This window comes from Fulvimonas soli (assembly GCF_003148905.1).
GTDB lineage: Bacteria > Pseudomonadota > Gammaproteobacteria > Xanthomonadales > Rhodanobacteraceae > Fulvimonas > Fulvimonas soli.
In genome coordinates, this window is sequence record NZ_QGHC01000007.1 from 1 (window position 1) to 110885 (window position 110885).

A 110885-nucleotide genomic window follows, 5' to 3' on the forward strand; every position below is an offset into this window, starting at 1 on the left:
GTTGGACGCTTGCATCTGTGGACAGTCATCCCGTCCACCGCAAGGCGCCCACACAAGTCACCTGTGCACACTGTCAAAGATCAATCACTTGCGGCCCCCTCTTCAGAACCGCTCCGGAACCTTTCGTCCCGGTGAGCCCGCCATTCTACATCCCTTTTGGGGGCCGTCAACACCCGAAGCGAAACTTTCGAGCGTCTTGGAATCCTTCGACGGCGGGCCTGCGTCAAAGGGGCATGAATCATAGCGCCGGCGCGCGCGGGTGGGAAGAGGGCGCGACACTTTTTCGTCATCGCCGGCGAGCGCCCGCCGGTTTTCGCTCGCGCGGCAATGCGCGGCCTCGCCCGATCGTGGACGCCGCCGCGCCTGGCTGGATGGCGCATCGCCGCGCGGGCGGCTCGTGTCAGTACGTGCGCGCGACTTCGCTGCCGTGGTCGAAGCAAGCCGTGGCCAGCGCCCGCGGCGCGTCCTGCCGCTGCGCCGCCTCGCGCTGCGCGGTGGACAGCAACGGCAAGCCGGCGCGGTACGGCCGCAGGCATTCGGGCGCCAGATGCTCCAGTGCGTCCCAGTCGTCTTCGAAGGGAATGAATCGCTGCATGGCACGGGCTCCGTCGTGACCGCCTGGCGCGGACGGAACCCATGAAAGCAAACGGCCCGGCCGCCAGGCCGGCGGCTTCGGGCCGTTTGCGGGCAAGACGTGGCGGCGGGGCGGAATCAGTCGACCTCGATCATCTCGAAGTCGTCCTTGGTCGCGCCGCAGTCCGGGCAGGTCCAGGTGTCGGGCACGTCCTCCCAGCGCGTGCCCGGCGCGATGCCCTCCTCGGGCAGGCCCAGCGCCTCGTCGTAGATGAAGCCGCAGACGACGCACATCCATTTGCGCAGCGGAGTGTCGGTGGAGCCGTTGTTCATGGGTGACGTCGCTTGCTCGGGCAGAATGGGACATTCTCGCAACTCGACCGGCGCGGCGAAAGCGCCGGCCCGCCAGACCACGGACCGCCCATGCCTCCGCTCCCTCCCCGCGGCCTCTACGTCATCACCGACGGCCCGCGCGACGATCTGCTTGATGCCGTGGCGCGGGCGCTGGCCGGCGGCGCGCGGCTGGTGCAGTACCGCGACAAGACCGCCGATGCGGCGCGCCGCCTGGCCGAGGCGCGGGCGCTGAAGGCGCTGTGCGCGGCGCATGGCGTGCCGCTGATCGTCAACGACGACATCGCGCTGGCGCAGGCCGCCGGCGCGGACGGCGTGCACCTGGGCGAGCACGACGGCAGCCTCGCCCAGGCGCGTGCACAGTTGGGCGAGCGCGCGATCATCGGCGTGTCCTGCTACGACTCGCTGGCCCGCGCCCGCGCTGCGGCGGCGGAGGGCGCGAGCTACGTCGCCTTCGGCGCCTTCTTCCCCTCGCCGACCAAGCCGCGGGCGCGCCGCGCCGATCCCGGACTGCTGCGACAGAGCGCCGCGCTCGGCGTCCCGCGGGTGGCGATCGGCGGCATCACGGCCGACAATGCCAGGCCCCTGGTCGACGCCGGCGCCGACTACCTGGCGGTGATCTCCGCCGTGTTCGGCGCCGCCGACATCGCCGCCGCCGCGCGGCGGCTTGCCGACCTCCATCCCTGCCAGCGAGCTTCCGAGCGATGAACAACCACGAACTCTTCCAGCGTGCCCGCCAGCTGATGCCCGGCGGCGTGAACTCGCCGGTGCGCGCCTTCAAGTCGGTCGGCGGCGAGCCGTTCTTCACCGCGCGCGCGGACGGCGCCTACCTGTGGGACGTGGAAGGCACGCGCTACATCGACTACGTCGGCTCGTGGGGGCCGATGATCGTCGGCCACAACCACCCGCACGTGCGCGAGGCGGTGGAACGCGCGGTGCGCGACGGCCTCTCCTACGGCACGCCCTGCCCCGCCGAGGTGACCATGGCCGAGACCATCGTGAGGCTGGTGCCCTCGGTGGAGATGGTGCGCATGGTGAATTCCGGCACCGAGGCGACGATGTCGGCGATCCGCCTGGCCCGCGGCGTCACCGGCCGCGGCAAGATCGTGAAGTTCGAGGGCTGCTACCACGGCCACGGCGACAGCTTCCTGGTGAAGGCCGGCTCCGGCGCGCTCACCTTCGGCGTGCCGACCTCGCCGGGCGTGCCCAAGGCGGCCGCCGACCTCACCCTGACGCTGCCCTACAACGACCTCGACGCGGCGCGCATCCTGTTCGCCGAGCACGGCGCCGACATCGCCGCGCTGATCATCGAGCCGGTGGCCGGCAACATGAACTGCATTCCGCCGGCGGAAGGCTACCTGCAGGGCCTGCGCGAGCTGTGCACGAAGCACGGCGCGCTGCTGATCTTCGACGAGGTGATGACCGGCTTCCGCGTCGCCCTGGGCGGCGCGCAGGCCCACTACGGCGTGACGCCGGACCTGACCACCTTCGGCAAGATCATCGGCGGCGGCATGCCGGTGGGCGCCTACGGCGGGCGCCGCGAGCTGATGGAGCAGGTCGCGCCGGCCGGCCCGGTCTACCAGGCCGGCACGCTGTCCGGCAATCCGGTGGCGATGGCGGCGGGCCTGGCGATGCTGGAGCTGGTCCAGGCACCCGGCTTCCACGAGGCGCTGGCCGCGCGCACGCGGCTGCTGTGCGACGGCCTGCAGGCCGTCGCGGACGGCGAGGGCATCCCCTTCAGCACCAACCGCGTGGGCGGCATGTTCGGCCTGTTCTTCGCCGCCGGGACGGTGACCAGCTACGTGCAGGCCACCGCGGCGGACACGGCGCTGTTCAACCGCTTCTTCCACGGCATGCTCAAGCGCGGCGTGTACCTGGCGCCCAGCGCGTTCGAGGCGGGCTTCGTCTCCAGCGCGCACAGCGAGCGGGACATTGCCGATACGCTGCAGGCGGCGCGGGAGGCGATGCGGGAGGCCAAGGGCCGAGCCGTGGGCGCGGGTTGATGGCGGTGCAGTGATGCGCACCTGGCGGCGGGGTGTCGCGGCCGGAGGCCGCTCCCACACCGGGCTCGGGCCTGGTCTGCTGAGGAACATCGCCCGTCCTCGCCATGTAGGGCGGCCTGCCGTCTCCCCGCGCGCCGCCTCGTCGAGCAGCGGCCTCGTGGGGCATCCTGGCCGCCGGCGCGCGGCCGGCGGCACGGCGCGGAAAGGGACTGTCCCGCTTACGCGCCGGCGTAGTCCGCCAGCGCGGCGCGCAGCCGCCCCAGGCCCTCGGCCAGTTCCTCGTCGGTGATCACCAGCGGCGGCACGAAGCGCAGCACGTCCGGGCCGGCCTGCAGCAGCAGCAGGCCGTGCGCGGCCGCGTGGTCGAGGATGGCGCCGGCCTTGCCCCTGTGCGCCTCGGCCAGCACCGCGCCGATCATCAGGCCGCGGCCGCGCACCTCGGCGAACAGGCCCAGCGCCTCGTTGATCCTCGCCAGGCCCGCGCGCAGGTCGTTCGCCTGCCGCTCCACGTTCACCAGCACCTGCGGCGAGGCGAGCTTGCGCAGCGCCACGCGCGCCACCGCGGCGGCCAGCGGGTTGCCGCCGAAGGTGGTGCCGTGCGCGCCGAACTGCATCGCCTCGGCCACCTTCGGCCCGGCCAGCATCGCGCCGATCGGCAGGCCGCAGCCGAGCGCCTTGGCCAGCGTGACGATGTCGGGCTTCACGCGGTCCTGCACGTGCGCGAACAGCGTGCCGGTGCGGCCCATGCCGCACTGGATCTCGTCCAGCACCAGCAGCGCATCGTGCGCGTCGCACAGCTCGCGCACGCGGGCGAGGAAGCCCGGCGCGGCCGGCAGCACGCCGCCCTCGCCCTGCACCGGCTCGAGCATCACCGCGGCGACGTCGCCGGCGGCGAAGGCCTGCTCCAGCGCCGCGGCGTCGTTGAAGTCGAGGTAGCGGAAGCCCTGCGGCAGCGGCTCGTAGCCTTCCTGGTACTTCGGCTGCGCGGTGGCGGTGACGGTGGCCAGCGTGCGGCCGTGGAAGGAGCCGCGGAAGGTGACGATCACCCGCCGCTGCGGCGGCCGTCCCTGCGCGGCGGCCCACTTGCGCACCAGCTTGATCGCCGCCTCGTTGGCCTCGGCGCCGGAGTTGCACAGGAACACGCGCTCGGCGAAGCCGGAGGCCTGCACCAGCTCCTCGGCCAGGCGCAGCGGCGGCTCGGTGTAGAACACGTTGCTGCTGTGCCAGAGCTTGTGCGCCTGCGCGACGAGCGCCCCGAGCAGGTCGGGGTCCTGGTGGCCCAGCGCGTTCACCGCGATGCCGGCGCCGAAGTCGATGTAGTCGCGCCCCTCGGTGTCCCACACCCGCGAGCCCTGGCCGCGGTCCAGCACCACGTCCCGCGGCCGGTACACCGGCAGCCAGTAGCGCTTGCCGAGGTCGATGAGGGAGGCGGCGGACGGGTGCTGCGGGTGCATGGCTGGCTCCGGGCATGGCCGGGCCATGCCTTGCGGTGGGGAAAGGGGATGGGCGCGGCGCGCGCGCCGTGCGGCGCATCGTAGAGCCAGCCCGCGGCGTTTGCATCCGGCCGCCGCGGCGCCTCGTCCGGTCGGACTAGCCGGATCGCCGATGTGTCGGCGCGCGCCGGCTGTATCAGCGCCGTTACAGCGCCGGCAAAGCCAGTCGCGGCGCGGCCTGCGGCCGGACGGAGCGGCGTCGCCGCCCGTGCCGCCGTGGTCGCCGCTGTAACAGCGCGACCACCCCCGGATGCCGCGCCATGCGCCGCCAGGGCGCGCCGTTGCCGCGTTTGCGGCGTCTGGCACGCCGATTGCCATGCCTTCCTCCGCCAAGGAGAGGGGGGAATCGCCATGCTCCACCCAGCAAGCCGATCATTCGTGCGTCGCGTGCTCGTGGCCGCACCGCTGCTGTGCTGCGCGGTCGCGCCGCTGCCCCGCGCCGCGCGCGCCGTGGACACGCACCGCGCCGTGCAGGCCAAGCCGGGCGAGATCGTGCTGATGCGCGACGTCGCCAGCCGGCCCGCCTACAGGCAGGGCACGCCGGGCATGGCGCTGATCGTCGACCCTTCGCCGCGCGCCGAGATCGGCGCCGCGCTGGGCACGGAAGAACTTTCCGACGCCGACGCCTCCGGCCTCAGCGCGGGCGGCGCCACCGGCCACCAGACCACGGTCGAGCGGGTGACCGGCGGCGCGCTCGGCGCGGTGCTGGGCACCGGCAACGGCAATGGCGGCAATGTCGCCGGCAACGGCGTCAGCAACGTGGTGAGCGGGCCGCTGGGCGCGGTCGGCGGCGCCACCGGCGGCATCGGCGCGCAGGTGACCGGCGCGATCGGCCAGCTGCCGCTGCCGATGCCGGCCGCGGCCGGCCACTGAGGGAGCGCGGCCATGGCACGGATCGCACTGCTCCTGCTCGCGCTCGCCCTGCCCGGCCTGGTCCTGGCGGGCGACGACGACTACGCCTCGATGCTGGGCTACCTCAATTCCGGCAGCCGCATCGACGGGCAGGCCTTCCGGGGCAGCAGCGGCGCGCTGGCGGTGAACATCGCGGCCGGCGACATGAACCTGCAGAGCAACCTGCGCGCGGTCGCCAGCGGCCAGTACGCGCAGGCGCTCTACGCGGCGCGCCAGCGCCGGTCGGGCGACCTGCATCCCGCGGACCTGGCGGCCAGCGCCACCATCGGCGGGCAGGCCTACGCGGGCGGGCGCGGGGTGCTTTCGATCAATCAGGCCAGCGGCAGCGGCAACGCGGAAATCAACGCGATCGCCCTCGCCGCGGCCGACCAGGGCATACGCGAAGCGACGGACGCCAGCCTGGCGGACGACGTTTCCGCGTCGGCAGGGGGGCAGGCCTCCCGGAATCCACGCCCCTCCGTGGGCGGCTCGCGCAACGCAGCGGTGGAGTCGTCCGCCCTGCGTGGATTCCAGGGGGTCCTGCAACTCAATCAGGTCGCGGGGTCGGACAACGTCACGGGCAATGCCTTGCAGCTGTCCGTGCCAGCCCCCTCGCATTGAGCAATCGGTACGGACAACACAGGTGAGGACACCATGAACGCGAAAATGAAGAACACCCTGATGGCGCTGGCCATCGCCACCCTGTTCGGCTCCTCGATGGCCTACGGCCACGGGCGCGACAGCCACAGCACCAGCGTGAAGATCAGCAAGGACGTGGCCGTGAGTTCCGACGTGTGGCTGGGCGGCTGGATCGGCATCAAGGGCCAGATCGCCGTCGACTCGGCCGCCGTGGCGATCTCCGACAACACCCAGGGCGTGCAGTACAACCGCGTCGTCAACGACTACGAGACCCAGAACAAGGCGACCATCAACGGCAACGCCGGCCAGAACGCCACGGGCAACGTGGGCGCCAACGTGGCGGCGGGCGACAACAACTCGCAGAGCAACTCCGCCGCGATCGCCGCCTCCGGCGCGGCCAGCTCCAGCGACGAGCAGCTGGTGTTCACCCCGGACAACCACTGCACGCGCGACTGCGGCCCGTCGGATCCGCAGGATCCCTCCAGCTCCGCCGGCGGGATGGCCGACGCCGAATCGTTCGCCCGCCAGGACGGCCACGGCAACGTGACCTTCAACGACGCCACCACCAACAACGCCAAGGTGAAGGGCAGCGCGTTCGAGAACGCGAGCGGCAACGTCGGCGTCAACGCCGCGGCCGGCGACAACAACGAGCAGATCAACTCGCTCGCCGCCGCCACCGCCGAGAACGACGTCTACGCGCTGGCCACGGCCACGTCCGACCAGCAGTCGCACGGCAACTTCACGCTGAACGGCTGGGACTGCGACCCGACCACCAACACGGCCAGCCTGGGCGACAACGCCTTCGCGCACGCCAGCGGCAACATCGGCGTGAACGTGGCGGCCGGCACCGGCAACCTGCAGTCCAACAGCCTGGCCATGGCGGTAGCGGGCCAGTGATCGACTCCGCCGCCTCGCGGCGGCAACGAGGGCGGTAACCCGGCGACCCCTGTAGCCGGGCACCAACGGAATCCCCCCGGCCCGGCCCCTGCGGGCCGGGGGGACTTCCTCCACGGACACGGAACCATGCACAGCACCGCGCGAACCATCGCACTGCTCGGACTCGGCCTCGCCTGCGCCGCCGGCGCGCGCGCCGGCGACATCCGCTTCAGCGGCGTGCTGCCGAACGGCGCGCTGTACGTGGGCCGCGTCGAGAGCATGCAGGAAGGGCGCTACCGCAACATGGTGCGCCAGCACACCGACTTCAGCTGCGGCGCCGCCGCGCTGGCGACGATCCTGCGCTACGCCTACCACCTGGACGTGGACGAGACCACCGTGATCGACGGCCTGATGGGCGTGGCCGATCCGCAGCTGGTGCGCCAGCGCGGCTTCTCGCTGCTCGACCTCAAGCACTACGTCGAGGAGCTGGGCCTGCGCGCCCACGGCTACCGCGTGGACGAGGCGCGCCTGCGCCGCCTGCGCATCCCGGCCGTGGTGCTGATGGACGTCAACGGCTACCGGCATTTCGTGGTGCTCAAGCAGGTGCACGACGACACGGTGGAGCTGGCCGACCCGATCCTCGGCAACCGCAGCCTCGCACTGGACGCCTTCGTCAAGGCCTGGCCCTCGCACGCGCTGTTCGTGGTGATCGGCAGCGACTTCGACCGCAACACCGTGCTGCTGCAGCCGACCAGCCGGCCGGACATCCGCTCGCTGTTCGCGCGGCAGGGCCCCATCACCGACGCCGAGCTGCTGGATTTCGGCTTCACCCACGCGGATTTCTTCTAAGGGACGGACGCCATCATGAGGAACAGGACCCATCTGCTCGCCGCGATCGGCCTGGCGCTGGCCCACTGGGGCCCGGCCGCCTTCGCCGACGGCGCGGCGCGCCCCTCGCGGGGCATCGAGGAGATCGACGACGGCGAGCTGGCCACCATGCGCGGCCGCTACACCGTCGACGACCACACCGTGGCCTGGTTCGGGGTCAGCATGATCTCCACCTGGCAGACGCCGTCGGGCCAGACCGTCAGCGGCGCGCTGACGCTGGCGATGGACTTCAGCGGCGCCCGGCCGAAGGTCAGCTTCCAGCCGACCGTCACCATCACGGCGGCCAACGCGCCGCTGCCCGACACCGCGTCCGCCGCCGGCTCCGGCCTGGCCGCGGCGCAGCAGCCCGCGCGCCGGATCGACAGCAGCGGGCTGGCCAACGCCGGCGGCGTGGTGCAGAGCGTGCAGGTCGCCGGCGACGGCAACCGCGCCAGCAACCTGGCCAGCCTCAGCGTGCGCGACGGCGGGAACGTGCCCGCCGCCGCCGCCGATGCGCCGGCGCAGGCGAGCGCCAGCGCGGGCGACATCGGCGCGATCGTCGGCTACGACGGCCGCACCGCCAGCGTGCAGCTCTCGGTCGCCGGCCAGGGCGTGGTGCAGCAATGGATCCGCAGCGGCAGCGTCGGCCAGGGCATCACGCTCACCGCCGACAACCAGCTGGTGAGCAACCAGCTGCAGATCGACCTGGTCCGCCGCGCCGCGGCGGCCGGCAACGGCCAGCTCGCGCTGAACGTGGCGCAGGCGATCGGCCTCAACCATGGCATCGGAGCCCGCTGACGACTCGCCGCCGCCCGGCGACCGCCAGCTGCAGGGGGATAGTCACATGCGCAAGACATTGCCAGCCATCGCCGTCGCCTGCGCGCTGACGGCCAGCCTCGGCGCCCGCGCGCAGGCCGCGCAGGACCCGCCGACCCCGGCCCCGCCGCCGGACGCCGCGGACCAGGCCGACGTGCAGAAACTGGCGAGCGAGCTGCAGACCCTGAAGGCCAGCTACGCGCAGGAGGTCCGCCGCCTGCGCGAGCTGGACATGCAGGTGCAGGCGCTGCAGGCCCGGCTGGCCGGCAAGGCCGGCGGCGCGCCGTTGCCGGCGATGGCCGGCGCGCCGCCGCCGGAAGCCGCGGCCGCGTCCGGCGCGACGACGGTCGCCGCCGCCTCCGAGGGGGCGGCGCAGGCCAGCGCGGCCACCCGGCCGCCGGAGGACGGCGAGCAGCGGCGCAGCCTGCAGGACGCCCTGCAGCAGGAGCACGCGCTGTTCAGCCGCAAGCTGACCATCGAGAACGGCATCAACTACGCCTGGTACGACCGCCGCCAGCTCACCCTCAACGGCTTCCTCGCGCTGGACGCGATCTTCCTCGGCAACATCGCGCTGCAGGACGTCAAGTCGCACACCGGCACCTATACCCTGACCGCGCGCTACGGCGTCACGCCGCGGCTGGTGCTGAACGTGGACGTGCCCTACCTGGCCCGCCACACCTCCTACATCCAGGGCGGCGCCGGCGGCGCGGCGGCGACCCTGCAGGAGGAGTCCAACAGCGGCAGCGGCCTGGGCGACATCGCGCTCAGCGCCAACTACAAGCTGTTCGCCGAGAACGGCCGCCGGCCCGACACGGTGCTCACCTTCGGCCTCACCGCGCCGACCGGCCGCGAGCCCTACGGCATCGACTGGGTCGTCCCCGGCACCAACGGCCAGACCAGCGCCGACGACGGCCGCTTCGCGGTGCCCGACAAGCAGCCCACCGGCAACGGCGTGTGGCAGGCCTCGCTGGGCGTGTCGGCGGTGAAGACCATGGACCCGGCGATCATCTTCGCCAACCTGGGCTACATCCACAGCTTCGCGCACAGCTTCGGCGACATCGACACGGACCCGCAGACCAGGACGCCCGGCCGGGTCGACCTGCGCGACTCGTACTACTTCGGCGCCGGCGTCGCGCTGGCGTTCAACGAGCGCACCAGCCTGAGCCTGTCCTTCAGCGACAAGTTCAGCCAGAAGGCGCAGCTGCGCGCGCAGGGCGCGCCGGGCTGGACCCGGGTGATCGGCAGCGACGCCAACGCCGCCACCTTCAACATGGGCTTCACCTACGCCATGAGCCAGCACACCACGCTGGTCACCATGCTGGGCATCGGGCTCACCCCGGACGCGGCCAACTACAGCCTGACCTTCAAGATCCCGTACATCTTCTGAAGCTTGCGGCCCCGCCGCGCGCGGCGGGGCCGCTCAGCGCAGCTCGTCCAGCGCCAGGCGGTGCTTCTTGCACAGCCGGTACACGGTGACGCGCGAGATGCGCAGCCGGCGCGCGCACTCGCTGATGTTGAAGCGCGTCTCGCGCAGGCAGGCCAGGATGGCGTCGCGCTCGGCCAGGATGCGCGCCTCGCCCAGGCCCGCCGCCACGCTCCGCTCCGCCGGCTGCGCGGGCAGATCCAGGTCCGCGGTGTCGATCAGCGGGCCCTCGGCCACCACCGCGGCGCGCTGCACCCGGTTGAGCAGCTCGCGCACGTTGCCCGGCCAAGCGAACGCGCGCATCGCCCGCCGCGCCGACGCGCTGAAGGACACCGGCTGGCCGGTCCGGTGCTGCTGGCGGAACTGCTCCAGGAAGAACTGCGCCAGCAGCTCCACGTCGCCGCCGCGCTCGCGCAGCGGCGGCATCGGCAGGCGCAGCACGTTGAGGCGGTAGTACAGGTCCTCGCGGAAGCGGCCTTCCGCCACCGCCTTCTCCAGGTCCACGTGGGTGGCCGCCAGCACGCGCACGTCGGCGCGGATCGGCTGGCTGCTGCCCAGCCGCTCGAAGGTGCCCTCCTGCAGGAAGCGCAGCAGGCTGGTCTGCGCGTCCAGCGGCAGGTCGCCGATCTCGTCGAGGAACACGGTGCCGCCGCTGGCGCTCTCGATGTGGCCGACGCGGCGCGCGTTGGCGCCGGTGAAGGCGCCGCGCTCGTGGCCGAACAGCTCCGACTGCACCAGGTTCGGCGGCAGCGCGCCGCAGTTGATCGGCACGAACGGCCGCTCGGCACGCGCGGACAGGCGGTGCAGCGCGCTGGCGGCGACCTCCTTGCCGGTGCCGGTCTCGCCGGTGATCAGCACCGGCAGGTCCACCGGCGCGTACTTGCGGATGGTCGCGCGCAGCTGGTGCATGACCCGGCTCTCGCCCACCATGCCCGCGATGTCCGCCGGCCCGCCGCCGCGCAGCCGGCCGCTGCCGGACAGCCGCGCCAGCGCCTGCTGCAGGCGCTCGGTGTCGATCGGGCTGGTGAAGAAGTCGATGCAGTCGCGCAGGACGCGCTTGACCGTCGGCTCGCGCGCCGGCGTCTCCGGCGACACCAGCGCGATCCACGGCACGCCCGGATGCTCCGCCACCATGCGCTCCATGGCCTCGTGCACGCCGCGGTCGTCCACCCGCAGGTCGGCCAGCGCCACCACGATGTCGCCATTGCGGATGCCCACGCCGTCGCTGCCCGCGTCGGCCACCCGCACCGGCCAGCCCGCCAATGCCAGCGCGTCCTGCTCCGCCCGGTCCGGCTGCCCGAACCACACCACGCAACGGCGCGTGGCCGCTCCACTGGTATGCATCGCCACCTCCCCCGACCCTCGCGGGCCATGTGTCGATTGGCCGGAGCGCCGGCCAAAGGCATGCCGTCATCCAGGCGGCAAGACAGTATTGTGACGCAGTTCACAAATTATAGTCGAGCGATTGTGTCGCGCGTGCGACCACCCGCCGCCGTCCGCGCGGCGGGAAAACAGCGTGGCACAACGCTCCGGCCGCGAAACTAGGCCATACGGCCGATGCGCCGCTCAGCCGAGGAACAGGTCCGGCAGCAGCGGCGCGCCCGGCTGCACCGCGTAGCCGTCGAAGTCGTCGACGCCCGCCTCGCGCAGCACGTCCTCGTCGATCGCGAAGCGGCCGCTGTACTCGCGCGCCGGGCGGGCGAGGATGGCGTGCGCGGCGTCGGCCACGATCGCCGGCGTGCGGCACTGCTCCGGCTTCACCCCGTCGATCATCGCGATCGCCGCGGTGGCGATCACCGTGCGCGGCCACAGCGCGTTCACCGCGATGCCCAGCGGGGCGAACTCCGCGGCCATGCCCAGCACGCACAGGCTCATGCCCATCTTGGCGATGGTGTAGGCGGTGTGCGGCGCGAACCACTTCGGGTCCAGGCTGGGCGGCGGCGCCAGCATCAGCACGTGCGGGTTGGCCGCGCGCTTCAGGTACGGCAGGCAGGCCTGGGTGGCGAGGAAGGTGCCGCGCACGTTGACCTGGCTCATCAGGTCGAAGCGCTTCATCGGCGTGCCCTCCACCCCGGCCAGCCAGATCGCGCTGGCGTTGTTGACCAGGATGTCGATGCCGCCGAAGCGCTCGGCCGCCTGCGCCATCGCGGCGTGCACCGCGCTCTCGTCGCGGATGTCCATCTGCAGCGCCAGCGCATGGCCGCCGGCCTCCTCCACCGCGGCCGCGGCGGTGTGGATGGTGCCCGGCAGCTTGGGGTTGGGCACCCCGCTCTTGGCGGCGATCGCCACGTTGGCGCCGTCGCGCGCGGCGCGCAGCGCGATCGCCAGGCCGATGCCGCGCGAGGCGCCGGTGATGAACAGGGTCTTGCCGGCCAGGGTCGCCATGGTCCGCTCCGCGTCAGGGTTTCTGGAAGCGCGGCAGGATATCGCGCAGCTCGGCCAGGCGCTGCACCGGGTCGGTCAGCTCCAGCAGGCGCTGGCGCTCCTCGTCGCCCAGCGGCAGCAGCTCCGCGAGGCGGAAGCCGAGCCAGCCGGCGTCGTCGTAGGCCCCGCGCGGCGCGTCCCGCCACTGCGGCGCCATCGTCTCGACCAGCCGCTCCAGGATGCCCTGCAGCAGCGCGAACTCCACCGGCACCGGCATCGCCGGCTCGGCCGGCCACAGCTCCACCTCGCCGCGCAGCAGGCCGTCGGCGCGCGCGCGGCAGCGCGTCACGCGGAAGCGCTCGCCGCCGCGCACCAGGATGCCGAGCAGGCCGTCCTCGCGGGTGTGGAAATCGACGATGCGCGCCAGCGTGCCCACCGCCGCGGGCACCGCCGGCTCGCCGGCCTCGCGCCCCTCGAGGATCAGGCACACGCCGAAGCCGCCGCCCTGGCGCGCGCAGTCGCGCACCATGTCCAGGTAGCGCCGCTCGAAGATGCGCAGCGGCAGCTGCGCGTCCGGCAGCAGCACCGTGCCCAGCGGGAACAGCGGGATCTCGATCGGCGGTGAGGGCGCGGCCATGCCGGGCAGTGTAGCCCGCCGCCGGATGACGGCCGTCACTGGACGCGACGCCGCGCGCCACGCACATTGTCGGGACCGCCACAGGGAGAAGCAGGCATGTCCGGTTCCATCGCCGTCGTCGATCCGCCCGCCGTCCGGGCCGCCGCGCCCGCGCTCGCCGTGCGCGGCCTGCGCAAGGCCTTCGGCAAGCGCGAGGTGCTGCGCGGCGTGGACTGGCAGGTGCCGGCCGGCCGCGTGATCGGCCTGCTCGGCCGGAACGGCGCCGGCAAGACCACCCTGCTGCGCTGCCTGCTCGGCCTGTCGCCGCTCGATGCGGGCGAGGTGGAGCTGTTCGGCGAGCCGATGACCGAGCCGGGCGGCGAGCGCCTGCACCGCATCGGCTTCGTACCGCAGAGCTTCGACCTGTTCCCGTGGATGAAGGTGCGCGGCTACCTCGACTTCACCGCCGCCTTCTACGCGCGCTGGAACCACGAACTGGCGCGGCGCCTGCTGGCCGACTGGGAGTTGGACCCACGGCAGAAGATCGGCGAGCTCTCGCAGGGCCAGCGGCAGAAGCTGGCGATCGTGCGCGCGATCGCGCCCGAGCCCGACCTGCTGGTGCTGGACGAGCCGGTCGCCAGCCTCGACCCGCAGGCGCGCCGCGCCTTCATGGGCGAGCTGCTGGCGCTGATGCGCGCGCCGGGCAAGACGGTGATCTTCTCCACCCACATCACCGCCGACCTGGAGCGCGCCGACGCCGACATCGCGCTGCTGCGCGAGGGCCGCATGCAGTTCACCCGGCCGCTGGCCGAGCTGCGCCGGCACTACGCGCGCGCCGTGCTCGCCCGCCCGGGCGGCTGGACGCAGGCGCCCGCGCTGCCCGGCGCGCTGGGCGCGCGCATCGCCGGCGACGAGCTGCACCTGCTGACCGAGGACGTGCCCGCCGAGCGGCTGCACGCGCTGGCGCAGGAACAGGGCGCGACGCTGCGGCTGGAAACGCCCAGTCTGGAAGACCTGTTCGTGGAGCTGGCATGAGCGCGGTGTGGCAGCTGTGGCTGCAGCTGTGGAAGCGCCTGCCGGTGCTGGCCGCGCTCGCCTCCCTGCTGTGGCTGGCCGCGCTGGCGCTGCCGCCGTGGCTCGGCGACGGCAGCGCGGCGCTGCTGCTGCCGCTGGGCGGGCTCGGCTCGCTGTTCTGGCACCTCGGGCTGGGCATGGTGCTGCGCGGGCTGTGCCGGCCGGAGATCCTGCTGCTGCCCGGCTTCCGCCGCGCGCTGCTGTGGCTGGGCCTGCTCGACCTGGCGCAATGGGTGCTGCTGCCGGCGCTGCTGGCGGCCGTCGCCGGCCTGCCGCACCTGCCGGTGATCGCCGCCGGCGGCGTGCTGGTGGCCGCCTTCGGCCTGGCCGGCGGCAGCGGCCGCCGCACGGGGCTGGCGTTCTGGGCCATCGCCATCGCCGCCGGCTGGATGCCGCGCGCCGCCGCGCAGCTGGCGCAGGCGCTGCTGGCCTCGCCGCTGACGCCGGCGCTGCTGCTGGCGACCGCCGCGCTGCTGCTGACCTGGGCGCTGCGCCCGCTGCTGCGCGTGACGGACCTGCCGGTGCAGGACTCGCCGCTGGAGAGCACCAGCCTGGGCCGCGCGAACGCGGTGCGCGGCGACGGCACGCCGCCCGCGCGCGGGGCGCTGGGCCGGCGCCTGCGCGGCCTGTTCGACCAGGCCGCGCAGCGCGCGCTGGAACGCGCGCTGGCGCGCTACCGCCGCTCGCCCGGCGCGGCGCAGCGGCTCGCGCTGGTGCGCCGGCTGCTGCTGCCGCACGACAACCCGGAGGCGATCGTGCTGCGGCTGGCGGTGGTGGCCGCCTTCGTCACCTTCTACTTCTTCGCGGCGATGCACCGCCAGCGCTTCAGCGCGGCGGCGGTGGGCGCCTACGCGATCCTGCTCGCGCTGTCGCGCTTCCCGCAGCTGGGCCGCGGCATGCTGCGCATGCGCCCCAACCTGGCCGACCTCTACCTCACGCTGGCGCCGCGGACCCGCGGCGAATACCAGAAGACCGTCGCCGACGCGCTGTGGCTGCTGGTGCCGGTGAGCACGCTCACCGCACTGGCCTACACCCTGCTCGGCATCGCGCTGGTGCACGCGGCCGAGCCGGGCCGCATGCTGGTCGCCGCGGCGATCGTCGGCGCCGCCGCCAGCCTGGTCGCGCTGGGCGTGCACCTGATCGGGCCGGAAGGCAACGTGGGGCGCGGGCTGGTCAACCTGGTGGTGGTGCTCGGCGCGATGCTGGCCTACTGGGGCGGCTACTGGCTGCTCGGCGCGCTGGGGCTGGCGCTGGGCGCGGCGACCCTGGGCGTGCTGGCGCTGAGCTTCGGCGTCGCGGTGTGGTTCGCGGCGCAGAAGGAGTACCAGCAGCGCGAGCCGCGCTTCGACGCGCCGCTCGGGTAGGCGGCGCCCCGCTCTCTATTTCCGGCGTCGGGCCTTTCGGCAAAGGCGCAGGTACTCGCCAGGGTGGCCCCTCACCCCGGCCCTCTCCCCGGAGGGGAGAGGGAGCGGTCAGGCGGGCTGGCGCAGCAGCTCGACGAAGCGGCGCGGCGCGGCCTCGAAGCCGCCGTTGGACATGAACACCACGTGGTCGCCCGGCCGCGCCTGCGCGCGCAGCGCGGCGAGCAGCGCGGCGACGGTGGGCGCGGTGGCGCCGCGGCCGGCCAGCGCGGCGGTGACGCGCTGCGCGTCCCACGGCAGCTCCGGGCGGTGCAGGAACACCACCGCGTCGGCGTCGGCCAGCGAGGGCGCCAGCGCGTCGGCGTGCGCGCCCAGCCGCATCGAGTTGGAGCGCGGCTCCAGCGCGACCAGGATGCGCGCCCGGCCCACCTTCGCGCGCAGGCCGGCCAGGGTGGTGGCGATCGCGGTGGGATGGTGGGCGAAGTCGTCGTACACGCGCACGCCCGCCACCTCGCCCACCAGCTCCATGCGGCGCTTGGCGTTCTGGAAGCCGGCGAAGGCCGGCAGCAGCGCGCGCGGGTCGGCGCCCGCGGCGGCCGCGGCCGCCAGCGCGGCCAGCGCGTTCATCACGCTGTGGTTGCCGAGCAGCGCCCAGCGCACCTCGCCGATCGCCTCGCCCTTGCGGCTCACCCGGAACGCGCTGCCGTCGGCGGCGACCAGCTCGGCCTGCCAGTCGCCCCGGCCGATGCCGAAGGTCTCCACCGGCGTCCAGCAGCCCATCGCCAGCACCTCGGCCAGGCGCTCGTCGTGCGCGTTGACGACCAGCCGGCCGTTGCCCGGCACGGTGCGCACCAGGTGGTGGAACTGGCGCTGGATCGCCGCCACGTCGGGGAAGATGTCCGCGTGGTCGTACTCGAGGTTGTTGAGGATGGCGATGCGCGGGCGGTAGTGCACGAACTTCGAGCGCTTGTCGAAGAACGCGGTGTCGTACTCGTCCGCCTCGATCACGAACGGCCTGCCCGCGCCCAGCCGCGCCGACACGCCGAAGTTGCCCGGCACGCCGCCGACCAGGAAGCCCGGCGCCATGCCCGCGCTCTCCAGCAGGTGCGCGAGCAGGCTGGTCGTCGTCGTCTTGCCGTGGGTGCCGGCCACCGCCAGCACCTCGCGCCCGGGCAGCAGCGTCTCGCCCAGCCACTGCGGGCCGGAGACGTAGCGCAGCTGCGCGTCGAGCATGTATTCCACCGCGGGGTTGCCGCGCGTCATCGCGTTGCCCACCACCACCAGGTCGGGCGCGGGCCGCAGGTGTTCGGCCGCATAGCCGTCCATCAGGCGGATGCCCAGCGCTTCCAGCTGGGTGCTCATCGGCGGGTAGACGGCGGCGTCGGAGCCTTCCACCTCCAGGCCCAGCTCGCGCGCCAGCGCGGCGACGCCGCCCATGAAGGTGCCGCAGATGCCCAGGATGTGCAGGCGCATGGGTGCGTGGGTTCCTTCGTGCCGCCTCAGGTTGTCTCCCCTCTCCGCCGGGAGAGGGGTCGGGGGAGAGGGTGCGGGTCTTGCTTGGAGGTTCAGGCCATCGGCGCTTGGAGGCGATGGGATGGCTTCGACCGGCCCCTCGCCCCGGCCCTCTCCCCGGCGGGGAGAGGGAGCGGCTGTCAGCCGTTCGCGGCGGCCGAACCGCCCGCGATGGCGCGCTTGATCCGCGCGGTGACCTCGTCCAGCGCGCCCACGCCGTCGACCACCTGCAGCTTGCCGCGCCGGGCGTAGAAGTCGGCCACCGGCGCGGTCTGCTCGGCGTACACGCCCAGGCGCTTGCGCACCGTTTCGGGGTTGTCGTCGGCGCGGCCCTCCGCGGCGAAGCGGATCTCGCAGCGGCCGATGATGGCGTCGTTGGGCACTTCCAGCTTGACCACCGCGTCGAGCGGCTGGCCCAGCTTGGCCAGCAGGTGGTCCAGCGCGTCGGCCTGGGCCAGGTTGCGCGGGTAGCCGTCGAGGATGAAGCCGGCCTTGGCGTCGGGCTGGGCCAGGCGCTCCTCCAGCATGCCGAGCAGGATGTCGTCGGAGACCAGCTGGCCGGCGTCCATCACCGCCTTGGCCTTCAGGCCCAGCGGCGTGCCCGCGGCCACCGCCGCGCGCAGCATGTCGCCGGTGGAGATGTGCGGCACGCCGAGGTCGGCCTTCAGCCGGGCCGCCTGGGTTCCCTTGCCCGAGCCGGGTGCACCGAGTAGGACGAGTCGCATAATGCTCCGCAACGATCGGCGAACGGCCGCCGATTCCGTGAAAAAAACTGCCGTCACGGTAGCGTTTGACGCCGGCCATAGTCAAACGAAGGCCGGCGCCGGAAACACGCCGGCGCGGCGGCAGGAACGACCTTTCACCCCACCCGTGGGGCAGATTGTCGCACCATGCCGTCATCCGCCCGCCGAAGGAGTCCCGACCGATGAGCACCGCCGCCCGCCCCCGCCCTTCCGGCCGCCTGCTGTACGCCCAGTCCGGCGGCGTCACCGCCGTGATCAACGCCACCGCCGCCGGGGTGATCGAGGCCGCCCGCGCGCGGGGCGTGCAGGTGTATGCCGCGCGCAACGGCATCCTCGGCGCGCTGCGCGAGGAGCTGATCGACACCTCGAAGGAATCGAAGGCGGCGATCGCCGCGCTGCGCCACACGCCGGGCGGCGCGTTCGGCTCGTGCCGCTACAAGCTGAAGTCGCTGGAGGCCAACCGCGCCGAGTACGCGCGGCTGATCGAGGTGCTGCGCGCGCACGACATCCGCTGGTTCCTCTACAACGGCGGCAACGACTCGGCCGACACCGCGCTGAAGATCTCGCAGCTGGGCAAGGCGATGGGCTACGACATCCGCTGCATCGGCGTGCCCAAGACGGTGGACAACGACCTCGCCGTCACCGACTGCTGCCCCGGCTTCGGCTCGGTGGCCAAGTACACCGCGGTGGCGGTGCGCGAGGCGAGCCTGGACGTGGCCTCGATGGCCGACACCTCGACCAAGGTGTTCATCCTGGAGGTGATGGGCCGCCACGCCGGCTGGATCGCCGCCTCGGCCGGCCTGGCCGGCGAGGGCGCGGACGCGCCGCCGCACCTGATCCTGTTCCCCGAGCGCACCTTCGACGAGGACGCCTTCCTCGCCAAGGTGAAGGCCACGGTGGAGCGCGTGGGCTGGTGCACGGTGGTGGCCTCCGAGGGCATCCGCAACGCCGCCGGCCAGTTCCTCGCCGAGGCGGGCACGCGCGACGCCTTCGGCCACAGCCAGCTCGGCGGCGTGGCGCCGGTGCTCGCCGCGCTGGTGAAGGAGAAGCTCAAGCTCAAGGTGCACTGGGCGCTGCCCGACTACCTGCAGCGTTCCGCGCGGCACCTGGTCTCGAAGACCGACGCCGAGCAGGCCTACGCGGTGGGCAAGGCGGCGGTGGAGTACGCGCTCGCCGGCCGCAACGCGGTGATGCCGGTGATCGTGCGCACCGCCGACGCGCCCTACCGCTGGAAGATCGAGCCCGCGCCGCTGGCGCGGATCGCCAACCACGAGAAGACCCTGCCCAAGTCCTTCCTCGCCCGCGACGGCTTCGGCATCACCGCCGCGGCGCGGCGCTACCTCGCGCCGCTGATCCAGGGCGAGGCGCCGCCACCCTACGGCAGGGACGGCCTGCCGCGGTACGTGCAGCTGAAGAACGTGGCGGTGGCGCGCCAGCTGCCCGCGTTCACGCCGTGACCGCCGGCGGGACGGCGCGCGCGGCGCGCTCGTCCAGCAGCCGCGCCGCCAGCGCGTCGACCGCCGCCTCCGCCTCGCGCAGCGAGGCGGCCAGGCGTTCGCCGCCGAACTCGTCGTACTCCACCGCCACCGCGCGCACGGCCGCCACGCCGATGTAGCCGAACGCCGCGCGCACGGCCGGCTCGGCATGGTTCATCGCCTCGATGCACCCGCCCGCGCCGTAGCCGTGGTCGCCGCGCGCGCTCAGCAGCACCAGCGTGCGCGGCCGGTCGTCCAGCATCGGCCAGCAGGGCGCGCCCTCGCACGCGCGGTCGAAGCCGAAGGTGCGCCCCACCCGCACGATGTTGTCGATGTAGGCCTTGAAGCCGGCCGGCACGCCGAAGTTGTACATCGGCACGCCCGCCACGATCAGGTCGGCGTCGAGCAGCTCGTCCACCAGCGCGTCGCTCTCGGCCAGGCGCTGGCGCATCCAGGGCGCGCGCGCCGCTTCCGGGGTGAAGGCCGCGCGCACCCAGTCGCCGTCCACCGGCGCGGGCGGACGCTGGCCGACGTCGCGGTACAGCACGTGGTCCGCGGGACGGGCCTCCCGCCAGCGGGCGACGAAGCGCGCGCCCAGGCGGCGGGTGTGCGAGCCGTGGCTGTGCAGGCCGGACTGCCCGCCGCGGGCGCTGGCGTCGAGGTGAAGCAGGGTGGCCATCGGCACTCCTCACGCACGAAAGCCATTCACGGAATGGCAAGTGCGGCGCATGCGATGGAGGCTTTTCCGTCGGGAAAAACGATATTTTCTCATCCGATGCCTGAGCCCAGTTCATCCCTGGAACGCCAGCGCCGGCGCCTGCCGCCGCTGGCGGCGCTGCGCGCCTTCGAGGCCGCCGCGCGCCACAAGAGCTTCCGCCTCGCCGCGGAGGAGCTGGCGGTGACCGCCACGGCCGTCAGCCACCAGATTCGCCAGCTGGAAGCGCTGCTCGGCATCGCGCTGTTCGAGCGCAAGGCGCGCCGGGTGGTCCTCACCGCCGAGGGCCGCCAGCTCTTCCCGGCGCTGCGCGAGGGCTTCGACGCGATGGCGGCCGCGGTCGCCCCGCTGATGCGGCCGCGACGGCGGCACATCCTCACCGTGTCCCGACCGGCAACGCCGGATGACTGACTGCCTGCTGAGCGGACGCCGGCGCGGGCGGCCAAAGCGCGGCTGCGATTCAGACATGCCTGCCTAGGCTGCCTTTCCAGGCGGGCATGGCGCCCGGCCCAAGGAGGACGGATGAAGACCATCCTGAAAATGTTCGCCCTCGTCGTGCTGTCCGCCGCCAGCGGGGCGGCGCTGGCCGACCATGACCACGATCGCGGCCACGACCGCGACCGCTACGACCACCGCGACCATGGCCGCCCGGGGCCGTCGCACTACGACCGCCACCCCGGCCCGCCGCCGCACTGGGCGCACCGGCCGCCGCCCCCGCCGCACTGGGACCATCGCCCGCCGCCGCCCCGCTACTACCATGGCGGCTACTACCCGCGGCCGGTGTATCACCACTGGGTGCGCGGCAGCCGCTACTACGGCCCGGTCTACGTGGTGAACGACTACCACCACTACCGCCTGCGTCCGCCGCCGTACGGCTACCACTGGATCCGCAGCGACGACGGCTTCCTGCTGGTGGCCATCGCCACCGGCATCATCGTGGACATGGCGCTGCAATAGGCGGCACGGCGCGGCCCACGCGCCCACACGGGCGGCGCCCTCCGGCGCCGCCTTTTTTGTCGCGCCATCCCACGGTCATCCGCCGATCCGTTGCGCCGCACAACACTGCGCCGCGCCGCGTCTGCCTATACTCGACCCCAGCCGTCGCCTGGCGGCCCGCCGCCGGGGAGCGGCGACAATCGAATCTGGCGGTACCACTCATGGGGAGGCTCCGATGCTGCAGCAGTTTGGCTGGTGGATCGTGCTGGCATGTGCGGTCGTGGCGGTTCTGTACGGCGCGCTGTCGGTGCGCTGGGTGCTGGCGAAGTCGCCGGGCAACGAACGGATGCAGGCGATCGCCGCGGCGATCCAGGAAGGGGCGCGCGCCTACCTCAACCGCCAGTACACCACCATCGGTGGCGTCGGCGTGGTGCTGTTCCTGGTGATCGGCTTCGCCCTCGACTGGGGCACCGCGATCGGCTTCGCGATCGGCGCGCTGCTCTCCGGCGCGGCCGGCTACATCGGCATGAACGTGTCGGTGCGCGCCAACGTGCGCACCGCCGAGGCGGCGCGCGGCGGGCTGGCCGCGGCACTGGCCGTGGCGTTCCGCGGCGGCGCGATCACCGGCATGCTGGTGGTCGGCCTGGCCCTGCTGGGCGTGGCCGCGTACTACGTGGCGCTGAGCCGCATGGGCTACGAGACCATGCACGCGCTGCACGCGCTGGTGGGCCTGGCCTTCGGCTCCTCGCTGATCTCGATCTTCGCGCGCCTGGGCGGCGGCATCTTCACCAAGGGCGCGGACGTGGGCGCCGACCTGGTCGGCAAGGTGGAGGCCGGCATCCCCGAGGACGACCCGCGCAACCCCGCGGTGATCGCCGACAACGTGGGCGACAACGTGGGCGACTGCGCCGGCATGGCCGCCGACCTGTTCGAGACCTACGCGGTGACCCTGATCGCCACCATGCTGCTGGGCGGCGTGATGGCCGAGCAGACCGGCAGCAACGGCGTGCTCTACCCGCTGCTGCTGGGCGGCGCCTCGATCCTCGCCTCGGTGATCGGCACCTTCTTCGTCAAGGCGCGCGGCCCGAAGATCATGAACGCGCTGTACGCCGGCGTGGCGGTCTCGGCGGTCCTCGCCGCGATCGCGTTCTGGCCGATCACCGCGCAGCTGATGGGCGCCTCGGCGTTCGGCGTGGGCCGGCTGTACGGCTGCGCGCTGATCGGCCTGGCGCTGACCGGCGCGATGGTGGTGATCACCGAGTACTACACCGCCACCGAGTACGCGCCGGTGCGGCACGTGGCGCAGGCCTCCACCACCGGCCACGCCACCAACATCATCGCCGGCCTGGGCGTGTCGATGAAGGCCACCGCGCTGCCGGTGCTGGCGGTGTGCGCGGCGATCTGGGGCGCCTACGCGCTGTGCGGGCTGTACGGCATCGCCATCGCGGCCACCGCGATGCTGTCGATGACCGGCATGGTGGTGGCGCTGGACGCCTACGGCCCGATCACCGACAACGCCGGCGGCATCGCCGAGATGGCCGAGCTGCCGCCGGAGGTGCGCGGCGTCACCGACCCGCTCGACGCGGTGGGCAACACCACCAAGGCGGTGACCAAGGGCTACGCGATCGGCTCGGCGGGCCTGGCCGCGCTGGTGCTGTTCGCCGACTACACGCACAACCTCGGCCAGCACTTCGGCACCGGCGCGGTGAGCTTCGACCTGTCCAACCACTACGTGATCATCGGCCTCCTGATCGGCGGCCTGATCCCGTACCTGTTCGGCGCGATGGCGATGGAGGCGGTGGGCCGCGCCGCCGGCGCGGTGGTGGAGGAGGTGCGCCGGCAGTTCCGCGAGATCGCCGGGATCATGCAGGGCACCACCAAGCCGGACTACTCGCGCGCGGTGGACATGCTCACCAAGTCGGCGATCCGCGAGATGCTGGTGCCCTCGCTGCTGCCGGTACTGGTGCCGATCCTGGTGGTGTTCGGCTTCAAGTGGCTGGGCGGCGCCGAGGCCGGCGCGCAGGCGCTCGGCGGCGTGCTGATCGGCACCATCGTCACCGGCCTGTTCGTGGCGATCTCGATGACCACCGGCGGCGGCGCCTGGGACAACGCCAAGAAGTACATCGAGGACGGCCACCACGGCGGCAAGGGCTCGGACGCGCACAAGGCGGCGGTCACCGGCGACACCGTGGGCGATCCCTACAAGGACACCGCGGGCCCGGCGGTGAACCCGCTCATCAAGATCATCAACATCGTGGCCTTGTTGCTGATCCCCTTGCTGTGATCCGGAGGCGGGCGGCCAAGCCCGCCCGCCACGTTCGCCCCCTCTCCCTCCGGGGAGAGGGTTGGGGTGAGGGGCCGCACTGGCCCCGGTCCCGCCCTGGAGCCGCACCCTGCGAGGGCGAAAGAAACCCGCGACTCCAACTCCCACGCACTACCGAAGCCTCCCCGCAAGATCGACCCCTCACCCCAGCCCTCTCCCCGCAGGGGAGAGGGCGTTATCGCGGGGCGGGGCCGGCCCTGACTTTAGTCACAGGCGCCCGGCCCGCCATCGCCCCACACTGGTCCCTTCGCCGACCGACGAGGACTTTCCCATGACGAATCGCGCGCCCTGGATCGCGCTGGCCCTCGGCCTCACACTGGCCGGCATGACCCACGCACAGCAGCCCGCGCCTGCCGGCACGCAGGCCTCCGACGATCCCTACCTCTGGCTGGAGGACATCCACGGCGCGCGCGCCATGGACTGGGTGAAGGCGCAGAACGCGGTCACCGAGCGGCGCTTCGCCAGCTCGCCGGAGTTCGCGCGCACCCGCGACCGCATCCTGGAGGTGCTCGATTCGGACGCGCGCATCCCCTACGTCGCGCGCCACGGCGACCATCTCTACAACTTCTGGCAGGACAAGGCGCACCCGCGCGGCCTGTGGCGGCGCACCACGCTGGAGGAGTACCGCAAGGCCGAGCCGAAGTGGGAGGTGCTGCTGGACGTCGACGCGCTGAACAAGGCCGAGGGCAAGCGCTGGGTGTTCAAGGGCGCCGAGTGCCTGAAGCCGGCCTACGAGCGCTGCCTGGTCTCGCTCTCGCCCGACGGCGGCGACGCGGTGGCGGTGCGCGAGTTCGACATCCCGAGCAAGTCCTTCGTGAAGGGCGGCTTCGAGCTGCCGGTGGCCAAGAGCCAGGTCGGCTGGATCGACCAGGACCGCATCTACGTGGGCACCGACTTCGGCCCCGGCTCGATGACCCGCTCCAGCTATCCGCGCATCGTCAAGGAATGGAAGCGCGGCACGCCGCTCGCGGCGGCGGCCGCGGTGCACGAGGCCAGGCCGGACGACATGACGGTGAGCGCCTTCCACGACCGCACGCCCGGCTTCGAGCGCGACTTCGTCGTCGTCGTCACCGACTTCTTCCACACCGAGAACTACCTGCGCAAGGACGGCGGGCTGGTGCACCTGGACCTGCCCAGCGACGCGGCCGGCTTCGACGCCCACCGCGAATGGCTGCTGGTGCAGACGCGCACGCCGTGGACGACCGGCGGCGCCACCTACCCCGGCGGCGCGCTGCTGGCGATCCGCTTCGACGACTTCATGGCCGGCAAGCGCGACTTCGCCGTGCTGTTCCGGCCCGACGAGCACACCGCGCTGTCCTCCTTCGCCTGGACGCGGCACCACCTGATCCTGGACGTGCTCGACGACGTGAAGAGCCGCCTGGAGGTGCTCACCCCGCCGGCGTCCGGCAACGGCGACTGGCCGCGCGCGCCGATGGCCGGCGCGCCCAGCATGAGCACGGTGACCGTGGCCGACACCGACCCGGACAACAGCGACGAGTACTGGCTCAGCGTGACCGGCTTCCTCACCCCCTCCTCGCTGCAGCGCGGCGTGCTGGGCGGGGGCGCGGCCGAGACGCTGAAGCAGAGCCCGGCCTTCTTCGACGCCTCGCGGTTCCAGGTGAACCAGCACTTCGTCGCCTCGAAGGACGGCACCCGCGTGCCCTACTTCGAGATCGCGCCGAAGGACCTGAAGCTCGACGGCTCCAACCGCACCCTGCTCTACGGCTACGGCGGCTTCGAGGTGTCGCTGGAGCCGTTCTACAGCGGCAGCATCGGCCGCGCCTGGCTGGAGCGCGGCGGCGTGTACGTGATCGCCAACATCCGCGGCGGCGGCGAGTACGGCCCGCGCTGGCACCAGGCCGCGCTCAAGGCCGACCGCCTGCGCGCCTACGAGGACTTCGCCGCGGTGGCGCAGGACCTGGTCAGGCGCGGCGTCACCTCGCCGAGGCACCTGGGCGCCGAGGGCGGCAGCAACGGCGGCCTGCTGATGGGCAACATGCTCACGCTGTACCCGCAGCTGTTCGGCGCGATCGCCTGCGAGGTGCCGCTGCTGGACATGAAGCGCTACGTGCACCTGTCCGCCGGCGCCTCGTGGATCGCCGAGTACGGCGACCCGGACGATCCCGGGCAGTGGGCGTTCATCCGGACCTTCTCGCCGTACCAGAACCTCAAGCCGGGCATGCACTACCCGCCGGTGCTGTTCTACACCACCACCAGCGACGACCGCGTCGGCCCGGTGCAGGCGCGCAAGATGGCGGCCAAGATGCAGGGCATGGGCTACAAGGACGTGTGGTTCTTCGAGAACCTCGAAGGCGGCCACGGCGCCGGCGCCGACAACAAGCAGTCCGCGCACATGCACGCGCTGGCCTACGACTTCCTGTGGGACCAGCTGAAATGACGCGCCGGCGGCGGCCCGGGACACGCGCCTGATCCCGCCCGCGGCGGGAGGACCCGCCGCGGCGCCGCGCCCGGGCCGCGCTTCCGGTCCACGCCCGCGGCTCCCGCCCGTCATACCGGCGCAGGCCGGAACCCAGCGAAAGGATGTCGTGCGGAAGCACTCGAAAGCAGGCTTCGCCTACTTCGCACGACGCGCATGACTGGATGGCTCGCTACGCCCCGCTCCTGCGGGCCATCCGCTTCGCGGGCGCTCTGCACGCCCGTTCGATCCGCACCGCGATGACGACGAGGGACAAGCGCGCATCCACGCCGGAACCGGCGGACGCCGCGTGAAATGCCATGCCCTGAACCCGTGCCCCGGCCAACGGCGCGGCCGGCATTGCAGGATTCCGGGCAGGCCCTAAGCTTGCGTGGCGGCCGGCGGCGCCCGCGGGCCCGCGACGCCATCCCCACCCGACGCCATCCGCTTCCCGCCATGTCTTCCCGTGCCACGATCACCCCCGAACTGCGCGAGTGGATCCTCGCCACCACCCGCGCCGGCCACGGCGTGCCGGAGGTGCTCAAGCTGATGAAGGACGCCGGCTACCCGCCGGCGCAGAGCCGCGTCGCCCTCGCCCAGGTGCTGAAGATCCCGCTGAGCGCGATCAGCGCCGGCGCGGGCCCGGCCGGGCGGCGGCCGCGCCATCCGCAGGCGCCGCTGGCCGAGGCCGGCGACCGCCGCGTGCGCGTCGCGCTCGGCGTGGACGCGCCGCCGCTGCGCGTGCTCGACGGCCTGCTCGACGCGGGCGAATGCGCCGAGCTGATCGCGCTGGCGCGGCCGCGCCTGGCCCGCGCGCGCACCGTGGCCGAGGACGGCCGCCAGCAGGTGGACGAGCGGCGCACCAGCGCCGGCATGTTCTTCGCTCCCGGCGAGACGCCGCTGGTGGCGCGCATCGAGCGGCGCATCGCCGCGCTGCTGGACATGCCGGCGGACCACGGCGAGGGCCTGCAGGTGCTGCACTACCTGCCCGGCCAGGAATACGAGCCGCACTACGACTGGTTCGACCCCGCCCAGCCCGGCTTCGCCGCGATCACCGCCAAGGGCGGCCAGCGCGTGGCCAGCGTGGTGATGTACCTCAACACGCCGGAGGAAGGCGGCGGCACCGGCTTCCCGGCGCTCGGCCTCACCGTCACCGCGCTGGCCGGTTCGGCCGTCTATTTCGCCTACGAGGCCGGCGACGAGGCCTCGCTGCACGCCGGCCTGCCGGTGACGCGCGGCGAGAAGTGGATCGCCACCAAGTGGCTGCGCGAGCGGCCGTTCCGCTGATCCGGCAGGACCTCCCGCGGGCCGCCCGGGAGGGCTTCGGCCCGCCGCCGCCGCGGCGCCCGCATGGTGCGCCGCCGCAAGGATTGGCTTATCCTGACGGACTTCGCTTCTTTCCCCATCCCTTCGAAGGAGTGCCCCGCCATGGGCCTGGACCTGGTGCAAGCCGGCCGCAACGTGCCGGACGAGATCAACGTCATCATCGAAATCCCCAAGGACGCCGAACCGGTCAAGTACGAGGTGGACAAGGAGAGCGGCGCGATCTTCGTCGACCGCATCCTCTCCACGCCGATGCGCTACCCGTGCAACTACGGCTACGTGCCGGGCACGCTGGGCGACGACGGCGACCCGCTGGACGCGCTGGTGATCCTGCCGCTGCCGCTGGTGCCCGGCTCGGTGATCCGCTGCCACCCGGTGGGCATGCTGAAGATGACCGACGAGGCCGGCGGCGACGAGAAGCTGGTGGTGGTGCCGACCGCGAAGGTCTTCGCCGGCTACGCGCACATCGACGACATCAAGAGCGTCTCGCCGCACTGGCTGGAGCGCATCGGCCACTTCTTCGAGCACTACAAGGACCTGGAGAAGGGCAAGTGGGTGAAGCTCGACGGCTGGGCCGGCGCCGACGAGGCGAAGGCGCAGATCCGCGACGGCATCGAGCGCTATCGGTCGAGCAAGGGCTGATCCCTTCCGCGGCGCGCGCCTCGTCCCCGGGGCCTGTTCAAGAGCTTCCGAGGAAGGGCGCCAGGAAGGCAGCGGGATGAAGCATGGGCGGAGGCAGCGCTCGCCGCTCCTTCCTTGCCTCCCATGCTTCTCCGGCTGAGCAAAGCCGCGCCTGACCACCCGGTGCTGGGACATGGCCTCGACGGGCCTGGCATCGGGGCCGCTGGCGGTCCCGCGCCAGGTCGATCGCGGCCGGAGGCCGCTCCCACAGGGGCCCCGCAAGCCTGGTGGGAGCGGCCTCCGGCCGCGACGGCGCACCATCGCCCACTCCCGCCATGCCGCCGTTGCGGACCCACGTCAACTCTTCGGCTGGCCCGCGCAATCGGTTCCCGACGGGCAGGACACGGAAAGACCTTGAACAGGCTCTCAGCGCGCCGCCGCGCGTGACGGCGCGCGCAGCCGCGCACGCAGGTGGCGCAGGTCGCTGCACCGCAGATCCTCGCGCAGTTGCCGTGGCGACCGGCCCAGCGCCCGGCGGAACGCCTCGGTCATGTGGCTGTGGCTGTAGAAGCCCAGGTCGCAGGCCAGCGCCGCGAGATCGTCCTCGCCCTCGCCCAGCCGCCCCAGCGCGGCGCCCAGCCGCTGCTGCAGGCGGAACTGCCGCAGCGACAGCCCGGTGACGGCGCGGAAGATCCGGCACAGGTGGAACGGCGAGCAGCCGGCCAGCGCGGCCAGCGCGTCGACCTCCAGGTTCTCCCCGACGCGCGCGAGGATGGCTTCCTCCACCCGCGCCACCCGGCGCGCCAGCGCGGCCGGGCGCAGGCGCACCGGCTGGCGCGCCTGCAACAGGCGGTCGAACAGGTCCAGCAGGGCCGCGTCCGCCTCGCCGGCCAGGGCGCCGCGGCGCAGGCCCAGCAGCAGCTCCACGTGGATCTGCTGGAACGCCAGGTCGTGCCCGAAGGCCTGGCAGGCCGGCCCGGCGCGGCCGGCCACGCCCAGCTCCGCGAGCACGGACTCGTCCATGCACACGTCGGTGCAGCAATCGCAGCCGTCGCGGTCGGGATGGGTGATGCGGTACTCGACGCCCGCGCGCAGCAGCACCGCCTGGCCCGGCCGCGCCATGCAGCTGCGGCCGCCGGCATGCACCCCGAAGGCGCCGCGCCGGGTGAAGATGAAGCGCGCCGGCTCGCCGCCCGGCGAGTACCCGCAGTCCACCCGCGGGTGCCGGCAGACGTGGCTGACCACCTCGAAGCGCGGCGATCGCAGCACGGTCTGCATGATCGACATCGGACGCCCCGCCGCTCATCCGGGAACCGCACCGGATCATACGCCCGGCTGCGCCGGACGGCGCCCCGCGGAACGGAACGCGGGCGCACGTTTTTGAAAGCGGAACGCCGGCGCGGCTGCCGGGCCGACGCAGCCGCCGTGCTTCGGGCCGCGCGCCGCATCGCATTCCCCGCGCGCAGGTTTGTGAAAGCGCGCCCGGCACGGCGGCGCGAAGCTGGCGGCGCATCCCGTCGAGGACGCACCCGGTCCGGCGCTCCCCCCTCCCCATCGATGCCGGACCGTCCCTTCGGCAAGTCCAAGGAGATCAGGCCATGACCAAGCTCAAGCTGCTGTGCAGTCTGCTCGTCGCCTGCGGCGCGGTCGCCGCGGCCCATGCCGCCGAACCCGCCTCCATCGAAGACCTGCTCAACCCCATGCTGTACCCGAAGGACGCGCGGCCCTTCGACAAGGGCATCGCCAGCTGGGCCGAGCTGTCGTGGCAGTGGATCTACGCGCAGCCGCTCGCGCACAACCCGTACATCGACCCCACCGGCGCGGACTGCGCGGTCGGCCAGGACGGCCCGGTGTGGTTCCTGGCGCCGATCGCGGCGCCCGGCTCCGGCGTCTACACGCGCAGCTGCACCATCCCGCGCGGCAAGGCGATCCTGCTCAACGTCGGCAGCATCGCCGACGACTGGCCGTGCCCCGATCCCGCCTTCGCGCCCGGGCCCGGGCAATCGCTGTACGACTTCCTGGTCGCCGACGCGCTCGCCTACAACATGGTCGTGCAGCTGGACCTGAAGCTCGACGGGCGGCCGGTCTTCAACCCCAAGCGCTACCTCTACACCTCGGAGGACCTGTTCGCGCTCAAGGGCGACCTCAGCGAGACGGCGTTCGATCCCTGCATCACCGGCGGCTACCAGCCCGGCATCGTGTACGGCTACTTCCTGATGTTCCGGCCGATGGCGCCGGGCATGCACACGATCGTGCGGCACAACCGCGACAGCAACGGCACCGACCTCACCTTCGTCTATCGCCTGACGATCCAGTAAGCGCCGACCGCTCGCACCTTCCTCGCCGTCATTCCGGCGCAAGCCGGAATCCAGTGAGGAATGCCGTGCGCAGCACCCGACATCAAGAGATGTCGCCCGCTGCGCGGGACATGTTTCAACGGGATTCCGGCTTGCGCCGGAATGGCGAGCAACAGCGGCGGCTGCGCGCGGCCGGGTTGGGACGACGGCCTGGCGCCGCGACAACGGCACTAACGCCGCGTGCGCGACCGCGCCGTGCGCGGCGCGGGGCCTGCCGTCCGTCGCGGCGGATGCGCACGCTCCCACGGCGGCACCTCGCCGAAGCGCTCGGCCAGGAAATCGACGAAGGCGCGCACGCGCGGCGGCACCAGCCGGCGCTGCGGCGTCACCGCCCAGATGCCGCTCTCGGGCAGCGCGTAGTCCGGCAGTACCGCCTCCAGCCGGCCGGCCGCCAGGTCCTCGTGCACGTGCCACAGCGAATGCAGGGCGATGCCCTGGCCGGCCAGCGCCGCGTCGCGCACCAGCTCGCCCAGGGTGGTCTCGAAGCGGCCCTGCACGCGCACCGCGTGCTCGCGGCCGCGGCGGTCGACCAGCCGCCACACGTCCTGCCGGCCGTCGCGGCCGGACAGCAGCACGCACTCGTGCCCGGCCAGCTCGGCCGGCGTGCGCGGGCGGCCGTGCCGGCGCAGGTAGTCGGGCGAGGCGCACAGCAGGCGCCGGTTCGAGGCCAGCCGGCGCGCGACCAGGCTGGAATCGCTCAGCGCGCCGATGCGGATGGCCAGGTCGAAGCCCGCGCCCACCACGTCCACCAGCTCGTCGCTGAGGTGCGCGAACAGGCGCAGCTTCGGGTAGCGCGCCAGGAACTCGGGCAGCAGCGGCGAGATGTACTGGCGGCCGAACGCGGCGGACATCGTCATGCGCAGCGTGCCGGACACGCTGGCGGCGCTCTGGCGCAGGTCGGTGGTGAGCGCGTCCAGATCCTCCACCAGGGCGCGGCCCTGCTCGGCCAGCAATCGCCCTTCCGGGGTGGGATGCAGGCGCCGCGTGGTTCGCTGCAGCAGGCGCACCCCCAGTCCGCGCTCCAGCCGCTTCAGGCGCTGGCTGGCCACCGCCACGGAAAGGCCCAGGCTGCGCGCGGCGGCGCTGATCGAGCCCTGGTCCAGCACGCGCAGGAACAGGGCGAGGTCGTCCAGGCGGTCCATGATCTTCAACGCTTGATTGAAAATGAATCGCCATGTTGGTGGTTTCCGCTGAGAGTGCAAGTGCCTAGGCTGCGCCCCGTCCCTCGAGGAGAGAGCGCTTCCCCATGGCATCCGACAACGCTTTCCGCACGCCGCCGGCGCTGTACGCGCTGGCGGCCGGCGCCTTCGGCATCGGCACCACCGAGTTCGTGATCATGGGCCTGCTGCAGCAGGTCTCCGCCGATCTCGGCGTGAGCATCGCCACCGCCGGCCTGCTGATCTCGGGCTACGCGCTGGGCGTGTTCGCGGGCGCGCCCGCGATCACCCTGGCCACCCGCCGCCTGCCGCGCAAGGCGGTGCTGCTGGCGCTGATGGCCGTCTTCACCGCGGGCAACCTCGCCTGCGCGCTGGCCACCAGCTACGCCGCGCTGATGGCCGCGCGGGTGCTCACCTCGCTGGCGCACGGCACCTTCTTCGGCGTGGGCGCGGTGGTGGCCACCGCGCTGGTGCCGGAGCAGCGCAAGGCCTCGGCGATCGCCACCATGTTCCACGGCCTGGCGCTGGCCACGCTGGCCGGCGTGCCGGCCTGCGCGTGGCTGGGGCTGCACTTCGGCTGGCACGCGGCGTTCTGGGCGGTCGCCGCGATCGGCGCGCTGGCGATGGCGGCGCTGGCCGTGCTGGTGCCGCCCACGCGCGACGACGAAGCGGCGCCGGTGGCGCTGGGCACGGAGCTGCGCGCCATCGCCGGCGCGCCGGTGCTGCTCGGCCTGGCCACCACGGTGTTCGGCTTCGCCGGCGTGTTCGTGGTGTACACCTACATCGAGCCGCTGCTGACCCGCGTCAGCGGCTTCGGCGACGCGATGGTCTCGCCGGTGCTGCTGGTGTTCGGCGTGGGCATGATGATCGGCAACCCGCTCGGCGGCCGGCTCGCCGACCGCCGCCTGTCCGCCGCGCTGGTCGGCACGCTGGCGGCGCTGGCGGCGGTGCTGTGCGTGCTCGGCTTCGCGCAGCATGGCCGCTGGTCGATGGCGCTGTTCACCGGCCTGCTCGGCATGGCGATGTTCGCCACGGTGGCGCCGCTGCAGCTGTGGATCCTGCGCCAGGCCGCCGCCGCGCCCAGCCTGGCGTCCAGCCTCAACATCGGCGCGTTCAACCTGGCCAACGCGCTGGGCGCGTGGCTGGGCAGCCGGGTGATCGCGCGCGGCGCCGGGCTGGCGGCGCTGCCCTGGGCCGCCGCGCTGGTGACGGCGACCGGCATCGCGCTGGCCGCGTATGCCTTGCGCGGCCGGCGCGTTTCGCGGGCGGTCGCGGCCTGCCCGCAGGCCTGAGTCCCTTGTCCCGCGTCACGGAGCTTCGTCATGGAATACCGCTTTCTCGGCCGTTCCGGCTTCAAGGTGCCCGCTCTGGGTTTCGGCGCCGGCACCTTCGGCGGCAGGGGCCCGCTGTTCGGCGCCTGGGGCAGCACCGGCGCCGCCGAGGCGAAGCGCCTGGTCGACCTCTGCCTGGACGCCGGCGCCAACCTGTTCGACACCGCGGACGTCTATTCGGACGGCGCCTCCGAGGAGATCCTCGGCGCCGCGCTGAAGGGCCGGCGCGAGCGGGCGATCCTCTCCACCAAGCTCACCCTGCGCGCGGGCGACGGCCCCAACGACGTGGGCGCCTCGCGCCACCACCTCGTGCGCGGCGTGGAACGCGCGCTGAAGCGGCTGGGCACCGACTGGATCGACCTGCTCCAGCTGCACCACTTCGACGCGATGACGCCGGTGGAGGACGTGATGCGCACGCTGGACGAGCTGGTGCGCGCGGGCAAGGTGCGCTACCTCGGCGCCTCCAACTTTGCCGGCTGGCAGCTGATGAAGTCGCAGCGCGCCGCCGCCGAGCGCGGCTGGACGCGCTTCGTCGCCAACCAGACCTACTACTCGCTGGTCGGCCGCGACTACGAGTGGGAGCTGATGCCGCTGGGCCTGGATCAGGGCATCGGCGCGGTGGTGTGGAGCCCGCTGGGCTGGGGCCGCCTCACCGGCAAGCTCCGCCGCGGGCGGCCGCTGCCCGCCGGCAGCCGCCTGCACGACACCGCGCAGTTCGCCCCGCCGGTGGACGAGGAGCGCCTGTACCGCGTGGTCGACGCGCTGGACGCCGTGGCCGCGGAGACCGGCCGCAGCGTGCCGCAGGTGGCGATCAACTGGCTGCTACGGCGCCCGACCGTGGCCACCGTGCTGATCGGCGCGCGCAACGAGGCGCAGCTGCTCGACAACCTCGGCGCGGCCGGCTGGGCGCTGAGCGCCGGGCAGGTGGCGCGCCTGGATGCCGCCAGCGCGGTGATGCCGCCGTATCCTTACTATCCCTACTGGAACGGCATGTTCGCCGAGCGCAATCCGCCGCCGGTGCCCGCCGTGCTCCCCGCCCCCGCCGGAGATGCCGCATGAAAGCCGTCGCGCTCACCCGCTACCTGCCCATCGACGATCCGCAGGCGCTGCTCGACGTCGAGCTGCCCGCGCCCGTGCCCGGCGAGCACGACCTGCTGGTGCGCGTGGAGGCGGTCTCGGTCAACCCGGTCGACACCAAGCTGCGCGCGCCCAGGCCGCAGGTGGAGGAGCGGCCGCGCGTGCTCGGCTTCGACGCCGCCGGCACGGTGCAGGCGGTCGGCGCCGCCGTGCAGGGCTTCCGGCCCGGCGACCGCGTGTACTACGCCGGCGACGTCACCCGTCCCGGCAGCAACGCCGAGCTGCAGGCGGTGGACGCGCGGCTGGCCGCGCACGCGCCGCGCTCGTTCGACGCCGCGCAGGCCGCGGCGCTGCCGCTGGTGGCGATCACCGCGTGGGAACTCCTGTTCCAGCGCATGCCGTTCGACAGCGAGCAGGGCGGCCGCGGGAAGAGCCTGCTGGTGATCGCGGGCGCCGGCGGCGTCGGTTCCATCGCCATCCAGCTCGCGCGCCGCGCGGGCTTCGCCGTGATCGCCACCGCGTCGCGCCCCGAGACCGCCGAATGGTGCCGCGCGATGGGCGCGCAGCACGTGGTGGATCACCACCGGCCGCTGGCGCCGCAGCTCGCCGCGCTGGGCTTCGCGCAGGTCGACGCGGCGGTGGACTTCGCCGACACCGACGCCTACTGGGAGCCGCTGGGCGAACTGCTGGCGCCGCAGGGCCACGTGGGGCTGATCGTGGAGCCGAAGGGCGCGCTGCGCATCGGCGACCCGTACAAGGCCAAGTGCATCGGCATCCACTGGGAATTCATGTTCGCCCGCCCGCGCTTCCGCACGCCGGACATGGCCGAGCAGGGCCGCATCCTCGCGCGCGTCGCGCAGCTGGTCGACGCCGGCGAGCTCAAGAGCATCCAGCGCGAGACGCTCTCGCCGATCAACGCCGCCAACCTGCGCGAGGCGCACCGGCGGCTGGAATCGGGCACCACGGTCGGCAAGCTGGTGCTGGCCGGCTGGTGACCCGCACCGGCGCAGGGCGCGCACCGCGCCCTGCGCGTCAGCCGCGCTTGCCGGCCCGCCGGGTCGACGTCGGCTTGGCCGGCTCGCCCTTCTCGCCGAAATTCTCCATCAGCGTCTTCATGTCCTCGGCGTGCTCCTCCTCCATCGCCAGGATGCCCTCCAGCATGCGCTTGGTGGTGGTGTCCTGGTCGCCGACGAAGTTGATGATCTCGCGGTAGCTGTCGATCGCGATGCGCTCGGCGACGAGGTTCTCCTCGATCATCGCCGCCAGTTCCTCCGGCACCACGAACTCGGCGTGGCTGCGGGTGGACAGGCCGTCGGGCTCGAAGTTGGGCGTGCCGTCGAGCTGGGTGATGCGCTCGGCGATCTGGTCGGCATGCTGCTGTTCCTCGTTGGCGTGCTCCAGGAACTCGGCCGCCACGCTCTTGGCGTTGATGCCCGAGGCGAGGTAGTAGTGCGCCTTGTAGCGCAGCACGCACACGATCTCGGTGGCCAGCGCCTCGTTGAGCAGCTTCAGCACCGTGTCGCGGTCCAGCGTGTAGCTGTCGGTGACCGCGCCGCGCTTCATGTGCTCGCGCGCGCGTTTGCGAATGGTCTGGATGTCGGAAAGGAAGGGCTGCGGTTTCGGCTGGGTGGCCATGAGGACCCCTTTGCGTGGCGGATGGCTGCGTCCAGCCAGTCTAGCCCCGCCATGTAGCGGCGGCGTCAAGGGCGGCCTCAGGCCTTGCGGTACACCTCGGCGCCCTGCGCGCGGAACTCGGCGGCCTTCTCGGCCATGCCCTCCTGCACCGCCTGCGCTTCGCCGGTGCCGTGCCCGGCGGCGTAGTCGCGCACGTCCTGGGTAATCTTCATTGAGCAGAACTTCGGGCCGCACATCGAGCAGAAGTGCGCGCTCTTGTGCGCGTCCTTGGGCAGCGTCTCGTCGTGGAACTCGCGCGCCTTGTCCGGGTCGAGCCCGAGGTTGAACTGGTCCTCCCAGCGGAACTCGAAGCGCGCCTTGGACAGCGCGTTGTCGCGCACCTGCGCGCCCGGGTGGCCCTTGGCCAGGTCCGCCGCGTGCGCGGCGATCTTGTAGGCGATGATGCCGTCGCGCACGTCCTGCTTGTTGGGCAGGCCCAGGTGCTCCTTCGGCGTCACGTAGCAGAGCATCGCGGTGCCGAACCAGCCGATCATCGCCGCGCCGATCGCGCTGGTGATGTGGTCGTAGCCCGGCGCGATGTCGGTGGTGAGCGGCCCCAGCGTGTAGAACGGCGCCTCGTGGCACTTCGTAAGCTGGCGCTCCATGTTCTCCTTGATGAGCTGCATCGGCACGTGGCCGGGGCCCTCGATCATCACCTGCACGTCGTGCTTCCAGGCGACCTGGGTCAGCTCGCCCAGCGTGTCCAGCTCGCCGAACTGCGCGGCGTCGTTGGCGTCGGCCACGCAGCCGGGCCTGAGGCCGTCGCCGAGGCTGAAGGCCACGTCGTAGGCCTTCATGATCTCGCAGATGTCCTCGAAGTGCGCGTAGAGGAAGTTCTCCTTGTGGTGCGCCAGGCACCACTTGGCCATGATCGAGCCGCCGCGCGAGACGATGCCGGTCACGCGCCTGGCCGTGAGCGGCACGAAGCGCAGCAGCACGCCGGCATGGATGGTGAAGTAGTCCACGCCCTGCTCGGCCTGCTCGACCAGCGTGTCGCGGAAGATCTCCCAGGTCAGCTCCTCGGCCACGCCACCGACCTTCTCCAGCGCCTGGTAGATCGGCACCGTGCCGATCGGCACCGGCGAGTTGCGGATGATCCACTCGCGCGTCTCGTGGATGTGCCTGCCGGTGGACAGGTCCATCACCGTGTCGCCGCCCCAGCGGATCGCCCACACCAGCTTCTCCACCTCCTCGGCGATGCCGGAGGACACCGCGCTGTTGCCGATGTTGGCGTTGATCTTGGTGAGGAAGTTGCGACCGATGATCATCGGCTCGCTTTCCGGGTGGTTGATGTTGGCCGGGATGATGGCGCGGCCGCGCGCCACCTCGTCGCGCACGAACTCGGGCGTGATCAGCCTGGGCAGCGCGGCGCCGAACGACTGGCCCGGGTGCTGGTCGAGCAGCGCGCTGCCGGCCAGCGCCTCGATGCGCTGGTTCTCGCGGATGGCGATGTACTCCATTTCCGGCGTGACGATGCCGCGCCGCGCGTAGTGCATCTGGGTGACGTTGGCACCGGCCCTGGCGCGCAGCGGCGCGCGCGTGGCGGCGAAGCGGATCGGCGCGAGCCTCGGGTCCGCGGCGCGCTGGCGGCCGAAGCTGGAGGAGAGGTCGGCCAGCCGCTCGGTGTCGCCGCGCTCGGCGATCCACGCCGCGCGCAGCGGCGGCAGGCCGGCGGCGAGGTCGACGCGGTAGTCCGGGTCGGTGTACGGGCCGGAGGTGTCGTACACGGTGATCGGCGGGTTCTTCTCGCCGCCGAACAGGGTGGGCGTGTCCGCCTGCGCGATCTCGCGCAGCGGCACGCGCAGGTCGGCGCGGCTGCCCTGCGCGTAGACCTTGCGCGAGCCGGGGATCGGCCGGGTGACGGCTTCGGAGAGTTCCTGCGCGGCGCGCGCGAGGTCGGAGAGCTGGGCATTCATGGCAATCGTCCGGTTCCGGGAAGGCGCCACGCGGGACGCGCTTTCGCTGGTTGGAGAGGCCCGCGGGAGGCGCGGGTCCCCTGCGAGACATTCGCAGGCGGAAGCGACGGCGCCGGACGCGCGGACGGGAAGGACCGCGCGGCGAAGCTCCCTACACCGGTGCTAACCGGATCAGGTTCGAAGGGACTCTCTCAGCCGGCCGTTGCGCCGGCACCCCCGCTTCATCGGCGGCTATTCAAGCACGAAGCGGGCGCGGGCGCGAATGTGAAGGCCGCGGGGCGGGCCTGCGGGAAGGCGGGCGGCCATCCGGGCGCCGGATCGGCGAAGAGGAGAGATCGGGCGGACGGCCCGCGGGCTCAGCGCGGCAGGTAGGCGCGCAGGAACATGTCCACGCCGGCGCGCGCGTTGGCCTCGACCTCGGCGGCGTAGCTGTCGTTGCATTCGACGCAGCCGAACATGCGCCGCAGCATCAGGTTGCCCTTGATCAGGGCCATGAACTGCACCGCCGCGCGGGACACGTCGGGGATGTCCAGCTGGCCGGCGTCAACCGCCTGCTGCAACAGGCGTTCCATCAGCGCGTGGGTGCGCATCATGCCTTCCTCCCACATCAGCCGGCCGAAGCGGGGGTTGCCCTGGCGGCAATCGCTGAGGATGGCGCGGAAGGTGCCCACGTTCTCCTGGTCGCAGTCCAGCCGGGCATGGGTGAGGGCGATGCGCAGCAGGGCCTCGCGCACGTCCGCGCCGGGCTCGAACTGGTAGGTCTCCTCCGGCAGCAGGTCCTGCACGCGGGCGCGGATCACCTCGCGGAACAGGTTGTCCTTGTCGCCGAAGTGGCTGTAGACGGTGAGCTTGGAGACGCCGGCCTCGGCGGCCACCGCGTCCATGCTGGTGCCGGCGAAGGCGTTGCGGATGAACAGCGCCTTGGCCGCCTCGAGGATGGCCGCGCGCTTCTCCATGTCCTTCGGACGGCCCGGACCCGGATTCTTGGCTTGCGGCACAGCGGTCATGTCACACCTTCACAAACATGCGGTCGAGTTTTACTATACGAAATAGTACAATTATTTTCCGCGACGAACCTGAACACGATGACCATCGCCGAATTGCAGCTCAGCGCCGCCTACCGTCTCGCCCAGCGCAATCTCGGCGCATGGCTGGAACAGGGTAGCGCAGGGCTGCGCCAGCGTGCATTCCACGCGCGCAGCGCGCTGGCGCCGCTGGACCCGGCCGAGCGCGCGCGGCTGGCGCGCTGGCTGGCCTGGCTGTGCGTGGCCGGCCGCAGCCGCGGCGACGACGCGCTGCCCGCGCGCCTGCGCCGGCTCGACGCCCGCCTGCACCGCGCGGTGGAACGGGCGCTGCCGCTCCTGCCCGCCGGCATGGCGCCGATGCGCGAGCCTTCGCGCATGCTGAGCGCCTGAGCCGGCGGCGCGCATGACTTCCGTCAACCGCGCGCGATGACTTCCGGCACTTCGTCCGACGCCCGTCGGACCGCAGGCTAGTCATTGTCGGAACAGCCCTAAGCGCTTATCCTTTCTGACCTTTTTCGATTCCGACGGGACCCTTGGCAGATGGCGATGAACTTCGAGCAGGCGCGGCAGAACATGGTGGAGAACCAGGTGCGCCCCTGGGAAGTGCTCGACGCCCGCGTGCTGGACGTGCTCGCCCGCGTGCGGCGCGAGGACTTCGTGCCGCCCGCCCAGCGCCAGCTGGCCTTCGCCGACATGTGCCTGCCGCTGGGCCACGGCGAGGTGATGATGAAGCCGGTGCTGGAGGGCCGCATGCTGCAGGCGCTGGCGCCGACCCCGCAGGAACGCGTGCTGGAGATCGGCACCGGCTCGGGCTTCTTCGCCGCCTGCCTGGCCGGCCTCGCCGGCCACGTCACCAGCGTGGACATGCACGCCGACTTCGTCGCCGCGGCCGGCCAGCGCCTGGCCGCCGCCGGCATCGCCAACGTCGCCCTCGAGGTCGGCGAGGCGGTGCAGGCCTGGCAGCCGTCCGGCCAGTTCGACGCCATCGTGCTGACCGGCGCGGTGTACCGCGTGCCGGCGCGCATCCTCGGCTGGCTCAAGCCGGGCGGCCGCCTGCTGGCGGTCCGCGGCGAGTCGCCGGTGCAGCAGGTGGTGCTGCTGACCCAGGAGGCCGGCGGCGCGCTGCGCGAGACCGGCCTGCTGGAGACCGACCTGCCCTACCTCAAGCACGCCGAGCCGCCGCGCCGGTTCGAGTTCTGACCCCGATCCCCACCCTTCCCACGAGGCACCCCATGCGCTTGAAGCTTCTGACCCTGGCCCTGGCCCTGTCGGCAATCTCGCTGCCCGGCCATGGCGAGGACCTGCTGGATGCATACCGGGAAGCGCGCGCGAACGATCCGGTGCTGTCGCAGGCCGAGGCCACGCGGCTGGCCACCGGCGAAGGCGTGACCCAGGCGCGCGCGCTGCTGCTGCCGCAGGTCAACGGCAGCGCCTCGCTGAGCCAGTCCAGCGGCGCCAACGCCAGCACGGCCCTCGACGAGAGCGGCGCGCAGATCAACGGCGGCCACGTGCGCACGCGCAGCGAGTCGCTGACCCTGGACCAGACCATCCTCGACCTCAGCAAGATCGCCGACCTGCACGCCGCGCGCTCGCAGGCGCAGTCGCAGGACGCGACCTACCAGGCGGCGCTGCAGGACCTGTTCGTGCGGGTCACCGCCGCCTACTTCAACGTGCTCACCAGCGAGGACCAGCTGGCCTTCGCCAAGGCCAACGAGGAGGCGCTCAAGCGCGCCTACGACCAGGCCGAGCAGCGCTTCAACGTCGGCCTGGCCGCGATCACCGACGAGTACCAGGCCAAGTCCGCCTACGAGCTGGCGCGCGCGCAGACCATCGCCGCGCAGAACACCCTCAACGACGCGCGCGAGGCGCTCCGCCAGATCACCGGCAAGCCGGTCGGCGAGCTGAAGAAGCTGCGCGAGGACCTGCCGCTGCTGCCGCCCACGCCGAACGACCCCGACACCTGGGTGCAGGAGGCGCTGCGCAGCAACCCGAACATCGCCGCCCAGCAGTACAACGTCGAGGCGGCCGAGCACAGCGTCAACGCCGCCAAGGCCGGCCACCTGCCGACGCTCAACGCCCAGGTCAGCCGCGGCACCTCGTCGAGCTGGATGGAAAAGATCGGCGGCGCCTTCGCCGACCGCAACGGCCGCTACGGCACCACCGTGGGCGTGACGCTGTCGGTGCCGATCTTCGCCGGCGGCGCCACGCAGTCGCGCGTGCGCCAGTCGATCTACCAGCGCGACGCCGCCGAGGACGCGCTGGAGAGCCAGCGCCGCCAGGTCACCCGCGACACGCTGAACTTCTACCGCTCGGTGCTGGCCGGAATCAGCCAGGTGCAGGCGAACAAGGCCTCGGTGGAGGCCGGCCAGAAGTCGCTGGAGGCCACCCGCGCGGGCTTCGACGTCGGCACGCAGACCATGCTCGACGTGCTCAACGCGATCCAGACGCTGACCCAGGCCGAGAGCAGCTACTCGCAGTCGCGCCACCAGTTCATCCTCGACCAGCTGCAGCTCAAGCAGGCGGCCGGCACGATCGACCTGAAGGACCTGGAAGCGGTCAATTCGCTGCTGCAGTAAACGCCAGGCAAGCGATGCCGTCGACGGAGGCCGGGCCGCAAGCCCGGCCTCCGCGTTTCGCGGCCCTACTCCTGCAGCAGGCCGTCGATCAGGCCCATCACCCGGCGCACCGCGCCGCGCTCGCTGTCGAACACCTTGCGCGCCTGCGCGCCCATGCGCCCCCGGCGCGCCGGATCGCGCAGCAGCCGCTGCACCGCCCCGCCCAGGGCGTCGGCCGCGCCGATCCGCTCGGCGCCGCCCTCGGCGATCAGCGTCTGGGTGATCTCCTCGAAATTGAAGGTGTGCGGCCCCACCAGCACCGGCCGCGCCAGCGCCGCCGGCTCCAGCACGTTGTGCCCGCCGATCGGCACCAGGCTGCCGCCGACGAAGGCGAGGTCGGCCGCCGCGTAGAACGGCATCAGCTCGCCCATCGAGTCGATCACGAACACCTGGTGCGCCGCGCCGGGCACCTGCTGGGCGCTGCGCGTGGCCACCGAGAAGCCCAGGCTGCGCACCGCGTGCTCGACCGGGCGGAACCGCTCCGGGTGGCGCGGCGCGATCAGCAGCAGCGCGTCGGGCAGGCGCCGGAGCACTTCCAGGTGCGCCTCCAGCACGGCCAGCTCCTCGCCCTCGTGGGTGCTGGCGGCGATCCACACCGGCCGCAGGCGGCCCCACTGCGCGCGCAGCTGCTGCCCCCGGTCGGTGGCGCCGTCGGGCAGCGGCATGTCGAACTTCAGGTTGCCGCTGACCACGATGCGCTCGGTCTCGGCGCCGAGCAGGCGGTAGCGCGCCGCGTCGGCGCGCGACTGCGCGGCGATCAGGCGCACGCAGCGCAGCGCCGAGCGCACCACCCCGCGCAGCGGCGCGTAGCCGCGCAGCGAGCGCTCGGACAGGCGCGCGTTGACGATCATCAGCGGAATGCCGCGGTTGCGGCAGGCGAAGTACAGGTTCGGCCAGATCTCCGTCTCCACGATGATCGCCAGGCGCGGCCGGATGCGCGCGAGGAAGCGCGCCACCGCGAACGGCAGGTCGTAGGGCAGGTAGACGTGGAACACCTCCTCGCCGAACAGCTGGCGCACCCGCTCCGAGCCGGTCGGGGTGACCGTGGTCACCACCAGCGGCGCGTTCGGGTAGTCCACGCGCAGCGCCTTGAGCAGCGGCTCGGCGGCGTTCACCTCGCCCACCGACACCGCGTGCACCCAGATGCCGCCGGGCGCGGCGGGCGCGCGGAAGAAGCCGAAGCGCTCGCGCCAGCGCAGGTGGTAGCCGCGGTAGCGCATGCCGCGCGCGAGCAGCCGCAGCACGATGAACGGCGTCACCAGATACATCGCGAGGGTGTAGAGGTAGCGCACGAACGGGTCCGGTGGCGCGGCGAGGCTGCGCAGTATAGCCGGCGCCACGCGCCGGGCCGGCGGCGCGGCCCGCTACAATGCGGCGATGCCCGGCATGCCCCGTCCCCCCTTCCACCGCGCCCTGCTGGCGCCGCAGCACTGGCCGGCCTGGCTGGGCGTGGCGGCGATCTGGCTGGTCGCGCGCCTGCCCTACCGCGCGCTGCTGCGCGTGGGCCGCTTCCTCGGCGCGCTGGTGGTGCGCGTGCCCTCGCCGCGGCGCAAGGTGGCCGAGCGCAACATCGCGCTGTGCTTTCCCTCGCTCGACGCCGCCGCGCAGGCCGCGCTGGTCGACGCGCACCTGCGCGACATCGGCCTGATGATGGTGGAGTTCGCGCTCGGCTGGATGGGCTCGGACCGCGCCGTCGCCCGCGTGCCGGTGACGGTGCAAGGGCTCGAGCACCTCGAGGCGGCGCGCGCGCAGGGCAAGGGCGTGCTGCTGGTCGGCGGGCACTTCTCGCACCTGGAGCTGTGCGCGCGGCTGGTCTCGCGGCGCATCCGCATCGCCGGCATGTACCGGCGGATGGATTCGGCGGTGTTCGAGTGGGCGGTGCTGCGCGCGCGGCTGGACTACGCCGAGGCGATGTTCGAGAAGGACGACATCCGCGGCACGGTGAAGTACCTGCGCGGCGGCGGCACGCTGTGGTACGCGCCCGACCAGGACATGCGCAGCAAGGACAGCGTGTTCGTGCCGTTCTTCGGCGTGCCGGCGGCCACCATCACCGCCACCCACCACCTGGCGCGGATGTCCGGCGCGCGGGTGATCCCGTTCTTCCACCGCCGCCTGCCCGGCGGCGGCTACGCGCTGCGGCTGGGCGCGCCGCTGGAGCACCTGCCGAGCGCCGACGTGCTCGAGGACACCGCGCGCGTCAACGCCTGCATCGAGCAGATGGCGCGCGAGGCGCCCGCGCAGTACCTGTGGGTGCACAAGCGCTTCAAGACGCGCCCGCCGGGCCAGCCGCCGGTCTACTGACCGCGGCGCTCGCGCCGGTAGGCCTCGTGCAGCTTGGCGTACTTGAGGAAGGCGTAGAACGCGCCGCAGACGCTGGCGATGAAGCCGGCCCAGCCGCTGAGGAAGTAGCGCTTGCCGACGTACTGGCGCAGGAAGAACACCGGCGGGTAGAACACCATGCGCAGCCCGGTGAAGCGCTGCCGCTTGCGCAGCTTGTGCGCCACCATGCCCGAGGTGTAGCGGTTGATCTTCTCCACCCGCGCGGCGATGTCGCCGTCGCCGTCGTTGACGAAGTCGGCCGCGCGCAGCGTCTTCACCGGCCCGTCCACCTCCACCGCCGCGTGCACCTCCACGTCGTTCATGCGGCCGCGGCGGCGGTCGAACAGGCGCAGGTGGCCGTTGCGCCAGCTCAAGCGGTGCTGCACGGTCCAGAACATGCGCTCGCGGCGCGGCAGGCGGAAGCCGGCGTGGCGCGGGTCGGCCAGCGCGCGCTCGATCACCTCGCGCGTGCCGGGCGAGAGGATCTCGTCGGCGTCGAGGTTGAGCACCCAGTCGTGCGAGGCCATGTCGATCGCGCGCTGCTTCTGCGGGCCGTAGTCGTCGAACGGGTGCACCGCCACGCGCGCGCCGTGGCGGCGCGCGATCGCCACCGTGTCGTCGGTGGAGCCGGAATCCAGCACCACGATCTCGTCCGCCCAGTCCACCCGGCTCAGGCAGGCGTCGAGGGTGTCGGCATTGTTGTAGGTGATCACCACCACCGACAGCGGTTCACGCCGCATCGTCCGCCTCCGCATGGAGCGCCGCGCACCACAGCCCGAGCAGCCAGGCGAACAGCAGGCCCCACCAGGCCGAATAGAAGGCCAGGTGGCTGTTGAGCGGGAACAGCATCGCGCCCAGCGCCAGCGTCGCCGGGAAGGCGCGCGCGCGCGCCGCCGCCCCCGCGCGCCGCCACGCGCGCAGCGCCAGCGCGGCGGCGGCCAGCCACAGCGCCAGGCCGACGATGCCGGTCTCGGCGAGCACCTCCAGCACCAGCTGGTGCGCATGGCAGGCGCCCTCGCCCGCGCCGCAGGATTCGGCCACCAGGAAGTGGTCGCCCGGCGGCGCCACCTGCGGATAGGCGTAGCGGAAGCCGCGCACGCCCACCCCGGTCACGGGATGCGCCTGGATCATGCGCAGGCTGGCGCGCCAGATCTCCAGCCGGCCGGTGAGCGCCTGGTCCAGGCCGGCGCCGCCGCCGTGCAGCGCGGCCAGGGTGCGCTCCATGCGCGCGTGGAAGCGACCCGATGCGTGCCAGGCGAGCAGCCCGGCCAGGGCCAGCGCCGCCGCGCCCGCCGCCGCCAGCGCGAGGAACCGCCGCGCCGACCCCGCCTCGCGCCAGGCGAAGCCCAGCGCCACCAGCGCGTAGCACAGCCAGGCCGAGCGCGCGCCGGCCAGCAGTACCGGCCCCAGCAGCAGCAGGAAGGCCAGTACCAGGCCGGTCCTGCCGAAGCGCCGGCGCGCCGTCCACAGCGCGAACGGCGACAGCACCGCCAGCGCGGGCCCCAGCTTGAGGTTGCCCGCGCCGAAGATGCCGGAGATGCGCTCGGCCTCGGCCGGGCCGCCCAGGCTCCAGCCGGTGAGGATCTGCACCCAGGCGTCCAGCGTCCACAGCGCGAGCACCGCGGCGACGGCGGCGTAGAGCGCGGCCGGCCGGCCCGCGCGGCGGACCGCCAGGCAGGCGTACAGGCCCAGCGGCACGTAGCGCGGCAGCGCGGCGACGGTGCCCCAGCTCTTGCCCGGCGCCACGGCGGCGAAAGCCGACAGCAGCGCCGCGCCGACGTAGGCGCCGAGCAGCCACAGCAGCAGCCGCGCGCCGGCGTGGCCGCGCAGCGCGCGCGGGTCGCGGTACAGCCACCAGGCCGCGCCGAGCAGGCACAGCGCGGTGCCCAGCTCGGCGCTGCGCCCGAACGGCAGCAGCGCGATCACCAGCCAGAACGGCAGCAGCGGCGAGCGCAGCGCGGCGCGCAGGGCGGAAGGCATCGGCATCGCGGAATCCAGGCGGCGGGCGGCCGATTGTAGGGGCTGGCCCGCGCGGGCGGCACGCGGGCGCGGCGTCAGGCCGCCGCCAGCTCCTCGTACAGCGCCAGCGTGGCCTGCTGCATGTCGGCCAGGCGGTAGTTCTGCAGCATCGGGATCGGCGGCGCCACGCGCAGCAGCTCGGCGGCGCGCTCGACCAGCTTCTCGCGGTCGCCCGGCGGCACGCGGCCGGCCGGGTACAGCTCGGCCAGCAGCTCGCCCACGCCGCCGTGCGCGTAGCCCAGCACCGGCCGGCACAGCGACAGCGCCTCGATCACCGTGCGGCCGAACGACTCGGGCTTGTTGGACAGCTGCAGCACCAGCGCGGAGACCGCGTAGATGTCGCGCACGTCGGGGCGCGGCCCGGTCAGCGCCACCTGCGATTCCAGCCCGCGCGCCTTCACCAGTGCGCGCAGCTCGCGCAGGTAGTCCTCGCGGCCCGGCTCGACCACGCCCAGCAGCAGCAGACGGGTCTCGATGCCGCGGCGCTTGAGCTCGGCGACCAGCTCGATCGCGTCGTGGTGGCCCTTCAGCCGCGTGCCCCGGCCCGGCAGGGTGAGCAGCGGCGCGCCGGCCAGCTGCGGGTACTCGGCGAAGAAGGCCCGCTGCCAGGCCTCGTCCGGGCGGTGGCCGTAGGGGAAGGCCGCCGGGTCGATGCCGCGCGGGATCACCCGGATCCGCGCCGGGTCCAGCCACGGGTAGTGGCTGAGCACGTAGTCGCGCAGGGTCTGCGACACCGCGATCACCCGCTCGCCGCGCAGCAGGATCGAGCTGTAGCGGCCCGGGGAGTTCAATCCGTGTACAGAAGTGACGAAATGCGGCACCGGCGAGGTGCCGCGCAGCGCCCACCAGCCCAGCCAGGCCGGCAGGCGCGAGCGGGCATGCACGATGTCCGGCCGCAGCTCCCGCAGCAGCCGCCGCAGCGGCCCCAGCTTGGCCAGGGTGCGCAGGGACTTGGCGCCGATGTCCAGCGTGACGTGCTCGCTGCCCTCGGCCTCCAGCTGCGGCACCAGCCGGCCGCCGGCCGAAATCACGACCGAGCGGTGCCCGGCCTCCACCAGCGCCCGCGCCACCTCCAGCGCCGAGCGCTCCGCGCCGCCGGACTGCAGCGCCGGGATCAGCTGGACGACGGTCAGGCGCCTGGTCGAGCGGGCTGCGACATTCATGAGCTGTTGGATCGTGAGCCTCATCCGTGAAATCAAGCAGCGATCGTGCCTACTGCCGCCTGTCGAGGGGAACCTCCGCCCTCAGTCGCGCAGCACGTAGCGGGCGCCGCAGTACGGGCAGGTCGATTCGCCGCCGTCGTCCACGATCGGCAGGTACACCTTCGGATGCGAATTCCACAGCGCCATGCCCGGCATCGGGCAGGACAGCGGCAGATCGGCCCGCGTCACTTCGTAACGGTTCTCGGCGTTGGCCGCGATCGGCGTCACGGTCGGGGAACGCGACATGGGGGAACTCCACAGGCAACTCGGTCGACCGCGGATGGTAGCAGGCGGCGACCGCCCGCTGCCGCGCCGCCCCGCCACCCGCCGAAGGGCATAGCCCGAGCGGCCGGCTACCGGCCCGGCGGCGGCGGGCGAAGAATCCGCCTGCGGCCGCCGCGCCGGACCCAGCGAGGGCACGACCATGGATTTCGCAAGGATATTCACGCGGGCCAGGAACATCCTGACCACTCCCCGAACGGAATGGCCGGTCGCGGCGGCCGAACCGGCCACGGTGGGCGGCCTCTACGCCGGCTACATCGCGCTGGTCGCCGCGCTGCCGGCGCTCGCCGGCTTCGTCAAGGGCAGCCTGATCGGCTACGGCGCCTTCGGCGTCAGCGTGCGCACGCCGCTGGGCATGGGCCTCGCCGGCATGCTGCTGCGCTACGCGCTGAGCCTGGCCGTCGCCTACCTGGTGGCACTGCTGGTCGACGCGCTGGCCGGCACCTTCGGCGCGCGCAAGGACCTGGTGCAGGCGCTCAAGACGGTCGCCTACGCATGGACCGCCGCCTGGATCGCCGGCATCGGCGTGACCGTGCCCTGGCTGGGCTGGCTGATCGCCCTGGCCGGCGCGGTCTACGCGGTCTACCTGCTCTACCTGGGCCTGCCGCACACCATGCGGTGCCCGCCGGAGAAGGCCGGCGGCTACGCCGCGCTCACCGTGGTGGTCGCCATCGTGCTGAGCTGGCTGGTGGGGCTGGTCGTGGCCGGCGTGGTGGGCGCCGCCGCGCTCACCGGCGGCGCGATGCACGCCGCCGCCGACGGGAGCGGCGTCACCCTGGACCGCGACAGCGCGCTGGGCCGGCTGGCCGCGGTGGGCGAGCAGGCGGCGCAGGCCGGCAAGCAGCTGGAAGCCGCGCAGCAGGCCGACGGCGGCGCGACGGCGGGCCAGCCGGCGGGCGGCGGCGCGGCGCTGCCGACCGGGCAGCTCAAGGCCTTGCTGCCCGACAGCCTGCCCGGCCTCGCACGCATCAGCCTCTCGGCCGAGCGCAACGGCGCGATCGGCCTGCAGGTCGCCGAGGCGGAGGCCGAGTACGGCGACGGCGGAGGCCAGCGCATCGCCCTGCAGGTCGCCGACACCGGCGGCGCCCGCGGTCTGGTGGCGATGGCCGCGGCGATGGCGCCGGAGCAGGAGAGGCAGACCGGGCACGGCTACGAGAAGACCTACCGCGACGGCGACCGCCTGGTGCACGAGGCCTGGGACGACGCGGACAAGAGCGGCGAGTTCAGCGTGGTCGTCGGCCGGCGCTTCACCGTGAAGGCCAGCGGCCGCGTCGACGGCATCGACCGGCTCAGGCAGGCGGTGGCGAGCGTGGACCTGGCGAAGCTGGAATCGCTGGGGAACCAGGGCGCGGCCTCGAACTGACGCGCCGCGCGCCGGGTACGAAAAAGCCGCGCCGGCGCCGGCGCGGCTTTTTTTCAGCGGAACGGCGAACCGCCTACTTCGCCGCCTCGTCCTTCGGCACCTCGCCCTCGGTGGTGATGCGCACCTTGATCTCGTCGCCCACGTTCGGCACGTAGGCGTCCAGGCCGAAGTCCGAACGCTTGAGCGTGGCGGTGGCGTCGAAGCCGATCGCCCGGGTCTTGAGCATCGGGTGCTCGCCCTGCTTGTTGAGCCTGGCGTCCAGCACCACCGGCTTGGTCACGCCGTGCACGGTGAGGTCGCCGGTCACCTTGAACTTGCCGCCGCCCAGTGCCTGCACCTTGGTGCTCTTGAAGGTCACCGTGGGGTACTTGTCGGCGTCGAAGAAGTCCGGCTTCTTCAGGTGCTCGTCGAGCTTGGCCACGTGGGTGTCGAGGTTGGCCAGCGGCAGCGTCACCTCCACCGAGGACTTGGCCGGGTTCTTCTCGTCGAACACCAGCGTGCCCTCGCCCAGACCGAGATTGGCGGTGGGGTTGGAGAAGCCGAAGTGGTTCCAGCTGAACAGCACCATCGTGTGGCCGGGGTCGAGCTTGTAGGTGACCGGATCGGCCTGGGCCGCGGCGGCGGCGCCGAGCAGGCCGGCGAAGGCGAGGTATTGCAGTGCACGCATGGCGATTCCTCCTGGTGGGCGGGGCTTCAGGCGATCGAGCAGGCTTCGTCGAACGACAGCCGGGGGCTGCGCGGGAACAGGTCGCGGCTGGCGTCGCCGTAACCGATGTTGATGAGGAAATTGGACTTGACCGCGGTACCGGCGAAGAACGCCGCGTCCACGCCGGCGTTGTCGAAGCCGGACATCGGGCCGCAGTCCAGCCCCAGCGCGCGCGCCGCCAGGATCACGTAGGCGCCCTGCAGGGTGGCGTTGCGGAACGCGGTGGTGTCGATCAGCGGCTGGTTGCCGGCGAACCAGCTCCTCGCGTCGGCGTGCGGGAACAGCTGCGGCAGGCGCTCGTAGAAGGCGTGGTCGGTGCCGACGATCGCGGTGACCGGCGCGGCCAGGGTCTTGGCGCGGTTGCCCTCGGACAGGTGCGGGGCCAGCTTCTCCTTGGCCTCGCGCGACTTCACGAACACCAGCCGCATCGGCGAGGAGTTGGCGCTGGTCGGGCCCATCTTGGCCAGCTCGTAGATCTGCCGCAGCTGCGCGTCGCTCACTTCCTTCGGCAGGAAGGCGTTGTAGGTGCGGGCGCTGCGGAACAGCTGGTCGAGGGCGGCCTCGGAAAGCATCTCGCTCATGGGTATCCTTCGGGTCGGACGCGCCGCGACCGGCGCAACAGCCGACGAGTTTAAGCCGCGCGCCGGACGGGCAGGATACGGGACAGGGGAACGTACTGTGCAGATTCCAGCAACAATGCCCCGTTCCGGCGCGCCATGACCCCGCTGCGCGGCGCCTGCTGGGCGATCACCGACCACGCCGCCGGCAACCAGCGCCAGGCGCTGGCGCTGGCCGAGCGGCTGGGCCTGCCGGTGCGCCACCTGGTGCTGGAGCCGCGCGCGCCCTGGTCGTGGCTGGCGCCGCGGCTGGCCCTCGGTGGCCGCCTGGCGCTGCGGCCGGCGCAGCGCGCGCTGTTCGCCCCGCCCTGGCCGGCGGTGGCGATCGGCTGCGGCCGCGCCGCCGCGCTGTTCACGCGGATGCTGCGCGACCTCACCGGCGGCGACTGCTACGCCGTGCAGATCCTCGACCCGCGCCTCGACCCGGTGCACTGGGACTGCGTGATCGCCCCGCGCCACGACCGCCTGGCCGGCCCCGGCGCGCTGGCGCCGCTGGGCTCGCTCAACCCGGTGGACGAGGCCTGGCTGGCCGACGGCCGCGAGGCCTTCCCCGCGCTCGGCGCGCTGCCGCGCCCGCGCGTCGGCGTGCTGCTCGGCGGCCCGCGCCGCGGCGTCGAGCTCGACGCGGCCTACGCCGGCACGCTGGCCGCGGCCCTGCGCGAACGCCAGCGCCGCGATGGCGGCAGCCTGCTGGTGCTCGCCTCGCGGCGCACGCCGCCGACCCTGCTCGACGCCTTCCGCGCCGAGGCCGCGCCGGACCTGCTGTGGCGCGGGCCCGCCGACGGCCCCAACCCCTACCCCGGCGTGCTCGGCTGGGCCGACGAGCTGGTGGTGACGCCGGACTCGGTGAACATGCTGTCCGAGGCCTGCGCGGTCGGCGTCCCGGTGCGCACCTGCGTCTCCGCGCCGCTGCCGCCGAAGCTGGCGCGCTTCCACCAGGCGCTGCGCGAGGCCGGCCGCCTGCTCGACCTGGCCGCCGGCGCGCCGGCGGCGGCGCCCCCGCCGCTGCGCGAGACGGAGGCCATCGCGCGCGCGGTGCGCGAGCGGATCGCAGCGCACCAGCAACGGCTCGACCGCGGCGGCTGAGCGCCTCACGGCGCGTTCGCGCGCGGCCCCGGCTGCAGCGAGAGCGCGCGCAGGCCGTCCACCGCGCGCAGCGCCTCGGCCAGCGCCAGCAGTTGCTCGCGGCGCACCGTGCGCGCGAAGCGCAGGGTGAGGTCGTCGCCGCCGTCGGCGCGCCGCTGCAGCACGATCCGGGCCAGCGGCAGGTGCTGCCGCGCCACGATCGCCTCCACCGTCGCCAGCGCCTGCGCCGTATCCAGGCTCAGCGCGAGCTGCGGCCGGCCGTCGCGGCGGGCCAGCAGGCGCCGCTGCAGCGGCTTGAGCAGCACCAGGATCGCCCACGCCACCGCGGTGGCGAGCGCCGCCGCGGCGTACAGCCCGGCGCCGGCCGCCAGCCCGATCGCCGCCACCGCCCACAGCCCGGCCGCGGTGGTCAGGCCGCGCACCACCTGTTCGCGCTCGACGAACAGGATGGTGCCGGCGCCGAGGAAGCCGATGCCGCTGATCACCTGCGCGGCGATGCGCGAGGGGTCGAGCACCACGTGCGGCAGCGCCAGCACGTCGGCGAAGCCGAACGCGGAGACGATGATCGTCAGCGCCGCGCCCACGCACACCAGCATGTGCGTGCGCAGGCCGGCGGCCCACTCGCGGCGCTCGCGGTCCAGCCCGATCACGCCGCCGAGCGCGGCGGCGAGCAGCAGGCGCAGCAGGATGTCCCAGGTAGCGATCATGGCGGCGGACTCCATGCAATCGTCCAGCGGGATGCCACGCGACGCGCGGCCGCGCGGCGGCGGTGCGGCGATCAGAACACGAATCCCAGCTCCGCGACCACCGCCCGCACCTCGCCGGCGATGCGCTCCAGCGCCGCCGAGCGCGGCGCGATGCGCGGGCGCAGGTCCAGCGTGCAGGCCAGCGCGCGGCGCAGCAGCTCCGCATGCGCCTCGGCCAGCTGCCGCGCCTGCGCCGGGTCGAGCAGGCCGGCGGCGCGGCAGGCCTCGATCAGCGCGGCGTTCGCGGTGGTCGCCAGCAGCGCCGGGCGCTCGGCGGCGTGCGCCAGCACCAGCCCCTGCAGCGCGAACTCGATGTCCAGCAGCATGCCCGCGCCCTGCTTCAGGTCGAGCTCGCGCGCGTTGGAGCGGTCGCGCTCGGCGCGCCAGCGCCGGCGCATCCCGCCCACCTCGGCGAACACCGCCGCGCGCTCGCGCGGCGCCGCCAGGACCCCGCGCCGCACCTGCGCCAGCGCGGCCTGCAGCGCGGCGTCGCCGGCCACCGGCCGCGCGCGCAGCAGCGCCTGGTGCTCCCAGGTCCAGGCGCGCCCGCGCTGGTAGGCGACGAAGGCGTCCAGGCTGCTCACCAGCAGGCCCTTGGAGCCGTCCGGGCGCAGCCGCGCGTCCACCTCGTACAGGCGCCCGGCGCGGGTCAGCACGGTGAGCCAGTTGAGCACCCGCTGGGCGAGGCGCTGGTACCAGCGCGAGCCCTCCAGCGGCCGCGCGCCGTCGCTGCCCGCCGCCGCGCGCGCGCCGTCGTAGACGAACACCAGGTCCAGGTCGGAGGCGAAGCCGAGCTCCTCGCCGCCCAAGCTGCCGTAGCCGAGCACGGCGAAGCCGGAGCCCTCGCCCGGCAGGCGGCCGTGCTGCGCGGCCAGCTCGCGCTCGGCCAGCGCCAGCACCGCGCCGACCACCGACTCGGCCAGCGCGGCGAGCCGGCGCGCGGTGGCCACCGCGTCGGCGCGGCCGTCGCTGAAGGCCAGGCCGAGGCGGAAGGCCAGCGAGGACTTCAACTCGTTGAGCCGCTCCAGCTCGGCCTCCGCCTCGCGCTCGTCCAGCGTGCCGAGCACGCGCGCGATCTCGGCGCCGATGTCGGCGCGCTTGAGCGGCAGCTGGTCGATGCGCGGGTCGAGCACGTCGTCCAGCAGCAGCGGCTGCGCGATCACCCGTTCGGCGAGGAAGGCGCTCCCGGCGAACAGCTTCGCCAGGCGCGCGCGCGCCGCCGGCTGCTCCTCCAGCAGGGCCAGGTAGGAGGAACGGCGCGCCACCGCCTGCACCAGCCGGCACAGGCGCAGCAGGCACGGCACCGGCGCGGCGCTCGCCCGTGCGGCGGCGAGCAGCTGCGGCATCAGGCGGTCGAGCCGCTCGCGCGAGCGCGGCGACATCGCGCGCACCGTGGCGGCCTGCGGCAGCTTGAGCAGCGCCTCGGCCGCCTCGCCGCCGGGCACGAAACCGGAGGCCTCCAGCGCCGCGGCGTCCAGCGACTCGGCGCACACGCGCTGCCACAGCGCCGCGTCGGCCACCGCCGCGCCGGCGCTGCGCCCGCCCTGCGGCATCAGCACCGCGGCGAACTCCTCGCTCACCACGGCGCGGTGCCGCGCCAGCTCGGCGGCCAGCGGCGCCCAGTCCGCGTAGCCGAGCCCGCGGGCGATGCGCTCGCGGCCGAGCGCGTCGTCGGGGATGTCGTGGGTCTGCGCGTCGCGCAGCATCTGCACGCGGTTCTCCAGCCGGCGCAGGAAGGCGTAGGCCTCGCGCAGCGCCTTCGCGCGCGCGGCGGGGATGTGCCCGCGCGCCTCGCAGGCGGCCAGCGCCGGCAGCAGGCCGCGCACGCGCAGGGAGGGCTCGCGGCCGCCGCGGATCAGCTGCACCAGCTGCACGATGAACTCGATCTCGCGGATGCCGCCGGGGCCGAGCTTGAGGTTGTCGGCCAGGTCCTTGCGCGCCACCTCGGCGTCGATCAGCGCCTTCATCTCGCGCAGGCCGGCGAAGGCGGTGTAGTCGAGGTACTTGCGGTAGACGAACGGCCGCAGCAGCTCCTGCAGGCGCTTGCCGGCCAGCCGGTCGCCAGCGACGGGGCGCGCCTTGATCCAGGCGTAGCGCTCCCAGTCGCGCCCCTCGCTCTGGTAGTACTGCTCCATCGCGGCGAACGACAGCGCCAGCCGCCCGGCGTTGCCGAACGGGCGCAGGCGCAGGTCCACCCGGGCGCAGATGCCGTCCACGGTGGGCTCGTTGAGCAGGCGCACCAGCTGGCGACCCAGCCGCACGAAGTACTCGCTGTTGTCGAGCGGCCGCGCGCCGTCGCTGTGCCCGCCGTGCGGGTAGGCCAGCACCAGGTCGATGTCGGAGGAGAAGTTGAGCTCGCCGCCGCCGAGCTTGCCGAAGCCGACCACCACCAGCCGCTGCGGCTCGCCCTGCGCGTCGCGCGCCTGGCCGAAGCGCGCCGCCAGCGCGCGCTCGGACCATTCCAGCGCGGCGCCGAGCAGCGCCTCGTAGAGCACGGTGGTGGCCGACAGCGTCTCGGCCAGGTCGTCCAGCCCGTTGACGTCGCGGAACACCAGCCGCAGCGCCTCGGCATGGCGGAAGCGGCGCAGCGCGGCCAGCGCGGCCGCCTCGTCCTCCGGCAGGCGCAGCGCGTCGACGCGGGTGCCGGCGTCGGCGCTGGCGCGCAGCCGCTCCAGCCCCTGCGGCGCCAGGAGCTGCGGCTGGCTGCGCCAGGTCTCGAAGGCGAAGTCGCTCGCCGCCAGCGTGCGGCGGATGCGCTCGGCCACGCCGGCGTCGTCGTGCAGCGGCACGCCGGCGGCGCGGCAGCGCGCGGCCAGTTCGGCGTAGCGGTCGTCGACCAGGGCGCGCAGCGCCGGGGATTCGGGGGCGGACATCGGCCCATTGTGCCGCAGCGGCGCCGGATGAACCGCCACCAACCCCTTACCGGGGCCCAACATCCGGTTCATTTCGGTACGGTTACAGTCAGGCTCCCGAGCCATGACAGCAGGACCTGCCATGCCGATGTTCGCCACCGCCAGCCCCTCCCGCCGCCTCCTGGGCCGCTTCGCCCTGGTGCTGCTGGCGTGCCTGGCCTACGTGCTGCTCACCGGACTGGTGGACGGCGGCGTCGGCGTGGCGCCGCAGCACCTGTTCGACCAGCCGGTGTACCTGCTCGCCAACGCCTGGCCGGGCCTGCTGCTGGCCGGCCTGCTGCTGGTGCTGACGCGGCGCCTGCTGCTGTCGTTCGGCCTGGTGTTCCTGCTGCAGGGCGTGGTGTACGGCGTCAACGCGCTGAAGGTGGGCAACCTGGGCACGCCGCTGATGCCGGCCGACTTCCACATGATCGGCCAGCTGCGCAAGGGCGGCGCGCACCTGCTGGGCGGCTACCTGCCGCACAGCCCGTGGCCGTACCTGGCGCTGCTGGCGGGCGTGGCGGTGGTGGTCGCGCTGTGGCGCTGGGAGCCGCCGCTGTTCGCCCGCCGCACCCGCGGCAAGCGCCTGCTGGCCGGCGGCGCGCTGGCGCTGACCCTGGCCAGCCTGTTCGCCGGCGTGCCGGCCTGGGCCTACCTCTACAACGGCCAGCGGCTGTGGCTGGAGCCGTGGTCGCCCAGCGTCACCGCCACCCATTCGGGGCTGGTCAGCTCGCTGATGCTCTACCACCTGCAGTACAGCCAGACCCAGCAGAAGCCCGACCCGCGCGCCGCCACCGAGCTGCTGGGCGAGGCCGGGCTGGCGCTGCGCCAGCGCCTGCGCGCCGGCACCGACACGCCGTCCGGCGAGCGGCCGGACATCGTGGTGATCCAGAGCGAGTCGTTCTTCGACCCGCGCATCATGCGCGGCTACGAGCACAGCGACTTCACCCCCAACCTGCACCGCCTGGCGCGGCACGGCGCCAGCGGCCCGCTGCACGTGCCCACCTTCGGCGGCGGCACCATCCGCACCGAGTTCGAGGTGCTCACCGGCCTGTCGCTGCGCTACTTCGACAACCTGCAGTTCCCCTACCTGCAGTTGAGCAACCGGAAGGTGGTGCCCAGCCTGGTGCGCGCGCTGCGCGCGCACGGCTACGAGACGGTGGCGATCCACGGCAACGACCCGGCGTTCTGGAACCGCACCAGCGCGTTCAAGGCGCTGGGCTTCGACCGCTTCGTCGCGCAGTCGGCCTTCCCGAAGAACGCGCCCAACGACGGCATGTACATGGCCGACAGCGCGATGACCGACGAGATCATGGCGCAGCTCAAGGACAGCGGCCCGCCGCAGTTCCTGTTCGCGATCAGCATCGAGGCGCACGGCCCCTACGACACCGTGCCGCGCGACCCGGCCGCGCGCGACGCGATCCCGGTGCCGCCCGGCATCAGCGGCAAGGACAAGCTGGAGCTGCAGAACTACCTCTACCACATCGGCCACGCCGACGCGGAGCTGGGCCGGCTGGCCGCGCTGCTCGCCCAGCGCGACCGCCCGACCCTGCTGCTGTTCTACGGCGACCACCTGCCCGCACTGACCAACAGCTTCAACACCACCGGCTTCGTCGACGGCCGCGACATGCTGAGCCAGGCCGGCACCTGGCTGCTGGTCGACCCGCGCAGCATCGGCCCGTCCGAGCGCGAGAGCCTGGCCTCGTGGATGCTGCCGGGCAAGCTGCTCGACGCCGCCGGGATCCGCGACGAGCCCTACTTCGCGCTGACCCAGGTGCTGGCCCCGCTGCTGGCGCCGCTGACCCGCGCGCCGGGCGCGCCGCCCGAGGCGGACGACGCCGCCGACCAGCACACCGACCGCGCCATGGCCAGCGTCGCCCAGCTGCGCCTGAAGGGCAAGCTGGACCGGCTGCTGCCGCCGCAGCTGGTCGCCGCCAGCCACGAAGCGGTGCCGCCGCGGCCGCAGCCGGAACAGGACGACGTGCAGGGCGCCTCGCAATAGTTCCGGGCCGACCCGGGCGGCATGCGCCCGCCGCGGGCGGGCATTCAGGCATCTGTCCGCCCGCTTAAGGCCGCCGCCGCGTGTTCAGGAAGCAGTGCACGGGGCGCACCTAACGTCCTCCGCGCAGCCGCCCTTCGCGGCTTCCCAAAGGAGGTTCGTCATGCGCAAGACCTTGTCCGCCCTCTCCATCGCCGGCGTGCTGGCCGCCTTCGCCGCCGCCCCGGCCATCGCGCAGGTCCGCCTCGGCGCCACCGGCCAGGTCGGGGCCGGGGTCAGCGCCGGCGGCGTGGTGCACGACACCATGCGCACCGGCAGCCAGCTCGGCACCCAGGTCGGCCAGACCGCGGGCGACGTCGGCCATCACGTCCGCCACGCCGGCCGCACGACCGCCGGCCATGCCCGCAGCGCCGCGCGGAGCGGCGCCAGCGCCGACGTGGACGCGAGCGCGAACGGCCAGGCCGGCACGCGGACCGGCGCCAGCGCCGGCGTCCAGGCCGGCGCCGACGTCGATGCCGGCGCCGCCGCCAGCCAGGCGGCCGGCGCCGGCCGCGACCTCGGGAACGAGGCGCGCGGCACCGTGCGCGACACGGCCCGGGACGTCGGCCGCGCGGCCGGCACGGTCGGCGGCGCCGCCCAGGGCTCGGCCGGGGCGAGTGTGAGCGCCGGCGCCAGCGCCGCGGCCGACGCCCACGGCCACTGAACGCGCGGGCCGGAGGTTCCGGGACCCGATCCCGGAACCCGCCCGGCCCGGACGCGGCAAAGAAAAAGCCCCGCCATGCGGCGGGGCTTTTTTTCATGCCGAGCGAACGGCGCGGGGGACTTAGAAGTCCATGCCGCCCATGCCACCCATGCCGCCGGCACCGGCGCCATGGTTGTGCTCTTCCTTCTTCGGCAGCTCGGCCACCATCGCCTCGGTGGTGATCGCCAGGCCGGCGACCGAGGAGGCGTACTGCAGCGCCGAACGGGTGACCTTGGTCGGGTCCAGGATGCCGAACTCGATCATGTCGCCGAACTCGCCGGTGGCGGCGTTGTAGCCGAAGTTGCCCTTGCCCTCCTTGACCTGGTTGACGATCACGCTCGGCTCGGCGCCGGCGTTGGCCACGATCTCGCGCAGCGGGGCCTCCAGCGCGCGGCGGGTGATGGCGATGCCGAGGTTCTGGTCCTCGTTGTCGCCCTTCAGGCTCTCGATCGCCTTCTGCGCGCGGATCAGCGCGACGCCGCCGCCCGGCACCACGCCCTCCTCGACCGCCGCGCGGGTGGCGTGCAGGGCGTCCTCGACGCGCGCCTTCTTCTCCTTCATCTCGACCTCGGTGGCCGCGCCGACCTTGATCACCGCCACGCCGCCGGCCAGCTTGGCCACGCGCTCCTGCAGCTTCTCGCGGTCGTAGTCGGAGGTGGTCTCCTCGATCTGCTTCTTGATCTGCGCGATGCGCGACTGGATCTTCTCCGCCTCGCCGGCGCCGTCGATGATGGTGGTGTTCTCCTTGGTGACCACGACCTTCTTGGCGCGGCCCAGATCCTGGATGGTGGCCTTCTCCAGCTGCAGGCCCACTTCCTCGGAGATCACCTGGCCGTTGGTGAGGATCGCCATGTCCTCCAGCATCGCCTTGCGGCGGTCGCCGAAGCCCGGCGCCTTCACGGCGGCGACCTTGACGATGCCGCGGATGGTGTTGACCACCAGGGTGGCCAGCGCCTCGCCCTCGACTTCCTCGGCGACGATCAGCAGCGGCTTGCCGGCCTTGGCCACGCCCTCGAGGATCGGCAGCAGCTCGCGCACGTTGGAGATCTTCTTGTCGTGCAGCAGGATGAACGGGTCCTCCAGCTCGACCTGCTGGCTCTGCTGGTTGTTGATGAAGTACGGCGACAGGTAGCCGCGGTCGAACTGCATGCCCTCGACCACGTCCAGCTCGTTCTCCAGGCCCGAGCCCTCCTCGACGGTGATCACGCCTTCCTTGCCGACCTTCTTCATCGCGGTGGCGATGATGTCGCCGATGGCGCTGTCGGAGTTGGCGGAGATGGTGCCGACCTGGGCGATCGCCTTGTCGTCGGCGGTGGGCTTGGAGAGCTTCTTCAGCTCCTCGACGGCGGCGGTCACCGCCTTGTCGATGCCGCGCTTCAGGTCCATCGGGTTGATGCCGGCGGCGACGGCCTTCAGGCCCTCGCGGATGAACGCCTGCGCCAGCACGGTGGCGGTGGTGGTGCCGTCGCCGGCGTTGTCGGAGGTCTTGGAGGCGGCCTCCTTGACGATCTGCGCGCCCATGTTCTCGTAGGCGTCGGCCAGCTCGATCTCCTTGGCCACGGACACGCCGTCCTTGGTGATCGTCGGGGCGCCGAAGCTCTTCTGGAGCACGACGTTGCGGCCCTTCGGGCCCAGCGTGACCTTGACCGCGTTGGCCAGGGTGTTCACGCCCTTGAGGATGCGCGCGCGGGCGTCTTCGCCGAAGCGGACTTCTTTAGCAGCCATGGTTCAGTAACCTCGTAAAAGCAAATGGGAATGGGGAACGGGAAACGGGGAACGCGGCGGGTACGGAGTCGTGGGGTGCGCGCTGCGAGCGCGGCACGTTCCCCGTTCTCCGTTCCCTGTTCCCCGCCTCAGATCAGCCTTCGATCACCGCGACGATGTCGTCTTCCTTCAGGAAGACCAGCTCCTCGCCGTCGATCTTGATCTCCTGGCCGGCGTACTTGCCGAACAGCACCGTCTCGCCTTCCTTCACCGACATCGGGCGGACCTTGCCGTCCTCCAGGATGCGGCCGGCGCCAGCGGCGATCACCTTGCCGCGGGTCGGCTTCTCGGTGGCGCTGTCGGGGATGACGATGCCGCCAGCGGAGACGCGCTCTTCTTCGAGGCGCTTGACGATGACGCGATCGTGCAGCGGACGCAGTTTGCTCATGGAATGGCTCCAGCTATGGCTGAGGTTGGACAAAAGAGAATCGACCGGGAGGCGCCTTGTTAGCACTCATGGTCGGTGAGTGCCAATTCTAGCGACGTGGAATTCCCCCGCAAGAGGCCCCTGCCGGCGACCCGCACCGCAATGGGGGAGGCCGCGGCGGCTTTCAAGGGGGCGTCGGCTCCGGCCGCGCCGGACCGCTACGATCACCTTCCCGCCACCACCCGCCCGCCGCCATGCCCGATCCCGTCCTGCTCTGTTACTGCACCTGCCCCGACGCCGCCAGCGCCCAGGCGCTGGCCGACGCGCTGGTCGGCGAGGGCCTGGCCGCCTGCGTGAACCGGCTGCCCGGCGTGCGCTCCACCTACCGCTGGCGCGGCGAGGTGAACACGGACAGCGAGGAGCTCCTGCTGATCAAGACCACCGCGGGCCGCTTCGCGGCGCTGGAGGCGCGGCTGCTGGAGCTGCATCCCTACGAGCTGCCCGAGCTGATCGCCGTGCCGGTGGAGCGCGGCCACGCGGCCTACCTGGACTGGGTGCGCGGCGGCGACTGAGCGCCGCCTCCGCACCGGCGAACACTGCTGACAGGTTCTGTCAGTGCCCGGACGTAGCCTGCCGGAGTTCCCTCCACACGGGCCGGGCCATGAGGAAATCCGACATCGCGGTGCTGCTCGCGCTGGGCGCGCTGTGGGGCGCCTCGTTCCTGTTCATGCGCATGGGCGCCGGCGCGTTCGGCGGCATGGCGCTGGCCGGGTTGCGCGCGATCGGCGCGGCACTCTGCTCGATCCCGCTGCTCGCCTCGCGGCGGCGGCTGGCGCAGCTGCGCGCGCACTGGCGCCCGCTCGCCGTGGTGGGCCTGGCCAACTCGGCGCTGCCGTTCGTGCTGTTCTCCTATGCGGCGCAAAGCCTGCCGGCCGGGGTATCGGCCATCTCCGACGCCATCGCGCCGCTGCTGGTGGCGGCCTCCGGCTGGCTGTGGCTGGGCGAGAGGCTGGACGCCGCGCGCATCGTCGGCCTGGTCGTCGGCCTGGCCGGCGTGGTGTGGCTGGTCGCCGGCACGCTGGGCCTCGGCCACGCCGGGCCGGCGTCCGGCTGGGCGATGGCGGCCTGCGGCGGCGCCAACGTCTGCTACGCCTTCGGCGCGCACTACAGCCAGCGGCGCCTGCGCGACGTGGCGCCGCTCGTCGTGGCGACCGGCAGCCAGCTCGCCGCCGCCACAATGCTGCTGCCGCTGACCGTGTGGCGGTGGCCGGCGCGCACGCCCGCGCTGCCCGCGTGGCTGGCCGCCTTCGGCCTGGCCGCGGCGTGCACCACGCTGGCCTACGTGCTGTTCTACCGGCTGCTGGCGCGCGTCGGCGCCACGCGCAGCATGGCGGTGCTCTACCTGATCCCGGTGTTCGGCGTGCTGTGGGGCCTGGTGTTCCTGCACGAGCCGGTGACGCTGGCGATGGCCGGCGGCTGCGCGGTGATCCTGCTCGGCGTGGCGCTGACCACCGGGCTGCTGCATCCGCGCCTTCCCGTCGCCGCGGCTGAGGAAGCCTGAGCGGCGGCGTGCCGGCGCCGCGCGGCGGGCTGCGACATAATCGGGCCTTGCCCCGCGCCGCGGCGCGGGCTTCCCCACGCTGGAGTCGCAATGCATCCGTTCCGTTCCGCCCACGCGGGCGCCTGGCTGTCGATCCTGCTCGCCGCGCTGCTGGCGCTGCCCGCGGCGGCGCGGCCGCAGGACCCGGAGGACGGCCTGCTGCCGGTCACCGAGGCCTACAGGCTCGGCGCCGACGCCGCCACGCCCGGCGTGCTGAAGCTGCACTGGACCATCGCGCCGGACTACTACCTCTACCGCGGCCGCATGGAGTTCAAGCCCGGCCCGGGCGTGACGCTGGGCGCGCCGTCCTTTCCCGATGGCGAGAAGCATCACGACGAGTACCTCGGCGACGTGGAGATCTACCACCACGGCATCGACGCCAGCGTGCCGTACACGCTGGCCCCGGGCACCACGCGGCTGACGCTGGGCGTGCAGTTCCAGGGCTGCCACGAGGTCGACCCGAAGATCTGCTATCCGCCGCACACCGAACAGCTCGACCTGCCCGTGCCGGCGGCCGGCGCGGCGACTTCCGCGGCCGCACCCGCCGGCGGCGACCCGCTCGGCCGGGCGCTCGGCACGCTGGGCGCGGACAAGGCTTCCGCCGGCGGCGCGGCGCTGCCCGCCGAGCAGGCCTTCCGCCTGGAGGCGCTGGCGCAGGACCCGCACCACTTGCTGCTGCGCTGGACCATGCCGCCCGGCTACTACCTCTACCGCGACCAGACCGCGCTGCGCGCGCCGGACGCCCCCGGCCTCGCGCTGCGCCCGGCCTGGCCGGCCGGCGGCGTGCCGAAGGACGACCCGCACTTCGGCAAGGTCACCGTGTATTTCGGCCAGCTCGAGCTGCCGGTGGCGGTCGAGGGCGACCTCGGCGGCCGCGGCCGGCTGCGGGTCGAGGCCAGCTTCCAGGGCTGCCAGGACGGCGGACTGTGCTATCCGCTGATGACCCGCGCGCTGGACGTCGACCTCGGCGCCGGCGCGGCGGCCGGCGGCACGCCGGTCGAGACCGCGCCGGAGACGCGGCCCGCCGGCGCGCCGGCGGAGGAAAGCGGCCTGGCGCTCGCGCTGCTGCTCGCCCTCGCCGGCGGCCTGGTGCTGAACCTGATGCCGTGCGTGCTGCCGGTGCTCTCGCTCAAGGCGGTGGGGCTGCTGGAGAGCGGCGAGAACCCCGCGCGGCTGCGCCGCCACGCGCTGCTCTACACCGCCGGCGTGCTGGCGAGCTTCGTCGCGCTGGGCCTGGCGGTGACCGGCCTGAAGGCGGCCTGGGGCGTGCAGCTGCAGCAGCCGCTGGTGGTGGCGGCGCTGGCGCTGGTGATGCTGGCGGTGGGCCTGTCGATGTCCGGCGTGGTGCAGTTCGGCGCCTCGCTGGGCAACGCCGGCGCCGCGCTGGCCAACCGCGCGGGCCCGGCCGGCGACTTCTTCACCGGCGTGCTGGCGGTGGTGGTGGCCAGCCCGTGCACCGCGCCGTTCATGGGCACCGCGCTGGCCTACGCCTTCGCCGCGCCGCGGCTGCACGCGCTGGCGGTGTTCCTGGCGCTGGGGCTGGGGCTGGCGCTGCCGTTCCTGGCGGTGGGCTTCGTGCCCGCGCTGGCGCGCCTGCTGCCGCGGCCGGGCCGCTGGATGGAGACGCTCAAGCAGGTGCTGGCCTTCCCGATGTACCTGTCCGCCGCCTGGCTGGCCTGGGTGCTGGCCAACCAGCGCGGCGCCGACGCGGTGGGCCTGCTGCTGGCCGCCGCGGTGCTGCTGGCGATGACGCTGTGGTGGTTCGAGCGCAGCCGCGGCCGCGGCGCCGGCGCGCGCGCGTTGCTGCTGCCGCTGGCGCTGCTCACCGCGCTGCCGCTGTACTGGCTGGCCGGCCTGCCGCGGCCGGTGGCCGCCGCGGCCGCGCAGTCCGGCATCGTCGCCTACTCGCCTGCAAGGCTGGCCGAGCTGCGCAAGGCCGGCACGCCGGTGTTCGTGGACATGACCGCCGACTGGTGCGTCACCTGCAAGGCCAACGAGCATACCGTGCTCGACACCGCGGCCTTCCGCGCCCTGCTGGCGCGCACCGGCACGGTCTACATGCAGGGCGACTGGACCGACGAGGACCCGGCGATCACCGCCTTCCTGCAGGCCTACCGCTCGCCCGGCGTGCCGCTGTACGTGGTGTTCCCCGCCGGCGGCGGCGCGGGCCGCAAACTGCCCACCGTGCTGACGCCCGCGCTGGTCGAGCGCGCGCTGACCGAGGCCGCGCGCCGATGATGACGCGCGCCAGCTGGCTGATCCTGGCGCTGGCCGTGCTGGCGGCCGCCGCCGGCGGCTGGCTGCAGCGCCGCTCGGCGCAGCTGCACGGCGACGGCGCGGCGCTGCTCGGCCAGCCGGCGCCAGAGCTGACCCTGCCGGACCTGGACGGCAGGCCGCATCGCCTGGCCGACTACCGCGGCCGGCGGGTGCTGCTCAACCTGTGGGCGAGCTGGTGCGCGCCGTGCCTGAAGGAAATGCCCGCGCTGGCCGCCGCCCAGGCCAAGTTCGGCGATCGTGGAGCCATCGTGCTCGGCATCGGGATGGACGAGCCGGCGCGCGCGCGCGCCTTCCTGGCCGCGCACCCGGTGGGCTACCCGATCCTGCTCGGCCGGCTGGAACCGCCCGACACCGCCACCGCCCTCGGCGACGCCGACGGCGTGCTGCCCTACAGCGTGCTGCTCGACGCCGACGGCCGTGTGCGGGCCGCGCGGCGCGGCACGCTCGACGCGGCCACGCTGGAGCGCTGGCTCGCTCCCGAGCCCAAGCCCTGAGCGGCTTCGCGCCCACATACGCTTCCGCACGGTTTAACGCGCGCTTCTCCTTCAAACATCGCCGAACTGCGCCGAACTGGACAACTTTGCTGACCACGCGCACACTTCGCCGGTCCCGGGGCCTGCCCGGATGCGCTGGAAACCGGACACGTGGCGAAGATCCTGGTCCTGCACGGACCCAATCTCAACCTGCTGGGCACCCGCGAACCGGAGATCTACGGCCGCGACACGCTGGCCGACATCGACGCGCGCCTGGCCGCGCGCGCGGCCGAGGCCGGGCACGCGCTGGAGAGCTTCCAGAGCAACGCCGAGCACGCCCTGGTCGAGCGCGTGCACCGGGCGCGCGAGGAAGGGGTGGCGCTGATCCTGATCAACCCCGGCGCCTTCACCCACACCAGCATCGCCCTGCGCGACGCGCTGGCCGCGGTGGCGATCCCGTTCGTGGAGGTGCACCTGTCCAACGTGCATGCGCGCGAGCCGTTCCGGCGGCACTCCTACCTGTCCGACCTCGCCGTCGGCGTGATCTGCGGCTTCGGCGGCGACAGCTACGCGCTGGCGCTGGAGGCGGCGCTGCGCCGGCTGGCGCGGTCCGCGAACTGACCCCTTTCCCTTTCCTGCCGCCGCGGCGGCATCCAAGACAGAGGCCTTGTCCCATGGATCTGCGCAAGATCAAGAAACTGATCGACCTCCTGGAGGAATCCAACCTCGCCGAGCTGGAAATCAAGGAGGGCGAGGAAGTCGTGCGCCTGTCGCGCGTGCCCAAGGGCGGCGTGACCGTGGCCAGCGCGCCGGTGCAGGCCGCCGCGGCCCCGGCCGCCGCCCCCGCCGCCACGCCCTCCGCGGCTCCCGCGGAAGCCGCCCCGGCCGCCGACGCGCTGCCCGCCGGCCACGTGGTAAAGGCGCCGATGGTCGGCACCTTCTACGCCTCGGCCAGTCCCGGCGCGCCCGCCTTCGTGAAAGTCGGCCAGCAGGTCAAGCAGGGCGAGACGCTGGGCATCATCGAGGCGATGAAGATGTTCAACCAGATCGAGGCCGACGTGGCCGGCACGGTGCAGGCCATCCTGGTCGAGAACGGCCAGCCGGTGGAGTTCGACCAGCCGATGTTCGTGATCGCCTGAAAGACGGGGAACAGGGAATCGTGAACAGGGAACCGGCAAAGCGGCCGCATCAGGACCTCTCGGTCTGGCAGCGTGCGATGTCGCCGGTCGAGCAGGTCTACGCCTGCTCGTCGACGTTTCCCGAGAGCGAGCGGTTCGGCCTGACGGCGCAGATGCGACGCGCGGCAGTCAGCATTTCCTCGAACATCGCCGAGGGCGCCGCTCGCCGCTCGACTCCCGAATACCTGCGCTTTCTCTCGATCGCCCGCGGTTCGCTCTCGGAACTGGACACGCAGTTGCAGATCGCAGTCCGGCCTGGCTATGGAAAGGTTCCGTCCGACATGGCCTCGTGCATCGACGACGTGTTCGCGGTACCCACCGGCCGGGTGAACGCCCTCCGGACGCGCGAGGCGCCGCGATGACCCACCGATTCCCTATTCCCGATTCCCTATTCCCATGCCCCTACTAGAGAAAGTCGTCATTGCCAACCGCGGCGAGATCGCGCTGCGCGTGCTGCGCGCGTGCCACAGCCTCGGCATCAAGACGGTCGCGGTGCACTCCACCGCGGACCGCAACCTCAAGCACGTCGGCCTCGCCGACGAGGCCATCTGCATCGGCCCGGCGCCGTCGGCCGACAGCTACCTCAACATCCCGCGCATCATCGCCGCGGCGGAGATCACCGACGCCCAGGCGATCCACCCCGGCTACGGCTTCCTCTCCGAGCGCGCCGACTTCGCCGAGCAGGTGGAGCAGTCCGGCTTCGTCTTCATCGGCCCCACCGCGGACGTGATCCGCCTGATGGGTGACAAGGTGGAGGCGATCCGCGCCATGAAGGCCGCCGGCGTGCCCTGCGTGCCCGGCTCCGGCGGCCCGCTCGGCGACGACGCGGACGAGAACATGCGCATCGCGCGCGAGATCGGCTACCCGGTGATCATCAAGGCGGCCGGCGGCGGCGGCGGCCGCGGCATGCGCGTGGTGCGCACCGAGGCGCACCTGGCCAACGCCGTCACCATGACCAAGCAGGAGGCCAAGGCGGCCTTCGGCAACGACCAGGTATACATGGAGAAGTTCCTGGAGAACCCGCGCCACGTGGAGATCCAGGTGCTGGCCGACGGCCAGGGCAACGCCATCCACCTGGGCGAGCGCGACTGCTCGATGCAGCGCCGCCACCAGAAGGTGGTGGAGGAGGCGCCCGCGCCCGGTATCACCCCGGAGCTGCGTGCGCAGATCGGCCAGGTCTGCGTGGACGCCTGCCTGCGCATCGGCTACCGCGGCGCCGGCACCTTCGAGTTCCTGTTCGAGAACGGCCGCTTCTACTTCATCGAGATGAACACCCGCATCCAGGTGGAGCACCCGGTGACCGAGCTGATCACCGGCGTCGACCTGGTGCGCGAGCAGCTGCTGATCGCCGGCGGCGAGAAGCTGTCGATCCGCCAGGAGGACATCAAGATCACCGGCCACGCGATCGAGTGCCGCATCAACGCCGAGGACCCGGACAGCTTCCTGCCCTCGCCCGGCACGGTGAAGCGCTTCGAGGCGCCCGGCGGCCCCGGCGTGCGCGTGGACACGCACCTGTACGACGGCTACCGCATCCCGCCCAACTACGACTCGATGATCGGCAAGCTGATCGTGCACGGCCCCGACCGCGAGACCGCGATCGCGCGCATGCGCCTGGCGCTGGCCGAGACGGTGATCGAGGGCGTCAAGTGCAACATCCCGCTGCAGCAGCGGATCATGGCGGACGTGGGCTTCCAGCAGGGCGGGCAGAACATCCACTATCTGGAGAAGCGGATGGCGGAGCAGCGGGAGCACAAGGCAAGCGGGAGTGAAGAGAAGTGAGTGGAGAGGAGTGCGTAGCGAGAGAAAGCGCGCACTCCCCTCCGCCCGCCAAGCCTCCGCTTTTTTCACTACCCACTACTCGCTCCTCGCTTTCCCATGCCTTTCCTCGAACTCACCCTCACCCTCCGCGCCGAGCAGCAGCCGCGCGTGGAGGAGGCGCTGGAGGATCTCGGCGCGCTGTCGGTCACGCTGCGCGATGCCGATGCGGAGACGCCCGACGAGCGGGCGATCTTCGAGCCCGGCGTGGGCGAGCAGCCGCTGTGGCCCACGCTGGTGCTCGACGCGCTGTTCGACGCCGGCACCGACCGCCGCGGCCTCGCCGAGGCGCTGGGCGAGCTGCTGCCCTGGCTGGAGCCGGACCAGCTCGCCTTCCGCGAGGTGGCCGACGAGGACTGGGAGCGCGCCTGGATGGACCAGTTCCGGCCGATGCCGTTCGGCCGCCGGCTGTGGATCTACCCGTGGAACGTCGAGCCGCCGGCGGACGGGGACATGGTGGTGGTGCGCCTCGATCCCGGCCTGGCCTTCGGCAGCGGCACGCACCCGACCACCGCGCTGTGCCTGGAATGGCTCGACTCGCTCGACCTCGCCGGCCGGACGGTGACCGACTACGGCTGCGGCTCGGGCATCCTCGCCATCGCCGCGCTGAAGCTGGGCGCGGCCGGCGCGACGGGCGTCGACAACGATCCGCAGGCGCTGCTCGCCTCGGCCGACAACGCCGCGCGCAACGGCGTGGCCGGGCGCCTGGCGCTGTTCCTGCCGGAGGATTTCCCCGGCGCACCGGCCGACGTGTTCGTCGCCAACATCCTCGCCGGCCCGCTGGGCGAGCTCGCCCCGCGTTTCGCGGCCGCCGCGAAGCCCGGCGCGCCGTTCGCCATCTCCGGCATCCTGGACGGCCAGCAGGAGGAACTGCTGGCGCGCTACGCCGAATGGTTCGACGCGCTGCGCGTGGACCGCCGCGAGGACTGGGTCCGCATCAGCGGCCGGCGCCGCGGCTGAGGACGCGCCGCCAGTTCTCGCCGCGAAACGGTTGCTCCATGTAGCCGGCGCACCGCGCGGGAGCAGGCTCCGGCCACAAAATCGCCCCGTGGGCTCCTGCTAAGCTTGCGGCGCATGTACGCCCAATGCCCCGAATGCCTCACCGTGTTCTCGCTGGACGCGGCCGTGCTCGCGCAGGCGCGCGGCGAGGTCGTGTGCGGGCATTGCGCGGCGCCGTTCGACGCCCTGGCCTGCCTGGCCGCGCAGCTGCCGCCCGAGCCGTTCCAGCGCCTGGCGGCGCACGCGCCGTCGGGCCAGCCGCCGCGGCTGGAGCTGGCGGTGTACCGCCCCCGCGCCGAGCCCGCGGCGGCGGAACCGGCGGCCGCGCCGGAGGCCGCCGGCGCGGAGGACTTCTCGCAGCTGGTGTTCACCCCGCGCTTCGCGCGCGGCGCGCGCAAGCCGCGGCGCGAGCGCCCCGCGCGGCGGCGCAGCGGCGAGCGGCGCTGGCCGTGGGTGGCCGTCTGCGCGCTGTTCGCGCTGCTGCTCGGCGCACAGCTGGCGTGGGCCAAGCGCGACGTGCTGATCGCCGACCCGACCGTGGGCGGCTGGCTGCGCCGCGGCTGCGCCAGCCTCGGCTGCACGCTGCCGCTGGTGCAGGACGTGCACCGGCTGCGCCTGCTCGCGCGCGACGTGCAGGCACATCCCAGCGTGCCCGGCGCGCTGATGGTCAGCGCCACCATCCACAACGACGCGCCGTTCGCGCAGCCCTACCCGATCGTCACCCTGGTGCTCACCGACGCCGGCGGCCGCCGCGTGGCGATGCGCCGGCTGCGCCCGGCCGAATACCTCGGCGACGAGGCGGTGCTGCGCGCCGGCCTGCCGCCGGGCGGCAACGCCGCGCTGCTGTTCGAGGTGGTGGACCCCGGCGTCAAGGCGGTCGCCTTCGAGCTCGGCTTCGAGTGAGCGCGGCGGCGGCGTGCCAAGCATCGTTCGCGCCAGCACCAGGGCTTAAATTTCTCCGTTCGCGCGGGTACACTCGGTCCCTTCGCGCGGGCCGCCCGGTCCGCGACGCGCGCCGCCCGCGGCGGCATTGCCATAAACCCGAGCAGCGGCCGATGCAGTCGCTGCGACGCTTCGTGAGGGAACGCCAGTGAACGCCGTCAGATTGCCTGTCAACGAGGCCACCCGCGAGACCTCGTCGCAGAGCGCGCTGGGCGAGTGCGTCACGCGGACCGTGCGCCGCTATCTCGCCGACATCGGCGATACCGTGTGCGACGAGGGCCTGCACGCGCTGGTGATCCGCGAGGTGGAAGTGCCGCTGCTGCGCGAGGTGATGGCCTTCCACGACGGCAACCAGAGCCGCGCCGCCGCGGCGCTGGGCATCAACCGCGCCACGCTGCGCAAGAAGCTCTCGCAGTACGGCCTGCTCTGAGCGCGCCGCCCGCCTCGGGCGGATAGACGTCCAAACGGCCCGGCCGGCGGCGACCCGCGCCGCCGCTCGGCTATAATGCGCGGCTCTCCCCCGCAGGACACCGCCATGCCCGCCCCCGCCGTCGTTCCCGTCCGCCGCGCCCTGCTCAGCGTCTCCGACAAGACCGGGCTGGTCGAGCTGGGCCGCCGCCTGGCCGCCGCAGGGGTGGAGCTGCTCTCCACCGGCGGCACCGCCAGGGCGCTGCGCGAGGCCGGCATCGCCGCGAGGGACGTGAGCGAGCTGACCGGCTTTCCCGAGATCATGGACGGCCGCGTCAAGACGCTGCACCCGAAGGTGCACGGCGGCCTGCTCGGACGGCGCGGCGCCGACGACGCGGTGATGGCCGGGCTCGGCATCGCGCCGATCGACCTCCTGGTGCTCAACCTCTACCCGTTCGAGGCCACCGTCGCCCGGCCGGACTGCACGCTGGAGCAGGCCATCGAGAACATCGACATCGGCGGCCCGGCGATGCTGCGCTCGGCGGCGAAGAACTGGAACGACGTCGGCGTGCTCACCGATCCCTCGCAGTACGCGGAGGCGCTGGCCGAGATCGAGCGGCACGGCGGCCTGTCGCGCGCCACGCGCTTCAGGCTGGCGGTGGCCGCGTTCAACAACGTCGCCAATTACGACGGCGCGATCAGCGACTACCTCTCCGCGCTGAAGCTCGACGAGGCGCACGAGGCCATCGCCGGCCACGAAGCCTTCCCGGGCCAGGCCAACGGCCGCTTCGTGAAGGTGATGGACCTGCGCTACGGCGAGAACCCGCACCAGCAAGCGGCGTTCTACCGCGACCTGCATCCGGCGCCGGGCACGCTGGCCACGTTCCGCCAGCTGCAGGGCAAGGAGCTGTCGTTCAACAACATCGCCGACGCCGACGCGGCGTGGGAATGCGTGCGCAGCTTCGTCAAGCCGGCCTGCGTGATCGTCAAGCACGCCAACCCCTGCGGCGTGGCGGTGAGCCCGGAGGGCATCGGCAAGGCCTACGACCTCGCGTACCAGACCGACCCCACCTCGGCCTTCGGCGGCATCATCGCCTTCAACCGCGAGGTGGACGGCGCCACCGCACAGGCCATCGTCGCGCGCCAGTTCGTCGAGGTGGTGCTGGCGCCGTCCTACGCCGACGACGCGCTCAAGGCGTTCGCCAAGAAGGGCAACGTGCGCGTGCTGGAGATCCCGGTGCCGCCCGGCACCGACCTGGTCGCCGCGCATCCGGGCAACAACGTCAAGCGCGTGGGCTCGGGCCTGCTGATCCAGACCGCCGACACCGGCATGGTCAGGGCCGAGGACCTCAAGGTGGTGACCAGGGTGGCGCCCACGCCGCAGCAGGTCGACGACCTGATCTTCGCCTGGAAGGTGGCCAAGTTCGTCAAGTCCAACGCCATCGTGTACGCGAAGGACCGCCAGACCATCGGCATCGGTGCCGGCCAGATGAGCCGCGTGTACAGCGCGAAGATCGCCGGCATCAAGGCCGCCGACGAAGGGCTGGAGGTGCGCGGCTCGGTGATGGCGAGCGACGCCTTCTTCCCGTTCCGCGACGGCATCGACGCGGCGGCGGCGGCCGGCATCAGCGCGGTGATCCAGCCGGGCGGCTCGATGCGCGACGCCGAGGTGATCGCCGCGGCCGACGAGCACGGCATGGCGATGGTGTTCACAGGGATGCGGCATTTCCGGCATTGAGGGGCGAGCGGGAGTGGAGAGGAGCGAGAGAAAGGCCGGGAAACGGTTTTCCCTCACGCCTCACTCCTAATCTCTCGCTTCCGGCCCTTTCTCCGCTCACGCCGCCTTGAAGCCGTCGGCCCCAGACTCGCGCGGACTTCCCGCCGGAGAACCGCCATGCGCTACGCGCTCTACTACTGGACCGGCATCCAGGGTCGCGGCGAGTTCGTGCGGCTGGCGCTGGAGGATGCCGGCGCGGACTACGTGGACGTCTGCCGCGAACGCGGCGACGGCGCGATGGGCGCGTTCCTCGACGGCCGCGCGCCCGGCGCCACGCCGTTCGCGCCGCCGTTCCTGAAGGCCGGCCGGCTGGTGCTGGCGCAGACCGCGGCGATCCTGCAGTACCTCGCGCCGCGGCTGGACCTGGTGCCGGATGCGGAAACGGCGCGCTGGAAGGCGCACCAGCTGCAGCTCACCGTCGCCGACCTGGTGGCCGAGGCGCACGACACCCATCACCCGATCGCCGCCGGCCTCTACTACGAGGAGCAGCGCGCGGCCGCGCGCGAGCTCGCCGCCGCCTTCCGCCGCGAGCGGCTGCCGAAGTACCTGGGCTATTTCGAGCGCGTGCTGGAGGACGCCGGCGGCGCGCACGCGCTGGGCCGGCACTCCTACGTCGACCTGTCGCTGTTCCAGCTGATGGCCGGCCTCGACTACGCCTTCCCCGCCGCGATGCGGCGGCTGCGCCGGCGCACGCCGCGGCTGCGCGCGCTGGCGCAGCGGGTGGCGCAGCGCCCGCGCCTCGCCGCCTACCTCGCCTCGCCGCGGCGGCTGCCGTTCAACGAGTCGGGCATCTTCCGCCACTACCCGGAGCTGGACGGCTGAGCGCCTGTTCATGGCCCCGTCGGGAGCCGTCTGCGCACAGGCCAAGAAAGAGCGAAGGAATGGGCGTCGGTCCATGATGGCAGCGACATGGCGGGAGTAAGGCATCGCGGCCGGAGGCCGTTCCCACAAGGCTTGCGGAGCCCCCTGTGGGAGCGGCCTCCGGCCGCGATCAACCCGGCGCGAGACCGCCAACGGCCTCGATGCCAGACCCGTCGAGACCATGCTCCCGCACCGGGTGGCCAGGCACGGCCTTGCCTGGCCGGAGCAGCGCGGGAAGCACGGGAAGCACGGCGGGCGCCACACCTCCACACCCGCCCGCGCCCGGTTCGCCTCAGTCGCCGCTGGAGGAGGCTTCCGCCGGCCGGCTCTTGCCCCACTCCATGACCTTGTACATCACCGGGCCGACCGGCTTCTTGCCGTGCTCGTCGACCATCCGGCCCTGCGGATCGACCATGTAGGTCTGCGGCACGCCGCCCTTGGGCGTGATCACCACCATGTAGACCTGGCCGTTGCGGCGGTATTCCTGGATGGTGTCGTCGCCCTCCCTGCGCACGCGCACGTCCGGCAGCGGCTCGGCGGGCGCGGCGGCGGCGGGCGCGTCGCTGCGCATGCTCGGCAGCGCGGGCATGGCGGCGGCGCGCGCGGTGGCGGCCGGCGCCGGCTTCACGCCGGGATCGTGCAGGCCCGGCGGCGGCAGGCCCGAGCCGGGCGGCGGCGCGGACTGCGCGAACGCCGCGGACGCGAGCAGCAGGCCGGCAACGGAAAAGGCGACGTTTTTCATCGGGGCAGCCTCCGTGGGGAGGCTGCAGCATAGCAGCGCGGCGCAGCGGCGGACCGGCGGCGACCGCGCGTGCGAGAATCCGCCGCATGGCCAAGCTCATCCTGATCGACGGGTCCTCGTACCTGTACCGCGCCTTCCACGCGCTGCCGCCGCTCTCCAACGCGCAGGGCGAGCCCACCGGGGCGCTGTTCGGCGTGGTCAACATGCTGCGCGCCACGCTGAAGGCCAACCCCGACTACCTGGCCTTCGTCGCCGACGCCCCCGGCCCCAACTTCCGCAACGAGCTGTACGCGCAGTACAAGGCCAACCGCCCGCCGATGCCGGAGGAACTGCGCGCGCAGGTCGAGCCGATGCTGGCCATCGTCGAGGCGCAGGGCTTCCCGATCCTGCGCATTCCCGGCGTGGAGGCCGACGACGTGATCGGCACCCTGGCCGAGCAGGCGCACGCGCAGGGCATCGAGGTGGAGATCTCCACCGGCGACAAGGACCTCGCCCAGCTGGTGCGCCCCGGCGTCACCCTGGTCAACACCATGACCAACGCCGTCACCGACGTCGCCGGCGTGCAGGAGAAGTTCGGCGTGCCGCCCGCGCGCATCGTGGACTTCCTCGCGCTCACCGGCGACAGCATCGACAACGTGCCGGGCGTGACCAAGTGCGGCCCCAAGACCGCGGCGAAGTGGCTGGCCGAGTACGGCTCGCTGGACGGCGTGATCGCCAACGCCGACAAGGTCGGCGGCAAGATCGGCGAGTACCTGCGCGAGGCGCTGCCGCGACTGCCGCTGTCGCGCATGCTGGTGACGGTGAAGACCGACGTGCCGCTGGAGCTGCCGGTCACCGCGCTGGTGCGGCGCGAGCGCGACGTCGCCACGCTGCGCGCGCTGTACACCCGCTACGAATTCAAGGCGGCGCTGAAGGAGCTGGACGCCGGCGACGCCACCGCGGCCGCCGCGCCGGCCGACACCGCCACGCCCGCCGCCGTCCCGCCGGCCGCCGAGGCGGCGGCCGCGCCGCCGTCCGGCGAGGCCGCGAACGCGCCGGGCCACTACGAGCTGGTCACCACCCAGGCGCAGCTCGACGCCTGGCTCGCGCGCCTGCGCGAGGCCGCGCTGATCGCCTTCGACACCGAGACCACCAGCCTGGACGCGATGCAGGCCGACATCGTGGGGCTCTCCTTCGCGGTGGAGCCGGGCCGGGCCTGCTACATCCCGGTGGCGCACGACTACCCCGGCGCGCCCGCGCAGCTGCCGCGCGACGCCGTGCTGGCCGCGCTCAGGCCGGTGATGGAGGATCCCGCGCGGCCCAAGCTCGGCCAGCACGCCAAGTACGACATCAACATCCTGTCGCACTACGGCATCGCGGTGCAGGGCCTGGCGCACGACTCGATGCTGGAGTCCTACGTGTGGAACGCCACCGCCACGCGGCACGACATGGACTCGCTGGCAAGGAAGTACCTGGGCTACGACACGGTCAAGTACGAGGAGGTCGCCGGCAAGGGCGCCAGGCAGATCTCCTTCTCGCAGGTGGACCTGGACAGCGCCTGCCGCTACGCCGCCGAGGACGCCGACGTCACCCTGCGCCTGCACCGCGCGCTGTGGCCGAGGCTGGAGGGCGAGCCGAAGCTGCGCAGGGTGTACGAGGAGATCGAGATCCCGCTGGTGCCGGTGCTGGCCGGCATGGAGCGGCGCGGCGTGCTGATCGACGTGCCGGCGCTGCGGCAGCAGAGCCAGGAACTGGCCAAGCGCATGTTCGAGCTGCAGCAGGAGGCCTACCGCACCGCCGGCCGCGAGTTCAGCCTGGACTCGCCCAAGCAGCTGCAGGCGCTGCTGTTCGACGAGCTCGGCCTCACCGCCAAGCTCAAGACCCCCACCGGCCAGCCCTCCACCAACGAGGAGGCGCTGGAGGCGATCGCCGACGAGCACGCGCTGCCGCGGCTGATCCTGGACTACCGCGCGCTGGCCAAGCTGCGCTCCACCTACACCGACAAGCTGCCGGCGATGGTCAACCCGCGCACCGGCCGCGTGCACACCAGCTACCACCAGGGCGCGGTGGCGACCGGGCGCATCTCCTCCTCCGACCCCAACCTGCAGAACATCCCCGTGCGCACCGAGGAGGGCCGGCGCATCCGCCAGGCCTTCATCGCGCCGGAAGGCTGGGTGGTGATGGCGGCGGACTACTCGCAGATCGAGCTGCGCATCATGGCCCACCTGTCCGGCGACGAGGGCCTGCTCAAGGCCTTCCACGAGGGCGGCGACGTGCACCGCGCCACCGCCGCCGAGGTGTTCGGCCTGAAGCCGGAGGAGGTGACGCCCAACCAGCGGCGCGCCGCCAAGGCGATCAACTTCGGCCTGATGTACGGCATGAGCGCGTTCGGCCTGGCCCGCCAGCTCGGCGTGGAGCGCAGCGAGGCCGGCGAGTACATGGCGCGCTACTTCGCCCGCTATCCCGGCGTGCACGCCTTCATGGAGGCCACCCGCGAGCGCGCGCACCGCGACGGCTACGTGGAGACCCTGTTCGGCCGCCGGCTGTACCTGGAGAACCTCCGGTCGCGCAACCAGGCGCTGCGCGCCGGCGCCGAGCGCGCCGCGGTGAACGCGCCGATGCAGGGCAGCGCGGCCGACATCATCAAGCGCGCGATGATCGCCGTGGCCGGCTGGCTGGAAGGCCGCGACGACGCCCACATGCTGATGCAGGTGCACGACGAGCTGGTGTTCGAGGTGCGCGCCGACGCGGTGGACGCGGTGCGCGCGGCGGTGGTCGGGCGCATGTCCGGCGCGGCCTCGCTCGCCGTGCCGCTGCTGGTGGAAGCCGGCGTGGGCGCGAACTGGGACGAGGCGCACTGAGCCCCGCTCGCCCGCGCATCCGCGCGCAGCGGCGCATTTGTTGGATTTCCGTCAAATGAATTGCGGCTAAATCCCGCCGCCGGCGGATGCAACTTTCCGCCGCCCCGTGCGTTCTCACTCACCGGATGCACGCAACGGCATCCGCTCGGGGTTCGCCACCTCCCTGACGAACCCGTACCGGAACGCCGGCCTCTCCCCTGGGCCGCGCTTCCACCCGGCCCCGAAGGCGCCCCCTAGCCTCCGGGGCCTTTTTCTTGCCCCATGCACGCCGCTCTCGCCTATGATCGGCGGACATCCCGGACGGAGGCTGTGTATGCGCGCAGGACTCATCGTGGTCGGCATCATCCTGCTGGTGGCGGGCATCTGGATCACGCTCGGCAACGGCAGCTACAAGGAGACCGACACCAAGGCCCAGCTGGGCCCGGTCAAGATCCAGGCCACCGAGGAAAAGGCCATCCCGCAGTGGATCGGCATCGCCGGCATCGTGGTCGGCGGCCTGCTGGCGATCGGCGGCTTCGTCAGGAAGAACTGACCTTCCTTCCCCCGCACGCCACGAACCGCCGCCTCCGCGCGGCGGTTTTTTCTTTGCCGGCTACAATGGCCGGATGGATGTCTCGCATTTGCTCGACGGGCTGAACGACGCGCAGCGCGAAGCGGTGTGCGCCCCGCCCGGCCACTACCTCGTGCTCGCCGGCGCCGGCTCCGGCAAGACCCGCGTGCTGACCCACCGCATCGGCTGGCTGACCCAGGCGATGGGCGTGCCGCCGTGGGCGATCCTCGCCGTCACCTTCACCAACAAGGCCGCCGGCGAGATGCGCGGGCGGCTGGAATCGCTGATCCCCGGCGGCACCCAGGGCCTCACCGTGGGCACCTTCCACGGCATCGCCCACCGCCTGCTGCGCCGGCACTGGCGCGAGGCCGGGCTGCCGGAGGGCTTCCAGATCCTCGACGCCGACGACCAGCAGCGGCTGGTCAAGCGCGTGGTGGCCGGGCTCGGGCTGGACGAGGCGAAGTTCCCGCCGCGCCAGGCCGCCTGGCAGATCAACCAGTGGAAGGACGAGGGCAAGCGCCCGGACGGGATCGAGCCCGGCGACCATCCGGTCGCGCGCACGCTGGTGCAGATCTACCGGGCCTACGAGGAAGCCTGCCGCCGCGCGGGCCTGGTCGACTTCGCCGAGCTGCTGCTGCGCGCGCACGAGCTGTGGCTGCAGCATCCGGCCCTGCTGGAGCACTACCAGCACCGCTGGCGGCACCTGCTGATCGACGAGTTCCAGGACACCAACGCGCTGCAGTACGCCTGGATCCGCGTGCTCGCCGGCCACACCGGGCAGGTGTTCGCGGTGGGCGACGACGACCAGTCGATCTACGGCTGGCGCGGCGCGAAGGTCGAGAACATGCAGCAGTTCCTCAAGGACTTCCCCGGCGCGCGCACGATCAAGCTGGAGCAGAACTACCGCTCCACCGCCACCATCCTCAAGGCCGCCAACCGGGTGATCGCGCGCAACGGCGGTCGCCTGGGCAAGGAGCTGTGGACCGCCGGCGCGGACGGCGAGCGCATCGCGCTGTACGCCGCCTACAACGAGCAGGACGAGGCGCGCTACGTGGTCGAGCGCATCCGCGAGCACATCGCCGCCGGCGGCAACGCGCGCGACTGCGCCATCCTGTACCGCTCCAACGCGCAGTCGCGCAACTTCGAGGAGCAGCTGGTCCAGCACGGCATCCCCTACCGCGTCTACGGCGGCCTGCGCTTCTTCGAGCGCGCCGAGATCAAGGACGCGCTGGCCTACCTGCGCCTGACCGCCAACCGGCACGACGATGCCGCCTTCGAGCGCGCGGTGAACACGCCGCCGCGCGGCATCGGCGAGCGCACGCTGGACGCGCTGCGCCGGCGCGCGCGCAGCGATGGCGGCTCGCTGTGGGAGGCGGCGCTGGGCGAGCTGGCGGACGGCCGCGAGCTGGCCGGCCGCGCGAGGAACGCGGTGAAGGCGTTCCTCGAATTCATCGAGGGCATGGCGCGCACCTTCAATCCCGCGGCCTTTGCTCCCTCTCCCCTGCGGGGAGAAGGCCGGGGCGAGGGGCCGGACTTGCCGGAAGCCTCCGCTCCGACCGAACCCTCCTCCCCACCCCCTCTCCGGGGGGGAGAGGGGAGTGGCGGCCTGTCGCTCGCCGAGCAGGTCGAGCACGCCATCGTGCACAGCGGCCTGCGCGAGTTCTACGAGAAGGACAGCCGCGGCAACGCCGAGTCGCGCACCGAGAACCTGGACGAGCTGGTCAACGTCGCCAGCCGCTTCGAGCCGACGCCCGAGGACGTCGAGGCCGGCCTCTCCGAGCTGGCCGCCTTCCTCGCGCACGCCGCGCTGGAGGCCGGCGAGGGCCAGGGCGAGGCCTGGGACGACTGCGTGCAGCTGATGACGCTGCATTCGGCCAAGGGCCTGGAGTTCCCGCTGGTGTTCCTGGTCGGGCTGGAGGAAGGCCTGTTCCCCAGCCAGCGCTCGGTGGAGGACGAGGGACGCCTGGAGGAGGAGCGCCGGCTCGCCTACGTGGGCATCACCCGCGCGCGCGAACGCCTGGTGCTCACCTACGCCGAGTCGCGCCGCATGCACGGCAGCGAGCTGCTCACCCGGCCCTCGCGCTTCATCGCCGAGCTGCCGCCGGAGCTGGTGGACGAGGTGCGCCCGCGCGTGCAGGTGAGCCGACCGTTCTATGCCGGCCGCTTCGCCGCGCCGATGCCCGCCCTGCAGGAGGGGCTGCCGGTGAAGCTGGGACAGCGCGTCAGCCATCCGAGCTTCGGCGAGGGCGTGGTGATCGCCGCCGAGGGCAGCGGCGCGCATACGCGGTTGCAGGTGAATTTCGAGAACGATGGCAGCAAGTGGCTGGTGGCGGCTTACGCCAATCTGACGCCGCTGTAGGCGCGTTCGCCTCGACCTGGAGTTGCGCCGTGGGCGCGGCGCGTGTGGCGTCTGGCTGTCGCCGGCCTGCGGAAGGGGCGATGACCGGAACGGGGGCGGAAAGTCGGAGGCTCGAAGGCTCGCCGGAACGGGTGGTCTCCGGACGCTTCGGAACCGCGCCTCTTGTCGGAGACCGCTCCCTCTAGGCGCCCGTCGGTGGAGTGCTCCGCGAATGGGGCTGGCTTGAACCGGATTTCTAGACGCCTGCCGGTGGGGCTTGCCGCAACTGGGTCGCCTGCGGCGGGTTTCGGTCGCCTGCCGGCGACCGAGCTACTTTTCTTTGCTGGCCCAAAGAAAAGTAGCCCAAAGAAACGGCCTCGATGAGCCCGCCGGGACTACCAGCCCGCTATGTCGAGGAAGCTGGATCAACGGGACGCCTTCCGATCTACCGTGCGGCCACTCCGCCCCGCTCGGGAACCGGGGCACAGGGTGTCGCACCACGTGCGGTCGGGTTGTGGGTGGGTGCGTGCGGCAGCTCGATGTCCCTGAGTGCACCGCTCCGCTTCTCTTGCTTCGGTTCCCGAGCGGTCGCGGGGTCGCCGCGCCGGCTCCTCTGGAAGCCGCAAGCTGGCAAGGCAAGGCGCAGCCGTGCACGCTCTTCCCTTTCATCGGGATGAACCAGGCCGTTTCTTTCGGTTCCCTTTCTTTGGGTCAGCAAAGCAAGGGAACTCGCTGGCCGGCAGGCCAGCGAAACCCGCCGTAGGCGTCCCACTCGCGGAAGCGTCTGTACAGCGCCAGATCCCAACCCAAAAGAGACGTCACCCCACCGGCCAGCAACCGATGTGCAAGCAAGCGAGCGCACCGGCCAACCCGCCGCCGCCGCTCCCACGGTCGAGACCGAGACCATCCGCGCCGCGCCCCGCGGCCGCCATCGGCGGCCATGCCCTCGCCGCAACCTACGGCCGCAACCGCGGCACCCCATGCTCGTCGCGTTCCTCGATGGCGATCGGCCGGGTGTCGATCAGCACCGCGGCGGAGCCGGTCGGCAGCGGATGGGCCGCCTCGCCGCGGGTCAGCGCCAGCGCGTTGCGGTAGGCGCGCTGCGCCTGCGCCGCGTCGCCCTGCCCGGCGTGCACGTCGGCCAGCGCCTCCCATGCGCCCGCGCCGGGCGCGAGCGCCAGCGAGCGTTCCAGGTACTGGCGCGCCTTGCCCCACAACTTGAGCTTCACGCACAGGCGGCCCAGCGCGAGCAGCAGGCCGGCGTCGTTCGGGTGCGCGTCCAGCCAGCCCTCGGCGCGGCGCAGGCGGGCATCCAGGTCCTCATCGCCCAGCGCGCCCCAGGCCTGCACCAGCTCGGAGGACCATTCGCGGCGCAGCGCCGACTCCAGCTCGTCCATCGCCGGCAGGATCATGCCGAAGGCGGCGGCGCGGCGCGCGTAGGCCTCCACCGCCGCGGGCAGGCGGCGCTGCGCCTTGGGCAGCTGCGTCCACAGCGTGTTGAGCGCGGCCGCGTCGGGCGCGGCATCCAGGCTGGCGACCAGCACGCGCTCCTCCAGCGCCGCATAGCCGCGCGGACCCAGTGCGCCGCTCTGCTGCAAGGGCTCCAGCGCGGCGCGGGCGCGGCGCAGGTCGCCGCTGGCCAGCGCCGCCAGCGCCAGCTCGCGCCAGCCGCCGGGGGTGAGCGTGCCGGCGTCGGCCTCCGGCGCCAGCAGCGCCAGCGCCTCGGCCGGTTTGCCGTCGCGCCGCAGCACGCGGGCGCGCAGCACGCGCGCGGCGCGCGGCGCGGCCTGGCCGGCCTGGTCCAGCGTCTCCAGCGCGCGACCGTGCTCGCCGCGGCGCGAGGCCGCCTCGGCGGCGGCGAGCAGCGCGGGACCGCGCAGCGCGTCGAGCCGCGAGGCGCGCTGCAGGTCGCGCTCGGCATCGCCGTGGCGGCCTTCCATCAGCGCCACCAGGCCCTCGCCGAGCCGCTGCCGGCTGATCCGCCGGTGGCGGCGGGTCAGCGCGCCGAACGGCCAGCCGAGCAGGCGCCACAGCAGCACCAGCAGCGCCCAGGCGAGCAGCAGCAGTACGACCGCGGCCACCACGGTGGTTTCCACCCGCCAGCCGCGCAGGCGCAGCAGCACGTAGCCGGGGTCCTCCGCCACCCAGTGCCAGCCGAAGGCGGCCAGCGCGGCGACGATCACCAGCAGCAGGATCCAGCGCCAGGCTTTCACGGCCGGGCTCCGGCGGAAGCGGCCGGCGCCGGCGCGCTGTCCGGCTTGAGCGCATGCACCGCGCGCAGGTTGCGCAGCTCGGCGAGCGCGCCGCCCAGCTGCACCGGCGGCGCCGGCCTGAGCCCGTCGAGCAGCGCGGCCAGCTGCGCGCGCGCCTGCTGCACGCCGGCGTCGGCGCCGTCGAACTGCGCGGCCAGGCCGGCGTCGGCGCGCCGCAGCGCGGCGGCGGCGTCCGCCTCGTCGTGGCCGAGCAGGTCGGCCTGCGCCTGCGCGAGGTCCAGCGCGACGAGCTGGCGGGTCAGCCGCGCGTCGGCCACCGCCAGCGGCGCGCCGTCGTCGCGCTGCACGCTGACCACGCTGGCCAGCGCATGGCGCAGGCGCGCCCAGGCGCCGTCGTCCTTGCCGGCGGCGGGCAGGTCGAGCGGCTTCGGCGGCAGCGCGGCCAGGCCGTCGCGCAGCTTCTGCACGGCGGCCAGGGTGGCGGACAGCGTGCGGTTCTGCCGCGATGCCAGCGCCTCGCGCTCGGCGTTGAGGCTCTGGCGCAGGCCGGAGAAGGCGCCGTCGTTGACCGCCGCCAGGCTCTGGTCGGCCAGCGCGTAGGCCGCCGCCGCGCCCTCGGCGTCGTGGAACAGCTCGTAGCGCTGCTGGCCCATGCGCAGCAGCGCCTCGGTCTCGTCCAGCAGCATCGCGTCGTGGCCGGACAGGCTCTTCTCGGCGAGCTTGGCCACCGCGTCCTCCAGGTTGCGCAGGCGCTCGGACTGGCCGAGCAGTTCCTCGCGCAGCGAGCGGTTGACCTGGTCGGCGTCGCCCAGCCGCTGGCGCAGCGCGGCGCGCTCGCCCTCGACGCTCTGCAGGGTGTTCTCCAGCGTGCCCACGCGCGCCTGCAGCGCGGCCAGGTTGCGGCTGTCCGCCGCGCCGCCCTGGCTCTGCTGCCACTGCCGCCAGCCGACGTAGCCGACCCCGACCAGCGCCAGCAGCGCGAGCAGCAGGGCCAGCGCCACGCTGCCGCCGCGGCTCGGCGCGGCGGCCCGCGACGGCGACGGGCGGGCGGGGACGGGCGCCGGGGCCGGCGCGGGGGAGGCAGCGGAGGCGGGATCGTCATGGCTCATGCGCGCCATGCTAGCAGCCCGCACCGCGGGGGCCGCATCAAGGCGCCGTGAAAGCCGCGGCGATCCGCCGGCCTCCAAGGTGCATCACGCGCCGCTGTCTCCGGCACGCGGTGAAGACGGAAATTGCCTTGTGGCACCACGCGCGATGCGGCGGCAATGGCGCCGGCGTTGCAAAATCCGGCACGCAGCCGGGGGCTCCGCCTTCTCCTCGTCGCTACGGGCGCAAGCCGGGCGGGTGCGCAGCGCGGTTCCATTTAAGAAGGGATGAGCGGCGCCGGCCTTCGGCCGAGCGCCGCCTTTCCACCCGCCCGCGATTCATCCAGCCGGCCGGCCTGGCGCGCTTCCCCGGAAGATCTTGAACAGGTTCCTTGAGACTCCGGCTCGCGCCGGAATGACGGACCCTCTCAGCGCGCCGCGGCGGCCAGCAGGTCGGCCGGCCGCGCCGAGGCGGCGACCGCCACGCGCGCGAAGCCGGCCGCGCGCGCGGCGGCGGCGAGCCGTGCGCTGCTCGCCACCGCGGTGGCCGCGCACAGCCGGCGCCAGAGCGCGTCGGGCAGCACGCGGCGCAGGTTGTCCAGCGCCTCGGCGCTGGACAGCAGCACGCGCGCGCCGCGCGGCAACCGCGCCAGCGGGTCGAGATGGCGCCGGTCCAGCCGCGCAGTGACGCGGCGGTAGACGTGCGCCTCGCGCAGGCTCGCGGCATGCGCGGCGAGCCGCTCGCGCAGCAGGCCGCGGCCGCCGGCGGCGCCGACCAGCGCGGCCGCGCGGCCGCGCAAGGCCGCCGGCGGCAGCAGTTCGAGCAGGCCCTCGCTGTCCTGGCGCGTCGCCGGGGATCGCACGCGCAGGCCATGGCGGCGCAGCGCGCGCGCGGTGCCCTCGCCCACCGCGTACACCGCCGCGCGCGTGCGCAGCGGGCACAACGCCGCCGCGTGGCGCACCGCCGCGGGACTGGTGAACACCAGCAGGTCCGCGCGCAGCGCGGCGCGCAGGTCGCGGCGCGCCACGGCCGGGTCGTCCGGCGCGCGCAGCGCCAGCCCCGGCAGGCGCAGCGGCACGCCGCCGGCCGCGCGCACCTGCCGCGCGAACGCGCCGGCGGTGCCGGCCGGGCGCGTGACCACCACGGTGCGGCCGCGCAGGGCGGGGACGACGGCGGTTCGTGCGCGCGACGGAGAGGCCATCGGCGCAGTGTAGCGGCAGCCCCGGCGCGGGCGGCCTACACTGTGCGGCCCCTCCCCATCGTCATGCCTTCACCGTGAGCGATTCCGACAACGCCCGGCCGGCCCGCGAGCTGGTCGACTTCATCCGCGCGGAAATCCCGCTGGCGCGCGCCATGGACCTGCACCTGCACGACAGCGGCGAGGACTTCCTAAGCCTGGCCGTGCCGCTGGCGCCCAACGTCAACGACAAGGGCTGCGCCTTCGGCGGCAGCCTGGTCAGCCTGATGACGCTGGCCGGCTGGGCGCTGGTGGAGCTGGCGCTGCGCCGGCGCGGGCTGGACTGCGACGTGTTCGTCGCCGAGTCCGACGTGCGCTACCTGGCGCCGGTGTGGGGCGACTTCCGCGCCGAGGCGCGGCCGGCCGAGGGCGCGGACTGGGACGGCTTCCTGGCCGCGCTCGCCGCGCGCGGCCGCGCGCGCGTCGCGGTGGCCTGCGCGGTGCCGGGCGAGGACGGCGCGCCGGCGGCGACGCTGGCCGCGCGCTTCGTCGCCAAGCGGCGCGGCTGATCGGGCAGAATGGGCGGCGTATCCATCGGGGGGTCCCGCCATGCGCCGACTGCTGTTCCTGCCACTCCTGCTCGCCGCGCTGCTGCTCGCCGGCTGCGCCACCGACAAGCGCAACCAGTCGCTCACCGCCACGCTCAACGCCTACGCCAACACGCTGCGCTGGGGCGACTTCCAGACCGCCGAGCAGTTCGTCGACCCGGAAGTGCGCGAGAAGCACCCGGTCAGCGCGCTGGACCGGGCGCGCTACCAGCAGCTCAAGGTGAGCGACTACAACGACGACGCCGGCCCGGTGCCCGACGGCGAGAACCAAGTGCGCCAGACCGTGCAGATCAACCTGGTCAACATCCACACGCAGACCGAGCGCAGCGTGATCGACCACCAGATCTGGCGCTACGACCCGGCGAAGAACCGCTGGTGGCTGACGAGCGGCCTGCCCGACGTCAGCCAGCAGTAGCGTACGGCGTGCCGGTCATGGAGTCGCGGCGGGCGAAGGCGTCGAACCACGCCGCCAACCGCGGCCGGCCCTCTCGCCAGTCCCGTTCCGGCCAGCGGAAATCCAGGTAGGACACGAAGGCCGCCACGGCCACCTGGCCGATGCCCACGCCGTCGGCCAAGTGGCGATCCGCGTCGAGCGCGTCGAGCGAGGTGCCGATCGCCTCGCGGAACCGCGCCATCATCGCCTCGGAACGCTCGTGCGCCGGGCGGCGCTCGTCCGCGTACAGGCGCCCGGCCGCGGTGGCGGCGCCGTCGGCCAGGCCCTGCAGCAGCAGGGCGCGCCAGCGCGCCTCGCCGTCCGCGGGATGCAGCAGGCGCCTCGGCGCCAGCGCGTCGAGGTAGTCGCAGATCACCGCCGACTCGTACAGCACGCCGCCGTCGTCGCGCACCAGGGTGGGCACCTTCGCCAGCGGGTTCAGCGCGCGCAGCCGCACGTCGGTCCACGGATCGACCCGCACCAGCTCGATCCGCCCCGCCAGACCCAGCTCGCCCGCCGCGATGCGCACCTTGCGCGCGAAGGGCGAGGTCGGGGCATACCAAAGCTGCATGGGCGCATCTCCGCGGGATTCCGTCCGGCCGGATTCTGGCACGCCCGCCGGCGCGCTTTGCGCCGGGGCCGGCGCTCCCGGATAATCGCCGGTTCGCGCGCGGATGGCCGCGCCGGCGGACCCTTCTCGCGATGAACGACTTCCTGCACAAGCTGCCCGCGTTCCTGGGCAACCACCTGGCGCTGTCGGCGCTGTTCGCGCTGCTCCTGCTCGGCCTCGTCGCCACCGAGGTGATGCTGCGCCTGCGCAAGTACAAGGAGCTGACGCCGGCCGGGCTGACCCTGCTGATCAACCGCGACAACCCGCTGCTGATCGATCTGTCCGCCCGCGCCGACTACGAGAAGGCCCACGTGCCGGGCGCGCGCCACGTGATGCCCAGCCAGTTCGACCCCGAGCACAAGGACCTGGCCAAGGCCAAGGAGCTGCCGGTGGTGGTGATGGACAAGGACGGCCGCGGCGCCGACAAGGCCGCGCAGCGCCTGGTCAAGGCCGGCTTCGCCAAGGTCTACACGCTGGGCGGCGGCGTGGCGGCCTGGCAGCAGGCGCAGATGCCGGTGGCCAAGGGCGGCAAGTGAGCGAGGAGTGAGTGGTGAGTGAAAGGCGCTCCTTTCGCCACTCACCACTCTCCACTCTCTATTCGCCCGCGGATGCCGGCGCGGCCAGCCAGGATCTGGGTGAGCACGTCCGGCGCGTAGTCGAACGAGTCGTAGTACAGCCGCTCCTCCGGCAGCCCGGCGGCCAGGAAGCGGTGGCGCGCGGCGTCGATCATCGCCGGCGGGCCGCTCATGTAGACGTCGTGGCCGGACAGGTCCGGCCAGTCGGCCAGCACCGCCTCGTGCACCAGGCCCGCGCGCAGGCCGGCGGCGGCGGCCGCCTCCGGGTCGGACAGCACCGGGTGGAAGCGCAGCTGCGGCGACTGCCGCGCCCACTGCTCGGCCAGCGGGCGCAGGTACAGGTCCGCCGCGCTGCGCGCGCCCCAATACACCTCGATGGAGCGGCGCGTGCCCAGGCCGAGGAAGTGCTCGACGATCGCCTTCACCGGCGCGAAGCCGGTGCCGCCAGCCATGAACAGCATCGGCCGCTCCGAGTCCTCGCGCGGCACGAAGGTGCCCAGCGGGCCCTCGATGCGCAGCGTGTCGCCCACCCGCAGGCCGCCGGCCACCCAGCCGGTGAAGCCGCCGCCGGCGACGTGGCGCACGTGCAGCTCGATCGCGCCGTCCGGCCGCGCCTCGTTGGCGATCGAGAACGGCCGGCGGCGGCCGTCCGGCAGCAGCACGTCCAGGTACTGCCCCGGCAGCCACAGCAGCCGCGTCTCGCCGGGCGCGGGTTGCAGGCGCAGCCCGATCACGTCCGGCGCCAGCGGCCACTTCGCCGCCACCGTCACCTCGAGCCGGCGGCGCGCCACGTCCTCCACCGAGGGCACCTCGCGCGCCTCGATCAGCAGGTCGCCGCACGGCACCGCCTGGCACAGCAGAATCGCGTGGTGCGCGCGCTCGTCCGCGTCCAGCGCCACCGGCGGGTTGCGCGGGTAGGCGCAGCGCCCCTGGCGCAGGATCGCCTTGCAGCTGCCGCACACGCCGGCGCGGCACGAATACGGCAGCGCGATGCCGGCGCGCTGCGCCGCCTCCAGCACGGTCTGGCCGGCGGCGACGTCGAAGCGGCGGCCGGAGCCGTGGAGGGTGACGGTGAACACGCGGTGCATTGTCGGCGCGATGGCAGTCGGCCGACAATGCGGACTCGGCCCGCAGGAATCAACTCGCATGGCGATCTGGAAGCAGGACACCGACCTGGCCCGCCTCAACGGCTGGAGCGCGAACACGCTGATGGAGGCGCTGGGCATCCGCATCACCGCGGTGGGCGAGGACTGGCTGGCCGGCAGCATGCCGGTGGACCGGCGCACGCGCCAGCCCTACGGCCTGCTGCATGGCGGCGCCTCGGTGGCGCTGGCCGAGACGCTGGGCAGCACCGCGGCGATGCTCACGCTGGACCCGGCGCAGGAGGCGGCGGTGGGCCTGGACATCAACGCCAACCACGTGCGCGGCGTGCGCACGGGCACCGTCACCGGCACCGCGCGGCCGCTGCACCTGGGCCGCAGCACGCAGGTGTGGGAGATCCGCATCGAGGACGAGGCCGGCGCGCTGGTGTGCATCTCGCGGCTGACGATGGCGGTGATCCCGGCGCGGGTGGCGCAGCGGTGAACCCGCTACCGGCCTCCTCTCGCCCCCACACCCCGCCGCACCCTGCTCCCTCTCCCCGCCGGGGAGAGGGCTGGGGTGAGGGGCCGCACTGGCGACGCCGCCGGGCGAGTACGTGGCTTGGCGATCCTGCAAACCCCGCTTCGGGCGGGCCCTGCCGCGAGCCCCGCCCCCTCGCCCCATCCCTCTCCCCGGCGGGGAGAGGGAGCAAGGCGCTGCGCGGATGACCGCCGCCGCCCCCTACGCCGACCTCACCCCCGACCGCGTGCTCGACGCGGTGGCCGCGTGCGGGCTGTGGCCGGACGGCCGCCTGCTCGCGCTCAACAGCTACGAGAACCGCGTGTGGCAGGTGGGCCTCGAGGACGCCGCGCCGGTGGTCGCCAAGTTCTACCGCCCCGGCCGCTGGAGCGACGCGGCGATCCTGGAGGAACACGCCTTCGCCCGCGAGCTGGCCGACGCCGAGCTGCCGGTGGTGGCGCCGCTCGCCTTCGGCGGGCGCACCCTGCTGCACCACGGCGGCTACCGCTACGCGCTGGCGCCGCGCCACGGCGGCCGCGCGCCGGCGCTGGAGTCGGCCGAGCAGCTGGAATGGCTGGGCCGGCTGATCGCGCGGATGCACGCGGTGGGCGCGCGCGGCGCCTTCGCGCACCGCGGCGCGGTCGAGCGCGCCACGCTGGTGGAGCGCCCCGCGCGTGCGGTACTCGCCTCGCCGCTGCTGCCCGCGCACCTGCGCGAGCGCTACCGCGCCGCGGCGGCGCGGCTGGACGCGGCCATCGCCGCGCGCGAGGCCGCGGCCGGCCCGGTGCGCGCGCTGCGCCTGCACGGCGACTGCCACCCCGGCAACGTGCTGTGGACCGACGCGGGGCCGCACTTCGTCGACCTCGACGACGCGCGCATGGGCCCGGCGGTGCAGGACCTGTGGATGCTCGCCCACGACGAGGCCGCGATGCGGCACCTGCTGGACGGCTATGCCTCCATGCGCGATTTCGACCATGGCGAGCTGGCGCTGGTGCCCGCGCTGCGCGCGATGCGCCAGGTGCACCACGCCGGCTGGATCGCCGAGCGCTGGGCCGACCCGGCCTTCCCCGCCGCCTTCCCGTTCGCCGCCGAGGCGCCGTGGTGGGAGCAGCACGTGGCCGACCTCGCCGAGCTGGCCGACGCGCTCGGGTAGGCTTTGCCGCATCCTTGCGACCTCATCTTCAATCTGCCTCTCCCGGAGCCACGCATGCGCAGTTTCCTGTTCCGCCTGATCGGCATCCTCGAAATCGCCGGCGGCCTGTACGGCGTGGGCGCCATGCTGCGCCGGCTGTGGCCGCTGGGCTCCACGCTGGACAGCCTGCACGCGCTGATCGGGCTGGTGCTGTTCGGCTTCGTGCTGGCCGCCGGCATCCTGCTGGTGGACGGGCAGGAGCGCGGCGTGCGCCTGTCCGGCTGGGCGCAGCTGCTGCAACTGCCGCTGGTCGCCACGCCGGTGTTCAGCTACGCCCTGCACTGCGGCGCCTACCTCAACCTCTACACCACCGCGCACCTGGCGCGGCCGTGGCTGGAAGGCAGCTTCGGCACGCAGGGCTACGCGCTGGCGGTCGCCGGCCCCTCGGTGGCGCGCTTCGGCGTCAACCTGCTGGCGCTGCTGTCCTGGCTGGTGCTCAAGCTGCGCTGACCGCGAGGCCATCCCATGAACCTGCCGCCGATGCACTTCCGCGCCCGCAAGCGGACCAAGCCCGAGGACCTCAACCCGAACGGCACGCTGTTCGGCGGCAGCCCGCTGCGTCAGGGCGTGCCATCCCTTTCCGAGTAGGCCGCGGTCTACGTGATCACCCGGCTGGACAACCCGCTGGCGGTCACCAAGTTCATGTCCGAGATCGGCTTCGTCAGCTCGGCGCGGCCGGGCGACATCATCGAGCTGGGCATCACCGCCACCGCGTTCGGGCGCACCTCGATCACCCTGCGCTGCGAGGTGCGCAACGTGATCACCCGCAAGAGCATCCTCACCATCGACAAGATCGTGTTCGTCAACCTCGGCCCGGACGGCCTGCCCGCGCCGGCACCGCGGACGGCGCGCCCGCCGGCATGGCCGGCTGAGCGCGCGGGTTATCATGGGCGGATGACGATGCCCGCCCCCTCCGCCGCCGTGCCGGTGATCCGGCTCAAGTCCGACCGCGCGCCCGGCCACCCGTGGGTGTGGTCGGCGCAGGTGCACAAGCCGGAGGAGCGGCTGCCGCCGGGCAGCGTGGTGGAGGTGCAGGACGCCCGGGGCCGCTTCGTCGGCCGCGGCTTCTGGAACGGCCACGCGCGCATCGCGCTGCGCCTGCTCGCCCACGACCCCGCCGAGGCGATCGACGCGGACTGGATCGCCGCGCGCATCGCGCGCGCCGTGCGGCTGCGCCGCGAGCTGCTGCGGCTGGACCGCGACAGCGACGCCTGGCGCGTGGTGCACAGCGAGGGCGACGGCCTCTCCGGCCTGGTCGTGGACCGCTACGCCGACGTGCTGGTGGTCGAATACTTCGCCGCCGGCATGTGGCGGTTCCGCGAGGCGATCCACGCCGCGCTGCTGGAGCACTTCCCCGGCGCGCGGCTGTACTGGTTCGCCGAGAGCCACGTGCAGAAGCAGGAATCCTTCGACTGCCGCGCCGCCGCGCCGCCCGCGCCGGTGGCGGTGCACGAGCACGGCCTGGCCTTCCACGCCGCGCCCGGCGCCGGCCACAAGACCGGCTTCTTCGCCGACCAGCGCGACAACCGCAGGCGCTTCGCCGGGCTCGCCCGCGGCCGCCGCGTGCTCGACCTGTGCTGCAACGCCGGCGGCTTCGCCGTGCACGCGATGGCCGCCGGCGCGCGCGAGGCCACCGGCGTGGACATGGACGCCGGCATCCTGGAGATCGCCCGCGCCAACGCCGCGGCGAATGGACTGGCGGTGGACTTCCGGCAGGCGGACATCTTCGACTGGCTGCGCGACGCGGTGGCGCGCGGCGAGCGATACGACGCGGTGGTCCTCGACCCGGCCAAGCTCACCCGCGACCGCAACCGCGTGCTCGACGCGCTGAAGAAGTACTTCGCGATGAACCGCCTGGCGCTGGACGTGATCCCGCCCGGCGGCCTGCTGCTGACCTGCTCGTGCACCGGCCTGGTCGGCGAGGCGGACTTCCTGGAGATGCTGCGCCGGGTGGCGCTCAACGCCGGCCGCGAGATCCAGCTCCTGGAAGTGCGCGGCGCCGGCCCCGACCACCCGGTGCGCGCCGACGTGCCGGAAGGGCGCTATCTCAAGGCGGTGTTCTGCCGGGTGGACTGAACCGATGGAATGCCTTGCCAGACTCAGGCGGTGGGCCAACCGGGACGACGGCAGGCATTACCGCATCGGAAACCGGCCGATCGGCGCGCTCGAAGCGACGGGCTTGTTCACCTGCATCGCGGCCGTCGCGCTCTGGCAGCTCCATGCCAGGGCCGGCATCGGCGGCCTGTGGGCGTACATCGCGGGGGCCGCCGGTTTTCTCCTGACGATCCCGGGCGGCAACGGCAGCCGCGGCGGCCCGGATGCCTGAGCCGCCGTCCCGCGGCACGCCCATGCCGGGTCGCCCGAAGCGCTGAGACGACGGATCGTAGAATGCCCCCCATCGCACAGCGGATGCTTCCATGTCTCTCGTCGACCTGCTGCTGATCGTCCTCGTCGTCGCCGTGCTGGCGGTGCTCGCGTTGCAGATGGTCGCCCTGCTGCGCCACCGCGGCGACGGCGAGCTGCGCGCGCGGCTGGACGCGCTGCGCGACGACGGCGAGCGGCTGGAACGCCTGCTGCGCGAGGAGCAGCGCGCCGGCCGCGGCGAGCTGGCGGCCGCGCTGGCGCGTTTCGGCGAGCAGCAGCAATCGCACCAGTCCGCGCTCGCCGATGCCGACGACAAGCGCATGGCCGAGCTGCGCAGCACGTTCGACGGCCGCCTCGCCCAGCTCACCGAGCGCACCGACGCCGGCCTGCAGGCGCTGGCGCAGCGGCTGACCGAGGACGCGCGCCGGAACCGCGAGGAGAACGCGCTCGCGCTGGCCCGCTTCGGCGAGCAATTGCAGCAGCGCCTGGCCGCGCTCACCGCCGACCACGAGCAGCGCATGGCCGAGGTGCGCGCCACGCTGGAGGCCAAGCTCGGCGCGATCCAGCAGGACAACGCGGCCAAGCTGGAGCAGATGCGCGCCACCGTGGACGAGAAGCTGCACGCCACGCTGGAGACGCGGCTGGGGCAGTCCTTCCAGCTGGTTTCCGAGCGGCTGGAGGCGGTGCAGCGCGGCCTGGGCGAGATGCAGTCGCTGGCCACCGGCGTGGGCGACCTGAAGCGCGTGCTGAGCAACGTCAAGACGCGCGGCATCCTCGGCGAGGTGCAGCTGGGCGCGCTGCTGGAGCAGATGCTCACCCCCGAGCAGTACGCCGCCAACGTGGCCACCGTGCCGCGCAGCGGCGAGCGGGTGGAGTTCGCCATCCGCCTGCCCGGCGCGGACGAGGCGTCGGTGTGGCTGCCGATCGACGCCAAGTTCCCGCGCGAGGACTACGAGCGCCTGCTCGACGCGCAGGAGCGCGCCGACGCCGCGGCGGCCGAGCAGGCCGCGGCGGCGCTGGAGCGGCGCGTGCGCGAGGAGGCGCGCGCGATCCGCGGCAAGTACGTCGAGCCGCCGCACACCACCGACTTCGCCGTGCTGTTCCTGCCCACCGAGGGCCTGTACGCCGAGGTGCTGCGCCGCCCCGGCCTGTTCGAGGCGCTGCAGCGCGAGCACCACGTGACGGTGGCCGGCCCGACCACGCTGTCGGCGCTGCTCAACAGCCTGCAGCTCGGCTTCCGCACGCTGGCGATCGAGAAGCGCAGCAGCGAGGTGTGGCAGCTGCTCGGCGCGGTGAAGACCGAGTTCGGCAAGTTCGGCGGCATCCTCGACGCCGCGGCCAAGCAGGTCGACACCGTGCGCAACACGCTGCGGAAGGCGTCCGGCAAGACCACCACCATCGCGCGCCGGCTGCGCGACGTGGAGTCGCTGTCCGGCGAGTCCGCGCAGGCGCTGCTCGGCGACGCGGCGGAGCCGCCGGACGAGCCCGCGGACGAGGCATGAGCGCGCCGCCGCGCCTGGAGCTGCCGCAACGCCTGCGCGAGGCCGCCGCGGAGCTGGTCGCGCTGCACCGGGACCTGCCGCTGCGCGAGCGGCTGCGCACCGGGCTGGCGCAGGGCCTGCGCGCGGTCGCCGGCGTCACGCTCGGCTACTTCGGCGCGCGCTGGCTCGGCCTCGGCGCCGGCTGGGGGCTTTCCAGGCCCAACCCGAAGGGCCGTTCCTGCGCGCGCCCGGTGCTGCGTCATCGCTCAGGCGTGGACCACCAGTCCACGCCATCGCTCTTCCTTGCCCCGAACGCACGCAGGAGCGGCGCGGCCTGCTCGGGAAGCGATGGCACGCCCCATTGCCGCTGGGCGGCGGCTTCGCCCACATCGCGCTGATGCGCGTGGGCGAGGTGGCGCTGGGCGCGTTCTGCGCGCCGCCGCGCTGACCCGGCCCCGCCCGGCGGGGTGCGCTAAACTGGCCGTCTTTCCATCCGAGGACTTGGCATGAGCGAGCCGGCAAACCCGCCCAGCGTGACCCGCGAGCAGGCCGAGGAGGCCGTGCGCACCCTGCTGCGCTGGGCCGGCGAGGACCCCTCGCGCGAGGGCCTGCTGGACACGCCCAAGCGCGTGGTGAAGGCGTACCGCGACTGGTTCTCCGGCTACGCCGAGGACCCGGCCGAGTTCCTCAAGCGCACCTTCAAGGAGGTCGAGGGCTACGACGAGATGGTCGTGCTGCGCGACATCGAGTTCGAGAGCCACTGCGAGCACCACATGGCGCCGATCATCGGCCGCGCCCACGTCGGCTACCTGCCGACCCACCGCGTGGTCGGCATTAGCAAGCTGGCGCGCGTGGTGGAGGGCTACGCGCGGCGCTTCCAGGTGCAGGAGAAGCTCACCGCGCAGATCGCCAACTGCATCAGCGAGACGCTGATGCCGCGCGGCGTGGCGGTGGTGATCGACGCCAGCCACGAGTGCATGACCACCCGCGGCGTGCACAAGCGCGGCGTGTCGATGATCACCAGCCAGATGCTCGGCGTGTTCCGCGATGACGCGCGCACCCGCGCCGAGTTCCTGCAGTTCATCGGCATCGACCGCGGCCACCGCTGAAGTCTTCCCGGGTCCGGCCGATACGGGGCAGGAAGCCGTCGGCCCGGCCGCGCGGCGCTTCCCGTCCCCCACGTGCACATCGACCTCGCCACCGTTGCCCTGCTCGGCGCCCTGCAGGCCCTGCTGCTGGCGCCGCTGCTGCTCGCCGCCACCCGCGCCTACGGCGGCGTGGCGCGCGCCAGCCTGCGCATCTGGGGCAGCGTGCTGCTGCTGCAGGCGCTGGGCTGGGTGCTGCTGGGCCTGCGCGGGCGGATCAGCGACTGGATCTCGGTGGTGCTGGCCAACGGCGTGCTGATGGCCTCCTACGCCGGGACCGCGCTGGCGCTGCGCCTGCTGCTGGGCGTGCCGCCGCGCCGGTCGCTGCTCGCCGCGATCGGCCTGGCCGGCTGGCTGGGCATCGCCTGGTTCGCCGTGGTGGCGCCGGACTACGCCATGCGCGTGTACATCGCCACGCTCTCGCTCGGCGTCTACCTGGCGATGCTGCTGTGGCCGCTGCGCCACGCGGCGCGGCGCGGCGGCTCGATCGCGCAGCGGGTGATGCTGCTGGTGCTGCTGGCGGCCGCCGCCGGCTGGCTGCTGCGGCTGCGGGAGCTGGCGCCCGGCGCCGTCCCGCGCCCGGGCCTGCTGGTGGCCACGCCGGGCAACGTGGCCCAGATGATCTACGGCGCGCTGGAGCCGGTGCTGGCCAGCATCGGCTTCCTGCTGATGTACAACGAGGCGGCGCAGGCCGAGCTGCGCCGGCTGGCGCGCACCGACCCGCTCACCGGCACGCTCAACCGGCTGGCGCTGGACGAGGAGCTGGCGCGGCTGTTCCGCGCCGGCCCGGCGGCGCTGGCGGTGCTGATGCTCGACGTGGACCACTTCAAGCGGATCAACGACCGCCACGGCCACGCCGGCGGCGACCGCGTGCTGACCGCGCTGGTCGCCTGCGTGGGCGCGCGCCTGCGCGCGGGCGACGTGCTCGGCCGTGTCGGCGGCGAGGAGTTCCTGGTGCTGCTGCCGGGCGCCGATCTGGCCGCCGCGCTGGCGCTGGCCGAGGCACTGCGCGGCGCGGTGGCCGGCCTGCACATGGCGCTGGACGGCGAACCGCAGGCGATCACCCTCTCGCTCGGCGTGGCCGTGCGCCAGCCGCACGAGGACGACCCGGCGGCGCTGGTGCGCCGCGCCGACCGCGCGCTGTACGCGGCCAAGCGCGAGGGCCGCAACCGCGTGGCCGTGCCGCCGCCGGAGGCGCTGGCCGATGGCCGCGACGGGACGGAGCCGTCGCCCCCGCCGTGACCGGGTGCGCTTGCCGGCGATGCCGGCCGGCTGCTCCAATCGGCCGATGCGCTCCCGCCTCGCCGCCCTGCTCCTGCTGACCGTCCCGGCCGCCCTGCACGCGCAGGACGCCGGCTCGCCCGCCGCCTACCTGGCGCAGTTCGACCGCGACGGCGACGGGCGCGTGAGCGAGGCCGAATACGTGGAGCACATGAGCCGCGGCTTCGGCCAACTCGACGCCAACGGCGACGGCGTGCTGGAGCGCGACGAGCTGCCCGGCGGCCGCGGCCGCCCGGTGACGCTGCCGGACTACCAGGCCAACCTGCGCCACCAGTTCCGCAAGCTCGACCGCGACCGCGACGGTTTCCTCAACCTGCGCGAGCTGATGCAGCCGCCGCAGGGGTAGGTCGTTTCCGCTTCCCTCATCGCCGTCGTTCCGGCGAAAGCCGGACGAGCGCGTAGCGCGAAGAACGTCTGCGCAGCAGACGGCCCCGGAGGGGCGGGCGTAGCGAGCCATCCAGTGAAATGCGTCGTGCGAAGCGCTCGAAACAGGTTTTGTGTGCTCCGCACGGGTTACTTGACTGGATTCCGGCTTTCGCCGGAATGACGGACGGGGGTGCCGGGCGCCTTCGGGCCATGGGGTCTCGTCAATGGCTGGGAGCCAGCCAATAGACGCCTGCTCCCTCGCCATCCTCCACTTTCCGGATGACGTCGCCGCACGCATCGCGGGCATTCCACTCGCCGCATCTCCGATCCCACCGGAACGACAGCCAGCGTGCACCCGCGCACGCCACGCGCGTCCCGCGGCCCCGCCGCTGCATTGCGGCAGCCATGGACGCGGCGCATGCGCTATCGTGCGCGCCTTGCCCGGCAGAGCCCCCATGGAACCGACCGTCACCGCGATCAGCGAACCGCGCCGCCGCGCGGCCGTCGCCTTCATCTACGTCACCGTGCTGCTGGACATGCTGTCGTTCGGCATCATCATCCCGGTGCTGCCGCACCTGATCGAGCAGCTCGCCGGCGGCGGCATCGCGCGCGCGGCGTGGTGGGTGGGCACCTTCTCCACCGTGTTCGCGATCGTGCAGTTCGCCTTCTCGCCGGTGCAGGGCGCGCTGTCGGACCGCTTCGGGCGGCGGCCAGTGATCCTGATCTCCAACCTGGGCCTGGCCTTCGACTTCACCGTGCTGGCGCTGGCGCCCACGCTGTGGCTGCTGTTCGTGGCGCGCGTGGTGCTGGGCATGACCGCGGCCAGCTTCACCACCGCCAACGCCTACATCGCCGACATCACGCCGAAGGAGAAGCGTGCCGCCGCCTACGGCCTGCTCGGCAGCGCGTTCGGCGTGGGCTTCATCATCGGCCCGGGGCTGGGCGGCTTTCTCGGCGACATCTCGCTGCGCCTGCCGTTCTGGGTGGCGGCCGGGCTGGCGCTGTGCAACTTCCTGTACGGCCTGCTGGTGCTGCCCGAGTCGCTGCCGTCCGAGCGCCGCACCGCGCGCTTCGAGATCCACAGCGCGCACCCGCTGGGCTCGCTGAAGCTGCTGCGCCGCTACCCGCAGGTGCTCGGCCTCGCGGTGGTGATGTTCCTGGTCTACCTGTCGCACTACGTGCTGCAGACCACCTTCGTGCTGTACGCCGACTACCGCTACCAGTGGGGCCCGCAGGCGGTGGGCTACGTGCTGATGCTGGTGGGCGGCTGCGACGGCGCGGTGCAGGCGCTGCTCACCGGGCGGCTGGCGCCGCGGCTGGGCGAGCGGCGCGTGCTGGCGCTGGGCATGCTGTGCGGCGTGGCGGCCTTCCTGCTGATGGGCCTGGCCGGCACGGGCTGGGTGTTCCTGCTCGGCGTCCCGCTGATGGCGCTGTGGGGGCTGGCCAACCCGCCGATCCAGTCGATCATGACGCACCAGGTCGACCCCACCGAGCAGGGCCGCCTGCAGGGCGCGCTGTCCAGCCTGGCCAGCTTCGCCGGCATCTTCGGGCCGTACCTGTTCGCGCAGGTGTTCGCGCTGTCGATCGCGCCGCACTCGCCGGTGCACCTGCCGGGGCTGGCCTTCGTGCTGGCGGCGCTGCTGCTGGCCGCGGGCACCGCGATCGCGCTGCGCGTCACCGCGCGCGGGACGGCGCACGCGCCCGCGGCGCCGGCCGCCGCGGACGGCGCCGGCGCGCGGCCCGGCGAGGCGCCGCCCCTTCCTCCCGTTCCCCCCGCCGATCCGAGGAGCTAGCCATGACCCTCTCGATGTACCAGGCCTCCGTTCCCGTGTTCATCCGCGCGCTGACCAACCTGCGCCACGTGCTGCGCAAGGGCGAGGCGCACGCCAAGGCCCGGAACGTCAGCGACGAGGTGCTGCTGCAGACCCGGCTGATCCCCGACATGCTGCCGCTGGTCAGGCAGGTGCAGATCGCCACCGACATGGCCAAGAACGGCGCCGCGCGCCTGGCCGGCGTCGATCCGCTGGTGATCGAGGACAACGAGACCACGCTGGCCGAGCTGTACGCCCGGCTGGACCGCGTGGTCGAGTACCTGAAGGGCTTCGTGCCGGAGCAGATCGACGGCAGCGAGACGCGCCCGATCACCCTGAGGATGCGCAGCGGCGAGCTCCACTTCGAGGGGCAGGCCTACCTGCTGCACTTCGTGATCCCCAACGTGTTCTTCCACTGCACCACGGCCTACGCGATCCTGCGCAAGGCCGGCGCCGAGCTCGGCAAGAACGACTTCCTCGGGCGCAGCTGAGCCCGGCGGCGCCGCCGCGCCGCGGGCCGGTGAGGGAGCCTGTGGCGGCTCAGCGCGCGTGCGCGCGCCGCGCCCGCGTGCGGGCCGCCTTCTTCGCCGCCGCCGAGCGGCCGGCAGCGCCCTTGGTCCGCACGGCCTTCTTCGCGGCGGCCGAGCGCGCGGCGGCGCCGCGCCTGGCGGCGCTCTTGCGGGCATGGCCGGCCAGCGCGCGCTTCGACGCCGCGGCGCGGCCTTCCTTCTCCAGCGCGCGGCTGGTCGCGCGCGAGCGCGTGGCCGCCGGCTTGTGCGGGTGCTCGCCGGCCTGCTCGTCGCGGGCGGCGCGCTTGCGCGCGGCGGCGCTGGCGGTCTTCTTCGCCGGCACCTCGACCCCGGCGCGGCGCGCCTTGGACAGGCCGATCGCGATCGCCTGCCGGGCCGAGCGCGCGCCGTGCTTGCCGTGGCGCACGTGCTCGATCTCCTCGCGGACGAACTCGCCGGCCCGGGTGCTGGGCGACTTGCCCTCGCGCCTGTCGCGGGCGGCGGCTTGGCGGGTGCGTTTCTCGGGCATGGGGAAGGGCCCTCCGGCTGGGGCGGACGCGGTGCGCGCCCGCACCTGCCCGACCTTTCCACCCCGCCCGTGGACAGGCCGTCAATCCGGCCTCGCGGGCATGAACCGGCGCCGACCGTGCACGCGCGCTGCACGTGCTGGCGTCGGGGTCGTCGACGGCCGCGCGTCAGGTTGATCGCGGCCGGAGGCCATCCCACAAGGGCTTGCGAAGACCCTGCGGGAGCGGCCTCCGGCCGCGATACTCCGACCCTCGCCCTACTCGCGCCGTCGCGGACCGGCGCCCACTCCTTCGCGCTCTTGACCCGCGCGGACGACTCCTGGCGCGGGCGCGTGAACAGGCTCCCACGGTGCAGCCACGCGGCCTCGACGCCGGCGCGCCCATCGTGCGCGGCATGGCGACCGTCCGGCCCGTCCCTCCTTCCGTCCGCCGCGCCGCGCAACGCGCATGACGCTGCGCATCGGCATCTCCGGCTGGCGCTACGCCGCGTGGCGCGGGCGCTTCTATCCCCCGGGCCTGCCGCAGCGGGAGGAGCTGGCCTACGCCGCGCGGCGTTTCCCCAGCGTCGAGCTCAACGGCTCGTTCCATGCGCTGCAGCGCCCGTCGAGCTACCGGCGCTGGCACGACGCCACGCCGCGCGGCTTCGTGTTCGCGGTGAAGGGGCCGCGCTTCGTTACCCACGTGAAGCGGCTGCGCGACGTCGAGGCGCCGCTGGCCAACTTCTTCGCCTCCGGCGTGCTGGCGCTGCGCGGCAAGCTCGGCCCGCTGCTGTGGCAGTTCCCGCCCGGCCTGGCCTACGAGCCGGAGCGGCTGGAAGGCTTCCTCGCGCGGCTGCCGCGCGACTTCGCCGCGGCGCGTGCGCTGGCGCGGCGGCACGACCGCCACGTGGCGGAGGCGGACCTCGCGGCGCCGCGCAACCGCCGCCTGCGCCACGCGGTGGAGGTGCGCCACGGCAGCTACGCCTGCGCGGACTTCGTGGCGCAGCTGCGCCGGCACCGCGTGGCGCTGGCGGTGGCCGACAGCGCCGGCCGCTGGCCGCGGCTGGAGGACGTCACCGCCGGCTTCATGTACCTGCGCCTGCACGGCGACACCGAGCTCTACGCCAGCGGCTACGGCAACGCCGCGCTGGACGGCTGGGCGCGCCGCATCCGCGCCTGGGCCCGCGGCGGCCAGCCGCGCGGTGCCTGCACCGCGAGCCGCGCCCCGCCGCCCAAGCGCAAGTCGCGGGACGTGTACTGCTACTTCGACAACGACGCCAGGGGCGCAGCGCCGTTCGACGCGCTGCGGCTGGCGGAGCGGCTGGCGCGGCGCTGAGCGCGCCAGCCGCGTGCGCGGCGCGCATGCGAAAATCGCCACCCGTTTCCCGGCGCCCGCCCGCATGCTGCGACTGACCGACCTCAAGCTGCCGCTCGACCATCCCGCCGAGGCGCTGCCCGCGGCGGCCTGCGCGCGGCTGGGCATCGCGCCGGCGGCGCTGCGCCAGCTCACCGTGTTCCGCCGCGGCTACGACGCGCGCCGGCGCGGCGCGATCCTGCTGGTCTACACGCTGGACCTGGAGGTGGACGACGAGGCCGCGCTGCTGGCGCGCTTCGGGGACGACCGCCACGTGCAGCCGACGCCGGACACGCGCTACCGCTTCGTCGCGCGGGCGCCGGCCGGGCTGGCGCACCGCCCGCTGGTGGTCGGCTTCGGCCCGTGCGGCATCTTCGCCGCGCTGGTGCTGGCGCAGATGGGCTTCCGCCCGATCGTGCTCGAGCGCGGCAAGGCGGTGCGCGAGCGCACGAAGGACACCTGGGACCTGTGGCGCAAGCGCAACCTGCATCCCGAGTCCAACGTGCAGTTCGGCGAGGGCGGCGCGGGCACGTTCTCCGACGGCAAGCTGTACAGCCAGATCTCCGACCCGCACCACTACGGCCGCAAGGTGCTCACCGAGTTCGTCGCCGCGGGCGCGCCGGAGGAGATCCTCTACGTCAGCAAGCCGCACATCGGCACCTTCCGGCTGGTGTCGATGGTGGAGAACATGCGCGCCGGCATCGAGTCGCTGGGCGGCGAGATCCGCTTCTCGCAGCGGGTGGAAGACCTGCTCGTCGAAACGGACGCCGCCGGCGCGCGCCGCGTGCGCGGCGTGCGCCTGGCCGGCGGCGGGGAGCTGCGCAGCGACCACGTGGTGCTGGCGCTGGGCCACAGCGCGCGCGACACCTTCGCCATGCTGCACGCGCGCGGCGTGTACCTGGAGCCCAAGCCGTTCTCGATCGGCTTCCGCGTGGAGCACCCGCAGTCGATGATCGACCGCGCGCGCTTCGGCCCGCAGGCCGGCCATCCGCTGCTGGGCGCCGCCGACTACAAGCTGGTGCACCACGCGAGGAACGGACGCGGCGTGTACAGCTTCTGCATGTGCCCCGGCGGCACCGTGGTGGCCGCCACCAGCGAGCCGGGCCGGGTGGTCACCAACGGCATGAGCCAGTACTCGCGCAACGAGCGCAACGCCAACGCGGCGATCGTGGTGGGCGTCGAGCCGGCCGACTTCGTGCCGTTCGACCCCGCCTCCCGCGAGGGCGCGGTGCACCCGCTGGCGGGCATCGCGCTGCAGCGGGCGCTGGAGAGCCGCGCCTTCGAGCTGGGCGGCGGCGACTACAACGCGCCCGGCCAGCTGGTCGGCGACTTCGTCGCCGGCCGTCCCTCGACGCAGCTCGGCGAGGTGCTGCCCTCGTTCAAGCCCGGCGTGACGCTGGGCTCGCTGGCGGACGCGCTGCCGGCCTACGCGGTCGAGGCGATCCGCGAGGCGATGCCCGCCTTCGGCCGGCAGATTCGCGGCTTCGACCGGCCCGACGCGGTGTTCACCGGGGTGGAGACGCGCACCTCCTCGCCGGTGCGCATCCGCCGCGGCGAGGACCTGCACAGCCTCAACACCCGCGGCCTGTTCCCCGCCGGCGAGGGCGCCGGCTATGCGGGCGGCATCCTCTCGGCGGGCGTGGACGGCATCCGCGTGGCGGAGGCGGTGGCGCGGGATATCGTGGGCGGGTGAGGGGACGGCCCCCTCGAACAAAGGGGCACTGGCGTGGCGGCGTTGCGTTTCCAGGAATGGCCATGCTTTCACGAGCCCCGCCCCTCACCCCAGCCCTCTCCCCGGAGGGGAGAGGGAGCAAGGCGCGGCACGTCCGAAAGTCCCGCCCTGATTCGCCCCACCACTCACTTCTCACCACTCGCTGCTCGCCTCTCGTCCCTCGCCTCCCGCTTCTCGCTCGCGCAGCGAGCGTGAGGCGTGCGCGCAGGAAGCGCGCTGCTCTTCGGGGCCCCTATGGCGCGGCGGGTGGGTGGCGGAAAAGCCCGGAGGGTGGCCCTCCGCCCTTCGGGCCGGCTTCGCCGTTCGCTCGCGCTCCAAGCGCGCGCGTGGGCAAGCAAAGAGAAGTAGCCCGCCCGTCGGCAGGCGGAACCCCGCCGGAGGCGGCCCAGGTTCCGACCGGGCTCGTAGCAGGCGGCAGCCACACCAAAAAAAAGCAACATGGATTCCCGCTGACGCGGGAACGACGCCAGTTCCAATGACGCGCCACGGCTTCAACGGCGCGCCACTACCCCTCCCGCCCCAACCATCCCTCCGCCACCCCGGGCCTGCCCAGCAGATACCCCTGCCCGTAAGCACACCCCATCGCCCGCAGCGCCTCGGCCTGCGTCGCCGTCTCCACCCCCTCGGCGATCACCTCGATCCCCAGCGCGCGCGCCAGCGCCAGGATCGCCGCCACCACCGCGGTGCCGCTGTCCGGCGCCTCGTGGTCGAGCATCTGCACGAAGGCGCGGTCGATCTTCAGCTTGCGCAGCGGCAGCGCGTGCAGGTAGCTCAGCGAGGAATAGCCGGTGCCGAAGTCGTCCAGCGCCGCCTCCACGCCGACCGCGTGCAGCCGCTCCAGGATCGCGCGCACGCGGCCGGTGTCGTCCAGCAGCGCACCCTCGGTCACCTCGATCGCCAGCCGCGACGGCGCCAGGCCGCTGCGCTCGAGCATGGCCAGCAGGCGGCGGTCGAAGTCGGCGTGGCGCAGGTGCAGCGGCGCCACGTTGACGGTGAGGTAGCCGCCGCCGCCGAACGCGGCGAAGCGCTCGCAGGCGCGCGCGAACAGCTGCCAGTCGATCGCCTCGATCTGCCCGCTGTCCTGCGCCACGCGCAGGAACTCGCCCGGCGCCAGTACGCCGCGGCGCGGGTGGTTCCAGCGCAGCAGCGCCTCGTAGCCCACGATCCCGCCGCCGTCGAGCCGGCAGATCGGCTGGAAGTACGGCTCGAACTCGCCGCGCTGCAGCGCCTGGCGCAGCTCGCCCTCCAGCGTGAGCACGTCCTCGGCGTCGCGCGCCAGCGTCTCGTCGAACAGCACGTAGCGCTTGCGCCCCAGCTCCTTGGCGCGGTACAGCGCGATGTCGGCGTCGCGCAGCAGCGCGTCGGCCTGCAGGTGCGCCTCCCCGCCGATGGCGATGCCCATGCTGGCCGAGGGCTCCAGCTCGCGCCCGGCCAGCTGCAGCGGCCGCGCCAGCGCCCGCAGCACGCGCCGCGCCACCTGCTCCACCGCCGCGACCTGCCCGGCGTCCTCCAGCAGGATGGCGAACTCGTCGCCCGACAGGCGCGCCACCAGGTCCGGCTCGCGCACGCACTGCACCAGCCGCTCGGCCACCGCCTTGAGGAAGCTGTCGCCGGCCAGGTGGCCGAGGCTGTCGTTGATCACCTTGAAGCGGTCCACGTCCAGGTAGAGCAGCGCGCAGCGGCGGCCGGGCTCGCGCTGCGCGCGCTCCAGCAGCGCCTCCAGCCGCTCGCGCAGCAGGCCGCGGTTGGGCAGGCCGGTGAGCGGGTCGTGCATCACCTGGTGGCGCAGCAGCTGCTGGGCGTGCTCGCGCCGGGCGATCTCGGCGCGCAGCTCCTGCGTGCGCTCGGCCACGCGCTGCTCCAGCTGCTGCTTGGACTGGCGCAGCGCGACCGCGGAGCGGCGCCGGTAGATGCTGTTGGCGATCTGCAGCGCGGCGAAGCCGAGCAGCTCCTGCTCGGCCGGGCCGTAGCCGTGGCCCTCGTCGTAGCTCTGCACCGCGACCAGCCCGATCACCTCCTCGTCCACCCGCAGCGGCACGCCCAGCCAGCAGGTGGACGGCGCGCCGATGTGGTGCGGCACCACCTCGCCGGCGGCGTACAGCGCCTCGATGTCGCTGCGGCGGCCGAGCCAGGGCCGCCCCCGCCGCAGCACGTATTCGCTCAGGCCGCGGCCGAGCGGGCGGCTCAGCGTGCGCCGCACGCCGGCGTCGACGTAGTAGGGGAATTCCAGCCGGCGACGCTCGTCGTCGAGCAGGGCGATGAAGAAGTTCTCCGCGTCGATGAGGCGGCCCACCACCGCGTGCACGCGCTCGTAGAACGTGCCCTCGCCGATGTCGGCGGTGGCCAGCTGGGCGAGCCGGAACAGCGCCTCCTGCAGCCGCTCGGCGCGCTGGCGCTCCAGCACCTCCTGCTGCAGGCCGCGGTTGGCCTCGGCCAGCTCCTGCGTGCGCTGGCGCACGCGCTGCTCCAGCTCGTCCTTGCTCTGCTTGCGCTCCAGCGCGGTGAGGATGTGGCTGCCGACGAAGGCGAGCAGCGCGCGGTCCTCGCCGGTGTAGCGGATGCCCGGCCGGTAGCTCTGCACCACCAGCGCGCCCTGCACGCGGTGCTCGCGCAGCATCGGCACGCCCAGCCAGTCCTCGCTGTCCGGGCCGATCACGTTCAGCGGCCCGTCCACCTGCGCGGCCAGCTCCTCCGAGCTGCCCATCAGCGCGCGCCCGCCGGTGAGCAGGTGCCAGGTGAGCGAGCCGCGCCAGGCCCCCAGCGGCATCTCGCGCGTGGTGTCCACGCCGCCGGGGTCGGCCACGTCGGCGAAGTAGAGGAAGCGCAGCGTGCCGCGCTCGGCGTCGTAGCGGACGATGTAGAAGTTCTCCGCGTACATCAGCATGCTGACGATGCCGTGGATGCCGCGCAGCAGCTCGGGCATCTCCAGGTCGGAGCCGGCCAGGTCGGAGATCGCGAACAGCGCGCGCTGCAGACTCTCGGAGCGCTCCAGCTGGCGGTGCGAGTCGTGCAGCTCGGCCAGCGCCAGCGCCTGGCGCAGCTGGCGGCCGGCCAGCTCGAGGTCGGGCGCCAGCGCCGCCTGCAGCGCCGCCGCCGCGGCGCCGTCGCGCACCTCCAGCAGCAGCGCGGCGGCCAGGTCGGGCCGCAGGCGCAGCGCCAGGCGGTCGCCGTCCAGCCGCAGGCCCGCCGCCTCGCGCAGCAGGTTCCTGAGCTGCAGCACGTCCGCGTGCGCGGGCTCGCCGTGGCTGCCGCGGTAGACGCCCGGCGCCGGGTCCTGCCAGACCAGCCGCGCCGAGGCGCCGCCGGCGTGCGCCTCGGCGCGCTCGACCACCAGCGCGGCGACCGCCTCCGGCGAGGTCGCCCCGATCAGGCGGCCGAGCCAGGCCAGCCGCGTCGCCGCGTCGTCCTGCCGGTCCTGCGGGATGCGCTGCTGGCTCATCGCACGGATAGTCTGCCGTTGGGATCTGCGCGGACCTGCGGCGGCGGCGCGCCCCCGCCTTTGCCGCGATGGTAGCGCGCAACCGCCCGGCAGCCGCAACCACGGGATCGGCGGAACCGCCGCCGGCTTGAGCGGCGGCGCGGGGCCCGGGCAGCGGCTAGAATCGTCGGCCCGATCCCGCCCCGCCCGATGCTCACCGACGCCACCAAGGACGCCATCCGCGCCGCCTACGCGCGCCTGAAGGAAGGCCTGCCCGGCTTCCGCCCGCGCGTCGCGCAGGGGCGGATGATCGCGGAGGTCGCCAAGGCGCTGGCGACCGAGGGCGGCGCGGCGGCGATCGAGGCGCCCACCGGCACCGGCAAGTCGATGGCCTACCTGGTCGCCGGCATGGAGGTGGCACGCGCGCAGAAGAAGAAGCTGCTGATCGCCACCGCCACGGTGGCGCTGCAGGAGCAGCTGGTGGAGCGCGACATCCCGCTCTACCTCAAGCTCGACGGCCGCGAGGCCAAGGTGGCGCTGGCCAAGGGCATGGGCCGCTACCTGTGCCTGCGCAACCTGCGCATGGCGCAGAACAGCCTGGCCGGCAGCGCCCAGCTCGGGCTGGGCCTGGGCGACGACCTCGCGCTGTGGAGCAAGCCGCCGCAGGAGCAGGACAAGCAGGCGCTGGGCCGGCTCGCCGCCGCCTTCGACAAGGGCGAGTGGAACGGCGACATCGACGCCGCGCCCGCGCCGGTGGGCGACGTCCTGCGCCCACTGGTCACCACCAGCTCCGGCGGCTGCACCGGGCGGCGCTGCGGCTACTTCGCGGTCTGCCCGCTGTTCGCCGCGCGCCGCGCGATCGGCGACGCCGACATCGTGGTGGCCAACCAGGACCTGGTGCTGGCCGACCTGACCATGCCCAACGGGCAGGACGGCTTCGGCGGGGTGATCCTGCCCAAGCCGGAGGAGACCCTGTACGTGTTCGACGAGGCCCACCGCGTGCCGGCCAAGGCGATCGACCGCGGCGCCTCGGAGGTGTACCTGGGCGCCGCGGTGCGCCAGCTGAGCCGGCTGGGCCGGCAGGTGCACGCGGCCTACTCGCTCACCGACAAGGAGACGCTGGGCAAGCTCGCGCTCGACGCGGGCGACGCCAAGCTGCAGGAGCTCAGCGACGCGCTGGAGGCGCTGGAGAAGGAGATCCGCCTCGGCTGGCTGCCCGACCCGGCCGAGCGCGAACCGATGTTCCGCGGCTCGCTGGGCCGCCTGCCGGAAGCCTGGGCGGCGCACGCGCAGGGCCTGTACCTGCTCACCGCCGAGGTGCAGCGCTGGCTCGGCGCGGTGCGCCGCGCGGTGGTGGAGATGAGCGAGGGCGGCCCCACCCAGGAGGCGCTGTCGCGCGAATTGGGCATGGCGCTGGAGCGCATCGGCAACCAGCTCGACACCTGGCGCGCGTGGAGCACCGGGGACGCCGAGGACGCGCCGCCGCTGGCGCGCTGGGTCACCCTGGCGGCCGACCAGCAGCTGGTCTGCCACGCCTCGGCGGTGTCGGCCGCGGGCCTGCTGCGCGAGGTGCTGTGGGGCAACGCCAGCGCGGTGGTGCTGACCTCGGCCACGCTCAGCGCGGGCGGCAGCTTCCGTGGCTACGCCGACGCGGTGGGCCTGCCCGACGAGGCGGTGACGCTGAGCCTGCCCTCGCCGTTCGACCTCGCCGCGCAGGCCAGCCTGGAGGTGCCCGCGCTGGACGCGCTGCCCGACGCGCGCGAGGAGCACGCGCGCGCGGTGAGCGACTGGCTCGCCGCCCACCTCGACTGGGACGCCGGCAACCTGGTGCTGTTCACCTCGCGCGCCAAGCTCGACCGCGTGCTGCAGCTGCTGCCGCTGGACAAGGTGCGCAAGGTGCGCGCGCAGGGCTCGCTGGGCAAGGCGCAGCTGATCGCCGAGCACGTCGCCGCGGTGGAGGCCGGCAAGGGCAGCACGCTGTTCGGCCTGGCCTCGTTCGGCGAGGGCCTGGACCTGCCCGGCCGGCTGTGCGAGACGGTGGTGATCACCCAGCTCCCCTTCGCGGTGCCCACCGACCCGGTCGGCGCCACCTACGCGGAATGGCTGGAATCGCGCGGCCGCAACCCGTTCCTGGAGGTGAGCGTGCCCGAGGCGACGCGCCTGCTCACCCAGTACTGCGGCCGCCTGATCCGCAGCGAGGCCGACCGCGGCCGCATCGTGCTGCTCGACCGCCGCGTGGTCACCAAGCGCTACGGCGCCGGCATGCTGCGCGCGCTGCCGCCGTTCCGGCGGGTGATCGAGCGGGCCTGAGGCGCCGCCGCGCCGGCGCCGCCTTCTTGCAGGAGCGGCCTTGCGGGAGCAGCCCCTGGGGGAGCGGCCTTCGTGGGGGCGACCTTTGTGGGAGCGGCCTCCGGCCGCGATTGGCCCAGCGCGGAGCGCGCAGGACGCCTGCACGGCAGATAGGCGCGGCAGGCATGCCGCGACCGCGAGGCTTGAGCAGGCCTCGTCGTCCCTGGATTCCGGCCTGCGCCGGAATGGCGCCCACGGAACCGATACCGTTACGGCACGGAACCGGGCGCCGATCATGCCTATACTCGCCGCAGCCGCCGCTACCGGAGTCCCCCATGCCCGTGCTGATCCTCGGCCTCGTGCTCTTCCTCGGCCTGCACTCCATCCGCATCTTCGCCGACGACTGGCGCGGCCGGCAGGTCGCGCGGCTGGGGCCGATGCGCTGGAAGGCGCTGTACTCGGTGGGCGCGCTCGCCGGCTTCGTGCTGATCTGCTGGGGCTTCGGGCTGGCGCGGCGCCAGCCGGTGCTGCTGTACGCGCCGCCGCTGTGGCTGGCGCACCTCAACGCGCTGTTCACCCTGGTGGCGTTCGTGCTGCTGGCCGCCGCGCGCGTGCCGGGCAACCGGATCAAGGCGAGGCTGCACCACCCGCAGACGCTGGCGGTGAAGGTGTGGTCGTTCGGCCACCTGCTCGCCGCCGGCATGCTGCACGACGTGGTGCTGTTCGGCCCCTTCCTGCTGTGGAGCGTGGCGCTGTACGCCGCGGCGCGCCGGCGCGACCGCCGCGAGGGCACGGTCTACCCGCCGGGCGGCCTGCGCGGCGACCTGGTCGCCGTGGTCGCCGGCGTGGCGCTGTGGGCACTGTTCGCGTTCTGGCTGCACCGCGTGCTGATCGGCGTGGACCCGATGCACTGAGCGCCCGAGGACCCACGCGCCGAGGAGCGGGGCGTGGACGTCGGTCCACGACGACGCGGCATGCATCGCGGCCGGAGGCCGCTCCCACAAGGCTTGCGAAGGCCCCGGTGGGAGCGGCCTCCGGCCGCGATCGATCCGGTGCGAGACCGCCAGCGGCCGAACGCTACCGCCAAACCCGCCGCGATTCATCCAGCCGGCCTTCCTGGCCTTCCCCGGAAGACTTTGAACAGGCTCCGGGCGCTGCCGCCGGTGCGCAAGGGTGACTGATGCCACCTGCGCGCCGGCGACGGCCGCGCTAGAGTCGCCGCACGCCCTTCCCCCCGCGAGGCCGCTGCCCATGGTCGCCTTCCTGCTCTGGCTGTTGCTGCTGGTGTTCTGCTGGCCGATCGCGCTGCTGGCGCTGGTGCTCTATCCCATCGTGTGGCTGGTCTGCCTGCCGCTGCGGCTGGTCGGCATCACGGTGAGCGCGGTGTTCGCCTTCCTCGGCGCGCTGCTGATGCTGCCGGCGCGGGTGCTGCGCGGCCATCCCGCCTGAAATTCGATGGACCGGCCGTTCTCGGCCGCCTGCGAGCGCAACCGCGGGCCGATCCTGGCGGCGCTGCGCGAGTGGTTCGCCGACCGCCGCGCCGTGCTGGAGATCGGCAGCGGCACCGGCCAGCACGCCGTGCACTTCGCCGCCGCGATGCCGCATCTGCGCTGGCAGTGCTCCGACCGCGCGGAACAGCTGCCCGGCATCCGCCTCTGGCTGGACGAGGCCGCGCTGCCGAACACGCCGCCGCCGCTCGAACTGGACGTCGGCGGCACCTGGCCGCGCGGCCCCTACGACGCGGCGTTCAGCGCCAACACGTTGCACATCATGGCGTGGGAGGACGTGGCGCGGATGTTCGAGCGCCTTGCGGGCGCACTCGTTCCCGGCGGCCTGCTGGCGGTCTACGGCCCGTTCCACCGCGACGGCCGCCCGACCAGCCCGAGCAACGCCGCCTTCGACGCCCGGCTGCGCGCGCAGGCCGCGCACATGGGCGTGCGCGACGCGGCGGCGGTGGACGCGCTGGCGCGCCTGCACGGTTTCGCGCTGCAACGGGAGCTGGCGATGCCGGCGCACAACCTGCTGCGCCTGTGGCGGCTCGGCGCGCGTTGACGCCGGCTTGATGCCGCGCGAGGCTTGATGGGCCTCCGCCCTTCCGCCGGGAGTCTGCGATGAGCCTGCGCGCCACGCCATGGACGCCCACCAAGCCGCCGACCGACACGGTGATCCCGCCGAGCACCGCGCCGCGCCCGGTGGAGGCGGTGGCGCGGCTCGACCTTGAGCGCTTCGCCGGCCTGTGGCACGAGATCGCGCGGCTGCCGGTGCGCTTCCAGCGCGAGGGCGACCGCGACATCATCGTCGCCTACGAGCAGCGCGCGGACGGCAGCCTCGGCGTGCACGGCGCCTGCACCGGCGCGGACGGGCGCACGCGCAGCATCGACGGCACGGCGGTGCGCCCGGAACCGCAGCTCGAACCGGCCCAGCTCCGGCTGCGCCTCGCGCCGCGCTGGCTCGGCTGGCTGCCGGCCGCGTGGCGCGACTACTGGGTGATCGCGCTGGACGAGGACTACCGCTGGGCGGTGATCGGCGAGCCGAAGCGCCGCCACCTGTGGATCCTCGGCCGCGAGCCGCAGATGCCGCGCCAGCGGTTCGACGAGCTGAAGGCGCGGGCGCGGCGGATGGGCTATGACCTCGCGCCGCTGATCGTCTCGCCGCGTCGCGCGGGCTGAGGCGGGTGGCGGAGGGTCGGGCTGTTCTTCCCGCGCGACCCTGCCGGCCTGGCCGGAACCGTCCGGCGCGTTGATGGCGCTTGGCAGTGGCTCATGCCGGGGCTTTTCTGCTCGTCATTCCGGCGCAGCCGGAATCCAGTGGCGACAAGGCCTGCCCAAGCCTCGCGGTCACGGGATGGCCTGCTGCTGCCGCGCGGGCGTCCTGCGCGCTTCGCGCCGGGGCCATCGCGGCCGGAGGCCGCTCCCCCAGGGTTGTTCCCACAAGGCCGCCCACGGAGGCGCCCGGGTCACTCCACCACCGACTCGCGCATCCCCGCAGCACGACGAAACGCCACGGCCCGGCGGCCGCCCCCGCGGGCCGCCGGGCGCAGCGCCCCTCTCCCATGCTCAGGAGAAGTCCAGCACCACGCGGCCCTCGATGCGGCCCTCGCGCATGCGTCCGAACACCGCGTTGATGTCCTCCAGCCGCGCGGTGCCCACGGTGGCGGCCACCTTGCCCTGCGCGGCGAAGTCCAGCGCCTCCTGCAGGTCCAGCCGGGTGCCGACGATGGAGCCGCGCACGGTGATGCCACCCAGCACCACGTCGAAGATCGGCAGCGCGAAGCTGCCCGGCGGCAACCCCACCAGCGACACCGTGCCGCCGCGGCGGACCATGCCCAGCGCCTGCTCGAAGGCGCGCGTGGACACCGCGGTCACCAGCACGCCGTGCGCGCCGCCGATCTCCTTCTTCAGGTACGCCGCCGGATCGGTGTCGCGCGCGTTGACGGTGACGGCGGCGCCGAGCCGGCGCGCCAGCGCCAGCTTGTCGTCGTCCACGTCCACCGCGGCCACGTTGCAGCCCATCGCGCTGGCGTACTGCACCGCCATGTGGCCGAGGCCGCCGATGCCGGACACCGCCACCCAGTGGCCGGGCCGCGCCCCGGTCTGCTTGAGGCCCTTGTACACGGTGACGCCCGCGCACAGCACCGGCGCGATCTCGACGAAGCCCACGCCACGCGGCAGGTGCCCCACGTAGCCGGCGTCGGCCAGCACGTACTCGGCGAAGCCGCCGTTGACGGAGTAGCCGGTGTTGCGCTGCGCCTCGCACAGCGTCTCCCAGCCGCCCAGGCAGTGCTCGCAGTGGCCGCAGGCCGAATACAGCCAGGGCACGCCCACGCGGTCGCCCTCCTTCACGTGGGCGACGCCCGCGCCCACCGCCACCACCTCGCCCACGCCCTCGTGGCCGGGAATGAACGGCGGGCTGGGCTTCACCGGCCAGTCGCCCTGCGCGGCGTGCAGGTCGGTGTGGCAGACGCCGCAGGCGGCGACCTTCACCAGGAGCTCGCCGGGGCCGGGGCGCGGCACGGGCATTTCCTCGATCGCCAGCGGCTGGCCGAACGCGCGCACCACCGCGGCCTTCATCGTCGTGTTCATGGCGGACCTCCCGGAACGACGCGGCCAGCATCGCGCCGCGGACCGGCGGGCTTATTGACCAGGATCAGCTGCGCGCCATGCCGGCGCCGACGCTGTGACCCGTGCGCACGGCGCAGGCCGCGTGCCGCGGGCATCGGCGCGAAGGTGCGGTACGCGGCCGCAGGCCCGGGCCAGGCGCGTTCCCGCGCTAGAACGCCAGCCGCGCCCCCAGCATCCAGCTGCGCCCGGGGCCGGGCTCGAAGTAGCGGCCGCTGCCGTCGTTGACGATCACCGAGCCGATGTAGCGGCAGTCGGCCAGGTTGTCCACGCGCGCGCTCAGCTGCAGCCGCGCGCCCTCGCCCAGCGCGAGGACGTAGGCCGCGTCCAGCCCGAGCAGCGCGTAGCCGGCCGCGCGCGCGGTGCCGGCGTCGTTGGCCGTGGTCGCACCCGTCGCGCTCAGCGTGAGGCCCTCGCGCCAGCCCAGCGCGCCGCCGTGCGCCAGGCGCAGCGAGCCGTAGTCGGCGGGCACGCCGGGCAGGCGCGTGCCGGCGCGGATCGGCGTGGCCGCGGTCGCGCACGGCGTGCCGGTGCAGGCGAGGAAGCCGCGCCCGAAGCGCGCGTCCAGGTGCGTGTAGGCGGCGGCGAGCCGCCAGCGTGGCGCCAGCTCGCCGTCGAGCGACAGCTCCACGCCCTGCCGGCGCGTGGCGCCCACGTTGCGGTAGGTGGTGCGGCCGTCGAGGCTGCTCGCCACCGCCAGCTCGTCGCGGGTATCGGCGCGGAACGCCGCGGCGTCGAGTTCCAGCGCACGGCTCGCCCGCCACTTCACGCCCGCCTCGTAGTGGCGGCTGCGCGCCGGGCGCAGGTCGAAGGCCAGCCCGGGCCGGCCGTCGCTGCGGTAGCCCAGCTCGTTGTAGCCGGGCGTCTCGAAGCCGCGGCCGTAGCTGACATAAAACCGCAGCGCGTCGGCCGGGCGGAACTGCACGCCGGCCACCGGCGTGGTGGCGGCGTAGCGCACGTGGCCGCTGTCGTCGGGGTTGGCCGGCGTGACGTAGAAGTCGTGCTCGGCGAAGCGCACCGCGTCGCGGCGCAGGCCCAGCAGCAGCGTCCAGCGCGGCGCGACGCGCCAGTACCACTGCGCGTAGGCGTCGACGTCGGCGGCGTTGTCGTTCTCGTCGCGGCGCAGCCGGCCGCGCACGCCCAGCGCGTCGCCGAGGAAGTTCTCGTAGCCGAGCCGGCGCTGGCGCTGGTAGTCGCCGCCCAGGCCCAGCACGAACTCGTAGGCGCGCGCGGCGAGCTCGCCGCGGTGCGTCCAGCGCGCGTCGACGCCGCCGTAGTTCGTCGCCGGCGCCACCACGCCGCCGGATTGCAGCGGATCGGCCTGCGTCGCCACCGGGATGGATTGGTACTGCTCGATCCGCCGCTGGCCGTAGTAGACCATCGCGCGCATCTCGTCGGCCTGCTCCGGCCGCCAGGCGTAGACCAGGCCGGCCTGGCCCTGCCGCGTGCTCTTGCGCGTGTCGAAGCGGATCGCCGCGGGATCGGCCTGGCGCGGGTCGGCGCGCACCTGCGCGGCGGTGAGGCCCAGCGGGTCCTGCGCGCGCAGCTGGTCG

The 110885-nt window shown here is 73.4% G+C and carries 103 protein-coding genes, 1 pseudogene and 1 riboswitch (1 of these 105 running past the window's edge); of the genes and pseudogenes, 69 read left to right on the plus strand and 35 right to left on the minus strand.

Features of this window, described 5'->3' with window-relative positions:
- Nucleotides 1–400: 400 nt before the first annotated feature.
- A complete protein-coding gene (locus C7456_RS10045; protein ID WP_109723622.1) occupies nucleotides 401–595 on the minus strand; it encodes a hypothetical protein in 195 nt (64 codons plus the stop codon).
- A 116-nt stretch (nucleotides 596–711) separates the two neighbouring features.
- Nucleotides 712–906: a rubredoxin gene (locus C7456_RS10050; protein ID WP_109723623.1), complete on the minus strand. Its 195-nt coding sequence runs from the start codon at nucleotides 904–906 to the stop codon at nucleotides 712–714.
- Nucleotides 907–996: 90 nt separating this feature from the next.
- Here C7456_RS10050 and thiE point away from each other — a divergent pair, with 90 nt between their 5' ends.
- Both thiE and hemL read left to right on the plus strand, forming a co-directional pair.
- On the plus strand, nucleotides 997–1632 hold the full coding sequence (gene thiE / locus C7456_RS10055; RefSeq protein WP_109723624.1) for a thiamine phosphate synthase: 636 nt from the start codon (nucleotides 997–999) through the stop codon (nucleotides 1630–1632).
- Nucleotides 1629–2927 (plus strand): glutamate-1-semialdehyde 2,1-aminomutase, encoded by a 1299-nt coding sequence (gene hemL, locus C7456_RS10060; protein WP_109723625.1) that lies wholly within the window; start codon nucleotides 1629–1631, stop codon nucleotides 2925–2927. Before thiE ends, hemL begins: the two co-directional genes overlap by 4 nt.
- Nucleotides 2928–3145: 218 nt before the next feature.
- Here the strand turns inward: hemL and C7456_RS10065 are convergent, their stop codons facing one another.
- The gene (locus C7456_RS10065) at nucleotides 3146–4381 is read right to left on the minus strand and encodes an acetylornithine transaminase (RefSeq protein WP_109723626.1); all 1236 of its coding nucleotides are present in this window, start codon (nucleotides 4379–4381) and stop codon (nucleotides 3146–3148) included.
- Between the two features lie 417 nt (nucleotides 4382–4798).
- Between C7456_RS10065 and C7456_RS10070 the strand changes: the two genes are divergently transcribed.
- The 6 genes from C7456_RS10070 (at nucleotide 4799) to C7456_RS10095 (ending at nucleotide 9896) form a co-directional block, all read left to right on the plus strand.
- The gene (locus tag C7456_RS10070) at nucleotides 4799–5293 is read left to right on the plus strand and encodes a hypothetical protein (protein WP_139942943.1); all 495 of its coding nucleotides are present in this window, start codon (nucleotides 4799–4801) and stop codon (nucleotides 5291–5293) included.
- A 12-nt stretch (nucleotides 5294–5305) separates the two neighbouring features.
- Nucleotides 5306–5932, plus strand: coding sequence for a hypothetical protein (locus tag C7456_RS10075; RefSeq protein WP_245889829.1), 627 nt, complete (start codon nucleotides 5306–5308; stop codon nucleotides 5930–5932).
- A gap of 45 nt (nucleotides 5933–5977) precedes the next feature.
- Nucleotides 5978–6847, plus strand: coding sequence for a hypothetical protein (locus tag C7456_RS10080; RefSeq protein WP_139942944.1), 870 nt, complete (start codon nucleotides 5978–5980; stop codon nucleotides 6845–6847).
- 126 nt (nucleotides 6848–6973) lie between these two features.
- Nucleotides 6974–7675 carry a C39 family peptidase gene (locus C7456_RS10085; protein WP_109723629.1) on the plus strand — a complete coding sequence of 234 codons (702 nt, stop codon included), beginning with the start codon at nucleotides 6974–6976 and terminating at the stop codon, nucleotides 7673–7675.
- 15 nt (nucleotides 7676–7690) lie between these two features.
- Nucleotides 7691–8491 carry a hypothetical protein gene (locus C7456_RS10090; protein ID WP_342767301.1) on the plus strand — a complete coding sequence of 267 codons (801 nt, stop codon included), beginning with the start codon at nucleotides 7691–7693 and terminating at the stop codon, nucleotides 8489–8491.
- 46 nt (nucleotides 8492–8537) lie between these two features.
- A complete protein-coding gene (locus C7456_RS10095; protein ID WP_109723631.1) occupies nucleotides 8538–9896 on the plus strand; it encodes a transporter in 1359 nt (452 codons plus the stop codon).
- A gap of 33 nt (nucleotides 9897–9929) precedes the next feature.
- On the opposite strand, the gene C7456_RS10100 is transcribed toward C7456_RS10095, so the two are convergent.
- From C7456_RS10100 to C7456_RS10110, 3 genes are all read right to left on the minus strand, one after another.
- Nucleotides 9930–11276, minus strand: coding sequence for a sigma-54 dependent transcriptional regulator (locus C7456_RS10100; RefSeq protein WP_109723632.1), 1347 nt, complete (start codon nucleotides 11274–11276; stop codon nucleotides 9930–9932).
- A gap of 222 nt (nucleotides 11277–11498) precedes the next feature.
- On the minus strand, nucleotides 11499–12317 hold the full coding sequence (locus C7456_RS10105) for an SDR family oxidoreductase (RefSeq protein WP_109723633.1): 819 nt from the start codon (nucleotides 12315–12317) through the stop codon (nucleotides 11499–11501).
- Nucleotides 12318–12330: 13 nt separating this feature from the next.
- On the minus strand, nucleotides 12331–12933 hold the full coding sequence (locus C7456_RS10110) for an LON peptidase substrate-binding domain-containing protein (protein WP_109723634.1): 603 nt from the start codon (nucleotides 12931–12933) through the stop codon (nucleotides 12331–12333).
- Between the two features lie 96 nt (nucleotides 12934–13029).
- Here C7456_RS10110 and C7456_RS10115 point away from each other — a divergent pair, with 96 nt between their 5' ends.
- Both C7456_RS10115 and C7456_RS10120 read left to right on the plus strand, forming a co-directional pair.
- Nucleotides 13030–13947, plus strand: coding sequence for an ABC transporter ATP-binding protein (locus tag C7456_RS10115; protein WP_109723635.1), 918 nt, complete (start codon nucleotides 13030–13032; stop codon nucleotides 13945–13947).
- The gene (locus tag C7456_RS10120) at nucleotides 13944–15350 is read left to right on the plus strand and encodes a hypothetical protein (RefSeq protein WP_109723636.1); all 1407 of its coding nucleotides are present in this window, start codon (nucleotides 13944–13946) and stop codon (nucleotides 15348–15350) included. The genes C7456_RS10115 and C7456_RS10120 overlap by 4 nt, the downstream gene beginning before the upstream one ends.
- 108 nt (nucleotides 15351–15458) lie before the next feature.
- Here the strand turns inward: C7456_RS10120 and mpl are convergent, their stop codons facing one another.
- Both mpl and C7456_RS10130 read right to left on the minus strand, forming a co-directional pair.
- Nucleotides 15459–16820 (minus strand): UDP-N-acetylmuramate:L-alanyl-gamma-D-glutamyl-meso-diaminopimelate ligase, encoded by a 1362-nt coding sequence (gene mpl, locus C7456_RS10125; RefSeq protein ID WP_109723637.1) that lies wholly within the window; start codon nucleotides 16818–16820, stop codon nucleotides 15459–15461.
- A 179-nt stretch (nucleotides 16821–16999) separates the two neighbouring features.
- The gene (locus C7456_RS10130; RefSeq protein WP_109723638.1) at nucleotides 17000–17584 is read right to left on the minus strand and encodes an adenylate kinase; all 585 of its coding nucleotides are present in this window, start codon (nucleotides 17582–17584) and stop codon (nucleotides 17000–17002) included.
- A gap of 200 nt (nucleotides 17585–17784) precedes the next feature.
- On the opposite strand from C7456_RS10130, the gene C7456_RS10135 reads away from it, so the two are divergent.
- Nucleotides 17785–19059, plus strand: a complete 1275-nt coding sequence (locus C7456_RS10135; protein WP_109723639.1) for a 6-phosphofructokinase — start codon at nucleotides 17785–17787, stop codon at nucleotides 19057–19059.
- Here C7456_RS10135 and C7456_RS10140 read toward each other — a convergent pair.
- Nucleotides 19049–19756, minus strand: coding sequence for an FMN-dependent NADH-azoreductase (locus C7456_RS10140; RefSeq protein WP_109723640.1), 708 nt, complete (start codon nucleotides 19754–19756; stop codon nucleotides 19049–19051). The genes C7456_RS10135 and C7456_RS10140 overlap by 11 nt on opposite strands.
- A 96-nt stretch (nucleotides 19757–19852) precedes the next feature.
- On the opposite strand from C7456_RS10140, the gene C7456_RS10145 reads away from it, so the two are divergent.
- The 6 genes from C7456_RS10145 (at nucleotide 19853) to ppa (ending at nucleotide 27432) form a co-directional block, all read left to right on the plus strand.
- The gene (locus tag C7456_RS10145; RefSeq protein ID WP_281268515.1) at nucleotides 19853–20203 is read left to right on the plus strand and encodes a LysR family transcriptional regulator; all 351 of its coding nucleotides are present in this window, start codon (nucleotides 19853–19855) and stop codon (nucleotides 20201–20203) included.
- Between the two features lie 111 nt (nucleotides 20204–20314).
- Nucleotides 20315–20749, plus strand: a complete 435-nt coding sequence (locus tag C7456_RS10150; protein ID WP_109723641.1) for an RcnB family protein — start codon at nucleotides 20315–20317, stop codon at nucleotides 20747–20749.
- 214 nt (nucleotides 20750–20963) lie between these two features.
- Nucleotides 20964–23012 (plus strand): sodium-translocating pyrophosphatase, encoded by a 2049-nt coding sequence (locus tag C7456_RS10155; RefSeq protein ID WP_109723642.1) that lies wholly within the window; start codon nucleotides 20964–20966, stop codon nucleotides 23010–23012.
- A gap of 310 nt (nucleotides 23013–23322) precedes the next feature.
- Nucleotides 23323–25449: a prolyl oligopeptidase family serine peptidase gene (locus tag C7456_RS10160; RefSeq protein WP_109723643.1), complete on the plus strand. Its 2127-nt coding sequence runs from the start codon at nucleotides 23323–23325 to the stop codon at nucleotides 25447–25449.
- Between the two features lie 474 nt (nucleotides 25450–25923).
- Nucleotides 25924–26754: a 2OG-Fe(II) oxygenase gene (locus C7456_RS10165; RefSeq protein WP_109723644.1), complete on the plus strand. Its 831-nt coding sequence runs from the start codon at nucleotides 25924–25926 to the stop codon at nucleotides 26752–26754.
- A 141-nt stretch (nucleotides 26755–26895) separates the two neighbouring features.
- Entirely contained in the window at nucleotides 26896–27432 is a 537-nt protein-coding gene (ppa, locus tag C7456_RS10170; protein ID WP_109723645.1) for an inorganic diphosphatase, read from the plus strand.
- Between the two features lie 405 nt (nucleotides 27433–27837).
- On the opposite strand, the gene C7456_RS10175 is transcribed toward ppa, so the two are convergent.
- On the minus strand, nucleotides 27838–28689 hold the full coding sequence (locus C7456_RS10175) for a helix-turn-helix domain-containing protein (protein ID WP_146203583.1): 852 nt from the start codon (nucleotides 28687–28689) through the stop codon (nucleotides 27838–27840).
- Between the two features lie 320 nt (nucleotides 28690–29009).
- Between C7456_RS10175 and C7456_RS10180 the strand changes: the two genes are divergently transcribed.
- Nucleotides 29010–29729, plus strand: coding sequence for a hypothetical protein (locus tag C7456_RS10180; protein WP_109723647.1), 720 nt, complete (start codon nucleotides 29010–29012; stop codon nucleotides 29727–29729).
- 209 nt (nucleotides 29730–29938) lie between these two features.
- On the opposite strand, the gene C7456_RS10185 is transcribed toward C7456_RS10180, so the two are convergent.
- Nucleotides 29939–30910, minus strand: a complete 972-nt coding sequence (locus tag C7456_RS10185) for a LysR family transcriptional regulator (protein WP_109723827.1) — start codon at nucleotides 30908–30910, stop codon at nucleotides 29939–29941.
- A 104-nt stretch (nucleotides 30911–31014) separates the two neighbouring features.
- Between C7456_RS10185 and C7456_RS10190 the strand changes: the two genes are divergently transcribed.
- The 3 genes from C7456_RS10190 to C7456_RS10200 are packed head-to-tail and all read left to right on the plus strand — an operon-like array spanning nucleotide 31015 to nucleotide 34328.
- Nucleotides 31015–32217 (plus strand): MFS transporter, encoded by a 1203-nt coding sequence (locus tag C7456_RS10190; RefSeq protein ID WP_109723648.1) that lies wholly within the window; start codon nucleotides 31015–31017, stop codon nucleotides 32215–32217.
- 30 nt (nucleotides 32218–32247) lie between these two features.
- The gene (locus C7456_RS10195) at nucleotides 32248–33315 is read left to right on the plus strand and encodes an aldo/keto reductase (RefSeq protein ID WP_109723649.1); all 1068 of its coding nucleotides are present in this window, start codon (nucleotides 32248–32250) and stop codon (nucleotides 33313–33315) included.
- Nucleotides 33312–34328 carry a zinc-binding alcohol dehydrogenase family protein gene (locus tag C7456_RS10200; RefSeq protein ID WP_109723650.1) on the plus strand — a complete coding sequence of 339 codons (1017 nt, stop codon included), beginning with the start codon at nucleotides 33312–33314 and terminating at the stop codon, nucleotides 34326–34328. Before C7456_RS10195 ends, C7456_RS10200 begins: the two co-directional genes overlap by 4 nt.
- 37 nt (nucleotides 34329–34365) lie before the next feature.
- Here the strand turns inward: C7456_RS10200 and C7456_RS10205 are convergent, their stop codons facing one another.
- From C7456_RS10205 to C7456_RS10215, 3 genes are all read right to left on the minus strand, one after another.
- Entirely contained in the window at nucleotides 34366–34968 is a 603-nt protein-coding gene (locus C7456_RS10205; protein WP_109723651.1) for a ferritin-like domain-containing protein, read from the minus strand.
- A 77-nt stretch (nucleotides 34969–35045) separates the two neighbouring features.
- Nucleotides 35046–36923 (minus strand): phosphomethylpyrimidine synthase ThiC, encoded by a 1878-nt coding sequence (gene thiC, locus C7456_RS10210; RefSeq protein WP_109723652.1) that lies wholly within the window; start codon nucleotides 36921–36923, stop codon nucleotides 35046–35048.
- A gap of 131 nt (nucleotides 36924–37054) precedes the next feature.
- Nucleotides 37055–37151: riboswitch (TPP riboswitch) on the minus strand.
- 128 nt (nucleotides 37152–37279) lie between these two features.
- The gene (locus C7456_RS10215) at nucleotides 37280–37879 is read right to left on the minus strand and encodes a TetR/AcrR family transcriptional regulator (RefSeq protein WP_425454631.1); all 600 of its coding nucleotides are present in this window, start codon (nucleotides 37877–37879) and stop codon (nucleotides 37280–37282) included.
- Nucleotides 37880–38008: 129 nt separating this feature from the next.
- Between C7456_RS10215 and C7456_RS10220 the strand changes: the two genes are divergently transcribed.
- The 3 genes from C7456_RS10220 (at nucleotide 38009) to C7456_RS10230 (ending at nucleotide 40524) form a co-directional block, all read left to right on the plus strand.
- On the plus strand, nucleotides 38009–38338 hold the full coding sequence (locus C7456_RS10220; RefSeq protein ID WP_109723654.1) for a hypothetical protein: 330 nt from the start codon (nucleotides 38009–38011) through the stop codon (nucleotides 38336–38338).
- A 150-nt stretch (nucleotides 38339–38488) separates the two neighbouring features.
- Nucleotides 38489–39148 (plus strand): protein-L-isoaspartate O-methyltransferase family protein, encoded by a 660-nt coding sequence (locus C7456_RS10225; protein ID WP_109723655.1) that lies wholly within the window; start codon nucleotides 38489–38491, stop codon nucleotides 39146–39148.
- Nucleotides 39149–39180: 32 nt separating this feature from the next.
- Nucleotides 39181–40524 (plus strand): TolC family outer membrane protein, encoded by a 1344-nt coding sequence (locus C7456_RS10230; RefSeq protein ID WP_109723656.1) that lies wholly within the window; start codon nucleotides 39181–39183, stop codon nucleotides 40522–40524.
- Nucleotides 40525–40589: 65 nt separating this feature from the next.
- Here C7456_RS10230 and waaA read toward each other — a convergent pair whose 3' ends face one another.
- On the minus strand, nucleotides 40590–41855 hold the full coding sequence (waaA, locus tag C7456_RS10235) for a lipid IV(A) 3-deoxy-D-manno-octulosonic acid transferase (protein WP_109723657.1): 1266 nt from the start codon (nucleotides 41853–41855) through the stop codon (nucleotides 40590–40592).
- A gap of 94 nt (nucleotides 41856–41949) precedes the next feature.
- Here waaA and lpxL point away from each other — a divergent pair, with 94 nt between their 5' ends.
- A complete protein-coding gene (gene lpxL, locus C7456_RS10240) occupies nucleotides 41950–42864 on the plus strand; it encodes an LpxL/LpxP family Kdo(2)-lipid IV(A) lauroyl/palmitoleoyl acyltransferase (protein WP_109723828.1) in 915 nt (304 codons plus the stop codon).
- On the opposite strand, the gene C7456_RS10245 is transcribed toward lpxL, so the two are convergent.
- The 4 genes from C7456_RS10245 to C7456_RS10260 all read right to left on the minus strand — a co-directional run bounded on the left by C7456_RS10245 (nucleotide 42858) and on the right by C7456_RS10260 (nucleotide 46349).
- Nucleotides 42858–43622: a glycosyltransferase family 2 protein gene (locus C7456_RS10245; protein WP_109723658.1), complete on the minus strand. Its 765-nt coding sequence runs from the start codon at nucleotides 43620–43622 to the stop codon at nucleotides 42858–42860. The genes lpxL and C7456_RS10245 overlap by 7 nt on opposite strands.
- A complete protein-coding gene (locus tag C7456_RS10250; protein WP_109723659.1) occupies nucleotides 43612–44868 on the minus strand; it encodes an O-antigen ligase family protein in 1257 nt (418 codons plus the stop codon). Before C7456_RS10250 ends, C7456_RS10245 begins: the two co-directional genes overlap by 11 nt.
- A 68-nt stretch (nucleotides 44869–44936) precedes the next feature.
- Nucleotides 44937–46064 (minus strand): glycosyltransferase, encoded by a 1128-nt coding sequence (locus C7456_RS10255; RefSeq protein WP_109723660.1) that lies wholly within the window; start codon nucleotides 46062–46064, stop codon nucleotides 44937–44939.
- An 81-nt stretch (nucleotides 46065–46145) separates the two neighbouring features.
- Nucleotides 46146–46349, minus strand: coding sequence for a zinc-finger domain-containing protein (locus C7456_RS10260; protein WP_109723661.1), 204 nt, complete (start codon nucleotides 46347–46349; stop codon nucleotides 46146–46148).
- Nucleotides 46350–46527: 178 nt separating this feature from the next.
- On the opposite strand from C7456_RS10260, the gene C7456_RS10265 reads away from it, so the two are divergent.
- Entirely contained in the window at nucleotides 46528–47748 is a 1221-nt protein-coding gene (locus C7456_RS10265; protein WP_109723662.1) for a Yip1 family protein, read from the plus strand.
- A 73-nt stretch (nucleotides 47749–47821) separates the two neighbouring features.
- On the opposite strand, the gene C7456_RS10270 is transcribed toward C7456_RS10265, so the two are convergent.
- Nucleotides 47822–48415, minus strand: a complete 594-nt coding sequence (locus C7456_RS10270) for a YceI family protein (RefSeq protein WP_109723663.1) — start codon at nucleotides 48413–48415, stop codon at nucleotides 47822–47824.
- A 26-nt stretch (nucleotides 48416–48441) separates the two neighbouring features.
- Nucleotides 48442–49035: a malonic semialdehyde reductase gene (locus C7456_RS10275; protein ID WP_109723664.1), complete on the minus strand. Its 594-nt coding sequence runs from the start codon at nucleotides 49033–49035 to the stop codon at nucleotides 48442–48444.
- 135 nt (nucleotides 49036–49170) lie between these two features.
- On the opposite strand from C7456_RS10275, the gene C7456_RS10280 reads away from it, so the two are divergent.
- Nucleotides 49171–50157 carry a mitochondrial fission ELM1 family protein gene (locus tag C7456_RS10280; protein WP_109723665.1) on the plus strand — a complete coding sequence of 329 codons (987 nt, stop codon included), beginning with the start codon at nucleotides 49171–49173 and terminating at the stop codon, nucleotides 50155–50157.
- 5 nt (nucleotides 50158–50162) lie between these two features.
- On the opposite strand, the gene C7456_RS10285 is transcribed toward C7456_RS10280, so the two are convergent.
- Nucleotides 50163–50864, minus strand: a complete 702-nt coding sequence (locus C7456_RS10285) for an MgtC/SapB family protein (RefSeq protein WP_109723829.1) — start codon at nucleotides 50862–50864, stop codon at nucleotides 50163–50165.
- 71 nt (nucleotides 50865–50935) lie between these two features.
- Nucleotides 50936–53776 carry a bifunctional [glutamate--ammonia ligase]-adenylyl-L-tyrosine phosphorylase/[glutamate--ammonia-ligase] adenylyltransferase gene (gene glnE / locus C7456_RS10290; RefSeq protein WP_109723666.1) on the minus strand — a complete coding sequence of 947 codons (2841 nt, stop codon included), beginning with the start codon at nucleotides 53774–53776 and terminating at the stop codon, nucleotides 50936–50938.
- Between the two features lie 121 nt (nucleotides 53777–53897).
- On the opposite strand from glnE, the gene C7456_RS10295 reads away from it, so the two are divergent.
- Nucleotides 53898–55796: an LTA synthase family protein gene (locus tag C7456_RS10295; RefSeq protein ID WP_109723667.1), complete on the plus strand. Its 1899-nt coding sequence runs from the start codon at nucleotides 53898–53900 to the stop codon at nucleotides 55794–55796.
- A 160-nt stretch (nucleotides 55797–55956) separates the two neighbouring features.
- Nucleotides 55957–56496: a hypothetical protein gene (locus C7456_RS17195; protein WP_170120202.1), complete on the plus strand. Its 540-nt coding sequence runs from the start codon at nucleotides 55957–55959 to the stop codon at nucleotides 56494–56496.
- Nucleotides 56497–56616: 120 nt separating this feature from the next.
- On the opposite strand, the gene groL is transcribed toward C7456_RS17195, so the two are convergent.
- Both groL and groES read right to left on the minus strand, forming a co-directional pair.
- Nucleotides 56617–58260 (minus strand): chaperonin GroEL, encoded by a 1644-nt coding sequence (gene groL, locus C7456_RS10305; RefSeq protein WP_109723668.1) that lies wholly within the window; start codon nucleotides 58258–58260, stop codon nucleotides 56617–56619.
- Nucleotides 58261–58393: 133 nt separating this feature from the next.
- Nucleotides 58394–58687, minus strand: coding sequence for a co-chaperone GroES (groES, locus tag C7456_RS10310; RefSeq protein ID WP_109723669.1), 294 nt, complete (start codon nucleotides 58685–58687; stop codon nucleotides 58394–58396).
- A gap of 233 nt (nucleotides 58688–58920) precedes the next feature.
- On the opposite strand from groES, the gene cutA reads away from it, so the two are divergent.
- The 13 genes from cutA (at nucleotide 58921) to C7456_RS10375 (ending at nucleotide 70957) form a co-directional block, all read left to right on the plus strand.
- Nucleotides 58921–59238 (plus strand): divalent-cation tolerance protein CutA, encoded by a 318-nt coding sequence (gene cutA, locus C7456_RS10315; protein WP_109723670.1) that lies wholly within the window; start codon nucleotides 58921–58923, stop codon nucleotides 59236–59238.
- Nucleotides 59239–59327: 89 nt separating this feature from the next.
- Nucleotides 59328–60227 (plus strand): DMT family transporter, encoded by a 900-nt coding sequence (locus C7456_RS10320; RefSeq protein WP_109723671.1) that lies wholly within the window; start codon nucleotides 59328–59330, stop codon nucleotides 60225–60227.
- A gap of 90 nt (nucleotides 60228–60317) precedes the next feature.
- Nucleotides 60318–62504 (plus strand): protein-disulfide reductase DsbD family protein, encoded by a 2187-nt coding sequence (locus tag C7456_RS10325; protein ID WP_109723672.1) that lies wholly within the window; start codon nucleotides 60318–60320, stop codon nucleotides 62502–62504.
- On the plus strand, nucleotides 62501–63037 hold the full coding sequence (locus C7456_RS10330; protein WP_109723673.1) for a peroxiredoxin family protein: 537 nt from the start codon (nucleotides 62501–62503) through the stop codon (nucleotides 63035–63037). Before C7456_RS10325 ends, C7456_RS10330 begins: the two co-directional genes overlap by 4 nt.
- Before the next feature lie 150 nt (nucleotides 63038–63187).
- On the plus strand, nucleotides 63188–63637 hold the full coding sequence (gene aroQ, locus C7456_RS10335) for a type II 3-dehydroquinate dehydratase (RefSeq protein ID WP_109723674.1): 450 nt from the start codon (nucleotides 63188–63190) through the stop codon (nucleotides 63635–63637).
- A 53-nt stretch (nucleotides 63638–63690) separates the two neighbouring features.
- Nucleotides 63691–64155, plus strand: coding sequence for an acetyl-CoA carboxylase biotin carboxyl carrier protein (accB, locus tag C7456_RS10340; RefSeq protein ID WP_109723675.1), 465 nt, complete (start codon nucleotides 63691–63693; stop codon nucleotides 64153–64155).
- A 20-nt stretch (nucleotides 64156–64175) separates the two neighbouring features.
- Nucleotides 64176–64556, plus strand: coding sequence for a four helix bundle protein (locus C7456_RS10345; protein ID WP_109723676.1), 381 nt, complete (start codon nucleotides 64176–64178; stop codon nucleotides 64554–64556).
- A gap of 34 nt (nucleotides 64557–64590) precedes the next feature.
- Nucleotides 64591–65973 (plus strand): acetyl-CoA carboxylase biotin carboxylase subunit, encoded by a 1383-nt coding sequence (gene accC, locus C7456_RS10350; RefSeq protein WP_109723677.1) that lies wholly within the window; start codon nucleotides 64591–64593, stop codon nucleotides 65971–65973.
- A gap of 96 nt (nucleotides 65974–66069) precedes the next feature.
- Nucleotides 66070–66969, plus strand: a complete 900-nt coding sequence (prmA, locus tag C7456_RS10355) for a 50S ribosomal protein L11 methyltransferase (protein WP_109723678.1) — start codon at nucleotides 66070–66072, stop codon at nucleotides 66967–66969.
- Between the two features lie 114 nt (nucleotides 66970–67083).
- Nucleotides 67084–67911: a zinc-ribbon and DUF3426 domain-containing protein gene (locus C7456_RS10360; protein ID WP_109723679.1), complete on the plus strand. Its 828-nt coding sequence runs from the start codon at nucleotides 67084–67086 to the stop codon at nucleotides 67909–67911.
- 187 nt (nucleotides 67912–68098) lie between these two features.
- Nucleotides 68099–68380 (plus strand): helix-turn-helix domain-containing protein, encoded by a 282-nt coding sequence (locus C7456_RS10365; RefSeq protein WP_109723680.1) that lies wholly within the window; start codon nucleotides 68099–68101, stop codon nucleotides 68378–68380.
- 105 nt (nucleotides 68381–68485) lie between these two features.
- Nucleotides 68486–70096, plus strand: coding sequence for a bifunctional phosphoribosylaminoimidazolecarboxamide formyltransferase/IMP cyclohydrolase (gene purH, locus C7456_RS10370; protein WP_109723681.1), 1611 nt, complete (start codon nucleotides 68486–68488; stop codon nucleotides 70094–70096).
- Nucleotides 70097–70252: 156 nt separating this feature from the next.
- Complete coding sequence (locus C7456_RS10375; RefSeq protein ID WP_109723682.1) at nucleotides 70253–70957, plus strand: glutathione S-transferase; 705 nt, start codon at nucleotides 70253–70255, stop codon at nucleotides 70955–70957.
- A 331-nt stretch (nucleotides 70958–71288) separates the two neighbouring features.
- On the opposite strand, the gene C7456_RS10380 is transcribed toward C7456_RS10375, so the two are convergent.
- Complete coding sequence (locus C7456_RS10380; protein WP_109723683.1) at nucleotides 71289–71738, minus strand: DUF2782 domain-containing protein; 450 nt, start codon at nucleotides 71736–71738, stop codon at nucleotides 71289–71291.
- An 86-nt stretch (nucleotides 71739–71824) separates the two neighbouring features.
- Here C7456_RS10380 and polA point away from each other — a divergent pair, with 86 nt between their 5' ends.
- From polA to C7456_RS10395, 3 genes are all read left to right on the plus strand, one after another.
- Nucleotides 71825–74578: a DNA polymerase I gene (gene polA, locus C7456_RS10385; protein WP_109723684.1), complete on the plus strand. Its 2754-nt coding sequence runs from the start codon at nucleotides 71825–71827 to the stop codon at nucleotides 74576–74578.
- Nucleotides 74579–74891: 313 nt separating this feature from the next.
- Nucleotides 74892–75110 carry a hypothetical protein gene (locus C7456_RS10390; protein WP_109723685.1) on the plus strand — a complete coding sequence of 73 codons (219 nt, stop codon included), beginning with the start codon at nucleotides 74892–74894 and terminating at the stop codon, nucleotides 75108–75110.
- Between the two features lie 73 nt (nucleotides 75111–75183).
- A complete protein-coding gene (locus C7456_RS10395) occupies nucleotides 75184–77487 on the plus strand; it encodes a 3'-5' exonuclease (RefSeq protein WP_109723686.1) in 2304 nt (767 codons plus the stop codon).
- 935 nt (nucleotides 77488–78422) lie between these two features.
- On the opposite strand, the gene C7456_RS10400 is transcribed toward C7456_RS10395, so the two are convergent.
- The 3 genes from C7456_RS10400 to C7456_RS10410 all read right to left on the minus strand — a co-directional run bounded on the left by C7456_RS10400 (nucleotide 78423) and on the right by C7456_RS10410 (nucleotide 81966).
- Nucleotides 78423–79679: a heme biosynthesis protein HemY gene (locus tag C7456_RS10400; RefSeq protein WP_109723687.1), complete on the minus strand. Its 1257-nt coding sequence runs from the start codon at nucleotides 79677–79679 to the stop codon at nucleotides 78423–78425.
- Nucleotides 79676–80788, minus strand: coding sequence for a uroporphyrinogen-III C-methyltransferase (locus C7456_RS10405; protein WP_109723830.1), 1113 nt, complete (start codon nucleotides 80786–80788; stop codon nucleotides 79676–79678). The genes C7456_RS10400 and C7456_RS10405 overlap by 4 nt, the downstream gene beginning before the upstream one ends.
- A gap of 404 nt (nucleotides 80789–81192) precedes the next feature.
- The gene (locus C7456_RS10410; protein ID WP_109723688.1) at nucleotides 81193–81966 is read right to left on the minus strand and encodes a uroporphyrinogen-III synthase; all 774 of its coding nucleotides are present in this window, start codon (nucleotides 81964–81966) and stop codon (nucleotides 81193–81195) included.
- 74 nt (nucleotides 81967–82040) lie between these two features.
- Here C7456_RS10410 and C7456_RS10415 point away from each other — a divergent pair, with 74 nt between their 5' ends.
- Both C7456_RS10415 and C7456_RS10420 read left to right on the plus strand, forming a co-directional pair.
- Complete coding sequence (locus tag C7456_RS10415; RefSeq protein ID WP_109723689.1) at nucleotides 82041–82511, plus strand: YiiD C-terminal domain-containing protein; 471 nt, start codon at nucleotides 82041–82043, stop codon at nucleotides 82509–82511.
- A 40-nt stretch (nucleotides 82512–82551) separates the two neighbouring features.
- Nucleotides 82552–82965 carry a hypothetical protein gene (locus C7456_RS10420; RefSeq protein ID WP_109723690.1) on the plus strand — a complete coding sequence of 138 codons (414 nt, stop codon included), beginning with the start codon at nucleotides 82552–82554 and terminating at the stop codon, nucleotides 82963–82965.
- On the opposite strand, the gene C7456_RS10425 is transcribed toward C7456_RS10420, so the two are convergent.
- Complete coding sequence (locus tag C7456_RS10425) at nucleotides 82952–83554, minus strand: glutathione S-transferase family protein (RefSeq protein ID WP_109723691.1); 603 nt, start codon at nucleotides 83552–83554, stop codon at nucleotides 82952–82954. The two genes, C7456_RS10420 and C7456_RS10425, sit on opposite strands and share 14 nt — an antisense overlap.
- Nucleotides 83555–83685: 131 nt before the next feature.
- Between C7456_RS10425 and C7456_RS10430 the strand changes: the two genes are divergently transcribed.
- Nucleotides 83686–84129, plus strand: coding sequence for a rhodanese-like domain-containing protein (locus tag C7456_RS10430; protein ID WP_109723692.1), 444 nt, complete (start codon nucleotides 83686–83688; stop codon nucleotides 84127–84129).
- 41 nt (nucleotides 84130–84170) lie between these two features.
- Here the strand turns inward: C7456_RS10430 and C7456_RS10435 are convergent, their stop codons facing one another.
- Nucleotides 84171–85256, minus strand: coding sequence for a 2Fe-2S iron-sulfur cluster-binding protein (locus C7456_RS10435; RefSeq protein ID WP_109723693.1), 1086 nt, complete (start codon nucleotides 85254–85256; stop codon nucleotides 84171–84173).
- Between the two features lie 58 nt (nucleotides 85257–85314).
- Here C7456_RS10435 and C7456_RS10440 point away from each other — a divergent pair, with 58 nt between their 5' ends.
- From C7456_RS10440 to C7456_RS10500, 14 genes and pseudogenes are all read left to right on the plus strand, one after another.
- On the plus strand, nucleotides 85315–85752 hold the full coding sequence (locus C7456_RS10440; protein ID WP_109723694.1) for a hotdog fold thioesterase: 438 nt from the start codon (nucleotides 85315–85317) through the stop codon (nucleotides 85750–85752).
- Between the two features lie 220 nt (nucleotides 85753–85972).
- Complete coding sequence (locus tag C7456_RS10445; protein WP_109723695.1) at nucleotides 85973–86920, plus strand: serine/threonine protein kinase; 948 nt, start codon at nucleotides 85973–85975, stop codon at nucleotides 86918–86920.
- A 54-nt stretch (nucleotides 86921–86974) separates the two neighbouring features.
- Nucleotides 86975–87409, plus strand: coding sequence for a hypothetical protein (locus tag C7456_RS10450; protein ID WP_109723696.1), 435 nt, complete (start codon nucleotides 86975–86977; stop codon nucleotides 87407–87409).
- Between the two features lie 15 nt (nucleotides 87410–87424).
- The gene (locus C7456_RS17645; RefSeq protein ID WP_281268516.1) at nucleotides 87425–87547 is read left to right on the plus strand and encodes a hypothetical protein; all 123 of its coding nucleotides are present in this window, start codon (nucleotides 87425–87427) and stop codon (nucleotides 87545–87547) included.
- 12 nt (nucleotides 87548–87559) lie between these two features.
- A pseudogene (locus C7456_RS17685) lies at nucleotides 87560–87706 on the plus strand (hotdog domain-containing protein); the annotation flags it as partial.
- 153 nt (nucleotides 87707–87859) lie between these two features.
- Nucleotides 87860–89035: a class I SAM-dependent rRNA methyltransferase gene (locus C7456_RS10460; protein WP_109723831.1), complete on the plus strand. Its 1176-nt coding sequence runs from the start codon at nucleotides 87860–87862 to the stop codon at nucleotides 89033–89035.
- 4 nt (nucleotides 89036–89039) lie between these two features.
- Complete coding sequence (locus tag C7456_RS10465) at nucleotides 89040–89285, plus strand: hypothetical protein (protein ID WP_109723697.1); 246 nt, start codon at nucleotides 89040–89042, stop codon at nucleotides 89283–89285.
- Between the two features lie 91 nt (nucleotides 89286–89376).
- Complete coding sequence (locus C7456_RS10470; RefSeq protein ID WP_109723698.1) at nucleotides 89377–90825, plus strand: DNA recombination protein RmuC; 1449 nt, start codon at nucleotides 89377–89379, stop codon at nucleotides 90823–90825.
- Nucleotides 90822–91202, plus strand: a complete 381-nt coding sequence (locus C7456_RS10475; RefSeq protein ID WP_109723699.1) for a hypothetical protein — start codon at nucleotides 90822–90824, stop codon at nucleotides 91200–91202. Before C7456_RS10470 ends, C7456_RS10475 begins: the two co-directional genes overlap by 4 nt.
- A 108-nt stretch (nucleotides 91203–91310) precedes the next feature.
- Nucleotides 91311–91913, plus strand: a complete 603-nt coding sequence (gene folE, locus C7456_RS10480; RefSeq protein WP_109723700.1) for a GTP cyclohydrolase I FolE — start codon at nucleotides 91311–91313, stop codon at nucleotides 91911–91913.
- Between the two features lie 72 nt (nucleotides 91914–91985).
- Nucleotides 91986–93191: a GGDEF domain-containing protein gene (locus C7456_RS10485; protein WP_109723701.1), complete on the plus strand. Its 1206-nt coding sequence runs from the start codon at nucleotides 91986–91988 to the stop codon at nucleotides 93189–93191.
- Nucleotides 93192–93237: 46 nt separating this feature from the next.
- Nucleotides 93238–93576 carry an EF-hand domain-containing protein gene (locus C7456_RS10490; RefSeq protein WP_109723702.1) on the plus strand — a complete coding sequence of 113 codons (339 nt, stop codon included), beginning with the start codon at nucleotides 93238–93240 and terminating at the stop codon, nucleotides 93574–93576.
- Nucleotides 93577–94051: 475 nt separating this feature from the next.
- On the plus strand, nucleotides 94052–95389 hold the full coding sequence (locus C7456_RS10495; RefSeq protein ID WP_109723703.1) for a TCR/Tet family MFS transporter: 1338 nt from the start codon (nucleotides 94052–94054) through the stop codon (nucleotides 95387–95389).
- Between the two features lie 2 nt (nucleotides 95390–95391).
- Nucleotides 95392–95898 (plus strand): DUF1993 domain-containing protein, encoded by a 507-nt coding sequence (locus tag C7456_RS10500; protein ID WP_109723704.1) that lies wholly within the window; start codon nucleotides 95392–95394, stop codon nucleotides 95896–95898.
- A gap of 49 nt (nucleotides 95899–95947) precedes the next feature.
- Here the strand turns inward: C7456_RS10500 and C7456_RS10505 are convergent, their stop codons facing one another.
- On the minus strand, nucleotides 95948–96445 hold the full coding sequence (locus C7456_RS10505; protein ID WP_109723705.1) for a DUF6496 domain-containing protein: 498 nt from the start codon (nucleotides 96443–96445) through the stop codon (nucleotides 95948–95950).
- 445 nt (nucleotides 96446–96890) lie between these two features.
- Between C7456_RS10505 and C7456_RS10510 the strand changes: the two genes are divergently transcribed.
- Both C7456_RS10510 and C7456_RS10515 read left to right on the plus strand, forming a co-directional pair.
- Nucleotides 96891–97757 (plus strand): DUF72 domain-containing protein, encoded by an 867-nt coding sequence (locus tag C7456_RS10510; protein WP_109723706.1) that lies wholly within the window; start codon nucleotides 96891–96893, stop codon nucleotides 97755–97757.
- A gap of 64 nt (nucleotides 97758–97821) precedes the next feature.
- Nucleotides 97822–99468: an NAD(P)/FAD-dependent oxidoreductase gene (locus C7456_RS10515; protein ID WP_109723707.1), complete on the plus strand. Its 1647-nt coding sequence runs from the start codon at nucleotides 97822–97824 to the stop codon at nucleotides 99466–99468.
- A 544-nt stretch (nucleotides 99469–100012) separates the two neighbouring features.
- On the opposite strand, the gene C7456_RS10520 is transcribed toward C7456_RS10515, so the two are convergent.
- Entirely contained in the window at nucleotides 100013–102946 is a 2934-nt protein-coding gene (locus tag C7456_RS10520; protein ID WP_109723708.1) for a putative bifunctional diguanylate cyclase/phosphodiesterase, read from the minus strand.
- 189 nt (nucleotides 102947–103135) lie between these two features.
- Between C7456_RS10520 and dinG the strand changes: the two genes are divergently transcribed.
- The 5 genes from dinG to C7456_RS10545 all read left to right on the plus strand — a co-directional run bounded on the left by dinG (nucleotide 103136) and on the right by C7456_RS10545 (nucleotide 107883).
- Nucleotides 103136–105235: an ATP-dependent DNA helicase DinG gene (dinG, locus tag C7456_RS10525; RefSeq protein ID WP_109723709.1), complete on the plus strand. Its 2100-nt coding sequence runs from the start codon at nucleotides 103136–103138 to the stop codon at nucleotides 105233–105235.
- 314 nt (nucleotides 105236–105549) lie between these two features.
- Complete coding sequence (locus C7456_RS10530; RefSeq protein WP_109723710.1) at nucleotides 105550–106128, plus strand: NnrU family protein; 579 nt, start codon at nucleotides 105550–105552, stop codon at nucleotides 106126–106128.
- A 337-nt stretch (nucleotides 106129–106465) separates the two neighbouring features.
- Nucleotides 106466–106663 carry a hypothetical protein gene (locus C7456_RS10535; protein ID WP_109723711.1) on the plus strand — a complete coding sequence of 66 codons (198 nt, stop codon included), beginning with the start codon at nucleotides 106466–106468 and terminating at the stop codon, nucleotides 106661–106663.
- A gap of 6 nt (nucleotides 106664–106669) precedes the next feature.
- Entirely contained in the window at nucleotides 106670–107266 is a 597-nt protein-coding gene (locus C7456_RS10540) for a DUF938 domain-containing protein (RefSeq protein ID WP_109723712.1), read from the plus strand.
- Between the two features lie 59 nt (nucleotides 107267–107325).
- Complete coding sequence (locus tag C7456_RS10545) at nucleotides 107326–107883, plus strand: lipocalin family protein (protein WP_109723713.1); 558 nt, start codon at nucleotides 107326–107328, stop codon at nucleotides 107881–107883.
- A gap of 387 nt (nucleotides 107884–108270) precedes the next feature.
- On the opposite strand, the gene adhP is transcribed toward C7456_RS10545, so the two are convergent.
- Both adhP and C7456_RS10555 read right to left on the minus strand, forming a co-directional pair.
- Complete coding sequence (gene adhP / locus C7456_RS10550) at nucleotides 108271–109296, minus strand: alcohol dehydrogenase AdhP (protein WP_109723714.1); 1026 nt, start codon at nucleotides 109294–109296, stop codon at nucleotides 108271–108273.
- A gap of 187 nt (nucleotides 109297–109483) precedes the next feature.
- Nucleotides 109484–110885, minus strand: partial view of a TonB-dependent receptor family protein gene (locus C7456_RS10555; RefSeq protein WP_109723715.1) — the 3' portion only. 734 nt of this gene lie beyond the right edge of the window; the window shows 1402 of its 2136 coding nt (coding positions 735–2136); the start codon falls outside the window, past its right edge; it ends in the stop codon at nucleotides 109484–109486.

Bases quoted from the DNA above. Each gene is read 5' to 3' on its own strand.
- C7456_RS10045 (WP_109723622.1), bottom strand. From the start codon at position 595: ATGCAGCGATTCATTCCCTTCGAAGACGACTGGGACGCACTGGAGCAT.
- C7456_RS10050 (WP_109723623.1), bottom strand. From the start codon at position 906: ATGAACAACGGCTCCACCGACACTCCGCTGCGCAAATGGATGTGCGTC.
- thiE (WP_109723624.1), top strand. From the start codon at position 997: ATGCCTCCGCTCCCTCCCCGCGGCCTCTACGTCATCACCGACGGCCCG.
- hemL (WP_109723625.1), top strand. From the start codon at position 1,629: ATGAACAACCACGAACTCTTCCAGCGTGCCCGCCAGCTGATGCCCGGC.
- C7456_RS10065 (WP_109723626.1), bottom strand. From the start codon at position 4,381: ATGCACCCGCAGCACCCGTCCGCCGCCTCCCTCATCGACCTCGGCAAG.
- C7456_RS10075 (WP_245889829.1), top strand. From the start codon at position 5,306: ATGGCACGGATCGCACTGCTCCTGCTCGCGCTCGCCCTGCCCGGCCTG.
- C7456_RS10080 (WP_139942944.1), top strand. From the start codon at position 5,978: ATGAAGAACACCCTGATGGCGCTGGCCATCGCCACCCTGTTCGGCTCC.
- C7456_RS10085 (WP_109723629.1), top strand. From the start codon at position 6,974: ATGCACAGCACCGCGCGAACCATCGCACTGCTCGGACTCGGCCTCGCC.
- C7456_RS10090 (WP_342767301.1), top strand. From the start codon at position 7,691: ATGAGGAACAGGACCCATCTGCTCGCCGCGATCGGCCTGGCGCTGGCC.
- C7456_RS10095 (WP_109723631.1), top strand. From the start codon at position 8,538: ATGCGCAAGACATTGCCAGCCATCGCCGTCGCCTGCGCGCTGACGGCC.
- C7456_RS10100 (WP_109723632.1), bottom strand. From the start codon at position 11,276: ATGCATACCAGTGGAGCGGCCACGCGCCGTTGCGTGGTGTGGTTCGGG.
- C7456_RS10105 (WP_109723633.1), bottom strand. From the start codon at position 12,317: ATGGCGACCCTGGCCGGCAAGACCCTGTTCATCACCGGCGCCTCGCGC.
- C7456_RS10110 (WP_109723634.1), bottom strand. From the start codon at position 12,933: ATGGCCGCGCCCTCACCGCCGATCGAGATCCCGCTGTTCCCGCTGGGC.
- C7456_RS10115 (WP_109723635.1), top strand. From the start codon at position 13,030: ATGTCCGGTTCCATCGCCGTCGTCGATCCGCCCGCCGTCCGGGCCGCC.
- C7456_RS10120 (WP_109723636.1), top strand. From the start codon at position 13,944: ATGAGCGCGGTGTGGCAGCTGTGGCTGCAGCTGTGGAAGCGCCTGCCG.
- mpl (WP_109723637.1), bottom strand. From the start codon at position 16,820: ATGCGCCTGCACATCCTGGGCATCTGCGGCACCTTCATGGGCGGCGTC.
- C7456_RS10130 (WP_109723638.1), bottom strand. From the start codon at position 17,584: ATGCGACTCGTCCTACTCGGTGCACCCGGCTCGGGCAAGGGAACCCAG.
- C7456_RS10135 (WP_109723639.1), top strand. From the start codon at position 17,785: ATGAGCACCGCCGCCCGCCCCCGCCCTTCCGGCCGCCTGCTGTACGCC.
- C7456_RS10140 (WP_109723640.1), bottom strand. From the start codon at position 19,756: ATGGCCACCCTGCTTCACCTCGACGCCAGCGCCCGCGGCGGGCAGTCC.
- C7456_RS10145 (WP_281268515.1), top strand. From the start codon at position 19,853: ATGCCTGAGCCCAGTTCATCCCTGGAACGCCAGCGCCGGCGCCTGCCG.
- C7456_RS10150 (WP_109723641.1), top strand. From the start codon at position 20,315: ATGAAGACCATCCTGAAAATGTTCGCCCTCGTCGTGCTGTCCGCCGCC.
- C7456_RS10155 (WP_109723642.1), top strand. From the start codon at position 20,964: ATGCTGCAGCAGTTTGGCTGGTGGATCGTGCTGGCATGTGCGGTCGTG.
- C7456_RS10160 (WP_109723643.1), top strand. From the start codon at position 23,323: ATGACGAATCGCGCGCCCTGGATCGCGCTGGCCCTCGGCCTCACACTG.
- C7456_RS10165 (WP_109723644.1), top strand. From the start codon at position 25,924: ATGTCTTCCCGTGCCACGATCACCCCCGAACTGCGCGAGTGGATCCTC.
- ppa (WP_109723645.1), top strand. From the start codon at position 26,896: ATGGGCCTGGACCTGGTGCAAGCCGGCCGCAACGTGCCGGACGAGATC.
- C7456_RS10175 (WP_146203583.1), bottom strand. From the start codon at position 28,689: ATGCAGACCGTGCTGCGATCGCCGCGCTTCGAGGTGGTCAGCCACGTC.
- C7456_RS10180 (WP_109723647.1), top strand. From the start codon at position 29,010: ATGACCAAGCTCAAGCTGCTGTGCAGTCTGCTCGTCGCCTGCGGCGCG.
- C7456_RS10185 (WP_109723827.1), bottom strand. From the start codon at position 30,910: ATGGACCGCCTGGACGACCTCGCCCTGTTCCTGCGCGTGCTGGACCAG.
- C7456_RS10190 (WP_109723648.1), top strand. From the start codon at position 31,015: ATGGCATCCGACAACGCTTTCCGCACGCCGCCGGCGCTGTACGCGCTG.
- C7456_RS10195 (WP_109723649.1), top strand. From the start codon at position 32,248: ATGGAATACCGCTTTCTCGGCCGTTCCGGCTTCAAGGTGCCCGCTCTG.
- C7456_RS10200 (WP_109723650.1), top strand. From the start codon at position 33,312: ATGAAAGCCGTCGCGCTCACCCGCTACCTGCCCATCGACGATCCGCAG.
- C7456_RS10205 (WP_109723651.1), bottom strand. From the start codon at position 34,968: ATGGCCACCCAGCCGAAACCGCAGCCCTTCCTTTCCGACATCCAGACC.
- thiC (WP_109723652.1), bottom strand. From the start codon at position 36,923: ATGAATGCCCAGCTCTCCGACCTCGCGCGCGCCGCGCAGGAACTCTCC.
- C7456_RS10215 (WP_425454631.1), bottom strand. From the start codon at position 37,879: ATGGAGAAGCGCGCGGCCATCCTCGAGGCGGCCAAGGCGCTGTTCATC.
- C7456_RS10220 (WP_109723654.1), top strand. From the start codon at position 38,009: ATGACCATCGCCGAATTGCAGCTCAGCGCCGCCTACCGTCTCGCCCAG.
- C7456_RS10225 (WP_109723655.1), top strand. From the start codon at position 38,489: ATGGCGATGAACTTCGAGCAGGCGCGGCAGAACATGGTGGAGAACCAG.
- C7456_RS10230 (WP_109723656.1), top strand. From the start codon at position 39,181: ATGCGCTTGAAGCTTCTGACCCTGGCCCTGGCCCTGTCGGCAATCTCG.
- lpxL (WP_109723828.1), top strand. From the start codon at position 41,950: ATGCCCCGTCCCCCCTTCCACCGCGCCCTGCTGGCGCCGCAGCACTGG.
- C7456_RS10245 (WP_109723658.1), bottom strand. From the start codon at position 43,622: ATGCGGCGTGAACCGCTGTCGGTGGTGGTGATCACCTACAACAATGCC.
- C7456_RS10250 (WP_109723659.1), bottom strand. From the start codon at position 44,868: ATGCCGATGCCTTCCGCCCTGCGCGCCGCGCTGCGCTCGCCGCTGCTG.
- C7456_RS10255 (WP_109723660.1), bottom strand. From the start codon at position 46,064: ATGAATGTCGCAGCCCGCTCGACCAGGCGCCTGACCGTCGTCCAGCTG.
- C7456_RS10260 (WP_109723661.1), bottom strand. From the start codon at position 46,349: ATGTCGCGTTCCCCGACCGTGACGCCGATCGCGGCCAACGCCGAGAAC.
- C7456_RS10265 (WP_109723662.1), top strand. From the start codon at position 46,528: ATGGATTTCGCAAGGATATTCACGCGGGCCAGGAACATCCTGACCACT.
- C7456_RS10270 (WP_109723663.1), bottom strand. From the start codon at position 48,415: ATGCGTGCACTGCAATACCTCGCCTTCGCCGGCCTGCTCGGCGCCGCC.
- C7456_RS10275 (WP_109723664.1), bottom strand. From the start codon at position 49,035: ATGAGCGAGATGCTTTCCGAGGCCGCCCTCGACCAGCTGTTCCGCAGC.
- C7456_RS10280 (WP_109723665.1), top strand. From the start codon at position 49,171: ATGACCCCGCTGCGCGGCGCCTGCTGGGCGATCACCGACCACGCCGCC.
- C7456_RS10285 (WP_109723829.1), bottom strand. From the start codon at position 50,864: ATGATCGCTACCTGGGACATCCTGCTGCGCCTGCTGCTCGCCGCCGCG.
- glnE (WP_109723666.1), bottom strand. From the start codon at position 53,776: ATGTCCGCCCCCGAATCCCCGGCGCTGCGCGCCCTGGTCGACGACCGC.
- C7456_RS10295 (WP_109723667.1), top strand. From the start codon at position 53,898: ATGCCGATGTTCGCCACCGCCAGCCCCTCCCGCCGCCTCCTGGGCCGC.
- C7456_RS17195 (WP_170120202.1), top strand. From the start codon at position 55,957: ATGCGCAAGACCTTGTCCGCCCTCTCCATCGCCGGCGTGCTGGCCGCC.
- groL (WP_109723668.1), bottom strand. From the start codon at position 58,260: ATGGCTGCTAAAGAAGTCCGCTTCGGCGAAGACGCCCGCGCGCGCATC.
- groES (WP_109723669.1), bottom strand. From the start codon at position 58,687: ATGAGCAAACTGCGTCCGCTGCACGATCGCGTCATCGTCAAGCGCCTC.
- cutA (WP_109723670.1), top strand. From the start codon at position 58,921: ATGCCCGATCCCGTCCTGCTCTGTTACTGCACCTGCCCCGACGCCGCC.
- C7456_RS10320 (WP_109723671.1), top strand. From the start codon at position 59,328: ATGAGGAAATCCGACATCGCGGTGCTGCTCGCGCTGGGCGCGCTGTGG.
- C7456_RS10325 (WP_109723672.1), top strand. From the start codon at position 60,318: ATGCATCCGTTCCGTTCCGCCCACGCGGGCGCCTGGCTGTCGATCCTG.
- C7456_RS10330 (WP_109723673.1), top strand. From the start codon at position 62,501: ATGATGACGCGCGCCAGCTGGCTGATCCTGGCGCTGGCCGTGCTGGCG.
- accB (WP_109723675.1), top strand. From the start codon at position 63,691: ATGGATCTGCGCAAGATCAAGAAACTGATCGACCTCCTGGAGGAATCC.
- accC (WP_109723677.1), top strand. From the start codon at position 64,591: ATGCCCCTACTAGAGAAAGTCGTCATTGCCAACCGCGGCGAGATCGCG.
- prmA (WP_109723678.1), top strand. From the start codon at position 66,070: ATGCCTTTCCTCGAACTCACCCTCACCCTCCGCGCCGAGCAGCAGCCG.
- C7456_RS10360 (WP_109723679.1), top strand. From the start codon at position 67,084: ATGTACGCCCAATGCCCCGAATGCCTCACCGTGTTCTCGCTGGACGCG.
- purH (WP_109723681.1), top strand. From the start codon at position 68,486: ATGCCCGCCCCCGCCGTCGTTCCCGTCCGCCGCGCCCTGCTCAGCGTC.
- C7456_RS10375 (WP_109723682.1), top strand. From the start codon at position 70,253: ATGCGCTACGCGCTCTACTACTGGACCGGCATCCAGGGTCGCGGCGAG.
- C7456_RS10380 (WP_109723683.1), bottom strand. From the start codon at position 71,738: ATGAAAAACGTCGCCTTTTCCGTTGCCGGCCTGCTGCTCGCGTCCGCG.
- polA (WP_109723684.1), top strand. From the start codon at position 71,825: ATGGCCAAGCTCATCCTGATCGACGGGTCCTCGTACCTGTACCGCGCC.
- C7456_RS10390 (WP_109723685.1), top strand. From the start codon at position 74,892: ATGCGCGCAGGACTCATCGTGGTCGGCATCATCCTGCTGGTGGCGGGC.
- C7456_RS10395 (WP_109723686.1), top strand. From the start codon at position 75,184: ATGGATGTCTCGCATTTGCTCGACGGGCTGAACGACGCGCAGCGCGAA.
- C7456_RS10405 (WP_109723830.1), bottom strand. From the start codon at position 80,788: ATGAGCCATGACGATCCCGCCTCCGCTGCCTCCCCCGCGCCGGCCCCG.
- C7456_RS10410 (WP_109723688.1), bottom strand. From the start codon at position 81,966: ATGGCCTCTCCGTCGCGCGCACGAACCGCCGTCGTCCCCGCCCTGCGC.
- C7456_RS10420 (WP_109723690.1), top strand. From the start codon at position 82,552: ATGCGCCGACTGCTGTTCCTGCCACTCCTGCTCGCCGCGCTGCTGCTC.
- C7456_RS10425 (WP_109723691.1), bottom strand. From the start codon at position 83,554: ATGCAGCTTTGGTATGCCCCGACCTCGCCCTTCGCGCGCAAGGTGCGC.
- C7456_RS10430 (WP_109723692.1), top strand. From the start codon at position 83,686: ATGAACGACTTCCTGCACAAGCTGCCCGCGTTCCTGGGCAACCACCTG.
- C7456_RS10435 (WP_109723693.1), bottom strand. From the start codon at position 85,256: ATGCACCGCGTGTTCACCGTCACCCTCCACGGCTCCGGCCGCCGCTTC.
- C7456_RS10440 (WP_109723694.1), top strand. From the start codon at position 85,315: ATGGCGATCTGGAAGCAGGACACCGACCTGGCCCGCCTCAACGGCTGG.
- C7456_RS10445 (WP_109723695.1), top strand. From the start codon at position 85,973: ATGACCGCCGCCGCCCCCTACGCCGACCTCACCCCCGACCGCGTGCTC.
- C7456_RS10450 (WP_109723696.1), top strand. From the start codon at position 86,975: ATGCGCAGTTTCCTGTTCCGCCTGATCGGCATCCTCGAAATCGCCGGC.
- C7456_RS17645 (WP_281268516.1), top strand. From the start codon at position 87,425: ATGAACCTGCCGCCGATGCACTTCCGCGCCCGCAAGCGGACCAAGCCC.
- C7456_RS10460 (WP_109723831.1), top strand. From the start codon at position 87,860: ATGCCCGCCCCCTCCGCCGCCGTGCCGGTGATCCGGCTCAAGTCCGAC.
- C7456_RS10465 (WP_109723697.1), top strand. From the start codon at position 89,040: ATGGAATGCCTTGCCAGACTCAGGCGGTGGGCCAACCGGGACGACGGC.
- C7456_RS10470 (WP_109723698.1), top strand. From the start codon at position 89,377: ATGTCTCTCGTCGACCTGCTGCTGATCGTCCTCGTCGTCGCCGTGCTG.
- C7456_RS10475 (WP_109723699.1), top strand. From the start codon at position 90,822: ATGAGCGCGCCGCCGCGCCTGGAGCTGCCGCAACGCCTGCGCGAGGCC.
- folE (WP_109723700.1), top strand. From the start codon at position 91,311: ATGAGCGAGCCGGCAAACCCGCCCAGCGTGACCCGCGAGCAGGCCGAG.
- C7456_RS10490 (WP_109723702.1), top strand. From the start codon at position 93,238: ATGCGCTCCCGCCTCGCCGCCCTGCTCCTGCTGACCGTCCCGGCCGCC.
- C7456_RS10495 (WP_109723703.1), top strand. From the start codon at position 94,052: ATGGAACCGACCGTCACCGCGATCAGCGAACCGCGCCGCCGCGCGGCC.
- C7456_RS10500 (WP_109723704.1), top strand. From the start codon at position 95,392: ATGACCCTCTCGATGTACCAGGCCTCCGTTCCCGTGTTCATCCGCGCG.
- C7456_RS10505 (WP_109723705.1), bottom strand. From the start codon at position 96,445: ATGCCCGAGAAACGCACCCGCCAAGCCGCCGCCCGCGACAGGCGCGAG.
- C7456_RS10510 (WP_109723706.1), top strand. From the start codon at position 96,891: ATGACGCTGCGCATCGGCATCTCCGGCTGGCGCTACGCCGCGTGGCGC.
- C7456_RS10515 (WP_109723707.1), top strand. From the start codon at position 97,822: ATGCTGCGACTGACCGACCTCAAGCTGCCGCTCGACCATCCCGCCGAG.
- C7456_RS10520 (WP_109723708.1), bottom strand. From the start codon at position 102,946: ATGAGCCAGCAGCGCATCCCGCAGGACCGGCAGGACGACGCGGCGACG.
- dinG (WP_109723709.1), top strand. From the start codon at position 103,136: ATGCTCACCGACGCCACCAAGGACGCCATCCGCGCCGCCTACGCGCGC.
- C7456_RS10530 (WP_109723710.1), top strand. From the start codon at position 105,550: ATGCCCGTGCTGATCCTCGGCCTCGTGCTCTTCCTCGGCCTGCACTCC.
- C7456_RS10535 (WP_109723711.1), top strand. From the start codon at position 106,466: ATGGTCGCCTTCCTGCTCTGGCTGTTGCTGCTGGTGTTCTGCTGGCCG.
- C7456_RS10540 (WP_109723712.1), top strand. From the start codon at position 106,670: ATGGACCGGCCGTTCTCGGCCGCCTGCGAGCGCAACCGCGGGCCGATC.
- C7456_RS10545 (WP_109723713.1), top strand. From the start codon at position 107,326: ATGAGCCTGCGCGCCACGCCATGGACGCCCACCAAGCCGCCGACCGAC.
- adhP (WP_109723714.1), bottom strand. From the start codon at position 109,296: ATGAACACGACGATGAAGGCCGCGGTGGTGCGCGCGTTCGGCCAGCCG.